The organism is Rahnella inusitata (genome assembly GCF_003263515.1).
Lineage (GTDB): Bacteria > Pseudomonadota > Gammaproteobacteria > Enterobacterales > Enterobacteriaceae > Rahnella > Rahnella inusitata.
This window is the reverse complement of record NZ_JYDE01000037.1, coordinates 1-110,214: the sequence shown is the minus strand read 5'-3', so window position 1 is coordinate 110,214 and position 110,214 is coordinate 1. Positions and strand designations below refer to the sequence as shown.

General features: G+C 50.5%; 113 protein-coding genes and 2 pseudogenes. 76 read left to right on the top strand and 39 right to left on the bottom strand.

Annotated elements, in window-relative coordinates:
• Positions 1-202 precede the first annotated feature (202 nt).
• Complete coding sequence (locus tag TU92_RS19595; RefSeq protein ID WP_112168833.1) at positions 203-1,606, top strand: MFS transporter; 1,404 nt, start codon at positions 203-205, stop codon at positions 1,604-1,606.
• Between the two features lie 61 nt (positions 1,607-1,667).
• Here TU92_RS19595 and htpX read toward each other — a convergent pair whose 3' ends face one another.
• From htpX to TU92_RS19575, 4 genes are all read right to left on the bottom strand, one after another.
• Positions 1,668-2,549, bottom strand: coding sequence for a protease HtpX (gene htpX, locus TU92_RS19590; protein ID WP_112168832.1), 882 nt, complete (start codon positions 2,547-2,549; stop codon positions 1,668-1,670).
• A 290-nt stretch (positions 2,550-2,839) separates the two neighbouring features.
• Positions 2,840-4,915, bottom strand: coding sequence for a carboxy terminal-processing peptidase (prc, locus tag TU92_RS19585; RefSeq protein WP_112168831.1), 2,076 nt, complete (start codon positions 4,913-4,915; stop codon positions 2,840-2,842).
• Between the two features lie 19 nt (positions 4,916-4,934).
• A complete protein-coding gene (gene proQ / locus TU92_RS19580; RefSeq protein WP_056773403.1) occupies positions 4,935-5,624 on the bottom strand; it encodes an RNA chaperone ProQ in 690 nt (229 codons plus the stop codon).
• A 95-nt stretch (positions 5,625-5,719) separates the two neighbouring features.
• Positions 5,720-6,217 carry a GAF domain-containing protein gene (locus TU92_RS19575; protein ID WP_112168830.1) on the bottom strand — a complete coding sequence of 166 codons (498 nt, stop codon included), beginning with the start codon at positions 6,215-6,217 and terminating at the stop codon, positions 5,720-5,722.
• Positions 6,218-6,473: 256 nt separating this feature from the next.
• Between TU92_RS19575 and yebS the strand changes: the two genes are divergently transcribed.
• From yebS to TU92_RS19550, 5 genes are all read left to right on the top strand, one after another.
• Complete coding sequence (gene yebS / locus TU92_RS19570; protein WP_112168829.1) at positions 6,474-7,721, top strand: membrane integrity lipid transport subunit YebS; 1,248 nt, start codon at positions 6,474-6,476, stop codon at positions 7,719-7,721.
• On the top strand, positions 7,690-10,320 hold the full coding sequence (locus TU92_RS19565) for a PqiB family protein (RefSeq protein ID WP_112168828.1): 2,631 nt from the start codon (positions 7,690-7,692) through the stop codon (positions 10,318-10,320). Before yebS ends, TU92_RS19565 begins: the two co-directional genes overlap by 32 nt.
• A gap of 243 nt (positions 10,321-10,563) precedes the next feature.
• Positions 10,564-12,033: a 16S rRNA (cytosine(1407)-C(5))-methyltransferase RsmF gene (gene rsmF, locus TU92_RS19560; RefSeq protein WP_279633864.1), complete on the top strand. Its 1,470-nt coding sequence runs from the start codon at positions 10,564-10,566 to the stop codon at positions 12,031-12,033.
• A gap of 368 nt (positions 12,034-12,401) precedes the next feature.
• Positions 12,402-14,123 carry a sensor domain-containing diguanylate cyclase gene (locus TU92_RS19555; protein ID WP_112168826.1) on the top strand — a complete coding sequence of 574 codons (1,722 nt, stop codon included), beginning with the start codon at positions 12,402-12,404 and terminating at the stop codon, positions 14,121-14,123.
• Positions 14,124-14,308: 185 nt separating this feature from the next.
• Positions 14,309-14,551 (top strand): DUF1480 family protein, encoded by a 243-nt coding sequence (locus TU92_RS19550; RefSeq protein WP_112168825.1) that lies wholly within the window; start codon positions 14,309-14,311, stop codon positions 14,549-14,551.
• A 44-nt stretch (positions 14,552-14,595) separates the two neighbouring features.
• Here TU92_RS19550 and TU92_RS19545 read toward each other — a convergent pair whose 3' ends face one another.
• From TU92_RS19545 to TU92_RS19530, 4 genes are all read right to left on the bottom strand, one after another.
• Positions 14,596-15,246, bottom strand: coding sequence for a C39 family peptidase (locus TU92_RS19545; RefSeq protein WP_112168824.1), 651 nt, complete (start codon positions 15,244-15,246; stop codon positions 14,596-14,598).
• A 143-nt stretch (positions 15,247-15,389) separates the two neighbouring features.
• Positions 15,390-15,782 carry an ASCH domain-containing protein gene (locus TU92_RS19540; protein ID WP_112168823.1) on the bottom strand — a complete coding sequence of 131 codons (393 nt, stop codon included), beginning with the start codon at positions 15,780-15,782 and terminating at the stop codon, positions 15,390-15,392.
• Between the two features lie 97 nt (positions 15,783-15,879).
• On the bottom strand, positions 15,880-18,720 hold the full coding sequence (locus tag TU92_RS19535) for a WG repeat-containing protein (RefSeq protein WP_112168822.1): 2,841 nt from the start codon (positions 18,718-18,720) through the stop codon (positions 15,880-15,882).
• The gene (locus tag TU92_RS19530) at positions 18,720-21,497 is read right to left on the bottom strand and encodes a WG repeat-containing protein (RefSeq protein WP_112168821.1); all 2,778 of its coding nucleotides are present in this window, start codon (positions 21,495-21,497) and stop codon (positions 18,720-18,722) included. The genes TU92_RS19535 and TU92_RS19530 overlap by 1 nt, the downstream gene beginning before the upstream one ends.
• Before the next feature lie 516 nt (positions 21,498-22,013).
• On the opposite strand from TU92_RS19530, the gene TU92_RS19525 reads away from it, so the two are divergent.
• A complete protein-coding gene (locus TU92_RS19525; RefSeq protein ID WP_112168820.1) occupies positions 22,014-22,271 on the top strand; it encodes a DUF1883 domain-containing protein in 258 nt (85 codons plus the stop codon).
• A 271-nt stretch (positions 22,272-22,542) separates the two neighbouring features.
• On the top strand, positions 22,543-23,721 hold the full coding sequence (locus tag TU92_RS19520; protein WP_112168819.1) for a M20 aminoacylase family protein: 1,179 nt from the start codon (positions 22,543-22,545) through the stop codon (positions 23,719-23,721).
• A 7-nt stretch (positions 23,722-23,728) separates the two neighbouring features.
• On the opposite strand, the gene TU92_RS19515 is transcribed toward TU92_RS19520, so the two are convergent.
• Together TU92_RS19515 and TU92_RS19510 are read right to left on the bottom strand one after the other, a co-directional pair.
• Entirely contained in the window at positions 23,729-24,427 is a 699-nt protein-coding gene (locus tag TU92_RS19515; RefSeq protein ID WP_112168818.1) for an extensin-like domain-containing protein, read from the bottom strand.
• Positions 24,428-24,744: 317 nt separating this feature from the next.
• The gene (locus tag TU92_RS19510; protein WP_112168845.1) at positions 24,745-24,963 is read right to left on the bottom strand and encodes a DUF7661 family protein; all 219 of its coding nucleotides are present in this window, start codon (positions 24,961-24,963) and stop codon (positions 24,745-24,747) included.
• A 373-nt stretch (positions 24,964-25,336) separates the two neighbouring features.
• On the opposite strand from TU92_RS19510, the gene TU92_RS19505 reads away from it, so the two are divergent.
• Positions 25,337-26,977 carry a P-loop ATPase, Sll1717 family gene (locus TU92_RS19505; RefSeq protein WP_112168817.1) on the top strand — a complete coding sequence of 547 codons (1,641 nt, stop codon included), beginning with the start codon at positions 25,337-25,339 and terminating at the stop codon, positions 26,975-26,977.
• Between the two features lie 84 nt (positions 26,978-27,061).
• Positions 27,062-28,294, top strand: coding sequence for a hypothetical protein (locus TU92_RS19500; RefSeq protein ID WP_112168816.1), 1,233 nt, complete (start codon positions 27,062-27,064; stop codon positions 28,292-28,294).
• A 338-nt stretch (positions 28,295-28,632) separates the two neighbouring features.
• Here the strand turns inward: TU92_RS19500 and TU92_RS19495 are convergent, their stop codons facing one another.
• The gene (locus TU92_RS19495) at positions 28,633-29,499 is read right to left on the bottom strand and encodes a helix-turn-helix domain-containing protein (protein ID WP_112168815.1); all 867 of its coding nucleotides are present in this window, start codon (positions 29,497-29,499) and stop codon (positions 28,633-28,635) included.
• Positions 29,500-29,615: 116 nt separating this feature from the next.
• Here TU92_RS19495 and TU92_RS19490 point away from each other — a divergent pair, with 116 nt between their 5' ends.
• The 9 genes from TU92_RS19490 (at position 29,616) to TU92_RS19450 (ending at position 35,271) form a co-directional block, all read left to right on the top strand.
• A complete protein-coding gene (locus TU92_RS19490) occupies positions 29,616-30,032 on the top strand; it encodes a hypothetical protein (protein WP_112168814.1) in 417 nt (138 codons plus the stop codon).
• A 31-nt stretch (positions 30,033-30,063) separates the two neighbouring features.
• Positions 30,064-30,570 carry a phage regulatory CII family protein gene (locus TU92_RS19485; RefSeq protein ID WP_112168813.1) on the top strand — a complete coding sequence of 169 codons (507 nt, stop codon included), beginning with the start codon at positions 30,064-30,066 and terminating at the stop codon, positions 30,568-30,570.
• A 2-nt stretch (positions 30,571-30,572) separates the two neighbouring features.
• The gene (locus tag TU92_RS19480; protein WP_112168812.1) at positions 30,573-30,743 is read left to right on the top strand and encodes a phage filamentation protein Fil family protein; all 171 of its coding nucleotides are present in this window, start codon (positions 30,573-30,575) and stop codon (positions 30,741-30,743) included.
• Positions 30,744-30,750: 7 nt separating this feature from the next.
• Positions 30,751-31,053, top strand: coding sequence for a hypothetical protein (locus TU92_RS19475; RefSeq protein WP_112168844.1), 303 nt, complete (start codon positions 30,751-30,753; stop codon positions 31,051-31,053).
• A gap of 66 nt (positions 31,054-31,119) precedes the next feature.
• Complete coding sequence (locus TU92_RS19470) at positions 31,120-31,398, top strand: DUF2732 family protein (RefSeq protein ID WP_244207715.1); 279 nt, start codon at positions 31,120-31,122, stop codon at positions 31,396-31,398.
• Complete coding sequence (locus TU92_RS19465; protein WP_112168811.1) at positions 31,398-31,622, top strand: TraR/DksA C4-type zinc finger protein; 225 nt, start codon at positions 31,398-31,400, stop codon at positions 31,620-31,622. Before TU92_RS19470 ends, TU92_RS19465 begins: the two co-directional genes overlap by 1 nt.
• Before the next feature lie 79 nt (positions 31,623-31,701).
• On the top strand, positions 31,702-33,963 hold the full coding sequence (locus tag TU92_RS19460) for a replication endonuclease (protein ID WP_112168810.1): 2,262 nt from the start codon (positions 31,702-31,704) through the stop codon (positions 33,961-33,963).
• A gap of 111 nt (positions 33,964-34,074) precedes the next feature.
• The gene (locus TU92_RS19455; protein WP_112168809.1) at positions 34,075-34,266 is read left to right on the top strand and encodes a hypothetical protein; all 192 of its coding nucleotides are present in this window, start codon (positions 34,075-34,077) and stop codon (positions 34,264-34,266) included.
• 315 nt (positions 34,267-34,581) lie between these two features.
• Positions 34,582-35,271: an HAD family hydrolase gene (locus tag TU92_RS19450; RefSeq protein ID WP_112168808.1), complete on the top strand. Its 690-nt coding sequence runs from the start codon at positions 34,582-34,584 to the stop codon at positions 35,269-35,271.
• Here TU92_RS19450 and TU92_RS19445 read toward each other — a convergent pair.
• Genes TU92_RS19445 through TU92_RS22565 form a run of 4 tightly spaced genes read right to left on the bottom strand, consistent with a single transcriptional unit; the run spans position 35,233 to position 38,979 of the window.
• Complete coding sequence (locus TU92_RS19445; protein WP_112168807.1) at positions 35,233-36,063, bottom strand: dCTP deaminase domain-containing protein; 831 nt, start codon at positions 36,061-36,063, stop codon at positions 35,233-35,235. The two genes, TU92_RS19450 and TU92_RS19445, sit on opposite strands and share 39 nt — an antisense overlap.
• A gap of 16 nt (positions 36,064-36,079) precedes the next feature.
• Complete coding sequence (locus TU92_RS19440) at positions 36,080-37,096, bottom strand: phage portal protein (protein WP_112168806.1); 1,017 nt, start codon at positions 37,094-37,096, stop codon at positions 36,080-36,082.
• Positions 37,097-38,860, bottom strand: coding sequence for a terminase ATPase subunit family protein (locus TU92_RS19435; protein WP_112168805.1), 1,764 nt, complete (start codon positions 38,858-38,860; stop codon positions 37,097-37,099).
• Entirely contained in the window at positions 38,857-38,979 is a 123-nt protein-coding gene (locus tag TU92_RS22565) for a hypothetical protein (protein WP_268959687.1), read from the bottom strand. The genes TU92_RS19435 and TU92_RS22565 overlap by 4 nt, the downstream gene beginning before the upstream one ends.
• 23 nt (positions 38,980-39,002) lie before the next feature.
• Between TU92_RS22565 and TU92_RS19430 the strand changes: the two genes are divergently transcribed.
• The 27 genes from TU92_RS19430 to TU92_RS19300 all read left to right on the top strand — a co-directional run bounded on the left by TU92_RS19430 (position 39,003) and on the right by TU92_RS19300 (position 58,624).
• On the top strand, positions 39,003-39,851 hold the full coding sequence (locus TU92_RS19430; protein WP_112168804.1) for a GPO family capsid scaffolding protein: 849 nt from the start codon (positions 39,003-39,005) through the stop codon (positions 39,849-39,851).
• 35 nt (positions 39,852-39,886) lie between these two features.
• Positions 39,887-41,026, top strand: a complete 1,140-nt coding sequence (locus tag TU92_RS19425) for a phage major capsid protein, P2 family (protein ID WP_112168803.1) — start codon at positions 39,887-39,889, stop codon at positions 41,024-41,026.
• Between the two features lie 3 nt (positions 41,027-41,029).
• Entirely contained in the window at positions 41,030-41,686 is a 657-nt protein-coding gene (gene gpM / locus TU92_RS19420; protein ID WP_112168802.1) for a phage terminase small subunit, read from the top strand.
• Positions 41,687-41,781: 95 nt separating this feature from the next.
• Complete coding sequence (locus TU92_RS19415) at positions 41,782-42,252, top strand: head completion/stabilization protein (protein WP_112168801.1); 471 nt, start codon at positions 41,782-41,784, stop codon at positions 42,250-42,252.
• Complete coding sequence (locus tag TU92_RS19410; RefSeq protein ID WP_112168800.1) at positions 42,252-42,455, top strand: tail protein X; 204 nt, start codon at positions 42,252-42,254, stop codon at positions 42,453-42,455. Before TU92_RS19415 ends, TU92_RS19410 begins: the two co-directional genes overlap by 1 nt.
• A 5-nt stretch (positions 42,456-42,460) precedes the next feature.
• Positions 42,461-42,670, top strand: coding sequence for a phage holin (locus tag TU92_RS19405; RefSeq protein WP_112168799.1), 210 nt, complete (start codon positions 42,461-42,463; stop codon positions 42,668-42,670).
• Complete coding sequence (locus tag TU92_RS19400) at positions 42,651-43,160, top strand: lysozyme (RefSeq protein ID WP_112168798.1); 510 nt, start codon at positions 42,651-42,653, stop codon at positions 43,158-43,160. Before TU92_RS19405 ends, TU92_RS19400 begins: the two co-directional genes overlap by 20 nt.
• Positions 43,160-43,585: an Rz-like lysis system protein LysB gene (gene lysB / locus TU92_RS19395; RefSeq protein WP_112168797.1), complete on the top strand. Its 426-nt coding sequence runs from the start codon at positions 43,160-43,162 to the stop codon at positions 43,583-43,585. The genes TU92_RS19400 and lysB overlap by 1 nt, the downstream gene beginning before the upstream one ends.
• A complete protein-coding gene (gene lysC / locus TU92_RS22520) occupies positions 43,479-43,718 on the top strand; it encodes an Rz1-like lysis system protein LysC (protein WP_244207714.1) in 240 nt (79 codons plus the stop codon). The genes lysB and lysC overlap by 107 nt, the downstream gene beginning before the upstream one ends.
• Positions 43,681-44,148 carry a phage tail protein gene (locus tag TU92_RS19385; protein WP_112168795.1) on the top strand — a complete coding sequence of 156 codons (468 nt, stop codon included), beginning with the start codon at positions 43,681-43,683 and terminating at the stop codon, positions 44,146-44,148. Before lysC ends, TU92_RS19385 begins: the two co-directional genes overlap by 38 nt.
• Positions 44,141-44,599: a phage virion morphogenesis protein gene (locus TU92_RS19380; RefSeq protein WP_112168794.1), complete on the top strand. Its 459-nt coding sequence runs from the start codon at positions 44,141-44,143 to the stop codon at positions 44,597-44,599. Before TU92_RS19385 ends, TU92_RS19380 begins: the two co-directional genes overlap by 8 nt.
• Positions 44,600-44,836: 237 nt before the next feature.
• Positions 44,837-45,430 carry an anti-phage protein KwaA gene (gene kwaA, locus TU92_RS19375; protein ID WP_112168793.1) on the top strand — a complete coding sequence of 198 codons (594 nt, stop codon included), beginning with the start codon at positions 44,837-44,839 and terminating at the stop codon, positions 45,428-45,430.
• Between the two features lie 11 nt (positions 45,431-45,441).
• Entirely contained in the window at positions 45,442-46,404 is a 963-nt protein-coding gene (locus TU92_RS19370; RefSeq protein WP_112168792.1) for a Kiwa anti-phage protein KwaB-like domain-containing protein, read from the top strand.
• Positions 46,405-46,704: 300 nt separating this feature from the next.
• Positions 46,705-47,346, top strand: coding sequence for a phage baseplate assembly protein V (locus TU92_RS19365; RefSeq protein WP_112168791.1), 642 nt, complete (start codon positions 46,705-46,707; stop codon positions 47,344-47,346).
• Positions 47,343-47,693, top strand: coding sequence for a GPW/gp25 family protein (locus TU92_RS19360; protein WP_112168790.1), 351 nt, complete (start codon positions 47,343-47,345; stop codon positions 47,691-47,693). The genes TU92_RS19365 and TU92_RS19360 overlap by 4 nt, the downstream gene beginning before the upstream one ends.
• A gap of 3 nt (positions 47,694-47,696) precedes the next feature.
• Positions 47,697-48,605, top strand: coding sequence for a baseplate assembly protein (locus TU92_RS19355; protein WP_112168789.1), 909 nt, complete (start codon positions 47,697-47,699; stop codon positions 48,603-48,605).
• The gene (locus TU92_RS19350; RefSeq protein WP_112168788.1) at positions 48,598-49,125 is read left to right on the top strand and encodes a phage tail protein I; all 528 of its coding nucleotides are present in this window, start codon (positions 48,598-48,600) and stop codon (positions 49,123-49,125) included. Before TU92_RS19355 ends, TU92_RS19350 begins: the two co-directional genes overlap by 8 nt.
• A 9-nt stretch (positions 49,126-49,134) precedes the next feature.
• Positions 49,135-51,261, top strand: a complete 2,127-nt coding sequence (locus TU92_RS22515; protein ID WP_244207713.1) for a phage tail protein — start codon at positions 49,135-49,137, stop codon at positions 51,259-51,261.
• Position 51,262: 1 nt separating this feature from the next.
• A complete protein-coding gene (locus TU92_RS19335) occupies positions 51,263-51,781 on the top strand; it encodes a tail fiber assembly protein (protein WP_112168787.1) in 519 nt (172 codons plus the stop codon).
• Between the two features lie 105 nt (positions 51,782-51,886).
• Positions 51,887-52,027: a hypothetical protein gene (locus TU92_RS22335; protein ID WP_167457458.1), complete on the top strand. Its 141-nt coding sequence runs from the start codon at positions 51,887-51,889 to the stop codon at positions 52,025-52,027.
• Between the two features lie 160 nt (positions 52,028-52,187).
• Positions 52,188-53,357, top strand: a complete 1,170-nt coding sequence (locus TU92_RS19330; protein ID WP_112168786.1) for a phage tail sheath protein — start codon at positions 52,188-52,190, stop codon at positions 53,355-53,357.
• Positions 53,358-53,370: 13 nt separating this feature from the next.
• Positions 53,371-53,880, top strand: coding sequence for a phage major tail tube protein (locus TU92_RS19325; RefSeq protein WP_112168785.1), 510 nt, complete (start codon positions 53,371-53,373; stop codon positions 53,878-53,880).
• A gap of 58 nt (positions 53,881-53,938) precedes the next feature.
• Positions 53,939-54,238, top strand: coding sequence for a phage tail assembly protein (locus TU92_RS19320; protein ID WP_181955516.1), 300 nt, complete (start codon positions 53,939-53,941; stop codon positions 54,236-54,238).
• A gap of 17 nt (positions 54,239-54,255) precedes the next feature.
• Positions 54,256-54,390, top strand: coding sequence for a GpE family phage tail protein (locus TU92_RS22510; protein WP_244207712.1), 135 nt, complete (start codon positions 54,256-54,258; stop codon positions 54,388-54,390).
• Positions 54,383-56,977 (top strand): phage tail tape measure protein, encoded by a 2,595-nt coding sequence (locus TU92_RS19310; RefSeq protein WP_112168784.1) that lies wholly within the window; start codon positions 54,383-54,385, stop codon positions 56,975-56,977. The genes TU92_RS22510 and TU92_RS19310 overlap by 8 nt, the downstream gene beginning before the upstream one ends.
• A gap of 10 nt (positions 56,978-56,987) precedes the next feature.
• Entirely contained in the window at positions 56,988-57,473 is a 486-nt protein-coding gene (locus TU92_RS19305; RefSeq protein ID WP_112168783.1) for a phage tail protein, read from the top strand.
• Positions 57,470-58,624: a phage late control D family protein gene (locus TU92_RS19300; RefSeq protein ID WP_112168782.1), complete on the top strand. Its 1,155-nt coding sequence runs from the start codon at positions 57,470-57,472 to the stop codon at positions 58,622-58,624. The genes TU92_RS19305 and TU92_RS19300 overlap by 4 nt, the downstream gene beginning before the upstream one ends.
• Positions 58,625-58,637: 13 nt before the next feature.
• Here TU92_RS19300 and fos read toward each other — a convergent pair whose 3' ends face one another.
• Positions 58,638-59,039, bottom strand: coding sequence for a fosfomycin resistance glutathione transferase (gene fos, locus TU92_RS19295; protein WP_112168781.1), 402 nt, complete (start codon positions 59,037-59,039; stop codon positions 58,638-58,640).
• A 139-nt stretch (positions 59,040-59,178) separates the two neighbouring features.
• Between fos and TU92_RS19290 the strand changes: the two genes are divergently transcribed.
• Together TU92_RS19290 and TU92_RS19285 are read left to right on the top strand one after the other, a co-directional pair.
• Complete coding sequence (locus tag TU92_RS19290) at positions 59,179-59,400, top strand: DNA-binding transcriptional regulator (protein WP_112168840.1); 222 nt, start codon at positions 59,179-59,181, stop codon at positions 59,398-59,400.
• Positions 59,401-59,538: 138 nt separating this feature from the next.
• The gene (locus TU92_RS19285; RefSeq protein ID WP_167457457.1) at positions 59,539-60,582 is read left to right on the top strand and encodes a phage integrase; all 1,044 of its coding nucleotides are present in this window, start codon (positions 59,539-59,541) and stop codon (positions 60,580-60,582) included.
• 142 nt (positions 60,583-60,724) lie between these two features.
• Here the strand turns inward: TU92_RS19285 and TU92_RS19280 are convergent, their stop codons facing one another.
• Positions 60,725-61,792: an HNH endonuclease gene (locus TU92_RS19280; protein ID WP_248291969.1), complete on the bottom strand. Its 1,068-nt coding sequence runs from the start codon at positions 61,790-61,792 to the stop codon at positions 60,725-60,727.
• 430 nt (positions 61,793-62,222) lie between these two features.
• On the opposite strand from TU92_RS19280, the pseudogene TU92_RS19270 reads away from it, so the two are divergent.
• Positions 62,223-62,438, top strand: a pseudogene (locus TU92_RS19270) (tyrosine-type recombinase/integrase); the annotation flags it as partial.
• A gap of 314 nt (positions 62,439-62,752) precedes the next feature.
• On the opposite strand, the gene TU92_RS19265 reads toward TU92_RS19270, so the two are convergent.
• The 4 genes from TU92_RS19265 to ftnA form a co-directional block, all read right to left on the bottom strand.
• Entirely contained in the window at positions 62,753-63,088 is a 336-nt protein-coding gene (locus tag TU92_RS19265; RefSeq protein WP_112168779.1) for a YebY family protein, read from the bottom strand.
• A gap of 49 nt (positions 63,089-63,137) precedes the next feature.
• A complete protein-coding gene (copD, locus tag TU92_RS19260) occupies positions 63,138-64,022 on the bottom strand; it encodes a copper homeostasis membrane protein CopD (RefSeq protein ID WP_112168778.1) in 885 nt (294 codons plus the stop codon).
• Between the two features lie 3 nt (positions 64,023-64,025).
• Positions 64,026-64,412 carry a CopC domain-containing protein YobA gene (gene yobA, locus TU92_RS19255; RefSeq protein ID WP_208640422.1) on the bottom strand — a complete coding sequence of 129 codons (387 nt, stop codon included), beginning with the start codon at positions 64,410-64,412 and terminating at the stop codon, positions 64,026-64,028.
• Between the two features lie 136 nt (positions 64,413-64,548).
• Positions 64,549-65,055: a non-heme ferritin gene (gene ftnA / locus TU92_RS19250; protein ID WP_112168776.1), complete on the bottom strand. Its 507-nt coding sequence runs from the start codon at positions 65,053-65,055 to the stop codon at positions 64,549-64,551.
• Positions 65,056-65,462: 407 nt separating this feature from the next.
• On the opposite strand from ftnA, the gene TU92_RS19245 reads away from it, so the two are divergent.
• Entirely contained in the window at positions 65,463-65,693 is a 231-nt protein-coding gene (locus TU92_RS19245) for a DNA polymerase III subunit theta (RefSeq protein WP_112168775.1), read from the top strand.
• A gap of 34 nt (positions 65,694-65,727) precedes the next feature.
• Here the strand turns inward: TU92_RS19245 and pip are convergent, their stop codons facing one another.
• The 4 genes from pip to dbpA all read right to left on the bottom strand — a co-directional run bounded on the left by pip (position 65,728) and on the right by dbpA (position 71,191).
• Positions 65,728-66,684 (bottom strand): prolyl aminopeptidase, encoded by a 957-nt coding sequence (gene pip / locus TU92_RS19240; RefSeq protein ID WP_112168774.1) that lies wholly within the window; start codon positions 66,682-66,684, stop codon positions 65,728-65,730.
• Between the two features lie 442 nt (positions 66,685-67,126).
• Positions 67,127-69,166, bottom strand: coding sequence for a S9 family peptidase (locus tag TU92_RS19235; RefSeq protein WP_112168773.1), 2,040 nt, complete (start codon positions 69,164-69,166; stop codon positions 67,127-67,129).
• A 119-nt stretch (positions 69,167-69,285) separates the two neighbouring features.
• On the bottom strand, positions 69,286-69,651 hold the full coding sequence (gene yebF, locus TU92_RS19230; protein ID WP_112168772.1) for a protein YebF: 366 nt from the start codon (positions 69,649-69,651) through the stop codon (positions 69,286-69,288).
• Between the two features lie 151 nt (positions 69,652-69,802).
• The gene (dbpA, locus tag TU92_RS19225; RefSeq protein WP_413529913.1) at positions 69,803-71,191 is read right to left on the bottom strand and encodes an ATP-dependent RNA helicase DbpA; all 1,389 of its coding nucleotides are present in this window, start codon (positions 71,189-71,191) and stop codon (positions 69,803-69,805) included.
• Between the two features lie 254 nt (positions 71,192-71,445).
• Here dbpA and purT point away from each other — a divergent pair, with 254 nt between their 5' ends.
• Positions 71,446-72,624, top strand: a complete 1,179-nt coding sequence (gene purT / locus TU92_RS19220; RefSeq protein WP_112168837.1) for a formate-dependent phosphoribosylglycinamide formyltransferase — start codon at positions 71,446-71,448, stop codon at positions 72,622-72,624.
• Between the two features lie 99 nt (positions 72,625-72,723).
• Here purT and TU92_RS19215 read toward each other — a convergent pair whose 3' ends face one another.
• Complete coding sequence (locus tag TU92_RS19215; RefSeq protein WP_056778924.1) at positions 72,724-72,903, bottom strand: YoaH family protein; 180 nt, start codon at positions 72,901-72,903, stop codon at positions 72,724-72,726.
• 179 nt (positions 72,904-73,082) lie between these two features.
• On the opposite strand from TU92_RS19215, the gene pabB reads away from it, so the two are divergent.
• The 4 genes from pabB to TU92_RS19195 all read left to right on the top strand — a co-directional run bounded on the left by pabB (position 73,083) and on the right by TU92_RS19195 (position 78,608).
• Positions 73,083-74,459 carry an aminodeoxychorismate synthase component 1 gene (pabB, locus tag TU92_RS19210; RefSeq protein ID WP_112168770.1) on the top strand — a complete coding sequence of 459 codons (1,377 nt, stop codon included), beginning with the start codon at positions 73,083-73,085 and terminating at the stop codon, positions 74,457-74,459.
• On the top strand, positions 74,456-75,058 hold the full coding sequence (locus TU92_RS19205; RefSeq protein WP_112168769.1) for a CoA pyrophosphatase: 603 nt from the start codon (positions 74,456-74,458) through the stop codon (positions 75,056-75,058). The genes pabB and TU92_RS19205 overlap by 4 nt, the downstream gene beginning before the upstream one ends.
• A 168-nt stretch (positions 75,059-75,226) precedes the next feature.
• Entirely contained in the window at positions 75,227-76,591 is a 1,365-nt protein-coding gene (locus TU92_RS19200) for an L-serine ammonia-lyase (protein ID WP_112168768.1), read from the top strand.
• 436 nt (positions 76,592-77,027) lie between these two features.
• Positions 77,028-78,608: an EAL domain-containing protein gene (locus TU92_RS19195; RefSeq protein ID WP_112168767.1), complete on the top strand. Its 1,581-nt coding sequence runs from the start codon at positions 77,028-77,030 to the stop codon at positions 78,606-78,608.
• A gap of 67 nt (positions 78,609-78,675) precedes the next feature.
• On the opposite strand, the gene TU92_RS19190 is transcribed toward TU92_RS19195, so the two are convergent.
• Positions 78,676-80,235, bottom strand: a complete 1,560-nt coding sequence (locus TU92_RS19190; protein ID WP_112168766.1) for a TerC family protein — start codon at positions 80,233-80,235, stop codon at positions 78,676-78,678.
• A 605-nt stretch (positions 80,236-80,840) separates the two neighbouring features.
• Here TU92_RS19190 and manX point away from each other — a divergent pair.
• The 4 genes from manX to TU92_RS19170 all read left to right on the top strand — a co-directional run bounded on the left by manX (position 80,841) and on the right by TU92_RS19170 (position 84,112).
• Positions 80,841-81,803: a PTS mannose transporter subunit IIAB gene (gene manX / locus TU92_RS19185; RefSeq protein WP_112168765.1), complete on the top strand. Its 963-nt coding sequence runs from the start codon at positions 80,841-80,843 to the stop codon at positions 81,801-81,803.
• A gap of 93 nt (positions 81,804-81,896) precedes the next feature.
• A complete protein-coding gene (locus tag TU92_RS19180) occupies positions 81,897-82,694 on the top strand; it encodes a PTS mannose/fructose/sorbose transporter subunit IIC (RefSeq protein ID WP_056778907.1) in 798 nt (265 codons plus the stop codon).
• An 11-nt stretch (positions 82,695-82,705) separates the two neighbouring features.
• Entirely contained in the window at positions 82,706-83,548 is an 843-nt protein-coding gene (locus TU92_RS19175) for a PTS mannose transporter subunit IID (protein WP_112168764.1), read from the top strand.
• Positions 83,549-83,653: 105 nt separating this feature from the next.
• Positions 83,654-84,112, top strand: coding sequence for a DUF986 family protein (locus TU92_RS19170; RefSeq protein ID WP_112168763.1), 459 nt, complete (start codon positions 83,654-83,656; stop codon positions 84,110-84,112).
• A gap of 27 nt (positions 84,113-84,139) precedes the next feature.
• Here TU92_RS19170 and rlmA read toward each other — a convergent pair whose 3' ends face one another.
• Entirely contained in the window at positions 84,140-84,979 is an 840-nt protein-coding gene (gene rlmA / locus TU92_RS19165) for a 23S rRNA (guanine(745)-N(1))-methyltransferase (protein WP_112168762.1), read from the bottom strand.
• A 146-nt stretch (positions 84,980-85,125) separates the two neighbouring features.
• Between rlmA and TU92_RS19160 the strand changes: the two genes are divergently transcribed.
• Positions 85,126-85,827 carry a purine nucleoside phosphorylase YfiH/LACC1 family protein gene (locus TU92_RS19160; protein WP_112168761.1) on the top strand — a complete coding sequence of 234 codons (702 nt, stop codon included), beginning with the start codon at positions 85,126-85,128 and terminating at the stop codon, positions 85,825-85,827.
• A gap of 54 nt (positions 85,828-85,881) precedes the next feature.
• Here the strand turns inward: TU92_RS19160 and cspE are convergent, their stop codons facing one another.
• The 3 genes from cspE to TU92_RS19145 all read right to left on the bottom strand — a co-directional run bounded on the left by cspE (position 85,882) and on the right by TU92_RS19145 (position 88,364).
• Entirely contained in the window at positions 85,882-86,091 is a 210-nt protein-coding gene (gene cspE, locus TU92_RS19155) for a transcription antiterminator/RNA stability regulator CspE (protein ID WP_002221949.1), read from the bottom strand.
• A 41-nt stretch (positions 86,092-86,132) separates the two neighbouring features.
• Positions 86,133-86,249, bottom strand: coding sequence for a DUF2627 domain-containing protein (locus TU92_RS19150; protein WP_071823629.1), 117 nt, complete (start codon positions 86,247-86,249; stop codon positions 86,133-86,135).
• Positions 86,250-87,374: 1,125 nt separating this feature from the next.
• The gene (locus TU92_RS19145) at positions 87,375-88,364 is read right to left on the bottom strand and encodes an MBL fold metallo-hydrolase (RefSeq protein WP_112168760.1); all 990 of its coding nucleotides are present in this window, start codon (positions 88,362-88,364) and stop codon (positions 87,375-87,377) included.
• 193 nt (positions 88,365-88,557) lie between these two features.
• Between TU92_RS19145 and TU92_RS19140 the strand changes: the two genes are divergently transcribed.
• Complete coding sequence (locus TU92_RS19140) at positions 88,558-88,830, top strand: hypothetical protein (protein WP_112168759.1); 273 nt, start codon at positions 88,558-88,560, stop codon at positions 88,828-88,830.
• 61 nt (positions 88,831-88,891) lie between these two features.
• Here TU92_RS19140 and TU92_RS19135 read toward each other — a convergent pair whose 3' ends face one another.
• The 4 genes from TU92_RS19135 to mgrB form a co-directional block, all read right to left on the bottom strand.
• Complete coding sequence (locus tag TU92_RS19135; protein ID WP_013576199.1) at positions 88,892-89,128, bottom strand: DUF4060 family protein; 237 nt, start codon at positions 89,126-89,128, stop codon at positions 88,892-88,894.
• Between the two features lie 133 nt (positions 89,129-89,261).
• Entirely contained in the window at positions 89,262-89,576 is a 315-nt protein-coding gene (locus TU92_RS19130) for a phage protein NinX family protein (RefSeq protein ID WP_112168836.1), read from the bottom strand.
• Between the two features lie 120 nt (positions 89,577-89,696).
• The gene (locus TU92_RS19125) at positions 89,697-89,969 is read right to left on the bottom strand and encodes a YebO family protein (RefSeq protein WP_112168758.1); all 273 of its coding nucleotides are present in this window, start codon (positions 89,967-89,969) and stop codon (positions 89,697-89,699) included.
• 102 nt (positions 89,970-90,071) lie between these two features.
• Positions 90,072-90,200, bottom strand: coding sequence for a PhoP/PhoQ regulatory lipoprotein MgrB (mgrB, locus tag TU92_RS22670; RefSeq protein ID WP_461492218.1), 129 nt, complete (start codon positions 90,198-90,200; stop codon positions 90,072-90,074).
• A 781-nt stretch (positions 90,201-90,981) separates the two neighbouring features.
• Between mgrB and TU92_RS19115 the strand changes: the two genes are divergently transcribed.
• Together TU92_RS19115 and TU92_RS19110 are read left to right on the top strand one after the other, a co-directional pair.
• Positions 90,982-93,675, top strand: a complete 2,694-nt coding sequence (locus tag TU92_RS19115) for an autotransporter outer membrane beta-barrel domain-containing protein (RefSeq protein WP_112168756.1) — start codon at positions 90,982-90,984, stop codon at positions 93,673-93,675.
• Between the two features lie 180 nt (positions 93,676-93,855).
• Positions 93,856-94,092 carry a YobH family protein gene (locus tag TU92_RS19110; protein ID WP_112168755.1) on the top strand — a complete coding sequence of 79 codons (237 nt, stop codon included), beginning with the start codon at positions 93,856-93,858 and terminating at the stop codon, positions 94,090-94,092.
• A gap of 61 nt (positions 94,093-94,153) precedes the next feature.
• On the opposite strand, the gene TU92_RS19105 is transcribed toward TU92_RS19110, so the two are convergent.
• A complete protein-coding gene (locus tag TU92_RS19105) occupies positions 94,154-94,399 on the bottom strand; it encodes a DUF2766 family protein (protein ID WP_112168754.1) in 246 nt (81 codons plus the stop codon).
• A 203-nt stretch (positions 94,400-94,602) separates the two neighbouring features.
• Between TU92_RS19105 and TU92_RS19100 the strand changes: the two genes are divergently transcribed.
• The 3 genes from TU92_RS19100 (at position 94,603) to TU92_RS19090 (ending at position 96,913) form a co-directional block, all read left to right on the top strand.
• Positions 94,603-94,794 (top strand): YdfD/YebW family protein, encoded by a 192-nt coding sequence (locus TU92_RS19100; RefSeq protein ID WP_112168753.1) that lies wholly within the window; start codon positions 94,603-94,605, stop codon positions 94,792-94,794.
• Positions 94,795-94,922: 128 nt separating this feature from the next.
• Positions 94,923-96,563 (top strand): ABC transporter substrate-binding protein, encoded by a 1,641-nt coding sequence (locus TU92_RS19095; RefSeq protein WP_112168752.1) that lies wholly within the window; start codon positions 94,923-94,925, stop codon positions 96,561-96,563.
• Between the two features lie 134 nt (positions 96,564-96,697).
• Positions 96,698-96,913 (top strand): hypothetical protein, encoded by a 216-nt coding sequence (locus tag TU92_RS19090; protein WP_112168751.1) that lies wholly within the window; start codon positions 96,698-96,700, stop codon positions 96,911-96,913.
• A 67-nt stretch (positions 96,914-96,980) separates the two neighbouring features.
• Here TU92_RS19090 and TU92_RS19085 read toward each other — a convergent pair whose 3' ends face one another.
• Entirely contained in the window at positions 96,981-97,268 is a 288-nt protein-coding gene (locus tag TU92_RS19085; protein ID WP_112168750.1) for a hypothetical protein, read from the bottom strand.
• Positions 97,269-97,603: 335 nt separating this feature from the next.
• On the opposite strand from TU92_RS19085, the gene TU92_RS19080 reads away from it, so the two are divergent.
• The gene (locus TU92_RS19080) at positions 97,604-97,816 is read left to right on the top strand and encodes a hypothetical protein (protein WP_413535225.1); all 213 of its coding nucleotides are present in this window, start codon (positions 97,604-97,606) and stop codon (positions 97,814-97,816) included.
• 43 nt (positions 97,817-97,859) lie between these two features.
• On the opposite strand, the gene TU92_RS19075 is transcribed toward TU92_RS19080, so the two are convergent.
• Both TU92_RS19075 and icd read right to left on the bottom strand, forming a co-directional pair.
• Positions 97,860-99,371: a sensor domain-containing diguanylate cyclase gene (locus TU92_RS19075; RefSeq protein ID WP_112168749.1), complete on the bottom strand. Its 1,512-nt coding sequence runs from the start codon at positions 99,369-99,371 to the stop codon at positions 97,860-97,862.
• Between the two features lie 242 nt (positions 99,372-99,613).
• On the bottom strand, positions 99,614-100,867 hold the full coding sequence (gene icd / locus TU92_RS19070) for an NADP-dependent isocitrate dehydrogenase (RefSeq protein WP_112168748.1): 1,254 nt from the start codon (positions 100,865-100,867) through the stop codon (positions 99,614-99,616).
• Between the two features lie 132 nt (positions 100,868-100,999).
• On the opposite strand from icd, the gene rluE reads away from it, so the two are divergent.
• From rluE to phoQ, 9 genes and pseudogenes are all read left to right on the top strand, one after another.
• A complete protein-coding gene (gene rluE / locus TU92_RS19060; protein ID WP_112168747.1) occupies positions 101,000-101,626 on the top strand; it encodes a 23S rRNA pseudouridine(2457) synthase RluE in 627 nt (208 codons plus the stop codon).
• Positions 101,619-102,065 (top strand): NUDIX hydrolase, encoded by a 447-nt coding sequence (locus tag TU92_RS19055; protein WP_112168746.1) that lies wholly within the window; start codon positions 101,619-101,621, stop codon positions 102,063-102,065. The genes rluE and TU92_RS19055 overlap by 8 nt, the downstream gene beginning before the upstream one ends.
• Before the next feature lie 229 nt (positions 102,066-102,294).
• Entirely contained in the window at positions 102,295-103,404 is a 1,110-nt protein-coding gene (gene mnmA / locus TU92_RS19050; RefSeq protein ID WP_112168745.1) for a tRNA 2-thiouridine(34) synthase MnmA, read from the top strand.
• Positions 103,405-103,595: 191 nt separating this feature from the next.
• Positions 103,596-104,222, top strand: coding sequence for a high frequency lysogenization protein HflD (hflD, locus tag TU92_RS19045; RefSeq protein WP_112168744.1), 627 nt, complete (start codon positions 103,596-103,598; stop codon positions 104,220-104,222).
• Positions 104,223-104,245: 23 nt separating this feature from the next.
• Positions 104,246-105,616: an adenylosuccinate lyase gene (purB, locus tag TU92_RS19040; RefSeq protein ID WP_112168743.1), complete on the top strand. Its 1,371-nt coding sequence runs from the start codon at positions 104,246-104,248 to the stop codon at positions 105,614-105,616.
• 228 nt (positions 105,617-105,844) lie between these two features.
• Positions 105,845-107,329: a PstS family phosphate ABC transporter substrate-binding protein gene (locus tag TU92_RS19035; protein ID WP_167457456.1), complete on the top strand. Its 1,485-nt coding sequence runs from the start codon at positions 105,845-105,847 to the stop codon at positions 107,327-107,329.
• A 185-nt stretch (positions 107,330-107,514) separates the two neighbouring features.
• A pseudogene (locus TU92_RS22505) lies at positions 107,515-107,652 on the top strand (glycoside hydrolase family 3 C-terminal domain-containing protein); the annotation flags it as partial.
• 251 nt (positions 107,653-107,903) lie between these two features.
• Entirely contained in the window at positions 107,904-108,581 is a 678-nt protein-coding gene (gene phoP / locus TU92_RS19025; RefSeq protein WP_112168741.1) for a two-component system response regulator PhoP, read from the top strand.
• Between the two features lie 44 nt (positions 108,582-108,625).
• Positions 108,626-110,080 (top strand): two-component system sensor histidine kinase PhoQ, encoded by a 1,455-nt coding sequence (phoQ, locus tag TU92_RS19020; protein WP_112168740.1) that lies wholly within the window; start codon positions 108,626-108,628, stop codon positions 110,078-110,080.
• Positions 110,081-110,214 lie beyond the last annotated feature (134 nt).

Below are 110,214 nucleotides of genomic sequence, written 5' to 3'. Positions count from 1 at the left end.
AAAAAAATAGAACGTGGTTTTTATTATAGTGGTAAGCATCACGCAGAAGCAATCGGGGCATTGAACAGGCGTGCAAGAACTGTTAACCCCGTTTCAGAATCTGCATCGTCTAAATAAATCGTCACAGACTGTGACTGTTGTCACTTTCCGTTGATTAGCGTAGTAATATTACCCTCACTGATGACAATGCACTGCAGACTCTATGACGCCGACTTCAATACCCAACGACGGACTTCCCGTTCCCCAAAGATACGGGGCGATCCTGGCAATCGCTCTGGGCATCACCGTTTCAGTCCTCGATGGCGCCATCGCCAATGTGGCACTACCGACGATCGCCAATGATTTCCACGCCAGCCCGGCGGCGTCTATTTGGGTGGTGAATGCCTACCAGTTGGCGATTACCATCTCGCTGCTTTCTCTCGCCTCGTTAGGGGATATTTTCGGCTACCGACGTATCTATCAGACGGGCCTGCTGGTATTTAGTATTACGTCGCTGTTCTGTGCGCTGTCGGACTCACTGGCCACGCTGACTGTCGCCCGCGTTTTACAGGGCTTTGGCGCGGCGGCGATCATGAGTGTCAACACGGCGCTCATCCGGATTATCTATCCGCAGCGCTTTCTCGGTCGAGGCGTGGGGATCAATGCGCTGATTGTCGCCGTCTCGTCTGCCGCCGGGCCAACTATCGCGGCCGGCATCTTGTCGGTGGCCTCCTGGCAGTGGCTGTTTGCTATCAACGTCCCTATCGGCATCGCCGCCCTGCTGCTGGGTCTAAAATTTCTGCCCCCTAACTCGACGAGAAGCCAGGGGCAACGCTTTGATTTTACCAGCAGCGTGATGAATGCCCTGACCTTTGGATTGCTGATCATCGCTATCAGCGGTTTTGCTCAGGGCCAGAATCATATGCTGATTTTGGGGGAAGTTGTCGCGTTGCTGATTATTGGCTGGTTCTTCGTGCGCCGTCAGCTCTCACAGCCTTTTCCTCTGCTGCCGGTTGATTTGCTACGTATTCCAATTTTCAGCCTGTCACTGGGCACGTCACTTTGTTCCTTCAGCGCGCAAATGCTGGCATTCGTCTCACTGCCCTTCTTCTTGCAAAATACGCTTGGGCTGAATTCGGTGGATACCGGTTTACTGCTGACGCCGTGGCCGCTGGCGACGATGGTGATGGCACCGATTGCAGGACGTCTGGTTGAGCGTTATCACCCCGGAATGCTCGGTGGCATCGGGCTTATCGTCTTTTCATTCGGACTGTTTTCGCTCTCCTTGCTGCCACCAGAACCTTCACATCTAAATATTATCTGGCGCATGCTGCTGTGTGGCGCGGGATTTGGGTTATTCCAGTCACCGAATAATCACACCATCATTACCTCTGCGCCGCGTAACCGCAGTGGTGGTGCCAGCGGCCTGCTGGGCACCGCGCGTCTGTTAGGTCAAACGACGGGGGCAGCCATGGTGGCTCTGATGTTTAACCTGTTCCCGGCACACGGCACACATGCTTCATTGATTTTAGCGGGGACGCTGGCCGGAACCGGGGCGCTCGTTAGCCTGCTGCGCATGACGCAGAAAACCAGCAGTCAGAAGGCCGCTGAAAATTTGAAATCCTGAGCACGCCTCAGAACGCAAAATGCCCGGCAACTGCCGGGCATTTTTATTTAGCGCGTTAAGCTTACTTCAGGTATTCGCCGCTGCGCAGCGCTTCAATTCGTTTATCCAGTGGCGGGTGAGACATAAACAGCTCACTGAACGACTTGGATTTACCATTGATGCAAAACGCCATCATGCTACCCGCTTCCTGCGGTTCATGGCTGGTTTTCAAACGCTGCAACGCCGCAATCATTTTTTCCCGACCAACCAGTTTTGCGGAACCGGCATCTGCATGGAACTCACGATAACGAGAGAACCACATCGTGATGATGCTGGCCAGAATCCCGAACACCAACTCCAGCACTGTGGCTACGGCAAAATAAATCATCGGATTGCCGTTACCACTTTCTTCGCCATCACGGTTGCCGGACAGGAAACCGGAAGCTACCTGCGCGATCAGACGCGAAATGAAGATCACGAAGGTGTTCACGATCCCCTGAATCAGAGTCATGGTGACCATATCACCGTTGGCAATGTGGCTGATTTCATGGGCGATAACTGCTTCAGCTTCATCCTGACTCATGCTTTGCAATAAACCGGTACTCACGGCCACCAATGACGCGTCACGGCGCGCGCCGGTTGCGAACGCGTTAATATCCGGCGCATGATAAATGGCGACCTGTGGCATCCCGATCCCCGCCTGCTGAGACTGACGGCGAACAGTTTCTACCAGCCAGCGCTCAGTTTCGTTACGCGGCTGCTCAATCACTTCACCACCCACCGAGCGCAACGCCATCCATTTAGACATCAGCAAAGAGACGATAGAACCACCGAAGCCAAACAGCCCGGCCATGATCATCAGCCCCGGCACGCTGCTGGACTGAATGCCTGTCAGGCTGAGCACCAGCCCGAAGACCAGCATAACTGCCAGGTTAGTCATCAGGAACAACGCTATACGCATCATAAAATTTTCATTTCCTCATCGTTACTTCATTATTATTTATTGAGTCATACCACCGGGATTTACCACACCCGGCTGATACTGATCCTATGGGCTTCTTTTACGGATTCAAGAGTCTGCGCACTACAGCCGCCCAAAATCACAATACTTTACATATTGAAGTATTTTATTTTACATCTACCCCCGGTGTTTTGGACACGACTTTCCGGCAGCTGTTTCCCTTTTGTTTTTGTTCCATAAAAAAAGCGCACCGGAGTGCGCTTCTTCAAAGTGACTGTCAGGCTGCAAGTTGATTATTTTGCAGCCGGAGCCTGATCACCCAATGCTTTTTCCAGCTTACCGAGGTCGACCGCGATATTGTCGGCTTCATCGAGATAAGGGTCTGGCGCCACATAATCTTTCGGCAAATCATCCAAAGATTTCAGTGGTTTCTTACCTTCTCGTTTGAAGCGTTCATTCAGGCGGTTCAGACGCAGTGCATCATCCTCTTTATCTTCTTTATCACGCTGGGCGTAATTCAGAGAGGCGATATCACGTTTTTCTTTCAGCGCTTTGTAGCGCGCGATATCTTCCTGGATGTACTGGAACTCTGGATCTTTCGCAATACGCGCATCGTGATTTTTCAACAAATCAGGCAGGAACGGCTTCATGTCACCCAATTTGCTGTAAGTCGCGGCGTTAATGCTATCCCACGGAAGCGCGTTATCTTCGAACTTCTCGCCCGTTTCAATCGACTCAATACCGGTTGGCATCAGAATATCCGGGGTAACCCCTTTACGCTGAGTACTGCCGCCGTTGATGCGATAGAACTTCTGGATAGTGTATTGCACGGAGCCCAGAGCAGGCCATTCAGGGCGCAGCATCTGATCGTAAATACGGTTCAGCGAACGGTACTGCTGAACGGTACCCTTACCGAAAGTAGGCTCACCTACGATAAGCGCGCGGCCATAATCCTGCATGGCTGCGGCGAAGATCTCAGATGCCGAAGCACTGAAACGATCGACCAGCACTACCAGCGGACCTTTGTAGTACACGACGCCATCGGTATCGCTGTCCTGACGGATGCGGCCGTTGTTATCGCGAACCTGCACAACAGGACCACTTGGGATAAACAGACCCGACAGAGAAACCGCTTCAGTCAGTGCGCCACCGCCATTGGTACGCAGATCGATCACCAGACTGTTGACGTTTTGTTTCGCCATCTTCTGCAACTGCACTTTTACATCATCAGTCAGACCGACGTAGAAGCCAGGAATGTCCATCACGGCGACTTTTTCAGAGCCGACATTTTTGATGGTCATTTTGACTGCACGGTCTTCCAGACGGATTTTTTCGCGAGTCAGCGTGATAACGTGGTTTTTGGCATTTTTGCCCGCTGGCAGGATCTGCAGGCGAACTTTACTGCCTTTCGGCCCTTTGATCAGCGCTACGACGTCATCAAGACGCCAGCCGATCACATCCACCATCGGTGAAGGTTTGCCAGCCTGAACCTGACCTACGCCAACAATACGATCGCCCACTGCAATGGCTTTGCTTTTGGCCGCCGGGCCGCCTGCAACCATCGAGTTGATGACTGTATAATCGTCGTCACCTTGCAGAACGGCACCAATACCTTCCAGAGACAGGCTCATTTCGGTATTAAACTGCTCGGTACTGCGCGGAGAAAGGTAGTTCGTGTGCGGGTCAATTTCATGCGCAAAGGCATTCATCACCAGCTGGAATACGTCTTCGCTGTTGCTTTGTGTCAGACGCTTCATCGCGAAATGATAGCGTTTGGACAGCACATCGCGAATTTCCTGATCGTTTTTGCCGGTCAGCTTGAGGTTCAGCTCGTCATATTTGACTTTCGCATCCCACAATTTGTCCAGCTCCGCGCGGTCTTTCGGCCACGGGGACTTACTGCGATCAAGTTCAATCGTGTCATTGCCAGTGAAATCCATCGGGCGGGCAAGCACTTTCAACGCATAATCATAGCGTTCAAAGCGACGTTTTTGCGCCAGATTGAATAAAGCGTATGGCGTGGTTAACTGACCGGTTTTCAGTTCCTCACCTAAAGTAGCGCGCTTGTTGGTAAATTGCGCCACGTCAGAAGCCATCAATACGTTATGGCCATAATCGAGCATGTTGAGGTAACGGTCGAAGATCTTCGCTGAGAAATCTGCATTAAGGTCGAATTGACGATAATGCGAACGGGTAAAGCGTGCCGTAACACGCTCACTCACCGTGGCGTCCTGAGGATCCTGTGTCAGGTCAGGGAGTTGCGAGAGAGTGACCGGTGCACTCTCATTCGCTGCAAAGCTGGTATTCACCAGCCCCGCTCCTGCCATTAACAGACCTGCGATAACGCTTAATCTGACAAATTTGTTCATGCCTGAGTTGGCCTCCGTATCAGAACTGCAAGTGTTCTGCGCGCACGATCATCGCCAGACCCGAAGAGAGTTGAACGCGAACACCGTCTTTAGCAATTTCCAAAACGGTAGCATCCATCGCACTCTGTCCTGCTCTGACTTTGATTTCCTGGCCAATTTGCAGTTTTGAAATGTCTGTTACTGGCACATGACGCGGTTCACGTTTTTCCTCACGCGGTGGACGAGGTGTACGTGGTTTGCGATTCTCCTGACCAGCCACAGCAGCGGGCGCATTTTCACGACGCGGCGCAGGTTTTTTAGCGGCCGGACGTGGACGACGTGGCTCAGTAGTTTCACCGGCTTCACGACGCTTAGCCTGTTGTTCTGCACGTTGTGCCTGAACGCGGGCTTTTGCTTCTTCCAACTGTTTACGGGCATGTTCGACGTGCTGCTCTTCAAGAACGCCACATGAATTACCATCAAGGTCAACGCGTTCTGCGCCAACTTTAACGCCGTACAGATAGCGCCAGCTTGAGGTATACAGACGCAGAGCAGAGCGTAACTGAGTTTTGCTCAGATTCTCTTCACCTTGCACGCGCTCGACCAAATCCGCAAAGATACCGATCTTTAATGGGCGTGCTTCGCCTTCGGCGGTAAAACAGAGCGGGAACCGCTCAGCCAAAAAGGCGATGACTTCTTTACTACTGTTCAACTTAGGTTGATTTTCCATGAAATTTCCTGATTACAACGGGTTTGCCAACCGGCGCAGGCATGAACAGGCGCCATTATAATGACGCCATTATTAAATGCCACGTTATCCGACGATCAACTTACGATCAGATTGACATATTTTTCAGCATCGCAGTTTTCAAGATGCTGGCAAAGCCCGCTGACTAACTCTGTCAGCCCCTGTTCATCGGCTTCATCGAAGCGTTGATAAACGGTGCTATCAATGTCTAATACGCCGATAACTGTTCCTTTCACCGTAATGGGCAGAACAATCTCGGCATTACTTGCTGCGTCACACGCAATGTGGCCCGCAAAGGCATGGACATCGCCCACACGCTGAACGGTATTTTCCGCCACTGCGGTACCGCATACGCCTTTTCCTACCGGAATACGCACGCAGGCAATTTTACCCTGGAATGGACCAAGCACCAGCGAAGTGCCATCCATCAGATAAAAACCCACCCAGTTGACGCCTTCAAGACGTTCAAACAGTAAAGCACTGGTGTTCGACAGAGTGGCAATAAAATTGTTTTCTCCGGCGATCAACGCGTTCAAATCACGTTTTAATTCCGTGTAGAATGCTTCTTTATTCATGTAGTAACCAATAATAACCTAAGGGCACTGAGCCGTTCTGGTGTGCTTAACCTCTCTAAAATAAGCATTAAATGCCCATTTGAACAAGGTTAATCCTGTGTGACATCAAAAAGACTCGCCTACAATAACTGTTTGCCGACCGCATAATACGTTATTTTGTCAAAAAAACCTGGCTGATCTTGGCCTGATGGCCTCGCCTGCCCCCTTGAGGGGATGCGTAATTGTAACAACAGGTATTCTTACTACTCCAGGTACTATGAAAATAAACACAATATCAGCGCAGATCCCGCAAGTTCGCTACCAACGCTGTAGCGAGTGCGACCATCTGTTTTCGCTGCCGGCACTCAAACGCACACAGACGGCACACTGCCCGCGCTGCAATGCAAAAGTCGAAAAAGGCCGGGTATGCTCACTGCCCCGCCTCATCACCATTGCCATCAGCATTTTGCTGCTCATGCCGTTCGCTTACACCGAACCGCTGATCAGCATCAGACTGTTAGGCACGAAAATTGATGCGAGCCTGCTCGAAGGTATCTGGCAGATGTCGCGTCAGGGCGATCCGGTCACCGCCAGTATGGTCGCCTTTTGCACCATCGGCGCGCCGCTGACGCTGGCGCTCTCCATCCTGTATCTTCATTTTGGCAGCAAACTGGGCATGAATCTTAAACCCGTGTTGCTGATGCTCGACCGTTTGAAAGACTGGGTGATGCTCGATATTTATCTGATTGGCATGGCCGTGGCCAGCATCAAAGTGAAGGAATATGCTGATATCAACGTCGGCCTGGCGCTGGCGGCGTATCTGATGATGACGGTGATGGTCACGCTGACCATGATTAATCTCAACATCGAGCAGCTGTGGGAAGAGTTTTATCCGCAGCGGCAGCCGAAAGGTGTGCCCTCTTCGCTGCGACTCTGTTTATCCTGTAAATTCACCGGTCAGCCTGATGATCGTGGTCGCTGTCCGCGTTGCCACACACCAATGCGGGTGCGTTATAAACATAGCCTGCAAAAAACCTGGGCCGCGCTGATTGCGGCGATGGTTTTTTTGATCCCGGCGAACATGCTGCCGATTTCCATTATTTATGCCAACGGCCAACAGTTGAAGGACACCATATTTTCTGGCGTAGTGTCGCTCGCCACGTCAGGAAACGTACCGATCGCTGCGATTGTCTTTATCGCCAGCGTTCTGGTGCCCTTCACAAAAGTTATCGTGATGCTGACTTTACTGCTCAGCATCCATTTTAAAGCGATTCAGGGACTGAAAACGCGCGTACGTTTATTACGGCTGGTAACCTGGATCGGACGCTGGTCAATGCTCGATTTATTTGTAATTTCATTAATGATGTCGCTGGTAAATCGTGACCAGCTTTTGTCATTTACAATGGGACCGGCGGCCTTTTACTTTGGCTCCGCCGTGATCCTGACCATTCTTGCCGTTGAATGGCTTGATAGCCGCTTGATTTGGGATGCACATGCAACAGGAAACGCCGAATACACCGACTGAAGCACGGATAAAACACAGACGCCGGATTTCACCTTTCTGGCTGCTGCCGTTTATTGCTTTACTGATCGCCGGATGGCTGATTTACAGCAACTATCAGGAGCGCGGCGCGACGGTGACGATCGATTTCCAGTCTGCTGCTGGGATCGTTGCGGGCCGGACGCCTGTCCGCTATCAGGGCGTGGAAGTCGGGACGGTGGAATCCATCAGCCTGACCAAAGACCTGCGCACCATTCAGGTGAAAGTCAGTATCAAAAGCGATTTGTCTGACGCGTTACGTGAAGGCACGCAATTCTGGCTGGTCACGCCGAAAGCATCACTTGCCGGAGTTTCCGGGCTGGATGCGCTGGTCGGCGGTAACTACATCGGAATGATGCCAGGGCCCGGCGAAGAAAAAGATCACTTTGTCGCACTGGATACGCAGCCTAAATTCCGGCTTAACACCGGCGAACTGATGATTCATCTTCACGCCAAAGATCTGGGCTCGCTGAGCACCGGTTCACTGGTGTATTACCGAAAAATCCCTGTGGGTAAAGTCTACGATTACGATATCGAAAGCGGCAATAACGGCGTAACCATTGACCTGCTGATCGAGAAACGTTTTGCGAATCTGGTCAAGGACAATACCCGTTTTTGGAACGTATCGGGTTTCAAAGGGGATTTCAGCCTGAGCGGCGCAAAAGTGCAGATGGAAAGTCTGGCGGCTCTGGTCAATGGCGCGATTTCAATGGATTCGCCTAATGACGGTAAACCGGCGAAAGCCGATCAGTCCTACGTGCTTTACCCTGATCTGGCGCAGAGCCAGCGCGGTGTGGAAATCGATCTGGACTTGCCGAATGGCGACGGCCTCTCCGAAGGCCAGACGCCGCTGATGTATCAGGGATTGCAGGTCGGTACGCTGACCAAAATCACCCTGCAGTCAGACAGCAAAGTCACCGGTAAACTGACCGTTGACCCTTCAGTGCTGGATATGATCCGAACTGGCACACGCATTGAAATGAACAGTCCGAAAATCAGCCTCAGCAATGCCAACCTCAGTCAGTTGCTGACCGGCAATACGCTGGAACTGATTCCGGGCGAAGGTGAACCGCAGAAGCATTTTGTGGTGCTCGACAGTAACAGCAAGCTGCTTCAGGATCCCGGCACCATCAAGCTCCAGCTGATTGCACCGCAAAGCTACGGCATTGATGCCGGTCAGCCGATCAAACTGTATGGCATCACCGTCGGGCAGGTCATGGATCGTAAACTGACTGACGAGGGTATCGTCTTCAATGCCGCTATCATGCCGGAATACAAAGATCTGCTGCATAAAGACAGTAAATTTGTGGTCAACAGCCGCGTGGACGTGAAACTGGGTATTGATGGGATGGAGGTGCTCGGCGCCAGCGCTCAGGAATGGGTCGACGGTGGCGTGCGCATTATTCCGGGTACCAAAGGCGCACCGGGACAGAAATATCCGCTCTACAGCAATGCCGAAAAAGCGGCTGAAGGCATTCAGGGCGAACAACCCGGCGCGACGCTGACGCTGACGGCGAAAAGCCTGCCAGACGTGCAAACCGGCTCCGTGGTGCTTTACCGCAAGTTCCAGGTAGGTGAAATTGTTAACGTCCGCCCGAAAGCCAATCTGTTCGAAGTGGATGTCTACATTCAGCCTCAATACCGCAACTTGCTGAGCGATAAGAGTATCTTCTGGGCGGAAGGCGGCGCTAAAGTTCAGCTGAACGGCAGCGGCCTGACAGTTCAGGCATCGCCGCTGGATCGCGCGTTAAAAGGCGCCATCAGTTTCGACAATCTGGAAGGCGTGACACTCACCAAAGGCGTTAAACGTATTCTGTATGATTCAGAAACGTCTGCCCGCGCTGTCGGCAGTCAGATCATTCTCAATACCTACGATGCCAGTAAGCTCTCGCCGGGGATGCCGCTGCGTTACCTCGGAATTACTATCGGGCAGGTGGAGTCCCTGAAGCTGGATCCTCAGCTCAATCAGGTCGCGGCAAAAGCCGTACTGTATCCTGAATATGTAGATAATTTTGCCCGCCGCGGCTCGCGCTTCTCGATTGTTTCACCGGAGATTTCCGCCGGTGGCGTCAGTAATCTGGATACGCTGCTTCAGCCTTACATCAACGTTGAAGCCGGAAAAGGTGCGCCAACGCGTAACTTTGATCTGCAGGAATCGACCATTACCGATTCACGTTACACCGACGGTTTAGGCATTGTGGTTGATGCCGCCGAAGTGGGTTCGCTGCAAATTGGTACGCCAGTGCTGTTCCGCGGTATCGAAGTGGGTACGGTTTCAGGGTTCTATCTCGGCGCCATGGCCGATCGCGTCAACGTCACGTTGAGGATCAGTAAAAAGTATCAGTATCTGGTGCGCGCAAATACTGTCTTCTGGCTGGCTTCCGGGTATGACCTGCAATTCGGGCTGACCGGCGGGATGTTCAAAAGTGGGACGTTCCAGCAATTTATTCGTGGTGGCATTGCTTTCGCAACACCACCTACCACACCGCTGGCACCGAAAGCCGCCAACGGCAATCACTTCCTGCTCAACCCGGAAGCGCCAAAAGACTGGCAAAACTGGGGCACAGCTATCCCAAGAAACTGACGGGGTGAAACAGGCAGAAGAGTAAAGCGTCCGCATCATGAATGAGGCGGAACGAGCCATCAGGAATGATTTCGCGGCGTCTTTACGATCTGACTGTTCTCACCGCTGCCGACACTGTTTCATTAGTCTCAGGCCACCTTCGGGTGGCCTTTTTATTTTGGGAAGGTGGCGGCTGCCGTGGATCTTGTGTAAATATGTTAGACTCCGGCGCTGGAAAACTTATTCAGTTCTGGAACCGCACCTTTGTCAAAACTCACCACAGCCAGCGCCTTTGCGGAGAAATTACCCGCCGCCTTTCTCGACGCAACTCGTGCCGTCATGCCTGAAAATCTCAGCATGGAAGATTTCATTGCTGCATGTCAGCGCCCTCTCCGCCCGAGTCTGCGTGTCAATACGCTAAAAATCAGCGTGCCCGCATTTCTCGAGCTGGCCGCCCTCTATCAGTGGGCGTTAGAGCCGGTACCCTGGTGCGCGGAAGGTTTCTGGATCAACCGCCACGTGCTGGATGAGTCACGGTTAGGAAACGCACTCGCGCATCTGGCGGGGCTGTTTTATATTCAGGAAGCCAGTTCCATGTTGCCGGTGACCGCGCTGTTTGCCAACGATACGCAACCGGTCCTGGTCATGGACGTCGCCGCTGCGCCGGGTTCCAAAACTACGCAAATCGCTGCGCTGATGAACAATCACGGCGGCATTCTCGCTAACGAATACTCCGCCAGCCGTGTGAAAGTTCTGCATGCCAACGTCAGCCGCTGTGGCGTGAGCAATACGGCACTCACGCATTTTGATGGTCGGGTATTTGGGGCCGCCCTGCCGGAAACCTTTGATGCTGTCCTGCTCGATGCCCCCTGTTCTGGTGAAGGGGTTATCCGCAAGGACGCCGATGCGATGAGTAACTGGTCGCAAGAAAGCGTTAAGGACATTGCTTCCACCCAGCGTGAGCTGATCGACAGTGCCTTCCATGCGCTGAAACCGGGCGGTGTGCTGGTGTATTCGACCTGCACACTCAACGCACAGGAAAACCAGCAGGTTTGCCAATGGTTGCTCGAGACCTATTCTGACGCAGTTGAAGTGGAAACGCTGGAAACTTTATTTGATGGCGCATCGAAAGCCGTCACGCGGGAAGGTTATCTGCATGTTTTCCCGCAGGTTTACGACAGCGAAGGATTCTTTGTCGCGCGTTTTCGTAAAACAGATTCGGTCACGCGCTTACCCGCACCCGGTTATAAAATTGGCCGCTTCCCGTTCTCTCCGATGTCGCGTCAGGACACTGCGGAAATCGTGAGTGCCGCTGCGCTCTCCGGCCTGCGCTGGCCTGAAGAACAGTTCACGCTGTGGCAACGCGATAAAGAAATCTGGCTCTTCCCGGCCGTGTTCGAGCCGCTGTTTGGTAAAGTGCGCTTCTCACGCATCGGCCTGCGTCTCGCAGAACGTTTTCCGAAAGGGTTTCGCTGGCAGCATGAAGCAGTGATTGCCTTCAGTGCCCCTGATGCGGCAAATCGTTTTGAGATAACTGATGAACTCGCGCAAAGCTGGCTGCGCGGGGTTGATATCTACCCGGACGACGCTCCGCCTAAAGATGAATGTCTGGTGACGTGGCTCGGTCAACCGCTGGGTTTAGCGAAGCGAATTGGCAGCAGGATCAAAAATAGTTTGCCGCGTGAACTGGTGCGAGATGGCGCGACGCGGCACACCGATTTGCCAGGCGATTAATTACTTTTACCCTGACGAAAACCCCTGCGCCAGAACATCTCTCTGCTGGCGCAGAATAATCTCTTTATACTTTTCTAAAAACAGCAAAATACCCCGACTGCTCACTTTAGTTAATACTCCCGACTGATACCTTAAGGTGAAGTCTTGAGAGCTAAACTCAGGAATAAAATGCCTTCAAAAAATTTTATGCTACTTATCCTCGATATCGACCTATTTTATCCAGAAAGGTTTATTGAATTATAAGTAGGAATAATCCTAACCTGACATGTATTATTGCCCTCAACATGACATTGCTAGTGATATATCATTTTTATAAATGAATCATAGTGCCTGATGTTGAGTAAAGACCTGCCAGTCGGAGAAGTATCATGTCGGATCAAATGAAACTCGAATCAGCAGATGGACTGCTTTTACAGGAAATGGCCAGTCTGCGGGATATCATCGATAACAATTCTGACTGGATTTGGGAAGTCGATGCACAAGGACGTTACGTTTTTTCCTCGAATAAATGCATCGAATTTCTGGGAGTCCCGCCTGAAGAAGTCATTGGTAAAACCCCGTTTGATTTTATGCCGCCTGACGAAGCTAAGCGCGTCGGTGAGCAGTTTGCTGCGATTGTCGAACGCCGTGCGCCCTTTGGCGGATTACTCAACCGTAATATCCGCCCGGATGGAACGGAGGTTATTCTCGAAACCAGCGGTGTTCCGTTATTTGACCACGACGGTAACTTTCGTGGTTATCGCGGCATCGACCGTAATCTGACCAATCTGGATCAGGCTCCAGGACAACGTCTCTTCCAGCTGGAATCCATTTATTCAAACGCGCCGGTTGGCCTGTGTTTCATCGATCTGCACATGCGCTATGTGACGGTGAATGACGCTATGGCGAACATTATCGGTCTGCAACCGTTTGAAGCGATTGGTCGTAAAGTCGGCGTTTTCCTCCCCGGCCTCTCGCCGCTGCTCAATAATGCGCTGGAACTGGCGCAACGTAACGAGCACACACCTGACCGCGAATTTTCGGTTCCTGGTAAAAATCAGGTTTTCTTTGTACGCATCAAAGCGGCTTATGACGCGCAAACTCAGCTGAGCGGTCTTTCTGTAGCAATGACCGATATCACCAGCCTGAAGCGAATGGAGAAGGCGCTGCGGGAAAGCCAGGAGCATTACCGTAATATGGTCGAACTGAACCCGCAAATTCCGTGGACAGCGGATCCGCGCGGTATGCTCAGTGACGTCAGTTCACGTTTTCAGCGCATCACGGGCATGACCCGTCAGGATATTCTGGCCGATAAGTGGATCCAGAGTATGCACGTGGAAGACCGCCGTGCCGCCGTGCAGACGTGGGAACAATGTCTGAAAACCGGCGCACCGCTGGATATCGAAGTGCGTTTTTGCCACGTTGACCGTGGCTGGAACTGGATGCGCATTCGCGCTGCGGCGAGCTATGCGCCGGACGGCTCCATCCAGCGCTGGTATGGTACGGCTGAAGATGTTCATGAGCGAAAACTGCTTGAACTGAAACTGGTGAAAGCCAACCGCCGTCTCGAAATTCAGGCACGCACGGATTCGCTGACCAAATTACCTAACCGCCGTGAATTCAAGAAAGTGCTGAGCCACGAATACATGCGTGCGAAGCGCAACCGCACGCCGCTGACGGTGGTGATGATCGATATCGATTATTTCAAACATTTCAACGATCATTACGGCCATTTATCAGGCGATGCCTGTCTGCGTCTGGTTGCCCGAACTCTGCGCAGATCGCTTAAACGCAGTACGGACGTGGTTACAAGATTTGGCGGTGAAGAGTTTGCGGCTATTCTGCCGGATACCGATTTGAAAGGTGCCTGGATTGTCGCCCAGCACATCATGGAATCCATTGAAACGCTGGGTATCAAACACAGTTTCAGCGAATTTAACCGGGTAACCATCAGCCAGGGCATCGCCACCTATATGCCCGATCAGGATCCCGGCCTCGACGATCAGTCAGATATCGTCAGTGCAGCCGATGAGGCGCTGTATTTATCCAAAAACAACGGCAGAAATCAGATTAATGCCATGCCGGTTTCAGTCAGATTTAATCCGCTTTAAAGTTCCCTGCAAAGCCGGAACGTCTGTGCGACGCCCCGGCTGTTCATCAGATTGATCCCACTTTCCTCACGCTCATAAAAATCTTATGGCACTTTTTGTGCTGTCGACTATTCTCAAATAAGGGCGACTAACTGGTCGTACCTGATGTTGTTCAATTTTCTGGTTTATCTGGCAAGGAGTACCCGATGGCAAAATCGAATATAAGAATTGGCAGTTACGAAATTGATGACGCGCAGTTATCCACGCCGGAAGCGAAAGGCGGCGATATGGTGCACATTCCATGCAAATCAGATCCTGATTTGTGCATGCAGCTTGATGCGTGGGATGACAACACCAGCGTGCCGGCGATTCTGGATGGCCGCCATTCAGTGTTGTATAAGGAAAAGTATGACAAGCAAAACGATGAGTGGATTATGAGACTGGAGTGACACAGCATGGCGAACGGGACGTTGTTCGCCATGCCGCCATGCGGTCATTCCCCGGCTGCCACCAGTGAAATACCCCGACCGGCAAAAAAGCGCGAAAATTCATCCACTGATAAAGTAACGTCCCGCTGTGATGCAACATCATGGCCGGAAGGATTATGAAAGGTCACAGACTGCGCATCCGCACGGATGACCAGCACCAGATGCCCGCCCTTGTGGGGTGGTGAAGAATTGGGCACGCGGATAGACGGATGGACAGACGCGATGAAAAATCGATGCTGCTCCAACTCTGCCGCAATTTGTTCAGCATCCATATCCACTCTGACCTGTGCACTCAGCCCTAACTCTTCCCGAACATACTCAACAAAAGGCGCATAAATCAGGCCTTTGATATTTTCACCATCGCGAACATACGCGCCATACGGCAGGCTTCTCTGTGTGAGGTTTAATATCGGCACGACTTTGCCTGAGGTTGCTGCCAGTACCATCTTCAGGCAGCACATTCCGCAGACATGATTCGCCCACTCGATAAACTCTTCCTGGGTGGAAGCGCCTGACTCTGGCCAAAGCGCAATATCCCTGAGGGTAATGTCTCCGGCAATGATCCCGGCCGCCGAGTCAGGGTCTTCCCACTGGCTAAAATAAGGGATACCGGAACGGGTGGAGAAGGCGGTTAGATGAACAGAATTGGCAGACATAACGGTTTCCTGAACGGGAGGCGACGACATCAGGGGTTTATAAAATAAGTAAATACATAAACATAAACGAAGAGCCTGGCGGAAAAATCATCCTAATGAAGAAAGTTCAGGCCCTGGATTGTAGCCGGGCCTGAACAGAGAATTTAGAATTTCTCCACTAGCTTAAACTTCATCAACAACAGCGGCATAGTTGGCTCAAACATTTCGTACTCTTCGAAGAAACGCTGATGCTCTTTGCGCCAGTAAGCCAGTGTGCGGTCACCCTCGCCTTCTTCGAATGCATGTTGCTCAGTCACCTGATCAAAAGGTACCTGCTTCACCTCGGTCAGCTGCACGGCGCAAACCGGATTGTTGCGACCATCAACCACGACAAAGATCTCGCCGGCCTCGGGTTCAGGATCGTCGTCGAGGTTAGAACAGGTTGCTGTTTTAGTACCGTCGATAACACGCTTGGCCAGTTCATCCGCTGATGACTCAGTATCACCAAACGACCAACGTTCTGCGTCCCTGTATTTTAGTGGGATCTGCGGGATCATAATTTATCCTTTCAATTGAGATAGTTCACAGCCATTACCTGTAAACATTAGCACAAAAAAACCCGCCGAAGCGGGTTTCGGACAGAGAAGGCACGCACTATTTCGTACAGTTTTCTGGCATAGCGGGCGGCCACTGTCGTGAACTCCCCGCACCGTACAACACGGAAATACCGCATTCTTTGTCGACGCGTGCCAACGGTTTCCCGGCCTTATTGATCATCATGGACATTGCCGGCGTGGAGACTACGGCAACGCCGCTGTCAAACGGCGACACCGCACTGAAGACCGGCGGAATGACGAAGTTACCCTGCGCATCGACAAAACCATAGTTCTGGTCAATGCGGGCAAACGCCAGACCGTCAACCGGCAGGCCGAGATCGGTATAGGCGACACCTTCAACCGGTTTACCCTGCGCATCAATCCAGGTTTTACGGCCATCTTCATGGGTGAGTACCGCGTGTCCATCCGTCATGCGGCTGGCATGTCCCTGAACGGTCAGAACCAGCTTGCCTGTGTTATCCACGTAGCGTGTCGAAGGCACACCTTCGAGGGCGTCATACGATACAGACCATGCGCTGGCAACAGGAAGCGCCCACTGCCCCTCAGGCATTGCAGCGACACGTGCACCTTTATCGTCAATTAACTCTGCACTCGCCGTGGTTGAACGCAACGCTCGCCCCTGTTCGAAGGCAGAGCCCTCAGTCTCTGCGACGGGCTGAATCTGCCATTCACCCTGCGCATTGAGATAACCTTCCTGCGGTTGGCGTGAAAGTTTCACCCAGTCGCCAAGTGCACTGATGTGGGTCTGCTGTTCGTGCAGCTGAATGTTACCTGCGGCATCCAGCAGCCAGGACTGGCCTGCAGCCGACGTTGCTAAAATCCGGCCATCAGTGAACTGTGTGACGGATAATCCCGCCGTCGGCGAAATACGTGTTTTTGCATCATTACCGATGATTTCAGCGAGGACGCCGGATTGAGGTTGATCGGCTACGGCTGGCTTAGTCAGCAACCACAGCGCGGCATTAATGCGCTGCACTTTGGCGTATTTGGCTTCGACCAGCATTTTACCCTCACCATCCACAATGCCCCATAAGCCGTTGGGCATCTGAACTTCAGCCTGATCATTAGCGTAATTACCGACAGTTTTATACGCTGGCTGGGAAACAGATTTCTGGGCGTTCGCATCAAAAATCCCCCACAGCGCGCCCTCTGCAGCCGTTTCATGGTAGCGGAACCAGCCATTGCCCGCAGATTGAATCTCAAACACGTTTGGCAGATCATAGTGTTTGCCAGCGTGATCCATCGCAGTCAGCTTGCCATCAAGATAATCCAGCGCATAACCTTGAACGAAAGGTGAAATATTATCTTCGGTGAGCGGGATCAGCGTCTTACCCTGCGCATCAACCACACCCGTTCCATCAGCAGTGACCACAATGAACTGTCCGACGTTTTGACTGCTGTCAGCGGATTGAATATCCAGCCATTTTGCTTCCAGCTGAAGCGAACCATCAGGGCGCAGGAAACCGGCTCCGCCCTTACCTTTATTGCCATCAGGGCGGATTAACGCCAGAGGTAATTGCGCCGAGACGGGCTCAGCGCCGACGTTCAGAGGTTCAATATGGCTGTCGCCCAGAGTAGTGATGCTTTTCTGGCTCAGCAGCGCTTTACCCGCGGCATCAACCACATTCAATACTTCGCCCTGATCATTACGCAGCCACAAGCGATGATTAATCACATCGGCACTGGCAATTTGCGCCAGCCATCCTACATTTTGTGTGCCGCCAATCATGCCGCCAGACGGTGCCACGATCGCGTTAACTTTTTTCTGGTCGCCCTTAGTCGTTACCAAAAAATCACCGGTATTTTGCCCCAGCGGTTCGCTGGCGGCAGGCAATGTCAGTGGCTGTTTGCGTCCCGGTACATAAAGCGTAATGGCGTCTTTAGCCAAGGAATTCAGAACATAATCGCCAGCTACGCTTAATGCGGAAACCTCGGCGTCGCTGAACGTCGCGATTACAGCCGCAGAGTTATCGAGCAATTTGATACCGTCGGCGGTTTTCGCCAGCCAGAACGCGCCGGTCTCTTCACTGACCGTCAGGTACTTTTGCTTATCCTGGACGCCATCGGCACTGATCAGCGTAATGCCGTCGGCATTTTTCGCCAATGCCACGGCTGGATTGCGAGGATCAAGCGTAATAGCGGAATACTGTGGCTGAATGCGCCAGGTGAGATTCTCGTCGGCAATGCCATAGCCTTGGGTCGCATCAAACGCGATAAACAAACCCTCGGTACCAAAAGGCTCGACGACTTCCATTTTGTCGGTCGCCACGTGGCGGACACCATCCGGCGAAAGTAATACGCTTTTGAATGAAAGCCGCAGACGCGCAGGTATCCCATCGGTGAGCAGCGCTTCATCAACCAGCTCATCAAAAGGTTTACCGGCTTGTTCACCCTTTCTGTTGACCAGTTGCGGCTTTCCGGCCTGCACGACAGCCGCCAGACCCGACTTCGTGAAAGGCTGCACGCTGTCAAAGGTCGGCTGGATCAGCCAGTTACCCGTCGTATCAATAAAGCCCCATTTACCTTGCTGCTTCGCGGCAGCGGCGCCGTTGTGATAATCCCCGACGTCGTCGAAAACGGGTTTGATCACCAGTTGACCCTGACTGTCTAAAAATCCCCAACGGTCACCGTTTCCCGCCGCTGAAGGCAGAAACACGGCAGCGCGCCCTTCATGCACATCACGCAGGCACAGGTTTTGCGCCAAAGGCAGCGCATTTCGGGCCTGAGTCTCCGTTTGCGACGATGGCAGCAATGCAGAACAACTGGTCGCGTCAGCCGCCATCACTGGTGTTGTTAGCGTCAATAAGGCCAGCGCGCTGGTGGTATTAAACGCACCAGAGAGTGCGCGGTGCAGCCTTGAAGGTTTACTAACAATCATTAATTGCCTCCGTTACTGCAAGCAGGCGCTTTTGCGGGCCACAGATAAGCGCCTTTGGCATCAACAATGACCCGCTGATTACAGCGAACCTGAATTTTTGCCTGAACGGCACCTTCAGCGTTGAGCAGGCTGACAACACCTTTTCCACCAGCCCATGCGTGTTTCTCGCTAAAGTCACCAGCCCAGTCAAACTTAGGCAGCACAGCGAAACGGCCTGTCGGATTGATATAACCGAATAAGTTGCCGTAGGTCGATTTCTTCATGGCGGCGGCGAAATTATTATTCATAGCACCGACCTGATCGAAATAGGCACCGATCAGTTTTTTGCCCTGCTGATCAACAAAGCCAAACAGACCTTTATCGTTTCGCATTGGGATCACACCCGAGCTGGCTTTATCAGCCAGCAGGCTGCCCAGCCCGGCGAAGCGCTGGACTTCGTTGCCGTCGTTATCGTAGAGCACCGTTTCACCGGTAGCATCGTCATTCATAACCAGACGCGTAAGGGAGTTCAGCGGCTGCGCCTGTTCAAAACCATCCAGCGGTTCACCGCCGTGATCGTTAATAAGCGTAGTTTGACCGTCGCTGTTTGCACGGCTCCAGTTAAGCGGCGCAATGAAACTAAACGCTTCGGTGTACAACGGCTCAATCTGCCAGTCACCCTTACCATTGATTGCGCCAAAGTGCGGGGAGAAATTGAGCATCACCCAGTCTCCTTCGACGGAGCTTGAGGATGCCGCAATGCCTTTACTCAGTGGCGCACGCCCCGCATCATCGAGCAACGCGACACCACCTTCAGCAGGCTTAACCAGCCAGTGGTTCTCACCCACCCTTTGCGGGCTGGCAAGTAAGTCAGTGGCCAGAGCCAGACCGTTTACAGCGCTGTAGAGCCCGTAATGGCTGGCAACCGCGCCGCGCTCGCCGGGTTGATCGTTATCAGCGATGGTAAACATACCGTCGCCAACGTACTGAGGTTTGCCACTGCGGTCTGCAGAGGGGGGAATGGCCCAGGAACCGTCACGGTTAATCACGCCCCATCCTGCATCAACTTTCGCTAATGCATAACCGTCGGTGAAGGATTCGATTTGTACAAACTGAGGCGCAGCTTTAATTCCTTTACTGGCGATATCCCATAAGCCCCAGCGCCGCGCGTCATTATCGCCTTCCGTGTAATACAGCAAACCGGCAGACAGACGCTGTGCGTTTTGCTCAATATTGGCAGGCACTTCAACCGCATTGCCGTTGCGATCGATTAAACGGCGCGTCTGAGTATTGTTACTACTATCAACGGCCCAGGTGTAATCGCCGCTGAACGGAGTAATGTCGGAATAGGTAGGCTGGATAACCCATTTACCTGCTGAATCCACCGTGCCCACTTTTTTGCTTTGAGTACGAATAATCAGCGGACCCTGAGCACTCTCACTTTCAGCGGTTGCACTTTCAATAGCGGCCCACTGAGGGTCTGAGAGCACAGTACCCTGCGAGGTAAGAATGGCGGGAGGTTTGCTGGCATCGGAAGGTTTCAGTAACGCCCAAGGCAGATTGCGCGATACATCATTGCTGCCGGCGGGTAATACAGGCGCGTCATCAATCATCGCGCTCGCCGCCAGCGGTTGCAGCTGGTAATCCTTCAAGGCAGCAAGCGTAGGGTCATTGAGCAACGCTACGCCGTTGTTATCATAAACCTGTACCACCTGAAGCGTTTTACCTTCGTTTTGCGTCACCCAAAGGCGGTTACCTTGTTGCAATAACTGTGGCTTGTTGGCTTTGACGGTCACAACCTGATTATCGGCACCGATAATCATCACCCCTTTACTGCCTTGCCCAACGACAGCCTTACCCCAGACCAGAATGTTCTCAGACTGATCGGCAGTAATATCCTGCACTTTTTCGAGCTTGCTGTTCAGCAACTGTTTCGAGTTATCGTTCGTTGTCACCAGCCAACTTCCTGAGGACAGCGGACGAACAGATTTGTACTGATCTTTACTCAGAGAAACACCCTGACGATCAACAAAAGCCCAGTCATTCTTGTTTTTCACCGCAACCACATCACCGTTAAGCAATGGTTCGTCGCGGGTTTTGAGAATCATTGGGTCAATGGCCCATTCACCATTTTTATTGAGATAACCCCAGAATCCGTCGTTGGCAGTATCTCGTTTTTTGGCCGGAATCAGCCCGGACTGCGGCAAATCGAGCGCCATGACATCATCGGGTAATGACAGAGAACGATCGGTGGAAGCGTTCCACAACGCTGGGGAAACCTGAATTTGTACGCTTGCAAGCGCCTGACCCTGCATAAAACCGTTGGTGTCCAGAGAGGCTGCAAATGGCAGCGTTTTGATGACTTGCCCTTTGCGGTTGATCATCGCCAGACGGTTGTCCGTAACCACCAGCGCGGTACCCCGCGCATTAAAATCGGTGGCGCGTGTGAAACTTGGCTCAATCGCCCAGTTACCTTTTTTATCGATATAACCGAACTTGTCGCCCTTTTTGACAGCGGCTACGTCATTCACAAAACCGCGCGCTTCACTGAAAGCAGGTTTAATGACCATATGCCCGGTGGTGTCGACAAAACCCCACAACGGTTCACGGCTCAAACCTACCTGAACAGGTGAAAGTCCCTGCTGGAAGGGTAACTGGCAGTCTTTTGCCGTTTTTGCATTGCTACATGCCCGTAACAGCGCATCATCCGCATGTACCGGCAGGCTAAAAGTCGCGTTCAGAATCAACGCTAATGCACTGAAATTTCTGAAGTGTTTGAATGTTTCGGAGCAAATCATCCGATGCCCTTATGACTGAATAAGATTAGAAAGTGTAGCGCACACTCATTTCATGACCCGCTCAACCAGCGGGTTTGACGGCAAAAAATCCGATAATAATCAATTTCAAGCGTGCACACATGCCAGACCCCATAGGGTGTCAGCTTGCGAAAGAAAAAGCAGCTATTTTATTACTCTGTAACGAATGAATATGCGTAATCACTGGCGTTCACGATATCCCATGAATGTTACCTCCCGGATTGTTTTTCTTACCCGCTGTTAACCGACCTTCCACAACACGCTCTGGTGACAAAAGTTTAAGCACTTTCGTTAACAACCAAGCGACGACTTATTCACGAAACTTTGATGGAATCTTATAACTATTGATTAAGGTCATTATTTCGCCACCTTTAGTCTGCTTTTATAAGTTAAAGCACGTTATGTGACTCACATCACTCCCAGCCTCTGCGGCTTAAATCCTGGCAGTGTCCGGTTGCAGCGTATTTCAGGTACTTCACTTATCATTGAGGGAAAGTCATGCCAATTGTTCGAACCAGATTAAGTCTGTTTGGAGGCGATACTGTCGTCATACGTTGTTCAGAAAAATGTCACATCCATCTGATGTGTGAAAATGACGCAGAGCAAGAGGGCCGTCACACCGGTTTCGGCGACGTCCTCACCGTGAATAATCAAAACACGGCTTATGTCGGCATCCCTTATAAAGGGATCTGGAGTGTCCTCATTGATTCTCAATGTGACTCCCTCGAGCATTCAATTACCTATCTTCCTGCCTGATTTCCATCCCCTCTTAAAAATGTCTTATCTGGCAGGCCACTTTTCGCCTGCCAGATATTCCCAAATCGCGTTGGCGGCTGTCTACTGCACAAATCATTTTTTGGACGATGTCGCGGAAAACACTTTAGCCAGTTACATCAGTTACATAGCGGTATTGAATTGAACATTCCAGAATCGATATAAACCTTCTCCTGTGCGTTAATTAGTGATTGCCAGCCCTCATCGCGCACTGCATTCTGTTTGAACTCACAGGCACAGACAGATACTCATAATGACTCACAAAACACATTGCACTCTCGATGACGTGGTCGATCTCGAGCCGGGGTTGCGTGAAATTCGCCAGCACCTGCATCAACATCCCGAGCTTTCCAATGAAGAATCCGCTACTGCGGCATTAGTCGCGGACAAACTGCGCGCACTTGGTTATCAGGTCACCACCGGTGTGGGCGGATACGGCGTCGTGGGCACGCTGAGGTCCGGCCCGGGCACTCGCAGTATTGGCATTCGCGCAGACATGGACGCTCTGCCTATCACTGAACAAACCGGTGTCAGTTATGCCAGCCAGACGCCTGGCAAAATGCATGCCTGCGGTCATGATGGCCACACCTCAATGCTGCTTGGCGCGGCAGAACAACTAGCACGTAGCAAAAACTTTTCTGGCACTGTTCATCTGATTTTTCAGCCTGCAGAGGAAATCGGTTTCAACAGCGGTGCCGAACGTATGCTGGCTGAGAAATTGTTCGATCGCTTCCCCTGCGACGCCGTATATGGACTGCACAACCATCCGGGGTATCCGGTTGGGAAAATGATGTTCCGCTCAGGGCCATTTATGGCCGCCTGCGATACGGTAAATATCACTATTCATGGGAAAGGCGGACACGCCGCACGTCCGCATATGGCCGTGGATCCTATTCTGGTCGCCGGAAGTTTAGTGGTCTCATTGCAATCGATCGTTTCACGCAGCATTGACCCGAATGAGACGGCGGTCGTTACCATCGGCTCACTGCATGCCGGCCATGCTTCGAATGTTATTCCGGAAACAGCGCGTCTGGAAATGAGCGTCCGTTCGTTCGATGCAGGCGTGCGGAAAATCCTCGAAGATCGTATCCGCACATTAGTCGAAAACCACGCCGCGGGTTATGGGGCGCGTGCCGAGATAGACTATGTGCCGGGATATCCGGTTCTGGTCAATCACGACAGGGAAACTGCCTTTGCATGCGAAGTGGCAAAAGAGCTGCTGGGTGAAGAGAACGTCGTGGAGAACTTGCCGCCGATTTCAGGCAGTGAAGACTTCGCCTATTTCCTGCAACAAAAGCCAGGCTGCTTCCTGCGACTGGGGAACGGCGACAGTGCTGCGCTGCATAATCCGGCTTACAACTTTAACGATGAAAGCCTGACATTTGGCGCGGCTTACTGGACACGTCTGGTCGAGCGGTATTTAGCAGATTAATGTTCTGTTAACGACAGAAACCAAACCAGCGCAAGCCTAGATGGAAATGATTGGCGTGCGCTGTGTTGTAATCCGGTCCGATTGAATTTCCGAAGTACGGGCAGCTTTGCGTAAAAAGTGTATGGATAAACTGCCCTTCATCACCGGTTTGCGGCCATTGCTTCAAGACCGTCAGCTGTCGCCCGTCTTTCAGCCACAATCCGGCGATATCCAGCGCTTCCGCCGTCGCATGTTCACTCAGCCTGGCATTCGGTTTGTTATAGATATTGCGACAGGCATAACTGCCCAGATGATCGATACGTACCAGCGGTGAACGCAGTGCTTCACTTGCCAGTGGCTTCGCAACCTGTGAAACAAACATCGCGCTGCTTAGCGCGAGACGACAACTGGCCAGATAACTCGAACTCAGTGACACATCCCCAAATCCCCGGACCCGCACCGGATCCTTCAGCGGACACTTCCCGCCCATATTCCCGACAGGCGTAAACTGAATCGCCCCCGCCGCTTGCGCGCGTTCGAGCGCCTCAAGGCAGGCTTGCGGATTATTATCAAGACGGCGGAGTTTATAACGAGTAATGAGGTTCGGAGAATCACTGACAGCGAGTGGCGCCAGAGGGTTATAAGCCGGAGGGATACGCTCAGTAATCCACGGCGCACACAATATAAGGGCAATCATAAGAACCGTCAGGCCAATCCAATATCGCATAACTCTCCTTTATGACGGCCGATGCAACCCAATTTATTTCTTCTGCACAGACCGGAGTTTATCGATAAAAAGATAGCGATTATACGCTCAATGTAAACCCGCCATCGGCAGAGTTACATCTCAGGAGCTAAACTTACTCAGCTTTGACATAACCCTACATTCTGTTTGATACCTTAGATTCCGAAGACAAAGTTTCTTCTCCTGTGTCCACTGTGAACTGTCCTTCATAGTGCGTAAGACCCTCGATTTACCCCTTTCAGCCCGCCCCGAGTGGGCTTTTTTTTGGCCTGAATTTCAGCGGCAATTGCACGCCGTTATCATTCGACACATATAACATCAGGATGCTTTTCGCTGGCTGATTCATGAAAAATATCCCCAAGCCAACCCGGTATTTCATGCTCTGTCAGGTCATCAGGAATGATAATGTCATACAGCCTCGAAAATTTTCTCTCCGACATATCAGCGCGAAACACCTGCCAACCTTCTGATGTGTGCTTAACGCCAAGGTATCTTCCGAAAACGTTGTAAATCAGCATCGATGCCTCTTGCATGGAAAGGATTAAATATTGGGTTTGAAGGGTGTAAGGTGAAAAAAAGACCGAATACTTAATCATGCCTTAAAAATCAATTAGTTACTTTTCTGATCGGCGATTAAATGGCGATGACCTACTCGACTTCAGTTTTTATGCATACTTATTGACCAGTATGTAAGATTCACGTTAAAAATTTCTATATGCTCACTGTATTATATCTTTAGCAAAACTTGTCAACATCTAGATCTTGTATTTAAAAGAGGCAAGTCACAGTTTAAGACTTTGGATTATATTTACTCAAAATACTAGATAAGAGTTCAATTTTAAGGTATAGATTTAAAATTGACCAAAATCTTTTTTATTAATGGATAAATATATGGACAAAAACCCAGTTAAAATTAAAAGAAATTTAAATATTGGTGACTTGGATGCTGAGACTGATAACGAATTTTTGGATACCTGTTTTATCGACAAAGGATATTTAGAGGATTTATTAGATGTAAAAAACCCGTGTTCTATTATAGTTGGTAGAACAGGTGCTGGTAAGAGCGCGCTTCTTTATAAAGTAAGTACTTCAATAGATAACTATAAAAAAATTGATCCCAATGATATTTCTGTAAAATTCCTCGAGCATTCTGACATAATGCAATTTATGGATAAGCTTGGAGTTAATCTTGATTTATTTTATAAGATGCTTTGGCGTCATATTTTAATAATCGAATTAGTTAGACTCCGATATAAAATTAAAAATGAAGAAGATAATGAAAGTTTTTTCAGGGGATTAGTTGACAGATTCAAGCGAGATGATATCAAACAAAAAGCAATTAGTTATTTTAGAGATTGGGGTGATAAGTTCTGGTTAGATACTGATGAGCAACTAAAACAAATAACAAGGAAGCTTGAAGATGAGACCAAAGCTAATTTAGGCGTTCAATTTTCTGGGATTGACGTGTCATTAAATGGAGTAAGCAAACTTAGCGATGAACAAAAAACAGAAATAACACAAAGGGCAAGTCAAGTCGTAAGTAGTCTACAAATAAAACAATTAAATGAAATGCTTGATATGCTAGCGGAATACTCATTTAAAGACCCTCAAAAACACTATTATCTTTTGATTGACCAACTTGATGAAGACTGGGCTGACACTAATACGAGGTGTAAGTTTATTAGGGCTTTGATTGAGGAGGTTAAGGGATTTCGTAAAATAAGTCACGTGAAGATATTAGTTGCGCTTAGGAAAGACTTAATAGACTTAGTCTTTGATAAAACACGTGGCGCAGGTTTTCAAGAAGAGAAGTACGAGTCCTATATATTACAAATACAATGGTCATCATCTGAACTGATCGATTTAGTTGAAAAGAGAGTTAGGGAAACGTTCAGAAAGGTTTATACTAAAGATCAAGTAACAATTAATGAAATATTCCCAGAGGCGAGAAAGGTTGCTCATGGCAAAACTGCGATGGAGTATATTTTAGAGCGCACTCTCTTAAGACCACGAGATATACTTCAGTTTGTAAATGAGACATTCAAAGTTAGTGTAGATAAAGATAAAATAACGTGGACGCTTATTCATGAAGCAGAATCTGCCTATTCTGAAAAAAGATTAAGGTCTTTAAAGGAAGAGTGGGGAGAAACATACCCATCTTTTGAAGAAACAATAGAAATTTTGAGAGGTCGAAAGTCCACATTCGACTTTAGTGATTTCAAGAACGCTCAATTTGAATCGGTAATCACTAAACTTTCTACAAAGAACACTACAGACCCCTGTGTTGTTATAACAAAGGAATATTTTAATGTTATTGGGTCTACTGAAAACGATATTGTAAGCACAATCCTATCATGCCTTTATAAAGTTGGTGCAATTGGTATTAAACTAGAGACAAACAATGCATTTATTTGGTCTTATAGAAATAAAAGTGCAGTAACAACTGGAGAAGCAGAACGCGCAAGCCAGCTAAAAATACATAAAATGCTACATAAAACATTAGATATTAAATTTCATGAAGGAAATGGATAACCCAATTTTATTGATGCAGGATAATAATTAGCACGCATTTTATTCACATTTCTTGGTAAAAAATTTTATTGTGGAGAAAAACCCATGAGGCATGATTATACGGACTGGTTAATTCATTTTGTAAGAGACAGGGACTTTGATCAAGACTATCCCGTAGAGACAGAAGAAGAATTTGATTTCTTGGTTGGAGGTGAACTAGAGCCAGACGCCAGCGCTTTTTCCGTTTTGTTGAGCATACTAAATATCGGTTTAAAACCATATTATTCATTCCGTAACGGACAAACGACTATATATGGAGGAACTCCAGCCATTTGCGTGACAGAAATGCCGATATATTCTTTTGCACAATATATAAGTGCTCGTAGAGATACAAAAAAAGTCTCTGCATATGGAATTGCCATTCTAAAAAAGGAGTTTTTTAAAGCTGGAGGCCGCCCTGTGATTTATGGAACAACAGACTTAAACGTTTCTTTTGAAGTCAACACCCCCACCTATAGGGTTCTTGACCAATCTATTCTAAACAAATCAGAACAGTATAGATATGTTGCTTATAATCCATCCGGGAATAATATTAAGGATAGGTGGATTGATTGGAGTCATGAGAGAGAATGGCGCTGGAGAGAAAACAATAATAAAGACGCTCAAATATATTATAGAAATAGTGACTACTCTATGGCCGAGTCACCAGGTCTTCCATTATTTGTTGGGGAAAGCAATGGAGGTTTTTTCTCAAAGGTGGCGATAATTGTTTGGTCTAGTGAAGAGGCAGATAAAATCAGAGAAGAATTAACGGGGTACTATCTTGCTGAATCTAATAACTATGGGATTGAATTTAATCGAGATGTTATAGCTAGATCGGTAATTATAGTTTTAGAACAAGTTAAGGAAGCGGTAGAAATTAGTAAACTAGTCGATTCGCAAACTATAGAAGGTTTAGATAAGGCTAATTTATTAGAACCGATACTTCTGCACAAAGACTTAGAGTTATATAGAAAAGTAGTTGAAACTGCATTAGAACTGGCAGCTCAAGAAGGACTTAAAGCTTCTATTGAATACAATGCAGAAAATCATCCACAAGGTCCATGCGGATTTGCACATGTTTCGACATTTGACGTTACAAAACCTGAAGTTCAGTTCATGTTAGCTAATGACTATGCTTCAGGCCCCTTCGATGGACAGGTAAACATTATATTTAAAACACTCTGGGGACATAGTCAGTGTTTGTATTATAAAGAATTCATTATAGAAAGAATGTGCATTTCTTTAAATAACAGCTTCAGTGATATAAAATTCTATAAAACTTCAAGATTAGACTGATCTTTCAAAAAATCATGAGTTTGTTTTTTATTGTGCCACAAGCTCATGATTAAAATAAATAGTTAACCTTAGTGAATTCGATTGGGCATATTTTTATAACCCACTTACAAGCTCTTCTATTTTATATTAACAATCAGTATTAAATTGATCCTAGATTAAACCCGCCCTATTTTTATATTATAACTATTTTTAGTAAAGATCATACAAAATAGGAATTGATGATTAGTGTCATATAGTTATCCACGGAGAAATAATTCATTCCTACTTCAGACACATTTTAAAAAATCATATTTTAAACACTTACCTAAAAGTAAAATTACATTTATAAATGCATTTGTCTATATTGCATTTTTCAAAAAAAGAACCACTAAACCTTTCGCTCTCACTTCATTTGTCGAACATTCAAACTCACCATCTTGGCCAATGATACGTAGCTTATTCCCTGGTCGCTTAGAAACTGTATAAACATCTAGGGTGCCATCTATATCTAACAGCCACGTCCCATTAGATAAATCACTAACACCCATTTCAATCAACCAAGAGGATTTACCACTTCGCACAAAACTCAAGTTCTCGAGGTTGACACCATCTGGGACAAAAGACTCATCGATGTAGCAAAATCCGTCATCATCAAGTTTTCCAGCCAGAAGTATTTTCTTATTAATAGTCGGAATTTCGTGAACTGTAGGCTCTTGATGTGAAGTAGTGGTCATTTCTCCAGTAGCCAACCATTCAAGGGAAGCCCCAGTGTCTAAAGCGCAGGTGATCACTACGTCGCCAGGAAAATATTCTCTTCTGACCCACGTACTGATCGTTCCTGATGAAATATTCAAATGCTCGCCGAGTTCTTTTTGAGTCTTGAAACCATAGGCTTCAATAATTCTATTCAAAACCGCTCGGCCGCCAGACGAAAGCATTTTCTGCAGGAGAACATGTCCAGATGATGAACTGACTTCATTTGTGATTTTAGGGCTTTTTATTTTTGAAAATGCAAACTCGCCAGTAACTAACCATTTCAGATCAGCACCTGTATCCAATGCGCATTTGATAATCGCATTACCTGGAACACTTTTACGCTGTACCCAGGCACTGACATTATTTGAGGGGACATCAAGGCAACTGGCTAGAGCACGTTGTGATGATACCCCGTATGACAAGGAAAGACGTTCAACGATATGCACTGCGTTGTCTTTAGTTTCAGACATAGACTTACCAGAGTGAGCACGAAAGTGATTTACATGAGCACATTTGTGATCTAAAGTGAAAACACACCATATGTTACACAGTAGAACTAAAAATGCTTAAAAGGAGATTTTGCTTTATGTCTGATCAGAATGCAATTCAAGCGCCCATTGATAAGACTATCGTTTCTAAGGAACTGTTAAACTCTGTTGTTTCCCAGCTCCTTCCAGCATTAGAGTCAGCCCTGTCTGCAACTATCGTGAACTCAATAAGTTTGCAACTGACCACCCTCGCTAACTCCCCAACAATTTCTAAGAAAGATTTTGCTGCAATCAACGGCATCAGCTCCGCAGTGCTCGAAAAGTGGATCGCCAACGGCGTAGTCCTGCTTGCACCAACTCCTACAACCACGATCACGCAACAACGTAAAAATCGTAAAACAGGTCAAATGCAAACTTTTGTGATGGAACGTCATGGCAATGCGCTGATCAACCTCGAAGCTTGGCGTCAGAAGAATCGTCAGCAAGCCATCAAGTGCCGATACATAAAGCCTTGAGTCAGAATATTCAAACAAGTAGGGACTAACAATGTTTGATTATCGTGTTTCCAAACACTATCACTTTGACGATGCATGCAAGGCTTTTGTGAATCGTCATAATCTCACCGAACTTGCAGCTCAGATGGGCACTAAGCCACAAATCCTGCGCAATAAATTTAATCCGGAACAACCTCACAAACTCACTTGCGAGGAACTTCTGTTGATAACCGATCTCACTGAAGACGCTGCATTGCTCGACGGTATGCTGGCACAAATTAACTGCTTGCCCTCTGTACCCGTCAATGAAATCGCAACATCTAATCTTTCGACTTACGCGCTACAAGCAACCGCTGCCGTAGGTTCAATCGCTGCAGATGCGGTAAAGGGCGGAGCTGTAAGCTCACAAAGAAAAATGTCACTGCTGGCAGGCGTCAACGCTGGTATTCGGCATTTATCGCTAATCGGTCTGGTTGTACAAGGCCGGGTACATGCATCACCGGCACTGGCGTCTGCAGTTGGCGCTATCGCGAACGTGACGACTAACGGACTACTGTGATCATGCCTATTTCAATCGCACCACTTCTGAAGCAACAGAGTCCATCCCGTCATTTTGGTCATGGCTGGTTGGAAATGCCTGATGGAAATATATGGAACCCAGTAATCAAAAAGCGTCCCATTTGCCAGGCTCAGAAGAAAAGAAATACTGTTTTAAAACGTTTATTTAGTTGAGGTGATTATGTTTTTGGTTAATGAAGAACATATTCAAATTGGCAAAAAACATCTGTCAAAAATTAAACAGATGCTGGAACACAAAAAGAATGTAGCGCAGGAGACATTTGATACTCAGCCGCTGCATATGCGCAAAACAATCTGCTTTCACGCTGGTTTAAAACAGCGACATGTTGATATGAAGTATGCAGAGTTAACGCCAACAGAAAGGCATCGAGTGGTTGCAGCATTGAATTCTTTACTGGGATTAACTGAATCACTGCCCAAATTTATCAGCGAAGACGACTGCAAAATAAATATTAAACACTAACCCGCAACAAAATTAACAGGCGTCAACTCGCCGGGCATTCTTTTGCCTAAGAAACAGGAAAATTCTATGAACAATATCATCAATAAATATCGTCACGGCCTTGCTGGTTTACCGGTTGCCGGTTTCGATATGGCGTCAGTTGAAGGTGATTACATCGCTGAACTAACCCTGATGCTGAACTCCGTGCGTAATGAAGAACGAGCCAATCGTGCTGCAGTATTTGCTTCTCGTCTTGAGGCTATTGCCAGTTTCATAACTAAAAAGGAAATGACCGGCATCGAAGCCGCCGAAGCTTTACGTGACGAAGCTACCCGCATTCAAAATGAAGCTGGAGATTTTCACTGATGGCCGATGTAATCGACGCCGCTCAAGAACGTGCTGACCTGATTCTCACGTCTCAAATCCAAGCCGCCCGCGCATCTGTTGCAGGCGTTTCAGCGATGTTCTGCATTGAGTGTGATCGTCCCATTCCCGAAGAGCGCCGCGCAACTCTGCCAGGCGTTGAGCTTTGCGTGTACTGCAAAGAAATTGCTGAGATGACAGCCAAACATTATCGAGGGGACAAATGATAATTCTCTCGATAGCGTTGATCATTCTGGGTGGCATTAATGCTGGTTATCTGATCACTGATATCAAAGATGGTCTGTAATGCTGACCAGCCGCTTTAATCCTCCCACTGGAACGCCCGACGTATGGGCGTTCCCCTGGAATAAACCCCTCTCCCCGATCGTGCCTCAAGAAAGACCGAGACCGCTTACCCGTGATGAATACCATCAGGGGCAAGCCGTTTTAATCAGAGTAAAAAGTCTCTCGAAGGATCTGCGTGAAATCTTCACTGGCCGTTACGCACACTTGCTTAGAACCCAGGGAATTATCGCTGCCTACAAATACCTGATTTACACTCTGGGGCGCAGCATCCTGCCGCGTGTTGATGCAGTTAATTCAGCTCACACAATGAATGCTGATGCCTCCATGAGATTCATGTCAGAGGCAGATACCTATCACGGGCTGCCGAGCATGACTGATAAGCCTCTGCGCAGGTTTGCTCAGGACATCGCGCGACAACTCAAAGACATCTATGAAGACCGTTGCGAACAGTTGCTAACTCAATACCACGGTGATAACGCGATTCTTTTTGATCGTGATACGCAGTGTGAACTTTATGGCGAAATCGCGGGTATGGCTCAGGCCTTCAATGTCAGGCCGATGCACTGGACAAGGTACCTCAAGGACAAGCTTGATACTGTATCCGCCATAGCTGGCCTGTCTCGCTTGGTTAATCCTGAATGGTGGCTAAGTCAGCTCAAAGGTCAGCGAACCCGCTGGCGTGAATCTTTGCTGATCGCAATCGGAAAGGTAAACCGCGACGCCTCTCCCTATGCCAGTAAGCAGGCGATTCGTGAAGTGCGTGCACGCCGCCTGTCTAATCTCGACTATCTGAAAAGTTGCGATCTTGAAAACGTCGAAACCGGCGAGCGCATTAGTCTGATCGATAAAGTGATGGCGAGCATCTCCAATCCTGAGATCCGCCGCATGGAACTGATGAGCACCATCGCTGGCACCGAAAAATATGCGGCCGCAAATGGCGATGTCGGCATGTTTTTAACGATCACTACCCCTTCCAAATATCACCCAACTCGCATTGTTGGCAAAAGCGATAAAAAGCGCGTTCAGCGTAATCATGCGTGGGACAAAGAAGCATATACACCAAAAGATGCTCAGCGCTATCTGTGCGGGATCTGGAGCAAAATGCGCACCGCTTTCAAAGATAGCGGTCTGTCCGTTTACGGGATGCGCGTTGTCGAACCTCACCACGACGCGACCCCGCACTGGCACATGATGTTATTCACCAAACCCGCCATGCGTCAGCCGGTGATCGATATCATGCGCAAATATGCCATGAAAGAAGATGGTGACGAACGCGGTGCAGCAAAGAACCGCTTTGACTGTAAGCACCTGAACCGTGGCGGCGCTGCTGGGTACATCGCTAAATACATTGCGAAGAATATCGATGGCTACGCACTGGAAGGCGAGCGTGATCACGAAACCGGCGAGTTGCTGACAGACTCCTCTGCCGCTGTTACGGCCTGGGCTGCTACCTGGCGGATCCCACAATTCCACCCTATCGGCCTGCCAACGATGGGTTCATACCGTGAGTGTCGCCGTATCCGTTCCATCAGCCTGACCGAAACCTTTGACGAAGAAGTCGAAGCCGTTCGCGCAGCTGCTGATGCCGGTGATTTTATGGCGTACATAGAGGCTCAAGGCGGCGCGAATGTTCCACGTGAAGATCAGACCGTTCGTGTAGCTCGTCGGGTTGCTGCTGAACTGAACGCCTACGACGAAGAAGTGAAAAAGGTTGTCGGCATTTTTGCCCCTCACCTCGGCGACTCTCGCGTTTATGAAACCCGTACAACCCAATGGCGCATCGTTTCTTCAGCCGTTGACGTTGAGGTTTTGACCTCAAAAAGCGCCCACGGCGCGCCTCGGAGTCCTGTCAATAACTGTGGGTTGGGAGGAAACAAAACGGCCGCAAATGGGCGCGATAACCCTGCTGGGAGCGTCACCACAGCGAGCACTTCTGACGACTTGCGAGTTATTGACTGGACAGACACTGCCGCCGTGAAGGCGATTGTGGCGCGAATACGCGAAGAAACACCGAGGATCAGCAAAGCTCAGCGTAGTTTTGACCCGACTAAAAGGCGTGTTGCAGCTCCTTCTGCCAGATTGACCCCGCAGGAACGTGACAGATTGCCTCAGATTCAACATGAGTTGCTCAAACACGGCATCAGACCGGAGAAGTGGGAGCTTGAGGCCTTAGTCAGGGGGGCAAAAATCACTTTTGGAGACGTTGAGATCCAATACCCTCCGCTGCAGGATTGGGCAGAATTTTATGGGAATGATAACTGATTAAGTATTCATCAGAACTATGGCTCGACCATTAACATGCAGTTTTTTATGGAATTTGTTAAAGAATGGACATATTATACTGTACAAATAACCAGTGCATTGGAGTGAGTAATGGAATCCTCTCATGAGCTAAAAATGGCTTTGACTAAAATCCGGCTAATGGCTGACATTGCACAGTCAGCCCAGTGCAGAAATGATGAGTATGCACTGGTTATGGAAATGATCTCTGATATGGCTGATCAGGTATTGGATGAAGAGGAAGCCACGTATCCGCCCTTCACGGTTTACGACGACGAAGAATAGCCTGGAACATCGGGTGATCCCCTTTTAGCAGCTCTGCATGCATTGAGTGCATGATTTCGCATGGTGATCACCCTGCTCTTTTCTCCCCGCCACACCAGTGCTGGCGTGGATCACACTGGATCACGCAAGTGCATCAAAAGCGACCTATAAAGCGGGCAGGCGTGGCGGGGATAGCATTGCGCGCTCTTCATAAATACTTACGTATGCGAGAAAGTATACGGTATATTCAGCGGAAGTTTTTTGGTAAAATAATGGATTGAAATTCTTCACAACGAGCGGATTATTTTGATCCCTTAATTATATAGGTACGACAACATGATTATTTGTTTCTTCGACATGGAAGGTACATTGCTAGAGAAAAACATATCTTTAGATAATGGGAAAGTTGCCCCAAGCGCATGGACAGCTCTCGCGAAAGAAATAAGTGAGGAATGTTTTATTGAAGAAGAGATTACGAAAGATTTATGGCTCGAAAATAAATATCTAAGTTATACTGCATGGATGAAGGATACTGTAAGGTTACATTTAAAACATGGGATGAATAAAAAGCACCTTGATAAAATTCTCAATGGTGCGAAAATTCATGATGGTGCTCGTGAACTATTTCATTTCCTTAGAGAAAAAAACGTAGTTACTGCTTTAATTTCAGGCGGTTTTAAACAACTTGCAGATATTACTCAACGCAAATTAAAAATCGATCATGCATACAGTGCTTGTGAGTATTTTTTTGATGAAAATGACAAGGTTGAGCACTTTAACTTATTGCCTACAGATGAACTAGGTAAGCTTGTTTTTATGAAACATCTCGCTGATGAATATGCAGTTGAGCTTAAAGATTGCATATTTATTGGCGACGGTAAAAATGACGTTCATTTAGCTAAGGAGGTTGGTACATCAATAGCTTTTAACGCGCAGCAAGAGCTTATTGATGCATCAACATTTTCGATAAATCAAGATAAACCTGATTTATCCGTTATTATTCCTATTCTCAGAAACACGCTCTAAATCGTGAATTCTCTTTTTCAAATCCTCAACATCTGCGTTGAGGCCATTAATTTTAATTTCATATTTTTGTTGTTCACTAATATTCTTTTCTACATCATATTTCCAACCAAACCACAGATCCTTCACACCAGAAATCAATGTAAAAAACAAACCAATAGCAGCTATCATCAGCCCCACTTTAACTAAGGAAAATTCAGATATTTTTTCATAAATCTCCTTCTTGATTTGTGTTTTTAAAACAGTTGGTTCCAAAAATGTTTTAGGTAAGCTTTTTAAATTTTTAGTTACTCTTTTTTTATAAGAATTATATTTCTTATTCTTATAAAGCACTTGCCTTTCAATATTTGGAAGTGCTAGTGGGCTAGAATCTATTTTATGAAATACAACTCGGAAAAATTCTCTTTCGTCTCTATTTCTACCGGAAGGGATTGCTGCATTCACATTTGAAAAATTTATTATCAGGGTTGATATGGGACCCGTGTAATTTGAGTCAATTATACCTGTATTAAGAGCTAGTAAACCTCGCTGACTCAGCCTATTCTTCAAAAATACGTATGCTATATAATCAGACGGTACATTTATGATTTCATCGGAAATTATAAGCATTGACTGTTGAGGGTCAATAGTTGTTCCTGTTCCAGTAATGAATTCCCCATTCTCATCCTTAAAAACTACTTCCCCAACTGTAAGGTCAATACTCGAATTATTAGTATAGAGGGTGGGATCCAATAAATTTCCATTTTTATCTCTCACAAACCCGAGACGAATAGCTTCTATAGCGCTTAGTTGCATTTTGTATCCTTTTATATCAACTCAGACTGTATGATTTAAATTTAACAAAATTAAATTTTAAAAACACGCTAATTTCCTTCATCCTCTCCTGCAGCGGCGTCAGCTCGTTCCTCACAAACACTTGCGCCGCCTTCTCCACATCCCCAAACCCGCCCGCATTATCAGGAATGATCCCCATCATCTGCGGTGGAACGCGGTGCGCGCTCAGCAGATCATCACGGCTGGATTTCTTAATGTTGAAAAAATCATCCTTGGTGGCGACTTCACTCAGTGGCAAAATCTGAATGCCGTCCTTCTTACCGTTCGGCGCGTACATGAACAGGTTACGGAAGTTGCCCAGGCCTTTAGTATCCCGCATTGCCTTTCGCATTGAATCGATGTCACTGCTGCTCTGGGCGGCGTCGGTCATATACAAGATGTAGCCGGCGTGAGCGCCGTTCTGGTAATACTTCCGGCGGAACAGTGTGGCGGCCTCGTTGAGCCAGGCGGAATTCAGCGCACTGAGATATTCCGGCAAGCCATAAATCTCCTGGTTTATGTCCGGTTCGATCAGATGAAAGATGCTGCCCACCGCGAACTGGTGCGGTTCCTTCCAGCCTTGTACGAACCAGTACGCCCCCTCTTCCACTCCGCGTCGCACATATTTAGCCGGTACAGCTTCAAAACGTAACGGTTCGCCGAGCTGGTTGCGGATAAGTTCCAGGTACGCATTCCCGAACACCAGATAGTCCAGCGCAAATTTGCTGAACTCCTGCTGGCTCAGCAACGGATGTGGGATAAATGTCGAGGCGAGGATATTACGTTTCACGTATATCGGAGAGCTGTGATGAACGGCAGCGCGCAGGCTGCGGGCAAGGCCGTCGAAACTGACCGGTGGCTCATACCAGCGGCCATTACCAGTGCATTCGATATAATCCAGAATCTCACGGCGGTCTAAAACCGGCGTCGGATCACCGAAGCTGAATACCTCTGCGCCCTGCTGGCTTTCAGTGGTCGTGGTCTGCGTGACTTTACGGTATTTGCGCTTGCTCATTTAGTAGAACTCCAGAATGTTCGGGCTTTGTCCGCCATTGGCGGCGGTCAGTGGTTCGTTTAACAAGGCGTGCATGATTGCCCACGCGACGTCAGCGTGGCTGGCCTCTTCACTGCGGCTGGCTTCGTAGGTTGAACGGTTGCCGCTGGCGGTCATCGTTTTGCGGATCGCCATAAACGACGCTGTGATGTCGGTATGGCCGGTGTCATATTCCAGGCGGCCGGAGCTGATGGTGTCTTTTGCTTTGAGTACCAGTGCGGTTTTCACCTCGGGGCTGTAACGGATCTCACGCGCCGCAGGAAAGAACTGCTGCACAAGCTGGAATACACCCTGCCCGATGCCAGTCGCATCGATGCCGATGTACTCGACGGCATAACGATTTGTGAGTTCTTCGATGCTTTTGGCCTGCGCGGCAAAGTCCATGCCCTTCCACTGGTGACGCTCGAGCACGCGGAACTTGCCGCCAGACACTACCGGCGGAGCAATTACCGCGCAGCCTGCGCTATCGCCGGTATGTGAAGGGTCGTAACCAATCCACACGGGACGATAGGCAAACGGTCGTTTCAGGTAGGGATCGAAGTCTTCCCACTCGTCCAGACTGTCCACCATGCAGCCCTGCAACTCGGCAAACGGGAACACCGACGCCTGATCGTCCACGAACTCACACATCAGCAAGTTTTCATATTCTGCGGGACTGTATTCCAGTTGCAGCTGTTCCAGGTCGAACAGGTTGCAGCCGCCTGACAGCGCATCTTCCACCGTCACAATCTGCCGCCACTGACCGTCATCGCACAGCACGCCCTTTGACAGGTGCGCATGCGTCAGATCCAGGTCAATCCTATCGGCTTTATTGCGTCGCCCTTTGTTGAACAGTTCACCCGACCAGAACGGATAGGCGCTGTGTGCCAGACTCGACGGCGTAGAAAAATAGGTGCTTCGCCATTTTTTATGCAGCGACATACCGGAAGCCACTTTGCGCAGCTCCTGAAATTTAGGGATCCAGAAATATTCGTCCAGGTATAAATTACCGGTATAGCTCTGCGCGGTGCGGACGTTGGTACCGAGGAAAATCAGCCGTGCGCCGTTCGGCAGCACAATCGGGTCGCCTTTTAAATCGACATCGACCTGTCGGGCAAAGTCGATAATGTAGTTTTTAAAGACGTGCGCCTGCGCCTTACTGGCTGACAGGAAAATCTGATTCCGTCCGGTGGTCAGCGCATCAATCAGCGCTTCCCGGGCAAAGTAGAAGGTTGCGCCAATCTGGCGGGACTTGAGGATGTTGCGGATACGGTGCTGAAGCCCTGCCTGATGCCATCCACGCTGATACTCAAACGACGTTTCAATGAAGATGTCGCCGAGTTTCTCAATGGCCTCATCACTAAAAACATTCTTATCGGGTGCCTTTCGTTCGCCCTTATTACGGTTAGCAACGTTCGGGTTTAAATCAGCCTCGCTGCCAGTATGGTTGTAGCGATTTACCCGTGCCAGGCGTTCAATCTGTCGGCCTAACAGGTCGATCTCTTTGTAGTCCTTCCCCTCCTTTACATCTTTCATGACGAGCTGGATCAGCCGCGCTTCCATGCTGGTTTCCACGCGGGAAATAGGCGCAATGGCCTCCCACTGATCGCGAGTTTTCCAGCTCTGCACGGTCGGCGTTTTTTGGCTCAGCACCTCCCCGATTTGCCGCACAGAAAAACCCTGCCAGTAAAGCAGTGCCGCCTGTCGGCGCGGGTCGCTGATGATGGTGGAGTTTGAAATATTCATGCCGCCACGTTACCGGCCAGACAGCCGTTTTTCGCGCTGCCCACGTTGTGCCATCGGGCAACAACCCGCATCGGCTGGCGGCCTGCGGTGACTGTCTGGAAACTAACTCCCGTTCTCAACACTCATTACCGGAGTCAGTCACATGGCAAAGAAAGTATCGAAATGGTTCCGCATCGGGGTCGAAGGCGACACCTGCGATGGCCGCGAAATTGATGCTAACGACATCAAGCAAATGGCGGAGACGTACAGCGCGAAAGCCTACGGTGCCCGCGTCAATCTGGAGCACATTAAAGGCGTATTGCCGACCAGCGATTTCCGCCGTTATGGCGACGTGATCCAGCTGAAAGCCGAACAAATTGATGATGCAGCTGAACCGCTGCTGCATGACAAATGGGCGCTGTACGCAATGATCAGCCCGACCGCGGATTTAACGCAGATGGTCGGCGACGGGCAGAAGGTTTACACCTCGATGGAGATAAAACGCAACTTCGCCAACTCAAATAAATCCTACCTGGTCGGTCTGGCCGTCACCGACGACCCCGCAAGCCTCGGCACTGAAATGCTGGAGTTCAGCCGTACAGCAAAACAGAACCCGCTAGCCGGTCGTAAAACCGATCCGGACAGCCTCTTCACCGTCGCCACCGAAGCACTGATTGAGTTCGAAGACGCGCCGGAATCAGCCCCTTCTCTTTTCGCGCTGGTTAAACAAAAGCTTTCACGTAAGCAGGCATTAGACGATGCCCGCCTGGCAGATGTTCACGAAGCCGTCAGCGAGGTCGCTCAATACGCTCAGACCGAACTGGATAAGCATGAAACCAGCCTGAGCGATCTGCTGAGCCGCGTCGATACCCTTGAAAAATCCACCGCTGCCGAACATGACGCCCTCACTGAGTTGAAAGGCAAGCTTGCGCAGACACCGGCGCAGAACTTTAACCAGCGCCCACACGCAACCGGCGGTACAAGCGCTGACGAGACAGTGACCGACTGCTGATCCGACATCTTTAATTCACCCTCAGGAAATAAGTCATGAAAAAAGAAACGCGCTTTAAATTTAATGCGTTCCTCTCCCAGCTCGCCAAACTCAACAACGTTGACGTCGGCACGCTGGACAAGAAATTTAACGTCGAGCCGTCCGTCACGCAGACGCTGATGACCCGATTACAGGAATCCTCAGAGTTCCTGACCCGTATCAACATCATTCCGGTGGACGAAATGATGGGCGCGAAAGTTGGCGTCGGCGTCACCGGCACGATTGCCAGTACCACCAACACTGACGCCGGTGATGAACGTGAAACCGCTGATTTTACCAAGCTGGATCAGGAAGGCTACCACTGCACCAAAACCAACTACGACTTCCACTGGATGTACAGCAAGCTGGATTTGTGGGCGCGATACAACGATTTTCAGACCCGCCTGCGTGACGCCATTATCAAGCGTCAGGCACTGGATCGCATCCTGGTCGGCTTTAACGGTGTTTCCCGCGCACCGACATCTAACCGTGTACAGAATCCGCTGTTGCAGGATGTCGGCGTGGGCTGGCTGCAAAAATACCGCCTGAATGCCCCGTCCAAAGTGATGGGCATGATTGTCGCCGAAGACGGTACCGTGACCAATGAGGCGGTGAAAGTCGGTGGCGAAGGTGAATACAAAAACCTCGACGCGCTGGTCTTTGATGCGGTGAATGAACTGATCGACCCAATCTATCAGGACGACACCGAACTGGTGGTGATCTGCGGCCGCAAGCTGCTCGCGGATAAGTATTTCCCGCTGATCAACAAACAACAGCCGAACACGGAGGCAATGGCTGCCGACCTGATTGTCAGCCAGAAACGCATCGGCAATCTTCCCGCCGTTCGTGTGCCCGGCTTCCCTGCTAATGCCATGCTGATCACCCGTCTGGATAACCTGTCCATTTACTGGCAGGACGGCACGCACCGCCGCCACGTTGAGGAAGTACCAAAGCGTGACCGTATCGAAAACTACGAATCCATTAACGAGGATTACGTGGTGGAAGACTACGGCTGCGGTTGCCTGATCGAGAACATCGAGGTAACAGCCGTTGCAGATGACAAGGACGAAAAAGCTGAACTCAGCAAATTCACCTCGGCGATTGTTGATGCCATCAAAACTGCATCCGGTACCACTGCACCGGCAGCTCAGGAGTAAACCATGACCAGCCCTGCCCGACGTCATTTGTTGCGGCAGTCAGCTATCGAAGCCGCGCAGCAGGATACCAGCCTGCTGCGTCATGCCACCGGCTATGAACTGCTGCTGCAAAAGCTTAATGCTGACCAGAAAGCCCTGAAAAAAGCCTACTCTGCCGAGAAAAAGGCAGAACTCAAACGCAAGATGCTGCCCGAATATGCGCCGTGGGTGGCGGGCGTTCTCGCCGAGGGGAAAGGCGCACAGGACGCCATCCTGATGACCATTATGATCTGGCGTATTGATGCCGGCGACTACGCCGGTGCGCTCGAAATCGCCCGCTATGCGCTGCATTACAAGCTGGCGATGCCGTTCGGCAAACGTCCTGCCGGTTATGCGCTGGCGGAGGAAATCGCCGACATGAGCACCCGCGCTCATGCTGCCGGTGAGCCGGTCAGTCTCGATGTACTCATGACCACGATGGAACTGACGGAAAGCCAGGACATGCCGGATCAGGTACGCGCCAAGCTGCACAAAATCACCGGCTATCTGTATCGCGAAGCGGAAAAACTGCCGCTCGCCCTGCAACACCTGAAACGCGCCTTCCAGCTAAACAGCAACTGCGGCGTTAAAAAGGATATTGAGCGGTTGGAATCAGCCATCAAAAAGGCGGCCAACGGCTAAACAGAACGCGCCCCGCGCCGGACGGCACGCCAGCCGCGATAGGTCTGTGACCTCGTTCAACGCTGGCGTCCACCGTCCCCTATTCAGAGGTCACTATGTCTCTTGTTGTACCTGCACCAAAGCCGGACGCCGCGACGGAACCCGCGATCAAAAACACGCACTTCTGGCCGGATATCAATCCGGTGGAGTTACGCGACACGCTACGCCTAGAAGGAACGGTGACCGCCAAACGTCTGCGCGCCGTCATTAAGTACGCTCTGACCGAAGTGAATGCCGAGCTTTACAGCTACCGCGTCGCACAACTGGCTCAGGGATACAAAACTCTCGCTGATGTCCCGGCTGACCAGATTGATGACGAAAGTATCAAAGTCTGTGCCTACCTGCGGGCGGTTTCATCCATTACGGCAGCCATTCTTGCGGAACGATACCCGAACAGTGACACCACCGATGCTGGCAGTAAAAAGGCGGAGATTGTCGAAAGTACGGTTGATGAACTGTGGCGTGATGGCCGCAATGCGATCAGCGATGTCGCCGGTGTGTCGCACTGTGTGATCGGGCTGCTCTGATGAAAGTCTATGCCGAACAGGGCGACACCGTGGATTCGCTCTGCTGCCGTTACTACGGCCGCACCGAGTCGGTGATGGAACAGGTTTACGCGGCTAACGTTGGCTTAGCCGCACAGGGGGCAATTCTGCCCCATGGCTACGCGGTGGAGCTGCCGGATATTACTCAGGCCGCAGTCAGCGAAACCGTCTCACTTTGGGACTGATAACCATGGAGCGCATCACCTCGTTTATCTGTTACTGCATCGCGGCCTTTCTTGCCTGGCTCGGCGCAATGTCGCCGCAGGATATTGCCTTTTTAGTCGGTGCCGCCGTCGGCGTCGCGACCTTCCTGGTGAACTGGTACTACCGGCGCAAAACTTACCGACTGCTGAAAGCTATGGGCGTCAGAGGAGACATTAATGCAGCCATCAATCGTTAGACGCTGCGCCGTCGCCGCCGTCCTGGCGATTGCCGCAATGCTCCCACAAACGCCAACGTTGAAAACATCCGCCGCCGGTCTGGCACTTATCGCAGATTTTGAAGGCTGCCGCCTGTCCGCCTATCAGTGCAGCGCGGGCGTCTGGACAAACGGCATCGGGCACACCGCAGGCGTGAAACCGCAAACGCACATCAGCGAACGGCAGGCCGCCGTGAATCTGGTGGAAGACGTGATGCGGGTGGAGAAAGGCATTGCGAGATGTATGCCGGTGGCCATGCCGCAGCCGGTGTATGACGCAGTGGCGTCTTTTGCGTTCAACGTCGGTGTGACGGCGGCGTGTAAATCCACCCTGGCGTTTTTCATCAACAAAGGGGAATGGCGAAAAGCCTGCGATCAGCTGCCGCGCTGGGTATTTGTGAACGGTGTCCGCGTCACCGGGCTGGAACGCCGCCGCGCGAATGAGCTTGCCTACTGCCTGCGGGGTGTCTGATGCGTATTTTAATTTTGTTAATGCTGGCCGCGTGCGCGCTGGCGGGGCTGCAAACCTGGCGTATCGGCGGCCTACATGACGAGGCAGACCAGGCGCAGCGGATCATCGGCACGCTGTCCGCCGGTATTGAAAGCCGCGACAACGTTATTAATCGCCTGAACGATGATGCCGTGACGCGCGAACGCCAGGAACAGAGCCTGCGCACAAAGCTCACACGGGCAAGTCAGGAGGCGCGGGATCGTGAAGTTCACCTTCAAAGGTTACTTAATGAAAATCAGGAAATGCGCGATTGGTATGGCGCTCGCCTGCCTGACGGCATTGGCCGGATGCACGCACGTCCCGCCTTTGCCAACGCCGCAGATTATTTACGTTGGCTGTCCGGCGGTGACGAGCTGTCCGATACCGGCAAGCTCACCGGCCACTAACGGCGACTTGAGCGCCGATGTCAGAAACCTGGAGGCCGAGCTGGTAGCCTGTGGCCTCCAGGTGGAAGCGGTCAAACAATGCCAGGAGGAACAACGTGTTAAAACCCGCACAGCTACGAAAAGCCCTCACTGACGCCGTGCCGGTTCTGCAAACCAGCCCCGACACCTTGCGGATGTTTGTGGACAATGGGCGCATCGTTTCCACGTTAGCCAGCTCGCTGTCATTTGAATATCAGTATCAGGTCGAACTGTTGATCACCGACTTTACCCAGGACAGCGATCTGATCGTGGTGCCCATTCTGGCCTGGCTGCGCGAGCATCAGCCGGACATCATGGCGACGCCGGAAAAACAGCAGAATGGATACACGTTTAAGGCTGATATGCTCAATGATGGGAGCTATGACATCGCTATTCATTTGCAGCTCACCGAGCGCGTGATCGTTAAACAGATTGACGCCGGTCTGCACGTTGAGCATGTTCCTGAACCGCAGTTGCCCGAGCCGGTGGAAAGGCCGCGTAAACTGTACCTGCACGGCGAGTTAGTGAGTCAGTGGAATGAGTGAGCTGACCGCGTTTGATAACCGTATCGATGCACTGATTGCAGCGCTTTCACCACAGCGCCGAAAAGCTCTGGCGACAGAGATTGCAAAGCGTCTGCGCAAACACCAACAGCAGCGCATCAAGCGGCAGGTTACCCCGGAAGGGCAACCCTTCACCCCACGACAGGATCAGATCCTCCGCAGCAAAAAAGGACGACTCAAGCGTGAGATGTTTAGCAAGCTGCGCACGGCCAAGTACATGAAGGCCAAAGGCTCAAATAATGATGCTGTAGTGGAGTTCACTAGCAGAGTTAAACGAATGGCTGAAGTGCATCAGTACGGCCTGCGAGATCGTCCGAACGTCTGGGCTAAAGAAGCGCCTTATCCTTCGCGCCCGCTGCTGGGATTGGATGCGGAAGATTTGAAGATTGTGGAAGATGAATTGCTAAAATGTATTAGCTCAGGCTCGACCTGAAACAACTGCGGCACAGAGCCAAACCTAATCTGAAAGGCAGCTCTGTGCCATTAGCAGACATAATGAAAAATAAGCTATATTTAAATTGTAATGGAGAGTAAACTTCGTTGCTATAACACTAATTAACTCTGCCTATTATGAACATACATTAAATCAGAAGGGGGAGGAATTACATTTGATACATGCCTCTTAAAATCATTAGTCATGAAATGAATATTTTCATAAAGGATTATCTTAATGGGAAATTTAAAACTAAAGATATTACTATATATATTATCACTCTGGTTGTTGTTTTTTTCTCTTTTTATAATGTCATGGGATTTTGATTTCTTGTGTAAAGCATATTCGCATATATTAGGTGGCGGAAATTTTTCATTTTCGCTATATGAAAAATTAAAGACAAGGAATTACGTTTTTTTGTTGAGTTTGCTTTTTATGTTTATTGGATTCCTTGGTTTTGGTTACTTTTATTTTAAAACCACATCAGGTTGGAACGCTACCGTAATAGTTGAAGACGTTTCGAATGAAAATCATGAGCATTTGGAATTTCTCACAACATATGTTATGCCTTTAGTATTTACTGATGTTAATAATGAAAGAACCGCCTTTAACCTTCTAGTTATGATCATTGCTATTGGAGCTATATATATTAGAACAAATAAATTTTACTCCAATCCATCACTGGCGATATTAGGATTTAAAATTTACAAGGCGAAAATTAAAAACCAAGGAGACAAAAAATACATTATGATATGTAAAGGGGAAATATCAGATGGCACACCTTTGAAGTATATTAACTTAGACAATAGCACACTACTTGTTAAAGCATAAAAGGAATATTTATGTTCAATTCACTAACTTCATTATGTACATCAGCACATACATCGTGCGAAATGTTCTTCATAACTAAATCTCCTAGCACATCGCAATTAGATTTCAAGAAAATTGCCCTAGAGCCTTCAGCACAGATTAGTTTGACGACGAAATTCACTAAAAAATTTCAAGATGACGTTATCAATATAACTTCATCAAGCAGTTCATTAAATCCTGTATCCGCTCTTTTAAGTAAAGGAGATGAAATTTATGAATACGACATCACCCCACCCGCGCAAGAGTTTGTTTTAATTGAACAAATAAGCAATCTCACAGCATCGTCGAACGTCCAATCTTTTAATTTCTCCACCGATAGTTTCTCTGACATCAAAGGTATTGTTCTTAATTTGACTGACGGGAATGATAAGTTATTTTTATATCAACATACTTACCAAGTATCACTTCATAAAAAAAGCGGCCTTTCATTTTGGAAGTCAATGAATGGAAACTTATTGACTGAGGTTGACCATGACGTTATTGATGTCAGGAAAGATTTCGACTTTTTCTATTTTAACGGAAAGCATTATGTATGCAACCTTAAAGTGTTAGAAAATTACTATGGCCTAAATACTATTATTGATAACATGGTCAACTTGGCAATACCTAAAATAGTTTCTTTAAATATTATTGACGTCAGTGGGATTTCTAACCCACTTGCAATTTTTGACGACATGAAGTCGAATAGAAGTTGCATGAAAAAACTAGCTAAGATTCAGAATAATAACCTGCCTACGATAACCATCCAGCAAATAAGCATTATACTGAATGACTTCCCTAAATTTGGACGAGAGTTAAGAGTCCAAAATAATTTTATTGAGCTTTCATCTCAAAAGAAAAAGTTACTTTTCATAAGACTCCTTAATGACGAGGCAGTCAGATCGGCGTTGACGAATAACGTATTTTTGGCAGATGACAGAGAGTCTGCAATATAACGGCATGGGGCTATAAATTTAGCGTAGCCCTTTAAAAAAATCACATGAAATACCACTATCATCTGTTGCCCGCTCATTAACACTCCGTAATTCCAGTTAACCTTAATCAGCAGTGGAAGCAACCGTGAAGTTTCGCTTATCGCTCAAACCACATTGTCAGATTTAATGATGTTCTACATACGAGATGTGTCAGCTCAGGTTTGAGCTAATACTCCTTAGCTAGTGATCCCCACGTTGTGCCAACTGCCATCAACCCGTCCCAAATTGTATGCTGCCTGACAGGGCGGCATTCTTTTATTCATGAATACATCCATTCCGAAACACGACATTCCGCGCCTGCTGCGCAATCTGATCCGCATTGGCACCGTTGCCGAGGTGGATTTAGTTGCGGGCACCTGTCGCGTGAACACCGGCGGCAACGTCACCGACTGGCTGCACTGGTTAACTTCCCGCGCGGGGCGTTCCCGTTCCTGGTGGGCACCGTCCGCCGGTGAACAGGTTCTGCTGTTCTGCCTGGGCGGCGAGCTGGACACCGCCTTTGTGATGCCCGGCGTTTTCTCTGATGAATTTCCCGCCCCGTCCGCCTCGGCGGATGCCGTACACGTTACTTTCCCTGACGGCGCGGTGATCGAGTACGAACCCAAAACCGGCGCGCTGCTGGCAACCGGCATTAAATCAGCCACGGTGAACGCTGCCGCTAAGGTGGCTGTCACCGCCCCACTAATCACCTGCACGGCGAAAACCCGCATCACGCTCGACGCGCCGGAGGTGGTCTGCACGAAAAAACTCACCACCGGCACTATCGAAATTAAACAGGGGGGCACCATGACCGGCAACCTCACACACAGCGGCGGCAGCATCACGTCAAACGGCGTCGTTGTTCATACCCATAAACACGGCGGAGTCCAGACGGGCGGCGGTCAAACGCAGGTGCCTTCATGACTAACGCGAAATACATCGGGCTGGCTCGCGACACGGGGCGCAGCGTCGAAGACCTGGCACACATTCAGCAGTCGGTCAGCGACATTTTGCGCACGCCCGTCGGTTCCCGCGTCATGCGCCGTGACTATGGTTCACTGCTGTCTGAACTGACTGACCGCCCGCAGAATGCCGCGCTGCGGCTGCAAATCATGGCGGCCTGTTACAGCGCGATCCTCAAGTGGGAGACGCGCGTCAGCCTCACCGGCATCACCTTTGAAACGACGTTTGACGGGAAAGCGGTGGTTGAACTCACCGGCATCCGCAAAGACACGTCCGCCGCCATCTCCTTAACCCTTCCAGTGAGCTGAATTATGGCAACTATCGACCTGAGCCAGTTACCCGCCCCCGACGTGGTGGAGATGCTGGATTATGAAATTCTGCTGGCGGAGCGCAAAGCCACGCTGGTGTCGCTGTATCCCGAAGACCAGCAGGCCGCCATCGCCCGCACGCTGACGCTGGAGTCCGAGCCGATAGTGAAGCTGCTGGAGGAGAATGCCTACCGCGAAGTGATCCTGCGTCAGCGGATTAACGAGGCGGCGCAGGCCGTCATGCTGCCCTACGCCACCGGCGCAGACCTGGACAACATCGCGGCGACGTTCAGCGTGGAACGCCTGACCATCACGCCTGCGGATACCGCCAGCGTGCCCGCCGTGGCTGCGGTGATGGAAAGCGATGCGGATTTGCGTATCCGCGCACAGCAGGCGTTTGAAGGGCTGAGCGTGGCGGGTCCGGTCGGCGCGTATGAGTATCACGGGCGCTCTGCCGACGGGCGCGTGGCGGACATTTCGGTGATCAGTCCGTCGCCCGCCTGCGTGACGATTTCCGTGCTGGCACAGACCGGCAACGGCACCGCCCCCGCTGACCTGCTGGCGAAAGTGCAGGCCGCGCTCAACGATGAAAACGTGCGCCCCGTGGCTGACCGCGTGACCGTCCAGTCAGCCACCGTCGTGAATTACACCATTGATGCCGTGCTGTATCTGTTCCCTGGTCCCGAAGCCGAACCCATTCGCGAAGCCGCCGAGGCGAAGCTTATCGCCTACACCACCGCGCAGCACCGGCTAGGCCGCGACATCCGGCTCTCCGCCATTTACGCCGCGCTGCACGTTGAGGGCGTCCAGCGGGTGGAGCTGAAAAGCCCGAAGGCCGACATCGAGCTGGATAAAACCCAGGCGTCATTCTGCACCGCCTACACCCTGAAAGTGGGCGGTTACGATGAGTGATCGCCTGCTGCCCGTCGGTTCATCCCAGCTTGAGGTAGCCGCCGCCGACGCCTGCGCCGCGCTTGAAAACGTGCCGGTGCCGCTGCGGCAGCTCTGGGATCCGCTGGCCTGTCCGGCAAAGTTTTTACCTTACCTGGCGTGGGCGCTGTCGGTTGACCGCTGGGATGAAAACTGGCCGGTTGCCACTAAGCGGCGCGTGATTCAGTCGGCCTGGTTCATTCACTGCCATAAGGGAACCATCGGCGCTATTCGCCGCGTCGTGGAGCCGCTCGGCTACCTGATTAACGTGACCGAGTGGTGGGAAACCAACGACGAACCAGGCACGTTTCGCCTGGACATCGGCGTGCTGGAAACCGGCATCACCGAAGAAATGTATTTAGAGATGGAAAGGCTGATTGCCGACGCCAAACCCGCAAGCCGCCACCTGATCGGGCTGACCATTATCCAGGATATTAAAGGCGACGTTTACATTGGCGCAGCGCAGTACGTCGGCGAGCTGCTGACCGTTTACCCCGCATAAGAGGACGATATGAGCACATTTAAATCCGTTGTCACCACGCTCGGCCAGGCGCGTATCGCGGCGGCCATTGCGGCGGGGACAGACATTAACATTACGCAGCTGGCCGTCGGCGACGGCAACGGCAAGGCAACAACGCCTGTGGCCTCACAGACCAAACTGGTGAAAGAGGTCTACCGCACGCCGCTCAACTCATTGAAGCTTGACCCTTCGCACGGAAATTGGGTCATTGCCGAAGCGGTGCTGTCTGCCAGCGTCGGCGGCTTCTGGATGCGCGAAATGGGGCTGTTCAGCAGCGACGGCGCGCTGATTGCCGTCTGCAACATGGCGGACACCTATAAACCGACGCTGGCGGAAGGTTCAGGCCGCACGCAGACGTTGCGCATGGTGATTGCCGTCAGCAACACCGAGGCAATCAGCTTGCTGATCGACGATTCGGTGATTATGGCAACCGAGCAGTATGTGAATGACATGCTGGCCGCGCATGAGAAATCGCGCAATCATCCAGACGGCACAATGGCGGCAAAGGGGTTTGTTCAGCTGAGCAGCTCGGTCAGCAGTAGCAGCGAAGCGCTGGCCGCCACACCAAAAGCGGTGAAGGCTGTTAATGACAACGCCAACAGCCGCGTCCCTTCCACCCGTAAAATTAACGGTAAGGCGTTAAGCGCTGACCAAACTCTGACGGCGGCGGACGTGGGCGCACTTGCTTCAACCGGCGGCGTGGTTACTGGCGAACTCAAAGGTACCTCTGCGGTATTTTCCGGCTCACTAACACAACGGGAAAGCATCGCAAGTTATCGACAACTGATCTCCAGAGCAGATGCGTTTTCAGCCTACACAACGTATAACCGGCTTGATCAGGTGGAAGGGATGCGACCTGGCTCAGTGATCGCTGTTGGCGATATTGCCGCCCGCCTTACAACAGCGGCGGGTGATCCCTATGGTCGCATTCTCGCCGGGGTGAGTTTTCAGTACAACACCACCGGCGGCGGAAGGTTAGTTCTCAATGCCAGAAATGACGCTGGGGTGGTTAAATCCGCTATCACCTTAGATGGTGATAGCGGCAATGCGACGTTTGCTGGTGACACCGAATTTAAAGGATTAGTGAGATTCAGCCGCCATGATGGTGCGTGTGAATTCAGTTCGTCAGATGCTGCACATCCATTGATCTCGGTGAACTATTCAGGCGCGGGCAATTTCGGTTTTTGGGATACCACTAACGGCAGGTGGATCCTGCGAAAAAGAGCGTCAAACGTGACGAACGGCACGGCGGATAACTGGGTGATGGACGGCGGTCTGGAGGTTACCGGTGCGTATGGCCTGACATTAACCACCGCACTGCCTATTTCCAGCGGTGGCACCGGTGCAAAAACTGCAACCGACGCATTAAAAAATCTGGGTGGATTGCCGAGTAAAGGCACGGCAGTGGCGGCAACCAAATTAGCCACGGCGCGGAAAATTGCCGGTGTGGCCTTTGACGGCACAAAAGACATCAGTATAAGCGCAGGAAACGTCGGCGCACTGCCATCGGGCGGCACTGCAGTAGCAGCGACTAAACTCGCCACCGCCCGGAAGATTGCCGGTGTAGCCTTTGACGGCACGAAAGACATCAACCTCACCAACTCGAATGTCGGGCTGGGGAATGTCGGGAACTTTTCCGCTGTTCAGCAAGGCGGCGGTGCCGGTATGCAGAGCAATAAAGTCTATATCGGCTGGACGGGTTCTAAGGTCAAAATTCAGGTAGATGCTTCAGATATGGGAGAGGTTTACACCACCAATTTCCCGCCGCCGCAGCAAGATTTGTCAGGGTATGCTCACCGTGATTGGATCACCTATGTTGGCCTCGAGGCTGATAACCCAAATGCCCCTTACATGAGGCGTGCATCAAATAATGCGCTGGTTTATTTAGCAACCAGCGCCTGGTCGGACTCTCGCTTTATTTATGACGTGCAGCGCGGCAGCCAGGCGCTGGAGAATGCGGGATGGACGGCGCAACAGAACTGGGAAGCGCCTACCGGTTGTTTCATGACGGGGTTAAATATCCGCTCGGATATGGGCGACTGCCGAATGATGGGGAAATACTACCGCGCATTAATGATTAGAACGGCCAGCGGAAGCTGGCGTCAGGTGGGTAACTAAGATGATCACATTTAAAAATATCAAAATTTCTAAGCAGGTGTTAGAGGAAGGCATTCCCCTGCCCGTGATGTATTTCGAAGATGAAACGGGTCAGGACTGGTACAAACTGCGAGATGAAAAATGGCAGGGCGAAAACTGTTTCATTGCCGTTGGTGCTGACGGATTTATTTCTACCTGGTCGGATAACCCGAACTTTCTCACCCTATCTGAAGGCGTGAGCATTTACGAAATCAGCCGCGAAGCGCTGCCGGAAGATGTCAGTGAACACCCTTACAGCTATGCAAACGGCGAGTTCGTGAAATTTGTACAGCCTGCGATTGAAGTCGCCGCGCAGCAAAAAAATACGTTGCTCAGCCAGGCCGCCGACGCCATTGCTCCGCTACAGGATGCGGTTGATGTTGACGACGCCACCGACGAGGAACTGGCGAGCCTGAAAGCCTGGAAGAAATTCCGCGTTGCGCTGAATCGCCTGGATTTATCCGCTGCGCCGGATATCGACTGGCCTGCTGTACCTGAGTAAATTGATCGCTGAAAACGATCAATTACGGATAATTGATCAGTGGTAACTATTTGAACATATCCCGCATATGTCTAAGGATATCCCCAGACTTTTTAGGAGGATGAAATGGAATTAAACCAGGAAGAAGCGGAGATGGTTGCGGGATTTATCGCGGCAAACTGGGCGGCATTTTCACAAGCCGCTGAGGGTGTGATATCCGTTTGCGCTTTGCACCGGCTGGCTGAAAAATTAGGGTTGGAGAATTAACTCCCCCGCTTTTCAATTCTATTGACCACTGCCCCCACGAGGGGCTTTTTTGTATCTGGCCTTCACCACGTTGTGCCATTCCCCACACACCCCGCCCGCCGTGCCTGCGCGTACACAACACGCGATGATTGACCTCACCCCAATCACAGGAAAAAACACCATGGCTGATTATCATCACGGTGTGCGCGTTGTTGAAATCAATGACGGCACCCGCGTTATCTCCACCGTTTCCACCGCCATCATCGGGATGGTCTGCACTGCAGAAGATGCGGACGCCGACGCGTTCCCGCTCGATACGCCGGTGCTTATCACCAACGTACTGACCGCCGCAGGCAAGGCCGGTAAGCAAGGCACACTGCGTTCATCCCTGATGGCAATCGCCAACCAGGCGAAACCCGTTGTCGTTGTTGTGCGCGTGGCGGAAGGTGACACCGAGGCGGAAACCACCTCGAACATCATCGGCGGCACCGACGCCACCGGCATGTATACCGGCATGAAAGCCCTGCTGTCCGCCCAAACCGAACTCGGCGTGAAGCCGCGCATCCTCGGCGTGCCGGGGCTGGATAATCTGGAGGTCGCGACGGCGCTCGGTGCCGTCTGTCAGCAGCTGCGCGCCTTCAGTTACGTCAGCGCATACGGCTGCAAAACCGTGTCCGATGCCATCAAGTACCGCGAGAATTTCAGCCAGCGTGAGCTGATGGTCATCTGGCCGGATTTCGTCGCCTGGAACACCACCACCAACGCCAGCGACATCGCGCCCGCCACCGCCTATGCCCTCGGCCTGCGTGCCAAAATCGACACCGAAACCGGCTGGCATAAAACCCTGTCAAACGTCGGCATCAACGGCGTGACCGGCCTGTCTGCCAGCGTCTATTGGGATTTACAGACCACCGGCACCGACGCCGACCTACTGAACCAGGCGTGCGTCACTACCCTTATCCGCAAAGGCGGTTTTAAGTTCTGGGGGCAGCGCACCTGCTCTGACGATCCGCTGTTCCTGTTTGAGAACTACACCCGCACCGCGCAGGTGCTGGCGGACACCATGGCCGAAGCGCATCTGTGGGCAATGGACAGGCCAATGACCCCGACGCTTATCAAAGACATGATTGCGGGCATCAACGCCAAACTGCGCGAAATGAAAACCGCCGGTCTGATCATCGACGGCACCTGCTGGTACGACGCGGAGGCTAACACCGTCGAAACCCTGAAAGCGGGCAAGCTGTTCATTGATTACGACTATACGCCGGTGCCACCGCTGGAAGATTTAACCCTGCGTCAGCGCATCACAGATCAGTACCTGGCGGAGTTCGCCACGTCCGTTAACAGCTAAGAGGCGCTAAACCATGGCTCTGCCAAAGAAACTGAAATACCTGAACCTGTTTAACGACGGACACAACTACGTCGGCGTGGTCAGCGCGCTGACGCTGCCAAAGCTGACACGCAAGCTGGAGAACTATCGCGGCGGCGGCATGAACGGTGCCGCGCCGATTGACTTCGGGCTGGATGACGACGCGCTGACGCTGGAATGGACGATGGGCGGGCTGGATACGCTGGTGCTCCAGCAGTGGGGGGCAGTTGACGCAACACCGCTGCGCTTTGCCGGTTCCTTCCAGCAGGACGACACCGGCGAGACGCTCGCGGTGGAAGTCGTGATGCGCGGGCGTCACAAAGAGATTGATTTCGGCGAATACAAACAGGGCGAAGACACCGAAACCAAAGTGTCCACCCAGTGCACCTATTTCAAGCTGAGCATCAACGGGCAGGATGTGATCGAGGTGGACACCGTGAACATGGTGGAAATCGTCAACGGCACTGACCGCCTGGCGGAGCACCGCAAAAACATCGGCCTGTAACCCCTGAGCGGCGCTGGTTCGCGGCGCTGCTATACCCCTTACGATTTAAGAGAATGTCATGAAACAGATTAATGAAGCCGCTATCGAAAATGAAAACGTCATTACCCTGGAAGAACCGATCACCCGTGGCGAGATGGTGATTAGCCAGGTTGAAATCATCAAGCCAAACGCCGGTCATCTGCGCGGCATCGGCCTTGCCTCCTTGTCGAATGCGGACGTTGACGCGCTGGTGACGGTGCTGCCGCGCATCACGCTGCCGATCCTCACCAAACAGGAATGCAACGCGCTTTGCCTGCCCGACTTGATCGCGCTGGCGAGCAAGGTGGTCGGTTTTTTATCGCCGAAATCGGAACAGTAAAACTGCCCTCCTCTCTGATGATTGACGACCTGATGGCTGACATTGCGACGGTGTTTCACTGGCAGCCCTCGGAAATGTTTGCGATGTCGCTGACCGAGATTATCGGGTGGCGGCGTCGCGCGTTACTGCGTAGCGGAGCCGAAAGTGAGTAATTTACGATTGCAGGTGCTGCTGAACGCCGTGGATCGGGCGTCGCGTCCTTTCCGCTCGGTGGAAAAAGCCAGTAAGGCACTCAGCGGAAACATCCGCAACACGCAGGATACCCTGCGAAAGCTGAACGCGCAGGCGTCGCAAATTGACGGCTTTCGCAAGGCGAGCGCGCAGCTGGCCGTCACCCGTGCCAGCCTGAAAAAAGCCAAAGAAGAAGCCAGCCGGCTGTCGCAGGCGTTTGCCAATACGGCTAACCCAACGGCTAAGCAGACGCGGCTGATGGAGGCCGCCAAGCGCGCCGCCAGCGAGTTGCAGGCCAAAGAGAACAGCCTGCGCAACTCGGTGCAGCGGCAGCGCAGCGCGCTGGAGTCGGCGGGAATTTCCACGCGGAACCTCGCCGCCGAGCAGCGCCGGTTAAGAGCCAGCTCGCAGGAGGCGAACGCCACGCTTGCACGTCAGCGGGAGGAGCTGGCACGGCTGAACCGGCAGCAGCAGCGTCAGGCGAACAGCCGCAGGCGTTTTGAGACCACGCAGCGCGTCGGCAACTCCATCCGCAACAACGGCGCGGTGACGATGGGCGTCGGCTCAGCGGCGCTGTACGCCGAAGGCCGTTTCATGGCACCTGGCATCAGCTTTGATAAAGAAATGTCCGGCACGCAGGCGATCCTCGGTCTGGATAAAACCGATAAAAAGCTGGCGGCCATCCGGCAGCAAGCGCGCGACATCGGCGGAAGTACGGCGTTTTCTCCGATGGACGTTGCGCGCACGCAGGGCGTACTTGCCCGCTCCGGCTATAACGCCGACTCCATTCTCAGCTCGACCGAATCCACGGTGAACCTGTCGCTGGCTTCGGGGATTGATATCGCCGACGCCGCTGACATCGTCACTAACATGCAATCGGCGTTCAACATCCCGATGGATCAGATTAAGCGCGTCTCTGACGTGATGACCAAAGGGTTTACCAGCTCCAACACCAACCTAATTGAGCTGGGCGAAGCGATGAAATACGTGGCACCTATCGCCCAGGCGGCGGGTGCCAGTATCGAAGACACCACCGCGATGCTCGGCGTGCTGGCGGATAACGGCATCAAAGGCAGCATGGCGGGCACCGGTGCCAGCGCGATGTTCAGCCGGTTGCAGGCACCGACGGGGCAGTCACCGGCGGCGCTGAAGGAACTGGGGATCAGCACGCGGGATAAGAAAGGCAACATGCTGCCTGTTCAGAAAATCCTTACCGACATCAACGCCTCATTCAAAAGGAACAAGCTCGGGACGGCGCAGCAGGCCGAATACCTGAAAGTGATCTTCGGTGAGGAGGCGATGAAAGGCGCGGTGAAGCTGGTGGAGGCCGCAGGCAACGGCAGGCTGACCGAGAAGAAAACCGCGCTGGAAAACTCGCAGGGATCGGCGGCGTCGGTCGCCAAAGTGCAGACCGATAACCTCGATGGCGACCTGAAAAACATGCAGTCCGCGTTTGAGGATTTGCAGATCGAGACCTTTGATAAACAGGACTCCAGCCTGCGAAAGCTGACGCAATCCGCGACGGACTGGCTCGGCAATGTGGGCAAATGGGTGAAGGCCAACCCGAAGCTGACCGGCACCATCGTTAAGTCTGCGCTGGCGGTGACGAGCCTGGTTGTCGGCCTCGGCGTGCTGGGCGTTGTGGTCGGTCCGGTAGTGAAAGGTCTGGGCTATATCGGCATGGCACTGAAAGGCGTGGGCACCGCGCTGCTGTGGATGGGACGCGCCGCGATGGCAAACCCGCTGCTGGCCGTGGTCGCACTGATCGCGATGGCGGCGATTTATATCTGGGCGAATTGGAGCACGCTGGAGCCGAAGTTTAAAAAGATGTGGGACGCGATTGCCGCCTGGACGACCGAAGGCTGGGCAACCATCACCGACTGGCTGACCGGCACCTGGAACAGCATCGTTGCAGGTGTGCAGGGGTTATCGGATAAGTTCGCGGCGGTCTGGACGGGCATTAAAGACGGGGCAAAAGCGGGGTTTGTGGCCTATATCAATTTCCTCAAGTCTTTTGGCCAGAAGATTTTCGACGTGGTGAAAAGCCTTCCGGCCAAATTTCAGGAAGCGGGCAGCAGCATGATCACCGCGCTGATGGACGGGATTGCCGCGAAGTGGCAGGCGCTGAAAGACAAGCTTTCCAGCATGACCGATTTTCTGCCGGACTGGATGAAATCGGATGGCGATAAAACCATTTCGGTGAGCGTCAGCAACGGACTGCCGAAACCGGCGGAAGGGCTTTCTTCCCCTGCGCAGTTTTATGGCACCGGCGGCGAGGCTTACGGCTATGCGGGCATGTTCGATAAAGGTGGCGACATTGCCGCTGGTGAAGTTGGCATTGTGGGCGAAAACGGCGCGGAGCTGGTACGTGGTCCGGTCAGCGTCACGGGGCGTCGGGATACGGCGGCGCTAATGCGTAATCAGGCTCCGGCTGCCGCCCCCACTTTCAACGTCTACGCCGCGCCCGGACAAAGTGCGAAGGATGTCGCCGCCGAGGCAATGCGTTTATTTGAAGATTACATGCGCCGCCAGCGTTCTGCGGCGCGCAGCTCAATGAATTACGGCTAAGGAGGTTTCTATGATGCTGGCTTTGGGGATGTTCGTGTTTATGCTGCAAACCCTGCCCTATCAGAGTTTGCAACGCTCAGCGGAATACCGCTGGCCGACCAATGACCGGATCGGCCTGCGCGCCGCGCCGCAGTTTCTCGGGCAAGGGGACGAAAAAATCACCCTGACCGGCACGCTGCTGCCGGAAATCACCGGCGGCAGGCTGAGCCTGGACGCGCTGCGCCTGATGGCCGATCAAGGTCGCGCCTGGTCGCTGATTGGCGGCAACGGTGCGATTTACGGGATGTTCGTGGTGGAAAGCCTCAGTGACGAACATTCGGAGTTTTTCGCTAACGGTGCCGCCCGCAAAATTGAGTTTACGCTGAGCCTCAAGCGAGTGGACGAAAGCCTGACCGCCATGTTCGGCGATATCAAAACTCAGGCCGACGGCCTTCTGGATCAGGCGGGCGGGATTGCCAGCAATGCGCAGAAGTATGCAGGCGGGCTGATGTCATGATGTCCACGATCGCAATGGATAACGGCGCACAGATTGCGCCGGACTACATGGTTAAACTCGCCGGTTCAGACATCACCACGGATATCAGCAGGCGACTTATTTCGCTGTCGCTGACCGACAACCGCGGTTTTGAGGCTGACCAGCTCGACATCGAGCTGGACGACGCGGACGGGCTGATGCAGATGCCTCCGCGCGGCGCGGTGCTGAGCGTCTTTCTGGGCTGGAAAGGTCAGGCGCTGTTCCATAAGGGTGAGTTTACGGTGGACGAAGTGGAGCATCGGGGCGCGCCGGATACGCTGACGCTTCGCGCCCGCAGCGCCGACTATCGCGGCAGCCTGAATTCCCGCCGCGATAACTCCTATCACGACACAACGCTGGAGGCGATAGTCTCCGCCGTCGCGGCGCGCAACAGTCTCCAGCCCGCCGTCGCCGAGTTGCTCAAGGGTGTGAAGGTTTCGCACATCGACCAGACGCAGGAAACCGATGCGGCTTTTATCACCCGTCTGGCCGAACTGAACGGCGGGGTTGTCGCCATCAAAGCCGGTAAACTGATTTTCATTAAGCCAGGCTCAGCCCTCACCGCCAGTGGCAAACCGATCCCTCAAATGACACTGACCCGTAGTGACGGCGACGGGCACACCTTCAATATTGCTGACCGTGACGCTTATACCGGCGTATCAGCCACCTGGCTACATACTAAAGAACCAAAACCGAAAAAGGTGAAGGTACAGCGGAAGAAAAAAGAAAAGCACCTGCGCGCCCTGCAACATCCGGCGGCTAAAAAGACCACGGCTAAAGTGCAGAAAACTCAGGAGGCAAAGGAAGGTGAATATCTGGCCGGCAGTGATGAAAACGTGTTTGCGCTGACGACAGTCTACGCCACGCAGAAGGCCGCGATGCGGGCAGCACAGGCCAAATGGGACAAGCTACAGCGCGGCGTCGCACAGTTCTCTATCTCACTGGCTCGCGGACGTGCCGACCTGTTCCCCGAAACCCCGCTGGCGGTGTCAGGCTTTAAAGCAGTGATCGACGCGCAGCCGTGGATAATCAGCAAGGTAACGCACAGCCTGAACAATGGCGGCTTTACGACCGGCCTGGAACTGGAGGTGTTGCTGTCAGATGTGAGTTATGAGGCGACGGAAAACAACTGAGGCATTAATAGCCTCAGAAGAACTCCATTTCATCGTATGGATTTTCTTTGCACGAACGGAGCCTGCTTTCAAGATCGCCGCAATGAACCTCTAACTGGTGGCCATCGGGGTCGAGAAAGTAAATTGACTCCCCTTCACTCTTGTTGCTTTTCCACTCTATGGCACCGGCCTGCTGTATTTTCTCTCGAAATGACGGCATGTCATCTGATGCGATCGTAAAGGCGTAGTGTGTGTAATCTGTCTTACGTTCTACAACAGATTCCAACGATAAACATAGCCACAGATCTCCTAGCGACAAGTAAGCCCCTTTCGCCCATTTAGCCCGAGGTGTAAAACCAAGAACATCCACGTAGAAGCTAAAACTGCGGGGTAAATGACTGACCGCGAGAGTAAGGTGATTCAATCCTGACAGCATAATTCCTCTTTTAATTTGATTGAGTTCTCTTGAATTACCATAACTAAAAACTGTGTAAATCACTGTAATTTAAGATGTATGCTCAACGCGATAACATACAATGAGTGCATCTGATTAGAATGATTATATGGTGATTAAAATGATGCATTGCCCCAAATGCCAGCACGCAGCTCACGCCCGTTCAAGCCGTTACCTCAGCACCAATACCAAAGAGCGTTATCACCAGTGTCAGAATATCAATTGCAGCTGCACGTTCAAAACTCATGAAACGATCGCCGACATTATTGTTGAGCCAGGAACGGTTCATGCTGTGCTGCTCCATCCGGATAAACATAGCCAGCAGTCGTTGCAAATGCATTGAGACGAAACCCGCGAAAGCGGGTTTTTACTTTTATAGATTCTGTGAATTAATCCCCTTCCATGTATACGACTGACTAAATCAAACATTTACACTGTTTTTATATACAGTAAAATTCACATTCTCAAAAAGGAGGATGTGATGAGTGTAAGAAAGCTGTCTACCGGTAAATGGTTATGTGAGTGCTACCCGAACGGGAGTGGAGGTAAGCGATGCCGCAGGCAGTTTGATACCAAAGGTGAAGCCGTTGCCTTTGAAACTTACACCATGGATCAGGCAAAGAACAAACCTTGGCTGGGTGAGAAGGAAGACCGGCGGAAGCTGAGCGAACTGGTCGATCTCTGGTACAGCCTGCACGGCTGCTCTCTGAATGATAAAAAGGGACGGCTGGGCAAACTGAAGATTATCAGCGCGGGAATGGGTGACCCGATAGCCAGTACCATCACGCCGAGAGACTGGGCGCATTATCGCGATCAGCGGCTGCGCGGTGAGATTGATAACGGCTACAGTACTAGTCTGGCGACCCGAAAAGTGTCAACCGGCACGGTGAACTGTGAGCATGCTTTTCTGCGGGCTGTGTTCAACGAGCTGAAACGCCTGGGAGAATGGTCGCTGCCAAACCCTCTCGAGAATATCCGCGAGTTTGATCAGCCGGAACGCGAGATGGCATGGCTGAACCAGGAACAAATTCTGCGGCTCATGGCGGCCTGTGAAGAGCATGGGAATGATGAATTAACGCTGATCGTTAAACTCTGCCTTTCGACCGGCGCACGGTGGAACGAGGCCGCCAAAATCAAAAGCTCGCAGATCTCCCCGTACAAACTCACCTTCATCAATACCAAAGGTAAAAAGAACCGTACCGTTCCCCTCGCCCGCCCGCTGTATGACGAATTGATCGCCCGCGAAGGCGTGCCCTTCTCGCCCTGCTATAAGCAGTTCTATCGGGTGATCAGGCTGGCAGGCATCGAACTGCCAGAAGGTCAGATGACGCACGTTCTCAGGCATACGTTTGCCAGTCACTTCATGATGGCCGGCGGCAACATCATCGTGTTACAGCGCATCCTCGGGCACTCCGATATCCGCGTCACGATGCGTTACGCACACTTCGCGCCCGATCACCTGGAAGACGCAATTTACATGAATCCGCTGGCTCAAATGGTTGGCAACAAAAATTTGATCAGTTGAATAGCGGGGATAGAAGATAAAAAATAACATACCATTTTTAGCGAAATGTAATGAATTATTGCTGCCGATTATTATATTGACTTATAAAAATGCACTAAGTCCTTAGTGCCATTTTTATACACATTTATATCGAGTCTATTTTTTAATCATGAACATCTTTATCCCCATGACTTGGGAAATATTTATTTCTATGCCAGCCCAAATATTTTTGACATTTTTCGTTAATTTTAACACTCGTTACTGCGTGTATACCTATTAGTTCCAGAATATTATTCTCAACTAATACTGGTGATATAAGCAATTCACCATTAGCCTTAAAGCTTATTAACCCCTTATCAAAAAGAATATCGATATTTGCAGATAATAGTAATCCGTTATAAGGATCAAGTCGCTCATAATTCGATGATTCTCGCCAAGGTTTTATGTGACTCGCTCTCAGCATTACGTCAAGGGAAATGTCAGTAAGAAGGCATTTGCCATATAACTTATTTAAATCTCTTCTGAACTTTCCTTGCCCAACCCGTGCGTCAATCAGTTGTTTTCGGTCTGTTATTGATATGTTCGCATCTTTTTCAATTTCGTAAATATCCTCAATAAGTAAATCAATAGCTTTTTTTTGAGAATTAACATCAGAGACCGATTTATCTATAATATTAAATCCTAGTGACGTAAGAACTTTGAAACAAACCGAATCCAACCCACCAGTAAACTCATCAGCGAAAAGTACTCGATTTATTACTGCTATTGCTGAAACTCCAAATATGACTTTAGGTGGGAATAGATTACCATTATACTCAAGATCATATGTGGTTGATTTTTTGAATTTATAATCAGTATATTGTATTTCTTCAAATTTACCTAATACATCTAGGATGTCTCGTCGATCAAGTTTAGACATAAGAGAATTGAGATTAGAAACTCTTGAACTTGCCGATTTCGCCTCTCTGTATCCCACGGCTTTTTCTAACTCGATAATATTGTCATTATTATAATACACTCCTGCTCTAGAAAGCAGAAACCATGCAGTGACTTTATTAATTTCAGAACAATAACCTTGATGTGCTTTACCGAAAGAAGTTATCGGAGAATACTTTTTCGCTCTTTTATCTAAAAGATATTCTTTGTGAACGCGAATGTCTATGGGCATTTCTAACTGGTGAGGCTTAAACTTCACCGTCCATAATATGCCTTTTTCATCAGTTTCGTGCATGACAGAACCAAGTGCAAACCCAATGTGGCTAATCACCCCACTACTACAAAAAAAATCAAGTCTCCCTTCTTGATAGACTTAACCGTTTCTCTGTATTGATTATATATTTTTGCCGGCCTGGCTCTTATCCATCCGTTTTCTAATTCTTCTTTGTGTGACTTTGGCTTTTGTGTAATCCAGAAGTAATTCATCAGAAACCTTCACCTCAATTTAATTAATGATTTTAATTATTCGATATTAACTTCGTGAGCAAACCTTTACTAACGGCCTCAACTACATTGCAGAGGACATCAAAATTACTATTGCCTATTTTAATAATATTTCCAGTCAATGATACTACATTATCGTCATTGCCACTGTCTGCAAAGGACGTCGACCATACCCTGTACAAAACGCAGATGCAGTGTCCTACCTGTTATCTTATAGTCAACAAATGACGCACGTTCTGCGGCATACGTTCGCCAGTCATTTCATGATGGCCGGCGGCAACATCATCGTGCTGCAGCGAATCCTCGGGCACTCAGATATCCGCGTAACGATGCGCTATGCACACTTCGCCCCCGATCACTTAGAAGACGCTATTTACATGAATCCGCTGGCTCAAATCAGTGGCGATAAAATGGCGATGGAGAATCCAAATGAGTAACATTGAGGGTAAGTGAGAATAGCCTAAGTGATTGTTTTTATTATAAGTGGTTGATTTTAAAAACAGGCAAAAAAAAGACCGAATACGAGTCCTATATTCGGTCTAGGGAAATGGCTCTTGGGAGAGAGCCGTGCGCTAAAAGTTGGCATTAATGCAGGCGGTTAAGCCGTACAAAGTAAAGAATAGCCGACGTCTGACTATTTTCCACTCAACTCGCAACATAGTGATAATAACAATGCTGTATTATTTTCATTATGTGACAACATTCTCAAAGCATGAGTTTAACAACAGTCACTTATTCGCTGCACAGCAACTCAGCAGAGCGATTCCGCTTTGGTGATAAATGGCGCGAGGCTCATTTTTTGTCCCGGATTTTGCGGGTCATCCAGCCAGATTTTTTCCAACGGAACTGCCTGAACCTGACGGTTTTTAACCTGCTCTTTCGCCACGTCGTTCAGAGGATATTGCGCCAGCGTGCTGTCGTTGATCACATACAGCGCATGGCCCGGGCGGCATTGCAGCATGACTTCTTCACGGGTGAATGCCCACGCCTTTCCGTACTGTAAGCGGCTGACCGTTTCCAGCTGTGGCGCAGCCAGACTGCTGGCAGATAAGGTCAGCAGCACGCAGGCAAGCAGTGTTTTCCTCATGATTTTTCCTCGGTAATGATTAAATTCTTAATAGGTTATAAAGGCCGCTTCAGCGCGGCGCCAGCGTGGCAAACAGGCTCACCAGCAGCAAAACCAAAAGCGCCAGCCCCCACTCAATCCATGTCATCAGTACAAAACGGCGTTCGGTATGACCGGAGTCCTTACCCATCAGCGGCACCAGACGATAACGGTTGTACACGGCGACAGCGGCCATAATGCCGACCAGCAGAATCTTGATAACCAGAAGACATTGATAAAGCGACGTCAGCTCCGTCGGCCAGCGCTGCAAAACGATGGCGGTATTGACGATGCCCGTGAGTATGACCAACGCGACAGCGGCATGACCCCATGTCGAAAAACGGATCAGCGTGGCGATGGCAAAAGGCCGCAACTCAGGTTTACGGGTGTAGTACATGCACGCCAGCAGCGGGAGCAAGCATCCGAACCAGTACGCGGCACTTAGCAGATGCACCATATGATTGAGACGGTGGATGAGCCCTAACATGCCGTCATGCATGGCCGCATGGCCGATCAGCGCCTGACTCAGCAACAAACCGAGCGAGCACAGAAACACCAGCAGATTGCGCACCGACAGCCAGTCCATTAGCAAAACCAGCATCAGTGCGGCGGTCAGCAGCAAATGCCAGCGCCAGACTTCACCAAACGTAGTGGTCAGCACCAGCAACCAGACATTCAGGTTCAGGCCATCACTCCAGCCATTACCCATCAGCATGGCCTGAATCGACAGCATCCCGACAGACGTTACCGCCGCAACCGCGCCAGACCACATCATCAGCGTCTGGTTTTTTCGCAGTAACATCGCCGAAAAGCCGGCCGGTGCCAGCAGGGAGCAAAACACGCTCAGCCCGAATATTTGCATCAGGGAGGCAAAATGGGCGAACCGGCACAGGACAAACAACGCAGTCAGGCTCATGACTTACTTAACGGTGAAGCTGTACTGACCATTCGTTTTATGACCGTCGACCGACACCACGCTCCACGTCACCCAATATTTACCCGGGCTCAGCGCGTCGGGTAACGGGACAACCGTCTGGGTGTTGTCATTGGCAGCGAGCGTTAACGCGCCAGTTTTAACCGCTTTTTTATCTGCACCGGTCAGGGTGATTTTGCTGAAATTAGGTTCGATACCTTCACTGAACCCGAGTGAGAGTTCAGTCGGGCTGGCGGCAAGAACGGTGTCCGCAGCGGGCGTCTGAGTTTTAAGATGTGCATGCGCAAAGGCTTGCGATGAGATAAATCCGCTCAGCAATACGGCTGAGACTGCCATGGCACGGCAAAGAGAGGTGGTTTTTTTCAACACGATGATTCCTTGGCTTGCGTAACGATGAATTTATAACGCCGTCACTTTATCGCAAACCAACCCAAAACGTTTGTCATAAATGCATAAAAAAACGCAGAAGCCGGAGCATTCTGCGTTTTATGTGCATCACAAACGGGGTTTACGCCGCCGGGGCTTGCGCTGCCATATTTTTGAGATCTTTATCAACGAAGAACAAGCCGTTACCGGTATTGCTGACCAGCGACAGTTTGTCGAGAACGGATTTGAACAAGGTCTCTTCTTCATGCTGCTCTGCGACGTACCATTGCAGGAAGTTGAAGGAAGAATAATCTTTCAGAGTCATCGCCAGATCGGCCAGTTCGTTGATTTTCTGAGTGATCAATTGCTCATGCTCGTAGGTCTGCATGAAGAGATCGGACAGAGACTCAAATGTCACCGGCGGTGCAGCAATCGCGCCCAGCAAAGGCAATGCGCCGGTATCGCTGACATATTTGAACAGGCGATGCATGTGATCCATCTCTTCCATGGAATGCTTTTTCAGAAACGCAGCCGCACCTTCGTAGCCTTTGGCGCTGCACCATGCACTCATCTGCAAATATAAATTGGCAGAATAAAACTCGAGGTTCAGCTGTTCATTAAGCTGATCGATCATTTCTTTTTTAAGCATGATGCGGCTCCATAAATAAATTAAGGCAGGGGAATGGGTTTATTTATCCGCATTATGCCCGCATCGACACAAAATAAAAACAGGCGATTCACATTAATATCCACATAAGCAACATTTAATTTTATTTCATTGATTTAAAAGGATTAATTATAATGGCAAATATATAATAATGAGAACCATTAACATGCATGTATATATTAAAAAGAATCATTCCTATTTGATAAAATAAAACTCCCGGCCTAATTGAAGCTAATTATCAATTCCACAACGTGAATGGTTCTTATTCACCTGCATAACATCAGTAATAATTTAGCTTAATGGCTGTTCATAAAAATAAGATGTCAGCATTCACCCCGGCGGTGGCCTCGGGTACAATGCCGGTCAAAACAGAGTCACGGGATGTCGCAATGAGTATCAATCTGGCGGAAATCAGTAAAGAAGAGATGGATCGCATCAACATCGATCTGGCGGCTTCGGCGGTCGCTTTCAAAGAGCGTTACAACATGCCGGTTGTCGCTGAAATGGTGGAACGCCAACAGCCTGAGCACCTGCGTACGTACTTTCGCGAGCGCGTGATGCATTACCGTGGGGAATCACATAAATTCTCCCGCTTACCTTACGAACCGAAGCAAAAGTAACGTTGCTGGCGCAGGTAAACGGGATTAGGAAAGATTAACGGCGGGTAGCAAATTGCTGGTTGGTGCGGATCAGTTGATCGAGAATGCCCGGCTCATCAAATGAGTGCCCTGCTCCTTCGATAATGTGCAGCTCGGCTTCCGGCCAGGCTTTCGCCAGATCCCAGGCGTTTTGCACCTGACAGGCCATATCGTAGCGGCCATGCACAATCACCGCAGGAATGTGACGGATGCGGTCGACATTTCTCAACAGTTGATCGTCGGTCTCTAAAAAACCCAGATGTGTAAAGTAATGGTTTTCGATACGGGCAAAGGCCAACGCAAAGTTATCTTCACCAAACGACGCCGAACCTTCCGCAGGCAGAAGCGTGACCGTTTCCCCTTCCCACAGGCTCCAGATTTTAGCGGCCTCCAGTTGCACCGCGCGGTCGTTTGACGTCAGTCGCTTGTGATAAGCGGCGATCACGTCTTTGCGTTCTTCTTCTGATAAAATTGACAAAATCCGCTGCCATTTTTCCGGGAAGAATCGCGATGCCCCGTCCTGATAGTACCAGGTCAGTTCCTGCTTACGCATGGTGAAGATACCACGCAGCACCATTTCGCTGACATGTTCGGGATGCGTCTGGGCATAGGCCAGCGCCAGCGTGGAACCCCACGAACCGCCGAACACCAGCCATTTCTCAACGCCTGCCATTTTACGCAGACGCTCGATATCTTCCACCAGATGCCATGTGGTGTTGTTGTCGAGGCTCGCATGAGGCTTTGAACGCCCGCAGCCACGCTGATCAAACAGCATGACGTCATAATCATTCGGATCAAACAACTGACGGTGGACGGAGGAACAGCCGCCGCCGGGGCCGCCGTGAATAAAGACTGCCGGTTTGCCTTGTGGGTTTCCGCTGCGTTCCCAGTAAACCTGATGGCCGTCGCCGGTATCAAGCATGCCGCAGGCATAAGCCTCACGCGGTGGATACAACCCTTTTAATTTTGGCATGACATTTCCTGTTCTAGTTGGCCAGAGTATTGATGGATACATTTACAACCCAATAACAGCGCATCAGCCAGCCAACAACAAGTTGTAATCCACGAAAATCGGCTTTTTGTATGCTGTTCGCATACTTATCACGCAATTTCTTTTTCCCCCGCTAAGCGGCGGCGTATTCCGTGACTGTAAAGTACTGTTGGAAACACAAAGGAGCTTGCAACCGGAACGGATTTGGCTCTAAATAGGTGAGCAACCCAATCCACCAGCTTTAAAGAGAGGCGATTATGAGTAAAGGAATGGATAGCAAAAAGAATGCGAAGAAGAAGCCATTGAAAACCCCTGCCGAAAAAAAGGCTGATAAAAAAGCCAAGAAAGCATCTGCTTAACAATGTACTTCGTAGAATAAACCCGCCGAGCGCGGGTTTTTTTATTTAGATGAAATTTTTTAGATTTAGTTTTTCGAAGCCAGCGCTACCACGAAGGCGTACTCCAGCGCGATATCCTCGTAAGCTTTAAAGCGACCGGATTTGCCGCCATGCCCGGAATCCATATCCGTGTGCATCAGTAGCTGATTGCTGTCGGTTTTCACATCACGCAGCCTGGCAACCCATTTTGCCGGTTCCCAGTATTGCACCTGAGAATCATGCAGACCGGTGGTGACCAGCATGTGCGGATATGCCTGCGCACGCACCTGATCGTAGGGGCTGTATTGCAGCATGTAGTCGTAATAAGGCTTTTCGTTCGGATTGCCCCACTCGTCGTATTCGCCAGTCGTCAGCGGGATAGACTCATCGAGCATCGTGGTGACGACGTCGACAAACGGAACCTGCGCAACAATGCCGTGATACAACTCCGGCGCCTGATTGATGATCGCCCCCATCAGCAAACCGCCTGCACTACCGCCCATTGCATAGACCTGTTTCGCATCGCCATAGCCTTCGGCCACCAGCTCTTTAGTGACATCGATGAAATCATGGAAAGTGTTCAGTTTGTTGAACAGTTTACCGTCGTCATACCATTGCTGACCGAGCTCAGCACCGCCGCGGATGTGCGCCAGCGCGAAAACAAAACCGCGATCTAACAGGCTGAGGCGACTGCCGCTGAAAGCAGGATCCATACTGCTGCCGTAGGAACCGTAGCCGTAAAGCATCAGCGGATTCTGGTGCGGTTTGAAAAGTTCATGGCGGTAGACCAGCGACACCGGCACTTTCACGCCGTCGCGGGCTGTGACCCAGACCCGTTCGCTGCGGTAATTCGCCGCATCAAAATCTTTCACTTCCTGCTGTTTGAGCAAGGTGCGTTCTTGCGTATCCAGATCCAGCTCAAACAAGGTACTTGGCGTGGTCATGGAAGAATAGCCGTAGCGAAGCAGCGCGGTATCCGGTTCCGGGTTGTATGCCAGCCAGGTGGTGTAGGTCGGATCGTCAAACGCCAGCGATTTTTCTTCGCCGGTTTGCCAGTGGATTTGACGCAGATGCGTCAGCCCCTGTTCGCGCTCTTCCACTACCAGCCAGTCTCGGAACAGACTGAAACCTTCCAGCATCACTTCTACGCGCGGTGCGATCAGCGCCTGCCAGCCGGACTCTTCGCCGTTATCACTTTTATACAGGCCGAAATTTTTGCCGTCTTTGTTCGAGCGGATATAGAACTTGCCGAGGTAATGATCCAGCGCGTACTCGTGATCTTTACGGCGCGACAGAAACACCTGAGGTTTTGCCTGCGGATCGTCAGCATCGAGCAGCAAAATCTCGGATGTCGTGGTGCTGTCGAGATGGATAAGGATGTATTTTTCTGAGGTGGTTTTATCCAGCCCGACATAAAACGTGTCGTCTTTCTCTTCGTACACCAGTTTGTCGGTTTTCGGATCGGTGCCGACAACGTGGCGATAGACCTGATATGGCAGGAGGGTTTTCTTGTGTTTGCGCACGTAATACAACGTTTGAGAATCGTTCGCCCATTCGCTGCTGCCGGAGGTGTTTTTCAGCAGATCGTCAGCCCAGGTTTCGTCATCCAGATTTTTGATGCGGATGTCGTACTGGCGGCGTGACAGAAAATCTTCAGCAACGGCCATACGTTTGTTATCACGGCTGATATCGAGCCCGCCCAGCGTATAAAACTCACTGTCTTTGGCGCGCTCGTTACCGTCGATAAGGGTCGCCCACTGTTCGTGTTCGTCAGCAGGCTGGCGCAGATAAATGGCGTATTCGTTGCCCGGCTCGTAGCGGGTCTGATAGCGGAAACCGTGTTTAACATAAGGAACAGAATGATCCTGCTGGGCAATGCGCGCCACCATCTCGCCATAGAGTGTTTCGCGCAGCGCCTGATGCGGTTTCATGGCCTCATCGGTGTATTCATTTTCAGCTGTGAGATAAGCCAGAACCTGAGGATCGGTGCGGTCATCGTCACGCAGCCAGTAATAGTTATCGACGCGTTCAGTACCGTGCGCGCTCAGGATTTTAGGGCGTTTCTCAGCCTTTGGAGGTGTCATCATCGCGGGATCTCTTTGTCCTCTTAGTGGTATGACAAGAGTGACAGGTTTAGGCGGGGAAACCAAGAGACGGAAATGAAAGGAATAATGCGTCCGCCCAAGGAAACGGACGCAGGTATAACTCAGACTGGCGTGCTGTAACTGATTTCACCGAGCTGGCAATTGAGTGTCACCTGATACGTTTTGTCGGTGTGATCGCCGCGAACTTTCAGCGGAATGGTCCACTTCGCGTTATCGCCGCCGATACTGTCAGGCGCCACCCACGCCACCGGCGTAGACGTGCCGAGCGTTTTCTTGTCCGCATCCCAGCGCGGAATGCGGTTTTGCAGGAAATCACGTTTAACCAGCGCCGCAATCTCATCTTTGCTGGCGGTAGAGCAAGGCGCGACCGTTGCCGTTCTGACTTCAGGCTCCGCAGCCTGCGCTACCTGAGTCATCCCGCTCATTCCTGCTATGGCGATCACTACGCCTGAGATCATCTTTTTCATTGTTCGTCTTCCCGCTTTTTGTCGATCATTACCAGTGACCTTGCAGGATTTATATCCCTACAACTGACAAGGTCATCGCTTGCGATAGATAATATAATCCCCAACAAGGTAATAACACAACATTAACAATATGACGAACAACGCATAATGCTTACCGTAAGATGATGGCTTTGCAGTTCTTGCCTTTGATCTTCCCTTCCTGCAAACGCTGCAACGCCTTTTTGGCACTCTTCTGACGAATCGCCACGTACGCGTGGATTGGGAACATATCAATTTTACCGACTTCGGCAGCGGTCAGGCCGGCTTCACCGGTCAGCGCGCCGAGAATATCACCGGGGCGGATTTTGGCTTTACGGCCACCATCGATGCACAGGGTAGCCATGACAGGATCCAGCGCCACCGGCGTAGCGGCCAACGCCTGCGCAGCCGGCTGCCAGACAAAGGTCTGACGGGTATAATCTTCCAGTGCGTGAACACGCCCCATTTCCTGCGGCGTGACTAAACTGACGGCCAGACCGCTGGTGCCTGCACGGCCAGTACGGCCTACGCGGTGGATATGCACTTCAGGGTCGAACGACAGCTCGTAATTGATCACCAGACCGAGATCTTTGATGTCCAGCCCGCGCGCCGCCACGTCGGTGGCGACCAGCACGCGGCAACTGCCATTGGAGAAACGTACCAGCACACGGTCACGGTCACGCTGTTCAAGATCGCCGTTTAGCGCCAGTGCGCTGATGCCTTTGGCGGACAGCGCATCGCAGACATCCTGACAATCGCGCTTAGTGTTACAGAACACCACGCAGGACGTGGGCTGATGCTGATACAGCACCGCTGCCAGCAGCGACAAACGCTGATGTTTGTCGGCTTCGATAAAGACCTGCTTGATATCCGCAACGTCTTCTTCGCCTTCGATTTCGACCTTCAACGGCTGACGCTGGAATTTAGAACTAATACGCTCGATGCCGTCCGGATACGTCGCGGAGAACAGCAGCGTCTGACGGGCGGGCGGCGTGTAGCTGACCACGTCTTCAATGTCTTCGCTAAAGCCCATGTCCAGCATGCGGTCGGCTTCATCCAGCACCAGCACTTTCAGCTGATCCAACTTCAGGGTGCCTTTACGCAAATGTTCCTGAATACGCCCCGGCGTCCCCACCACGATATGCGGCTGACGAACCAGTGATTCCAGCTGCGGGCCGATTGACTGGCCGCCGCAGAGGGTCAGAATCTTGATGTTCTGGGTAAAGCGAGCCAGACGACGTAACTCTTTACTCACCTGATCCGCCAGTTCGCGGGTCGGACACAATACCAGCGCCTGAGCGTAGAACTGCGCCACGGTGATACTGTTCAGCAAACCGATCCCGAATGCAGCTGTTTTGCCACTACCGGTTTTGGCTTTGGCCAGGACGTCCTGCCCCTGCAAAATGGCAGGCAGTGAAGCGGCCTGAATCGGGGTCATTTCGGTATAACCCAGTTCGGTCAGGTTAGAAAGTTGCTCAGCGGGCAGTGTCAGGGCTGAAAAGGAATGCGTGCTCAAGGCGATAACTCTTTATGTGAGGCAAAAATCGAAGCAGCGGCAGGTGGTCTGACGCCATGGTTTGGCTAAATGATAACAGAGACGCCCGCTGACTGCCTTAAACGGCAGAAAACTGGCTGAAAAAATCCCTTGGACGCCCTGCTTTGCTCCGCGACGAATTCGGCGAACCTGCTGCGCAATCGTTTTCGTTGCCCATTAATTCAGATATACTGCGCGCCGAAATTCTCATTTTTCTTCATCACAGATCTGGGTACGAAGCTATGTTAACCATTGGTACTGCACTGCGCACCGGCGCCACCCGCGTCATGTTGTTAGGCTCTGGCGAACTCGGGAAAGAAGTGGCGATTGAATGCCAGCGTCTTGGCCTGGAAGTGATCGCCGTGGATCGTTACGCCGATGCACCGGCAATGCAGGTCGCTCATCGCAGCCATGTCATTAATATGCTGGACGGCGACGCCCTGAAACAGGTTATCGAAAGCGAACGTCCTGACTTCATCGTGCCGGAAATCGAAGCTATCGCCACCAGTATGCTGGTCGAGCTGGAAAAACAGGGTCACAACGTGGTGCCTTGCGCCGAAGCCACGCGCCTGACCATGAACCGCGAAGGGATCCGTCGTCTGGCTGCCGAAACGCTGCAACTGCCGACGTCTACTTACCAGTTTGCGGATGACGAAGCCTCTTTTCGTCAGGCTGTAGACGCAATCGGTTACCCGTGCATTATCAAGCCGGTTATGAGCTCATCGGGTAAGGGCCAAAGCCTGATCCGAAGCGCAGAACAGCTGCAAACCGCCTGGGATTACGCGCAGCAAGGCGGTCGTGCCGGTGGCGGTCGCGTCATTGTAGAAGGCCTGGTGAAATTTGATTTTGAGATAACTTTGCTGACCATCAGCGCCGTTGATGGCATCCACTTCTGCGCGCCAATCGGCCATCGTCAGGAAGACGGAGATTACCGGGAATCCTGGCAGCCACAGCAAATGACCGAACTGGCCCTGCAACGTGCGAAAGAGATTGCCGAAAAAGTCGTAAAAGCCCTTGGCGGCAAAGGTCTGTTTGGCGTCGAACTGTTTGTGTGCGGCGACGATGTGATCTTCAGCGAAGTTTCACCGCGCCCGCACGATACCGGCATGGTGACGCTGATTTCTCAGGATCTCTCCGAGTTTGCCCTGCACGTTCGCGCCTTTCTTGGCCTGCCGGTGGGCAATATCCGCCAGTTCGGCCCTTCCGCCTCTGCCGTTATTCTGCCTGAGCTGACCAGCAGCAACGTCACCTTCAGCGGTCTGGAAAATGCGCTGACCGGTTACAATCAGATTCGCCTGTTCGGCAAGCCGGAAATCAGCGGAAAACGCCGTCTGGGCGTTGCGCTGGCGATTGCAGATAACGTCGAAGATGCGGTAGAACAGGCCAAACAGGCCGCCGCTGCGGTGGTCGTGAAAGGTTAATTCCTGCGAATTTCGCACAAAAAAAACCGGACGCCTGCAAAGGCTCCGGTTTTTTTTCATCACAACGTACCTGAAAGAGAACACTTTCAGGACGGGATGTTATTCGTCTTCGTCATCAAAAATGACGGTCACGCGATCGCCTTTATGCGTTTCACGGATTTCTGCCGCAACGGTGGCAATGGCTTCGCCGCTGCTCATGCCGTTTTCCATTAACTGGCGGATACGATCGGCGGCCTGTTCTTGTTCGTTATGTGATAGTGAAGGCATACCTGTCAGCATGGGAGGTTCCTGTTGTACGTGGTGATTGTTGCAAGATAAACAACGCCCGCAGGCTGCGGGGTTGCACAGTATACGCCTTATTCATGCAAATCGCCTGTGCTGGTTTCCGGGGGCGGAATCTATGTTAGGATCGCAGGCCTGTAACGTCATTCATCGCGCCAGAGAAACTGAAACCCGTCATGCAACCCGCTCACTCCCTTGCTTTCCACCCTTTGCCGTATCAGCCGGACGCCCTGCTGACGCAGTTCGCGCCGCTTTCAGTTTTGCCGTGGGCAATGCTGCTGCATTCCGGCGCAGCGCAACATCAGCACAACCGCTTCGATATTCTGGTCGCCGATCCGCTGGTTACTCTGACCACACGCGGTGTGGTCACGCATATCTCGAGTAAGGGTACCGTGGCATCACGGAAAGAAGATCCGTTTGCGTTGCTGGAAGAACAGCTCTCCGCCTCAAAACTGCAGGCAGAAACCTCTGATGACTTTCCGTTTCTGGGCGGTGCACTCGGCCTGTTTGGCTACGATTTGGGCCGCCGCGTTGAGACGCTGCCAGACATCGCGCAGCGCGACATAACGCTTCCGGACATGGCAGTCGGTATTTATGACTGGGCGCTCATTGCCGATCACCATTTACAGCGTCTGACTCTGGTGTGTCATGGCGATATTCAGGCGCGTATACGCTGGCTGGAACAGCATACGCAACCGGTGAACAGGCTGCCTTTCCACCTTGATGCGCCGTGGCAGGCCAATATGAGTCGCGAAGAATACGGCGTGAAATTCCGCCGGATTCAGGAATACATTCACAGCGGCGACTGCTATCAAATCAATCTGGCGCAACGGTTCGCCACGGCCTATCAGGGTGATGAATGGCAGGCGTTTCTGCGGCTGAATCAGGCCAACCGCGCGCCCTTCTCGGCGTTTCTGCGGTTGCCGGAAAACGCCGTGCTCAGCCTTTCTCCCGAACGCTTTATCTGGCTGAAAGACCAGCAGATACAGACGCGACCAATTAAAGGCACGCTGCCGCGCTGTGAAGATCCGGCCGAAGATGCCCGTCAGGCGGAACGTCTGGCAGCATCGGAAAAGGACCGCGCCGAGAATTTGATGATCGTCGATTTACTGCGTAATGACATTGGCCGGGTGGCGATGCCCGGCAGCGTGCGGGTGCCGGAATTGTTTGTCGTCGAACCCTTCCCCGCGGTGCATCATCTGGTCAGCACGATTACCGCCGAATTACCGGCTAACTGCCATGCCAGCGCCCTGCTGCGTGCCTGTTTTCCAGGCGGCTCTATCACCGGTGCGCCAAAAGTCCGCGCGATGGAAATTATCGAAGAACTCGAACCCCAGCGCCGCAACGGTTATTGCGGCAGTATTGCTTACATCAGCTGCTGTGGCACGATGGACAGCAATATCACCATCCGCACTCTGCTGACTGAACAGGGTAAAATCTATTGCTGGGCGGGCGGCGGGATTGTTGCGGACAGTCAGGAACAGGCAGAATATCAGGAGACGTTTGATAAAATCGCCCGCATTTTGCCGCAGTTAGGAGATGCTCAGCCATGAGTTTGCTGGAACAACACCCGCCGGTGCAGACATTTTCGCCCGCAGTGAAAGATTTCATTCTGCGCTTTCAGTTACAGCAGCCGCGCAGGCCCGCGCCGCTGCTACGCGGCACCCGCCATGCAGCAGTGTTGATCCCGATTATTTGCCGCGAAGAACCCACTATTTTGCTGACCCGCCGCTCAGACAGCCTGCGCAAGCACGCCGGTCAGGTGGCGTTTCCGGGCGGAGCGGCGGATGCCACGGATGCGTCGATTATCGCCACTGCGCTGCGCGAGACGCAGGAAGAGGTCGCGATACCTCCGGAGCAGGTACATATATTAGGCACTTTAGCCCCGCAGGACAGCAGCAGCGGTTTTCAGGTCACGCCGGTGATCGGCTTGCTGCCGGTGGATGTCACCTTCCATCCGGCGGAAGATGAAGTGGCGGAAATATTCGAAATGCCGCTTCAGGAAGCTTTCGATCTGGCCCGCTATCATTCTCTGGATATTCATCGCCGTGGCACTCATCACCGGGTGTATTTATCCTGGTATCAGCAGCAATTTGTCTGGGGATTAACGGCGTCGATCATTCGTCAGCTGGCCCGGCAGGTTAAAGACTGACCTCAGTGGTTACACATCGATCACACTTTCGCATCAAATAAGTTTATTTCATGCGAAAATAGACACTTTTGCCCCAAAGCCCTTTTACACTATAGATCTAGCCACAAATTCATTTGTGGCTGTCAGGGATCCCGTTCCCTGCCGTTTTCCATTACAGGAGTATTCGACGTGATTAGCGTTTTCGACATGTTCAAGGTCGGGATTGGCCCTTCCAGTTCCCATACTTTGGGCCCGATGAAAGCCGGTAAACAGTTCGCTGATGACCTGCTTGAACAGGGCATGATGCCTGCCGTTACGCGTGTCGCCGTGGACGTTTTTGGCTCCCTGTCGCTGACAGGTAAAGGCCACCACACAGATATCGCCATTATTTTAGGTCTGGCCGGTAACCAGCCTGACACCGTTGACATCGACGGCATTCCGCACTTTATCCGCGACGTTGAGCAGCGTGAGCGTTTGCCGCTCGGCACCACTCAGCACGAAGTCGATTTCCCGCGTGACACCGGTATGGTGTTTCGCAGCGAGAACCTGCCGCGCCATGAAAACGCCATGCAGATCCACGCGTTTGCCGGTGACAAACTGGTGTACAGCAAAACGTATTATTCGGTTGGCGGTGGTTTTATCGTCGATGATGAGCATTTCGGCCAGCCGGTACTGGACGAAGTGTCCGTTCCGTTCAGCTTTAATTCGGCCAGTGAAATGCTGGCAAAGTGCAAAGAAAATGGCCTCTCGCTCTCCGGCTTGATGATGCAAAACGAGCTTGCACAGCACAGTAAGCAAGAGATTGAGCAATATTTCGAGAAAATCTGGCACACCATGCAGGCGTGTATCGATCGCGGTTTAAACACTGAAGGCGTGCTTCCCGGCCCGCTGCGTGTTCCGCGCCGGGCATCGGCTCTGCGCCGGATGCTGGTGTCCAACGATCAGCTGTCTAAAGACCCGATGAACGTGATCGACTGGGTGAATATGTTTGCGCTGGCGGTGAACGAAGAAAACGCCGCCGGTGGCCGCGTGGTCACTGCTCCGACTAACGGTGCCTGCGGGATTGTTCCGGCGGTGCTGGCGTATTATGACAAGTACATTCAGTCCGTCAGCCCGGATATTTATCTGCGCTATTTCCTCACCTCCGGCGCTATCGGCATTCTTTATAAGATGAACGCGTCGATTTCAGGTGCGGAAGTGGGCTGCCAGGGCGAAGTCGGCGTGGCCTGTTCAATGGCCGCCGCCGGTCTGACTGAATTACTGGGCGGCAGTCCTGAGCAGGTTTGCGTGGCGGCGGAAATCGGTATGGAGCACAATCTGGGGCTGACCTGTGATCCGGTGGCCGGTCAGGTTCAGGTGCCCTGCATCGAGCGTAATGCTATCGCGTCGGTGAAAGCCATTAACTCGGCACGCATGGCGCTGCGCCGCACCAGTGAGCCACGGGTTTCTCTCGATAAAGTGATTGAAACCATGTACGAAACGGGCAAAGACATGAACGCCAAATACCGCGAAACGTCACGCGGTGGTCTGGCGATCAAGGTGCAGTGCGACTGATATTACTGAGTTTTTCTCTTGGCTGCGTCACATTGCCAGATGACTTTTGGCTGTGTGACGCACAAAATACCGCACCGGTACTATCGTGTAGCCATTAACTCTTCGCTAAGAACAACCTTTTGTATTATCAATACATAATGGATATGACACTTGCTTTATACCCCGCGGGTACGGCATGCTGATTTCCGCGTGTTTAGCCACTCAGGCTGCTTCAATAGGTTCTAGCGCTCAAACGTCCAGGATTCACAGGTGTAAAATGCGTGACAACGTCACAGACAGGGATTTTCTTTCAGTTTTACACCCGATAAAGAGAAAGAGCCTGCTTCGATTTACAGCTACTATCAATAATAACAAAACGGCTGTTACGCCCAGGTAAACCCTTTATAAATGACTATTTGTGAGCCTGCACATTACACGGGATACAAGGATTAGAACGATGCTGTTCTCCCAGACCGGACTTGCGAAGTATCGCTACTATCGCCTTGCGTTGGCCGGCGCTATGGGTTTATTGACCCTTATTCTTACGCTGGGTATTCGTATTTACGAACAAAGTCGGGTTATCTCTGCGGATCAACAACGCGTGGCGATGCACACCGTTGAAAAACTCGAAAAACTCCTTGAACCGGCTTCCCAGGCCGCGCGAAAAACACCCGTTGACCCGGCGCTCACCTGTCGTGAGTTACAACCTGCCATGCAGCAAACAGTGGCACGCATGCAAACCTTGCGTTCTATCACGCTGGTGACCAATGGCACAATTACCTGTTCAAGCCTAATTGGCGCGCTGGATCTGAGTTTCAGCAAAACCCTGCCGGATATCGCTCAGGGCCGAACGCGGCTGGAGCTTCGCGCAGCAAAATTAAGCAGGTTAGATATTCCTACTTTGCTACTCTGGCAACCTGCCACGGCTGATAATCTTAACGGTGAACTGTTCGTCTATAACATCGGGATCCTGTCGAATTTCCTGCTTGAACCACAGCCTCCGTATGCGCGCCATATTGTCCTGAACGTGGTGAAGCAAAGCCTCGAATATGGCAAGAATGAAATCATGCAAAGCTTGAATTTACCGCAGCGGCCGTTGCTGACCGTAAAATCACCGAACTATGATTTTTCCGTGTCGATTTATGGTGAGGAAGCGTCCGCACTGGCCTGGTCAGAACTGGCTTCCCATCTTCCTCTTTCGGTGCTGATCAGTTTGCTGACCGCAACGGCGGTCTATTTGTTATCCGGCAGCCGGATCAGTCTGGCGTATCCGATAAGCCACGGGATTTCGCACCGCGAATTCAAAGTCTATTGTCAGCCGATTATCAACAGTGTCGATGGCCGCTGTATTGGTGTCGAAACGCTGATGCGCTGGAAGAATCGCCGACAGGAATGGGTTTCGCCCGATGTTTTTATTCCGCTGGCAGAACAGCATGGGCTTATCATCGGGCTGACACGCTATCTGATTAAAACGGTTACCGATAATCTCTCCGTCTTCCCCGCCACTTCCGGTTTTTACGTCAGTATTAACGTCGCCGCGCAGCATTTTAATAATATGGAAATTGTGGATGACATCCGCAAAATCTGGCTGCCTGCACAGCCTTCTGTCTCGCTAATGCTGGAACTGACTGAGCGCACGCGCTTGCAGGAATTGCGAGCCGCCGAGATTTCACAGTTGAAAGAGATGGGGATATTACTGGCGATCGATGATTTCGGTACCGGCCACAGTTCACTGAGTTATTTGAAAACGCTGAACCCGGACGTGCTGAAGATAGACCAGGCGTTTACCGCCTCGATTGGTACTGATGCGATCAACGCAACGGTTACCGATACCATCATCACGCTGGCGCAGCGGCTGAATCTCAAGCTGATTGCCGAAGGTGTCGAAACTCGTGAACAGGTCGATTATCTGCGTAAACGCAAAGTCGATTCCCTGCAGGGATACTATTTTGCCAGGCCGATGCCGATTGAGGTATTCCCGATCTGGCTGGCGCGTTATGAGAAATCCACCCAGGCCATGCAACCGGTTGATGAATAATCGCTGAGAGTAAGAAGCATAAAAAACGGCGACCGGAGTCGCCGTTTTAAACAGAAGTGAACCGCTATTACTGGTCTTCTTCCCAATGGTCTTCAGACTGGATTTTCGTGATCCGCACGCGCTCGATCCGATAATCTGTCACGTCGAGAATTTCAAAGTGCAGCGAGGCCATTTCAATCACTTCACCTGCGACAGGCATCTGGCCAGATTTCGATAACAACAGACCCGCCAGTGACGCAAAATCATCGTCCGGGCTGACCAGCGTGTTAATGTCCAGGATCTGCTGTAACAGATGTAAATCCGTGCCACCCTTGGCTATCCAGGAATCACCGTCGGCAATCACGTCTGGCGTTTCGTCCTCGTCCGGGAATTCACCGGCAATCGCTTCCAGCACGTCCAGCGGCGTAACCAGCCCCTGAATCACACCAAATTCGTTGCTGACGACCACCAGACGGCCTTTCGCTTTACGCAGCACGGCCAGCAGATTGATGACATCCATCGTTTCCGGCACCACGATCGGTGGCGTTTTCTCGGCAAAGGCCACGATGCTTTCACCCTTTTCCAGCGCCACCAGCAGATCTTTCGCCCGCACCACGCCGATCACGTCATCCAGAGAATGACGGCAAATCGGGAACAGACTGTGCGGCGTGTCCAGCAGCTGGCTGCGGATTTCAGCCGGTGAGCGTTCGCAGTCCACCCAGGAGATCTCGGTGCGCGGCGTCATGATGCTGCGCAGCGAACGCGAGGCCAGCGTCAGTACGCCGGTTATCATGTGACGTTCTTCTTCCGCAAAAGTCTCATTGGCAGGAACGGCATCACCTGAGGGTTCATCTTCATTCTGATGCTGACGTTTCCCGCCCATCAGACGCTGAATCGCCTCTGCCGTACGTTCACGCATCGGTCGTGTGGACTGGCTTTTCAGGAAGTTACGGCGTGCAATCTGGTTGAACAATTCAATCAGAATGGAGAAACCGATCGCGGCGTACAGATAACCTTTCGGAATATGGAAACCAAAACCTTCAGCAATCAGGCTCAGACCGATCATCAGCAGGAAGCTGAGACACAGCACCACCACCGTCGGATGATTGTTCACAAAACGGGTCAGCGACTTCGACGCCAGCAGCATGACACCCATGGCAATCACCACCGCCGTCATCATGACGTACAGGTTGTTGACCATGCCAACGGCGGTAATCACCGCATCGAGTGAGAACACGGCGTCCAGCACCACAATCTGCGCCACGACCGACCAGAAGCTGGCGTAGCCGCGGTTTTGCGAACCGTGCTCTTCATGCCCCTCCAGCCGTTCGTGCAACTCCGTCGTCGCTTTGAACAGCAGGAATACCCCGCCGAGCAACAGGATCAAATCGCGTCCGGAGAAACTGAACTGCGCAATGCTAAACAGCGGCGTGGTCAGTTTGACCATCCACGAGATAAGCGACAGCAGGCCTAAACGCATAATCAGAGCTAGGGATAAGCCGATGATACGTGCTTTATCACGCTGTTTTGGTGGCAGTTTGTCCGCAAGGATGGCGATAAACACCAGGTTGTCGATACCCAGAACAATTTCCAGAACGACAAGTGTCAGCAAACCGACCCATATTGAAGGGTCCATCAAAAATTCCATTTCAGACTCCGCAATGAGTTAAAGAAAAAAGACGCAAAGAAACGCGATTCGCTGGGCAATCAGAGACCCGGCAAAGTGTTTTAGCTGTATGACTTACAGATGAAAGCGGTTTCAGTGCGGCAAAAATCAGGCCCATTGGGGCGGATTTGCCGGTAACGATGAGGTGAAAAAGCGAAGAATAGTGACGTCGGTGACAGTCCATAGGGAGGGCTGAGGCCCGGTACTCCTGTTCAATTATTTGGAAAATCACTTTATCAGGAATGATTATCGGACGAAAGTGCGATCTTTTACCTCCTGCATTATTCTGAAACATCTATGCTGTTTTATTAGGCACGTGGAAGCGTATTCACAATACGTCTTTGAATAACGGACAGTCGTCACAAAATTTATTTTTTCACACACTAAAATAAATCACGTCGCACAACCTGTTGAGGTTCTGCCGTTTTACTGTTTATCAGTGTTATCAGAAATTAACGGACATTAGTGGGTTCATTCTCACGCAGGGAACGCTCTGTCCGCCTCAGGAATAAAAACGGGCGGATATCATCATCAGCACCATTACTTATGTGCATAACTCTTAACCGAGTTAACAGAGGAGGTAGCGAGTGAGTATTGCTATTATCATCGGCACGCACGGGTCAGCAGCTGAACAGTTGTTGAAAACAGCGGAAATGATTTTAGGTGAGCAGGATAATGTCGCCTATATCGATTTCGTACCCGGCGAGAATGCCGAAACCCTGATCGAAAAGTACACGGCAAAGTTGGGTGGTTTAGACACCAGCAGCGGCGTCCTTTTCCTGGTCGACACCTGGGGTGGCAGCCCGTTTAACGCCGCCAGCCGCATTGTTGTCGATAAGGAAAATTACGAAGTTGTCACCGGTGTTAACATCCCTATGCTGGCAGAAACTTTCATGGCCCGTGATGACAACCCGTCCTTCGCAGAACTGGTTGCTATTGCAGTGGAAACCGGACGTATCGGCGTGAAAGCGCTGAAAACCCCGGAACCTGCCACAGAAGCGCCTGTCGCCGCACCGGTACCGAAAAAAGCCGCCCCGGTTCAACCTTCCGGTCCGAATGACTACATGAAAATCGGTCTTGCTCGTATTGATGACCGCTTGATCCATGGCCAGGTCGCGACCCGCTGGACCAAAGAAACCAACGTCAACCGCATTATTGTCATCAGCGATGAAGTGGCTGCCGACACCGTGCGTAAAACGTTGCTGACTCAGGTTGCTCCTCCTGGTGTTACCGCACACGTTGTCGACGTGGAGAAAGCTATCCGTGTTTACAACAACCCGAAATACGCTGGCGACCGCGTGATGTTGTTGTTCACCAACCCAACCGACGTTCTGCGTGTGGTTGACGGTGGCGTGAAGATTACATCGGTCAACATTGGTGGTATGGCATTCCGTCAGGGTAAAACCCAGGTGAATAACGCCGTGTCCGTCGACGAGAAAGATATCGAAGCATTCAAAAAACTGAATGAAAAAGGTATTGAACTTGAAGTGCGTAAAGTGTCCTCGGATTCACGTCTTAAGATGATGGATCTTATTAATAAGATGAATTAATAAGCACAGGCGTCAAACGCAGATTTTCTCAACGTTATCTGCATCTGATGTGCTTGTTTTTACTCAGCGTCCTTTGGTCATAGGAGAAGTGCAATGGAGATCACCACACTACAAATTGTGCTGATATTTATTGTTGCATGTATTGCCGGGATGGGTTCGATTCTGGATGAATTCCAGTTTCACCGTCCGTTAGTTGCCTGTACTTTGATCGGTTTTGTTCTGGGTGATGTTAAAACCGGGATTATTATCGGCGGTACGTTGGAAATGATCGCGCTTGGCTGGATGAACATCGGTGCTGCTGTTGCGCCGGATGCCGCCCTCGCCTCCATCATTTCTACCATTCTGGTTATCGCAGGCGGACAGTCTGTCGGTGCCGGTATTGCATTAGCCATCCCTCTGGCTGCAGCAGGTCAGGTATTAACCATTATCGTTCGTACTATCACCGTTGCCTTCCAGCATGCTGCTGATAAAGCCGCTGAGAAAGGAAACCTGAGCGCGATTACCTGGATCCACGTTTCGGCGCTGGTTCTCCAAGCAATGCGTATCGCTATTCCAGCCGTGATTGTTGCTGTTTCCGTGGGTACTGCCATCGTTCATGACTTGCTGGCATCGATTCCGGAAGTGGTCACCAACGGTCTGAATATTGCGGGTGGTATGATTGTCGTCGTCGGTTACGCCATGGTCATTAACATGATGCGTGCTGGCTACCTGATGCCTTTCTTCTACCTCGGTTTCGTGACTGCGGCATTCACTAACTTCAACCTGGTTGCACTGGGTGTGATTGGTGTGGTGATGGCAGTGCTTTACATCCAGTTGAGCCCGAAATACAACAAATCTGCGCAAGCAGCGGCAGCTCCGGGTGTTAACGACCTCGATAACGAATTGGATTAAGGGTGAAGGACATGGTTGATAAAACTGAAGTTAAAAAACTCACGGCAGGCGACATCCGCGGTGTGTTTATGCGCTCCAACCTTTTCCAGGGGTCATGGAACTTCGAACGTATGCAGGCTCTGGGCTTCTGTTTCTGTATGGTGCCTGCTATTCGTCGTCTCTATCCTGAAAATAACGACGATCGCAAAGCGGCAATTAAACGCCACCTGGAATTCTTCAACACCCATCCATATGTTGCCGCGCCGGTTCTGGGCGTAACGCTTGCGATGGAAGAACAGCGTGCCAACGGCGCTCCTATCGACGACGCGGCCATCAACGGCCTGAAAGTCGGTCTGATGGGTCCTCTGGCAGGTGTGGGTGACCCGATCTTCTGGGGTACTGTACGTCCGGTGTTTGCTGCACTGGGTGCGGGTATCGCGATGACCGGGAGTCTGCTTGGGCCATTGCTGTTCTTCGTATTGTTTAACCTTGTACGCCTGCTGACCCGTTATTACGGTGTGGCTTATGGCTACAAAAAAGGTGTCGATATCGTAGGTGATATGGGCGGCGGCTTCCTGCAAAAACTGACCGAGGGGGCGTCGATTCTCGGCCTCTTTGTCATGGGGGCACTGGTTAACAAATGGACGCACGTTAACATTCCGCTGGTGGTATCGAAGATAACCGACCAAACCGGTCATACCACGGTCACTACGGTACAGACGATTCTGGACCAGCTGATGCCGGGTCTGGTGCCATTGCTGCTGACCTTCGGCTGTATGTGGCTGCTGCGTCGGAAAGTGAATGCGTTGTGGATCATCGTTGGCTTCTTCGCCATCGGGATCTTCGGTTACTGGATTGGCCTGTTAGGTCTCTGATAACCACAAGCCGGGGGATCACTCCTCCGGCTTTTTTATTGCCTGAGTTTGTCTGTTTCTGCTTTTATTTTGCTTTGCCTGTTGGCAGTACGCTGGAGTTTTTTCATGTCCGTGACCGATATCGTCCTCGCCCTTTTCACCTTCATGCTGCTGGCCTATGCCATCTACGACGAATTCATCATGGGAGCCAAAAACGGCAAAACCCGCCTCAGAGTCAATCTTCGTCGCCGCAATAAGCTCGATTCCATCATCTTCATTGGCTTGCTGGCGATCCTGCTTTACAACAATATTCAGGCCAATGGCACGCCACTTACCAACTATTTGTTGATTGGTCTGGCGCTGGTGGCGTTCTATCTTTCTTTTATTCGCTGGCCAAAATTGCTGTTCAAGCCCAAAGGGTTTTACTTCGCCAATACCTTCATCACTTATGACAGGATCCGCAGTATGAATCTCTCAGAAGATGGTGTGCTGGTGTTTGAATTGGAACAGAAGAAGTTATTGATCCGCGTAAACGAGCTGGATGATTTAGAGAAGATTTACAAAGTGATGGTTGAAAATCAGTAGCCTGGTCTTCAACCCTGAAAGACTAAATTAAGAATTAATGCTTTCGTCATCTGGTTTGCGCTGATGCAGCCTGATGACGAAATCAGTCTCACAACCGAACGCCGTCTCAGCCTTCAGATTCGCCATCACCTCTTCCGTCGCGCGCCATGCAAAAGGTGTCATCTGCAATAAATCAAACGCCTCCGGCCCGGTAAGCTGCATAGCGTAGGCGAGGGATTCCGTCGCAATACGTTCGAAGCCCTCCAGCTGTTCATCCAGCTCCGCATGCAACTGCACATCCTGATAAATCAGCCCTTTCAGCTGATACAGATGGCGCGGCCCTGGTGCAACGGTTAACACCACGCCACCCGGTTTAACGGCGCGGTACAGCTCCTGCGCCTTGCAGGGTGCGTAGATCCGCACCACGGCGTCCAGCGAGGCCTCGGCGAAGGGTAAACGATGGCTGGAAGCCACGCAAAAAGCCGCCGAATGATACCGCTTCGCCGCATAACGAATCGCGACCTTCGCTACATCCAGTCCATACACTTTCATCGCACGCGTCAGAGCTAACCGTTCAGCAATAGCCGTCGTGTAATACCCTTCCCCGCAACCGATATCGAGCAGAGCCGTCGCGTTTTGCGGCAACAGTTCATCAAGGAGAGTCACCAGACGATCGCGCAGCGGCTGATAATGGCCGGCATCAAGAAAGGCACGGCGTGACATCATCATTTCAGTACTGTCCCCCGGTTGCTTCGAGCGTTTATGCTGCACGGGCATCAGATTGACGTAGCCTTCTTTGGCATGATCAAACTGATGATTCTGCGGACAGCGCCATTGCTGGCCGGTCAGCTCAAGAGGCTGGAAACAAAGTGGACACTGATAAGTCATGCGGGAAACCTGCAAGGAAAGTCTGAGGGGCGAATATTCGCAATAATGTTAAGTCTAAAGAAGGCGACTGGTGGTTGCAACCGCTGGAAAGTCCGGCCAAAAGCCAGCTACACTGATGCCATGACCTTTCCTTAACGAGACTTGAGATGAGTGACAGCTCAGCCTTACTCCGTCAAATACCCGGTATTCTTCATGGCTTCGGTGATAAGCACACCTTGCTTCCTGCTGAGTTACAATCTTACGAATCCACCCGTCCTGCCAAGAAGCAGGTGCATGGCGTTCGGATAGTCGATGTCACTCAGTCTGGACAGGCCTGTGGCGAAGCAGATGGGTTCTTCACCTCAACGCCCGGCATTCTTCTGGCGGTATTCACGGCGGACTGTTTACCGGTGATTTTTTGCCGCAAAGATGGCAAGCAAACCGGCGTAGTCCACGCGGGCTGGCGGGGTCTGATCGACGGGATTCTGGAACTGATGGCTGCCCGAATTAACGCGTCAGGAGATACGGCTGACTGGGTGGTGTCTATCGGCCCGGCGGCGGGTGCCTGCTGCTATGAAGTGAGTCAGGAGCTGACGGACACGTATATGCAGCGCCTTGATTTTCCGCCTTCACTGATATCACCTGTGCCGCGCCATCTGAATCTGGCCGCTATTGCCGAAGCGAAATTACGCGCGCTGGGCTTTGCCGACATCGATCACGCTGGCCGTTGCACGATATGCACACCCGATGAAACCGGCACCGGTTTCAACTACACCAGCTATCGCCGCAACAGCCATCAGCGAGAAAAAGATCCGGCGCATCCTGGCATCAGCGGACGCAATCAGCAATCCGGGATCATCATTCTCTGAATGCCGGACACAAAAAAACCCGCCTTGGCGGGTTTTTTTACAGCTGGACGCTGCTTAGATTGCAGTTACGTTAACTGCAGACGGGCCTTTCTGGCCGTCCTGGATTTCGAACTCTACGTTCTGGCCTTCAGCCAGAGTTTTGAAGCCGTTACCCTGGATTGCAGAGAAGTGTACGAACACGTCTTTGCTGCCGTCAGCAGGAGTAATGAAACCGAAACCTTTAGACTCGTTGAACCACTTAACTTGACCTTTGATCTTTGCCATCTTGAGTATTTCCTTTGGATTGTTTAAACCGCCCGTAGGCGTTACATAGACAAACTAGAGTCGTTACTGCTTGAGGCACTAAGATTAGAATCGGCAGAGAAGCGGTATTCAACGTGAACGTCTTTACTCAGAACTTCTATACTGAAAATGCCACACATATACAGAACTGTACCTCGTTTTACCCAGAAGCGTTATCACATACTCTGAATTCGATGGCAAGCCATTTTTAATCAGCGATGGACATGTCGCACATATTTGAGCCGCTTAATGGCACTTCGTGTTCAGTTAAGCTGAAATATGTTGATAGACATGCTTTTTTCTGCTTTACAGGTACAGCGGTATATCCAACAAAACAATAACGACCTGTTTCGATTATTGATCATTTAATGTAGAACCGTAAGCGTAAAAAACATCTTTATTTGAATTTTTATGGAGGATATCCCGGAAGATGGCTTACGCATCAGTCCCCTGCTGACCGCGTGCAGGATCGCCACGACCAGCCTCTCATAGGAGTCGCGGAATATTTAGACCATAAGCAATCGCAGGACGCTCCCGCTGATGTGGCTTTCAGGTTATGTGACTGGTTATGCAATAATCAAAAAGGTCATGGATGAATAAAATGGTGCAAACAAAACAAACAAATGAAATTAATGCACCTAAACCGTGCGCCTTTACATTGGCAGGGATATTAGTGAGTGAAAAAACCGGACGGAGGATTTCAATTCAAAGCCCTTAATCCTCACATGTATATTTCGTTGCCTGGCGTTGTTTACATTATAATGAATTAAAGTTTGCGACTTCGTTAAATTCACATGAAAACTGAAGAATAACCAGGGCACGCTTATTCACTAATAAGATATCGATATGAATAATAATTATTAATTACCGTGATCTGCCTCGCAGATTTTATTTCCTGATGCGTAACATCCAGGTCTTTTCTTCGACACAGCCCGCTGTTTCACGTCACGGGTATGCGTTTGCCACATTACGACAGACAAGGTGCTTCACGGCACACTATGAGTTCCCGCAGCATAAAGCCCTCTCCGCTAGGCTCAGGGAGAAGCTTTATGGTCATAAACTACATAATTCTCTGCCGGACGCGGCAATATTTTGCAACTCTGAAGAGGCATTTCATCGTGTTTTGCCATTCACTTTATAAATAATAACAAATCATTAACCCTTACCCTTAACAGGGTAAAATAAAATGCCTCTTAAGTGATAATACTTCTCATTAATCACTGAATGAGATTTTTCCTGCCCTATAATTTGAATGAGGAATAATTTCACTCTTTGGTGATGCTCGCCCCGATTTTTAACGGCGAAAATTTGATATCCGGCGAGACGCTTTCCGAAATTGCCTGAGCTAATTCTTTCAAAGGCTGATCCAGAGATTCATCCGCTAATTCAAAAACGCCCCAGTGAATCGGCACGGCTTTGTGACAACGCAGCTCTGAAAACACGTCCACAGCCTGTTGCGGGTCCATATGTTGCGCGCTCATGAACCATCTTGGTGCATAGGCACCTATCGGAATTGCCGCCAAATCAAAAGGTCCCAGACGCTGGCCAATCTTTTCAAACTGATTGCTGTAACCACTGTCGCCCGAAAAATAAAAGCGCAGTGAGGGGTGCGAGACCACCCAACCGCACCACAGCGACTGATTGCGATCCCAGGGCGTTCGCATACTCCAGTGGCGCGCAGGAACCGCAGATAATGTCAGTTCGCCGAACTGGCGCTCTTCCCACCAGTCCAGCTCTTCGACAAAATGCGCGCCCCGCTTCTCCAGCCAGCGCTTCATGCCAAGGGGCACCATAAATTGCACCTGCGGAAATCGACGCAATAATTTGCGTACGGTTACATTGTCCAGATGGTCATAATGATTATGCGAAAAAATCACCACATCGATAGGCGGCAGTTGATCAACCGGAGCAGCGACCGGCGTTTTGCGTTTCGGTCCGTAAAATCTCAACGGCGAAGCACGCTCCGACAACGCGGGATCCATCAGGATATAACATCCCGCGACGCGCAGCAGCAGACAGGCGTGGCCTAAAAACCACAACCGATCATCCGTGCCACTGAAATCGGCGGTCTGCCACCAGTTTTCAATAAAATGATCGTAGCCCTTCTCCGGCGGCAGAGGCAGCCGCTGCGCTTTGCGTTCCTGTTGCCAGCGTTTGAAATCTCCTTGCTGACGATTATGCGGTTCGATATTGGTAAATCCGTCAGGTGTATGATGGCTTTTTGACGGATCGTAATAGGGATTTTTACCAGACATAGGACTCCTGGATGGTGCTATTTCAGGGTGAACAGCGTACGGCGCCGTCCTGCATCCAGATTAATTAGCATACTTGTCGATATCTCTACAGGCAGAAAGTGCAAAAATATGTGCAATTGTCACCACGGAGGCGTGTTAAGAAACTCTTAATAACTCTGTGCTTTACTGGAACTGTTCAAAAAGGAGGACAACGATGACCCGCAACACATTCACTTCGCGCCTGACTCATATCTTCCAGCTACAGACACAGTACGGACGTTTGTGGCTGCGTTCGCGCTTTCGCCGGTTGACGCTGCCACCGACCTTGAAAGTCGTGATCTTCGCCGTGACGGGCATGATGGTACTCGCACTGACAGGTACTCTGCTTCTGCTGCTTGATCTGATCACAATAGTTTTCCGGATGCTCAAACGCCCGTTTCCACGCGGTAATTTTCGCCAGGCATCCCTCATCAGAAAACCCACATAAAATAAAACCGTGCAGGGAAAACCCGGCACGGTTTGCATTAAGGTGGAATGTCCCCCTGAACTCAGGCAGGCATACCGCAAAGTTTGGTTAAATTTCGGGCTCCGATCATGAGGGTAGCAACATAGGATTGTCTGCGGGTCACTACTTCGACCGCAACACGCGCATCTTTATATTTGATGAGGTAAGTAGAAGGCCAGCCCTGCCGGCGCTTACCGTAGGCTTTTTCATGACTGTCGATAGCTGCATGAGCAACCACCAGATGGGAGAGAGTTTTATCACCTTTAATGATGCGCTTCATAATGGACTCCGCCTTAGACACAACTGTCAAAATGAGGAAACATTAATCACTTGATACGCATCGCTTTTATGCGACGCTTATTCGAATCACTTCTTTGCAATACTTTGTCGCAATCTGAGTATCTCTGCGCTTTTTATTCCACGCAAGCCTTACTTTCTTTACTTAGCAGGAAACAGATCATCGCCGCCCGCAGAGGCCGTATGCTTTGCGCCTGCCACTGTCCATCAGGGCTTTGAATTTCGGCAAGCCAAAGCGGATCGCTCTGCAACTCTTTAAAATTTATGCTGATTTTATTGGCGCAAATAATGGGCCACGCATCGGAGGGATTGTTGCAATAATCTTTGCCTTTGACGCCGCCGTAGGGATACCACTTCTCAGGCTCTTCCCCGGTCAGTAAGGCGATACTGTGGTTTACATCACTGTCGTTTTCTTCGGACCATTTAATCATCAGTTCTTCCATCATGCAGGGCACATGCGTGGAGACTACCGGAGGATTAAGACAGATTTATGACCGGAAAGCACAAACAAAAAACCCGCCTCAGAGGCGGGTCAGCAAAGCACATTAACTTTATCTTTCCGGAATAAATCCACGCAGGCTGAGAGCGGAATCCTCTTCTGCCTCTTCCACCGGCTCCGCGCCTTTGGCTCTGGCCGTCAGAATCTTGAGCAACTCTGTTTGCTGACGTTGCTGCTCGGCAATTTCCTGCAGCAATTCAATCTGCTGGTTCGCCCTGACACTGGCCCGGCTGACAAAAAACCAAACCAACAAGAATAACAGCGCTGAGAGTGCACTCAACGCCAATGAAGCCAGGCTGTTTTGGCCCATTGCGAAATCAAACATTTACGACCCTACCACTGAATGTTCTGAACACACATCTTATCACTCCCGACGAGTCTGAGAAGCGGTTCACAAAAAAACAGGGCTTTCTTATGCTGCTGACGCTTAAAAGGGGATAAAAGAGGTGATCGCGCACACACCGAGGTCAAAGTTTCCGCCCTGATCGCAATAGCTGTTCAGTGCCATCAGGTACAGACCGACACAGATAAGCAGGAAAAGAACGAATACAACAATTTTCCTGAACTTGAAAGCAGGCTTTTTCAATTTGATTGCGGGTCTCTTGTAGTTTACAGCGCGTCTGTCAGGGCTCAATGGTGGCGTCCAACATGATATGGAACAGATTTCCATAGTACGACGGAAATCTTAAACAACGATATAACGAAGCGCGCCATTTTGCACACTTGCCGCCGTGCAATAATCACGTATAGAAATCATACATTAAAATGCATAACCCTTATCAATATATCGCAAAAGCCTCATTTGATCTGTATCAAATAAAATAGCATCTCCTGATCATGCTCCCCCCCAATAATTTCACTATGTGATTTCTCAAAAAGGGATATTTTTAATCAAGGCGACATCTTATTTAAAAAGCTATCTGGAAAGCCAATAAGATGACAGCATTGAGAGAATATAAATCTCATCACAAACTCATAAACACCTGTTTACTCTGGCTGTCAGCCACACCTGCTATATTACTAACACTCCCGGCTATCATTTAATATCACCTGAAAATTAATACGGTTGACAGATACAAACACTTCAATACGGAAATTATAAAGAAAACGACTTACTAAAAAGCAATTAATTAACTCAATCAAAATAAAACCCAAGAAAAATATTTCATTTTTCGCCCATTTTTATTTGAACTTCTTTGTTGAATTACCCACCTCATTAAAATATCATCCCACCGTCGAACAGTACTTCTGTCTCTTCGTTATATAAATGAAAGCATAATGGCTGGGATTATTCCCAGCTGGTTCATGCTGACTATTTTTTGTTGAGGGATTAATAAATGCATGCATGGAATAAAAAGTTCTTCGTTTCTAAAATAGCGCTGGCCTGCGCTGTTGCAGTAGCTGCACCTGCCGCGATGTCAGCTGACATCTCCGGTACCGTATACGATACCTTCTATCACGACGCATCTGTGACAGGGCATGTCGGATACCGTGGCTATACGGATAACGATGTTGCAGATAACGGTTACGTGGGCGGAGATATCAATTCTTCAATCAATAATGCTGTGGTTAACGGCGTTATTTCCACTTACTATCTGGGCTTCAATAATAATACGACCAATACGCTCAATATCACAGACACCACAGTAAACGGGATGATCAGCTCCAAATGTCAAACCAATGACTGTGGCGACGCGCGTAATGATTACGATCAGTCTCCATTACAACTGACCATTGATAATTCAACAATCAATGACACCTATGAACATTACAATTACGACGTAACTGACGCAAATAATGTTCGCGATAACGAAATTTTAAATACGTACGATTTAGGGGTGGCAGTCACTCTGGATCAAGAAAGTGATATCGTTATAAAAAATAACTCTCACGTAGCTGGTATTGCATTGTCACAAGGTTACCAGTGGGTTGATACCGACGTTAACAACAGCAATACCTTTGATAACACGCTAACTGTCAATGATTCTGTATTGACCTCTGGTTCGTATACTGAATTACAAACTTCCGGTTTTTACGGTCAGTCAGATAAACCAAGTGATTATGGTAATCTCAGTGCTACGGGTAGCGAAGTTGACGATATCGCACTTTCCGTAATAGCTGATTCTGCTGCTGATAATTCAATGAAAACAACAGCTGTTTTCAATAATTCAACGATCTCCGGCGACGTCTATTTCGAAAGCAGCTTTGATCATAATTATTATGATGGCGGCTACGATAGCAACGGTGATGGCGTACTTGATACCAACGGATGGGACGACACAGATGAACTCCATCTGACCCTGGACAATGGCAGCAAATGGGTCGGTGCAGCTATCTCCAATGTTGAAGCAGATGCTGATTTGTACGACAGAAGCATGAACAGCATCTGGCCTGGTTCTGTCGTCAACAAAACTACCGGTTACCTGGTGGGTGACAGTGTTTATCAGAGTGGTCTGTTTGACGTTGCGCTGAACAATGGTTCTGAGTGGGACACGACTAAAAGTTCCATTATTGATAATCTCACCGTTAATAATAAATCTCAGGTCAACGTTGCAGATTCCGGTTTGCTGGCTGACAACATTTCCCTGTCTGAGCAGTCAAGCCTGAAAGTTGCTGCGCATGGTATTGTTTACACCGATGCGCTGAACCTGAACTCTGGCAGTAAAGCCACCCTTACTGAGGAAACGGCAACCGTTTATGCTAACACCATCACCGTAGGAAGCGGCTCTGAACTGAACTTAGGTGCAGGTCAGGTTGATACCCACAATATGGTGCTGACTGACGATGGTACTTTCAATATCGGTAGCCGTGAATTCGTTCTGAATGCCGATATGAACAATGCCCGGGACAAAACCACCGTTGATTACGTTTACGATCGCGGCACTGTCGGCATGAACTCCGACGGACATCTGGCGGTTAACGGCGTAACTAACGGTAACTATCAGGTTCGTATTGATAACGCGACCGGTGAAGGTCGTGTTGCTGATTACCAGAATAAAGAGCTGATCCGCACTTACGGCGGCAATGCAACCTTCACGCAAGCTAACACCGCTGATTTGGGTGCCTATAAATATCAGGCAGAACAAGTTGGCGATACTGTCGTTCTGGCTAAACAAGGCATCACGTCTACCGCTAATGCAGCGCTAAGCCTGCCTTCTTCCAATGCTGCCACCTGGCACATGGAGCAAGACACGCTGAACAATCGCATGGACAGCTCACGTCACACCCAGGGTGATGACAAAGGCGGCGTCTGGGTTAACTACTTTGGTGGCCAGCAGAATGGTGATAATGGCGTTGTTGATTATGATCAGGACATCAACGGCATCATGGTAGGTTTGGATAAAGTCACTGAAGGTGGTGACGAGCGTCAATGGCTGGTCGGTATGGCAGCAAGCTTCGCTAAATCCAGCCTGTCTATGGACAATGCTGATGCGGACACTGACAGCCAGTCAGCACGGGTGTATTCCAGCCTGGACTTCAAGAATGGCGTATTCTTCGATACCTCTCTGAGCTACAGCCATTTCAGCAACTCGACTGACAGCACCATGAGTAACGGTCAGCAAGTTTCTGGCGACAGCACAACAGACGCATGGGGCTTTGGTCTGAAGGCCGGTTACGACTGGAAGTTCGCACCACAAGCTTACCTGACACCTTATGCAAGCATCACCGGCGTGTTCATCGGCGACGACGATTACAACATGAGTAACAATATGCGTGTCAGCGATCAGGCTTATGACAGCATGCGTTATGAGTTAGGTGCCAACATCGGTTATACCTTCGACCTGGGTGCAGATCAGGCTATCAGCCCTTACGCTACTCTGGCCTATGTGTATGAAGATGCCAACAACGACGCAGACATCAACGGGGACCGTATCGATAACGGCATCGATGGTTCCGCAGTTCGCGTAGGTTTAGGTGGTCAGTTCGACATGAGCAAAAACTTCACCGTTTATGCAGGTGCTAACTACCTGGGCGGCAGCGATGTTGACCAGCCTTGGGCAGCAAATCTGGGTATGAAATACCGCTGGTAATTGCTTTCTCAAGCTAGTGAGTTAATTCTGGTGGCCCCTTTCAGGGGCCGCTTTTTTTTGCACTCACACCCACGGCCTCAGATTAAGAATCTGCTGGAGTGACTTCTTTCCCTCAATAACTTCTACTAAGCTAATCAATATCCTGAAGCCTCAGGATTGATAATCAGAGGAGTGTTTGGGATGAGTGCTATCAAAGCCATTATTGTGCTGGCTGTGATTTACGCGATTTTCTTGTTTTCCGGCTACGGCGTTACCGTGGGCAGCAGTGAAAATGCGGCGGGATTAGGCCTCAAATGCCAGTATCTGACGGCCAGAGGGATTGTCAGTTCGCAGTACATTCATTCTGACAGCGGCGTGATTGGTGTGGCTAATTGCCCAATATTCAAACAAGTGGGCGAAGTGGTGGATAATAAATAGTTAAATTGTCTGGGATAGCGCTTTGTGATGCCCGCGCTGGCAGGCATCACAAAACCGGCAATCAGCTGTCGTGCTTGGTGAACTTCAGCTCGATCAACGAAATGGCTTTTTGGATGGCACGCTTAGTCACCGGGTCCGCACCGGCCGGATGCTTGTTAAAATCGATACTTTTTAACTGATGAGACATTTTCTCGCGCACTTCGGCAGGCGCAATAATCTCAATCACATCTAAAATTTGCTTAATCACCAACTGGCAGGCGACCAGATCAGACTCGTATTCTTGTTCTCTGGTTAAAGCATCAGACATGGGGTGCTCCTATCATCAAGATCATTCGTAAAAATTATGGCCGCGAGGATATCACGCTGGCTGAATAAATTCTCGCTCCGGTAATTAACCCCCTCTGAGGGCTTGTTCAGCGCACAAATAAACAGCAAACAAACATCATCTTATGTTGTTAGCGTCAGATTACTTCTATGCTTACAGCTGCGGCAAAAGGAAGGAGATTCGCGATGTTCGCACTAGTGTTGACCATCTGTTATCTGGGAGGAGGCTGCGAAGATTTCGTCGTGGATGCCTTTAATACTCAGCAACAATGCACCGTAGCGATGCAACAGCAGGGACTGCGCCAGGCTGGCTGTTACCCTATCGAAGATTTTATCGACGGTTACTGGATCCCCGCCCATGACAATGCCGACTTTTAGCGCGTTGCGTAGCCTTTCACAGAGTCGATACTAATAATCTCATAAAGATTGCCAAAGTGTCCGAACAACGGTATGAATACCCTGTTAATCATTGATATTTAACCATATTGACAGGGCAGGAAATGGCAATGACGATACGTAAAACTTATGGCTGCTTTGCGAAGCTGCCTCTCGCACTTCTTCTTTCATCAAGCTTTCTCACTTCTTTTGCCAGTTACGCCGCGACCGTTCCCGCCGGTGTAGAGCTGGCGGCAAAACAAGAAATTGTCCGCAACAATGGCAGCGAGCCAGCCTCTCTCGACCCGCATAAAGTTGAGAGTGACGTTGAATTCAATATTTTGAGCGATTTGTTTACCGGGCTGATAACCATCGATAATGACGGGAATGCACAGCCTTCACTCTCCAGCAGTTGGGAATCTAAAGACAATAAAACCTGGGTATTCCATCTCCGTCAGGGCATCGTCTGGTCAGACGGAACGCCAATCACCGCGCAGGACGTGGTGTTCAGTTGGCGACGCCTGATCGACCCGAAAACGGCATCGCCTTACGAAAGCTACCTCGGCAGTATGCATGTGCTTAATGCCAACGATATTATTGGCGGCAAAAAAACGGCGGATCAGCTGGGTATCAGGGCGCTGGATAAACAAACGCTGGAAATCACCCTGGATCAGCCGCTGTCTTACTTCCTGGGCATGCTTGCGCACCCTTCCCTTTCTCCGGTCAGTCAGGCGAATGTCGAAAAGTTCGGTGATAAGTGGACACAGCCGGCGAACATGGTCAGCAGCGGCCCGTTCAAGCTCGATACCTGGACGGTGAACGAACGTATTACGGCTGTACGCAATCCGACTTACTGGGATAACGCACACACCGTCATCAATAAAGTCACTTATCTGCCCATCGCTTCCCCTACGGCGGATGTAAACCGGTTCAAATCCGGGGAAATCGATATTACCGCCACGATCCCAGCGACACTGTTTGCATCACTGAAAAAAGAGCTCGGCTCGCAGGTACATGTCAGCCCTTATCTCGCCGTTTATTACTACGCAATGAACACACAAAAACCTCCGTTCAACGATGTCCGTGTGCGTAAAGCGCTGAATCTGGCGATAGATAAATCAATCATTGCTGATAAAGTTTTAGGTCAGGGGCAAACACCTGCCTGGCATTTATCGCCGGATAACACCGGTGGGTTTACTTTCTCAAAACCCAAAGAAGCCAGCCTGACGCAAGAACAGCGTAATGAAGAAGCGAAGAAATTGCTGAAAGAAGCCGGTTTTGGTCCGGATCATCCGCTGAAATTCAATCTGCTCTACAACACGTCAGAGTCGCATCAGCGTATTGCCATTGCCGCAGCATCAATGTGGAAAAAGAACCTTGGGGTAGATGCCGTTCTGCAAAATCAGGAATGGAAAACTATGCTCGATACCATGCATCAGGGTACCTATGATGTCGTGCGTTACGCCTGGATTGCCGATTACAACGAGCCTTCTACCTTCCTGAATACCTTACGCACTGGCAACAGCGAGAACACGCCGAAGTTTACCAATTCCGCTTACGATAAAGCCCTGGATGATGCATTAAAAGCCACGGATAAAGCGGAAGTAGGAAAGGCATATCAGCGAGCGGAAGACGTGCTCACAGAACAATCTCCGGTGATCCCGCTATACCATTATGTCAGCCCGCGGCTGGTTAAGCCTTACGTTGGCGGGTTCCAGGACAGTCTGTTGAACTACATCTATACCAAAGATCTCTACGTCATTAAGCACTAAGTCCGTCCTGCCTCTTCCTGCCGAAAAACCGGAAGAGGCATCTTTTAATTTTCTGTCCTGCTTTCTCCGCCCCCTCTTTGCCGGCTGCCCGCCAGATGTTAGATTGTACGTAAATCACACAAACGGGAGCGATAATGAAATTCTCGCAAAGTGAGATACAACCACTATGGGATGAAGTTGCGCGAATCATTGGCGATGGGGTAATTCAGATGCGACATCGGGGAGAACCGCTGAGCGCAGATGCGCTGATTGGTCATCTTGAACGACAACTGGCCTGCGCAACCGGCGTACAACGCCGCATTTTACTGGGCGCTGCAATCAATATGCTTAAAACCGACCGCCGTTCCTGATTTTAAGGCGGACGCAAACCCTGTCGCCTTTTCGGGTGACAAGTCGAATATCATCAACATATTGCCTTTACTTCGATTGTGCGGCGCGGCCTTGTGCGAACAGGAAAATGCGCTGAGTAATATCATCTGCGCCAAGAATATTTCCTTTTTGCTCCAGATTTGCGCGAGCGTAAGCCACGTCGTGTGCTTGATCGACCATATTGATCACCCGGTCACGCGTAGATTTATCGAGGGTTCCCAATAGTGTCGTCAGAATGGCCTGATAAGCGTTCGAAGCATAAGTCAACTGCCTTTCACGTTGTTCCAGCGCGTCAATGCGAACCATCAGGGCGTCCAATTGTTCTTGATGCGTCATAGCGGCATCCTCTTCACGGGTGGAAAATAACCGGAGACATTGGAGAAAGCCGATCTCCGCCGGTTACTGACATTAAGTTTAGCAGAGTTGAGAAAAGTGACGCGATCCCGCTAATGCCACCAAAGTAAACCGCCCCTCAATGAGTCTTTTCCTGCCAGTTCAGATGTAACCGTGACTTATCTCAAACCGTCCATATAGGCGGGCACCCTGAGTTTTGAAGCGTTACAACGGCAGTAATTGCTTACAGACCTCCAAATGAAATCTGCCGCTGGATATGACATTTTCAGGCGCAACACTGTAGATCTGTTAAGAAATTATTCATTCAGGGGAGAAGCGTGGGTAAGAAAACCATTTTTAGCGTAGCGATGGCAACGTTGTTGCTGATGAGTTCATTTGCACAGGCTGCAGGATGCCTCAAAGGCGCAGTCGTTGGCGGTGTGGCCGGGCATCTTAAACATCACGCCGTGATCGGCGCCGTGGCGGGGTGTGCAATCGGCCATCATCTGGCGGAGCAGGCGAAGAAACAAAACCCTTCTGCCCAAAAATAATTCATACCCTCAGGACAGACTCTGCCCTGAGGGTAGTACACCTCTAGTGTTTTTGAGAGACCACTACGCGGTTGCGGCCTTCTTTCTTGGCCTGATAGAGCGCTTCATCTGCTCTTTTCAGTGATTCTTCAGGTTTGCCCTGCTGCTGATTCCAGTACGCAACACCAAGAGAAATCGTGATGGGCCGTATGCCAGGCAATACCAGATTTTCCACGTTTTTACGCAGGCGTTCAGCAATCATTTCAGCCTCAGCCAGCTGCGCGCCCGGCAGCAGAACCAGGAATTCCTCTCCCCCCACGCGGCACAAAATATCGCTTTCACGCGCGTTATGTCGGATCTGTTCAGCCAGTGACCTGATCACCTGATCGCCAGTATCATGCCCGTAGGAATCATTGATCGACTTGAAGTGATCGATATCCAGCGTTATCGCCGCAAACTGCTGACGCAGTTGCACTACTGTTTCCAGCGTCATTGCCAGCCCGCGGCGGTTGAATAAACCGGTCATCGGATCAGTCTGTGTTTCGAACTTCAGCTTGCCGATTTTTTTCTGCAACAGACTAATACCAATCAATAGAGCACGTTTTAACTGTGTCGATTCAAAATACCATGAGGGGATTTCGCGGATGTTTGTAGAAACATCGGGCTTATCCATCTCATTTGCGCTGCGCGCCAGCAGCCACAGCGGCCGGGCTATCAAACGCGAGAATAACCAGACAGCCAGGAGCGTCACTAAAGCCAGTGGTGTCAGATGGCGCAGGACTTTATACATCAGGCCTTCAAGGGGTTTAAGCGTTGAGTCAGTGGGCCGTTGCGTAACAATTTCCCATCCGGACGACGGAACCACCGCGAAGCCTGCGAGCATTGCCTGTCCTGCCAGATTAGTAACCATCAGGCTGCCATTCGCATTACGTTTTACTGCGTCAGTCAGCGGGCGCGGTTTCACGACTTCGCCAATACGGTTCGCATCCGGGTGATAGAGGATCCGGCGTTCATTATCGAGAACGGCAATATAGGAGCCATCGCGATAATAATGCTCACCCAGCAGTTCATTCAGAATACTTTTCTGCCGCAAATAAATGGTGCCGCCGATATAACCGAGGTATTCCCCTTGCGCATTGATGATCGGCGTGGAGATTATAATGACCAGATTTTTAGCCAGCGAGATATAAGGTTTACTGATCATCGGACGGCGCTGTTTCAGGGCTTCCAGCGCGCCAGGCGTATTCAGCGTCTGGCCCATCAGTTGCAGGCTGTCAGGCGATGTCGCAAGGATTTTCCCTTTTGCATTCGTAATCACCACCGAGTTGAAGCTGTCGGTCTGATACTTTAATCGGGCCGTTTCTGCCTGCAGGATTTTTGGATCGTCAAAGTGGCTCGCTGCGATGACACCGCTGTATGCAAGCTGCTTTTGCATGCTTTTCAGGAACTGCTCGGTGCTGGCCGCCAGTTTTGTAGCATAAACACGGTTCTCTTCGAGCGTATTGTCGATCAACAACTGACGCTGCACGCTGTAGCTGGCATAAAAACTGTTCGCCAGCGTCACGAAGGCGCTCATTACAGCTAAGCTCAGGATCAGGCGTCGAAGATCGATACGAAACAAAGAGTGGGAAAGGAGTGAGCGCAACGAGAATTCAATCCACTGTCAAAAAAGTGGCTCATATTTAACACCCGTAGCCCGGATGCACAATAAGGCTGAAAAAATAAACAGCAAGCCGCTGATTGTGAAATAAAAAAAGGGAACCCACAGGCTCCCTCTCATAACGTCAGTCAGACAGCAACTGCCTGATGACGCTTCACTTACATATTGGCGATCATGTCGTCGGCAAACTCGCTACATTTGCGCAGCTTAGCGCCTTCCATCAGACGTTCGAAATCGTAAGTCACAGTTTTGGCAGCGATTGCGCCTTCCATGCCTTTGACGATCAGGTCTGCGGCTTCGAACCATTCCATATGACGCAGCATCATTTCTGCGGAAAGAATGATCGAGCCTGGGTTCACTTTGTCCTGACCGGCATATTTCGGTGCAGTACCGTGCGTGGCTTCGAACAGTGCGCAATCAGAACCAATGTTTGCGCCCGGTGCGATACCAATGCCGCCAACTTGCGCAGCCAGGGCATCGGAAATGTAGTCACCGTTCAGGTTCATACAAGCAATGACGTCGTATTCAGCAGGACGCAGCAGGATCTGTTGTAGGAATGCGTCAGCAATTACATCTTTAATGATGATTTCTTTGCCGTTGTTTGGGTTCTTGATTTTCACCCAAGGTCCGCCGTCGATCAGCTCACCGCCGAACTCTTCACGCGCCAGTTGGTAGCCCCAATCCTTGAAGGCACCTTCGGTGAACTTCATGATGTTGCCTTTGTGAACCAGAGTCAGTGAATCACGATCGTTAGTGATGGTGTACTCGATGGCCGCACGAACCAGACGTTTGGTACCTTCTTCGGAGCAAGGTTTGATGCCGATACCGCATTCCTGTGGGAAACGGATTTTCTTCACACCCATTTCGTCTTGCAGGAACTTGATCACTTTGTCGGCTTCAGCAGAACCTGCTTTCCATTCGATACCTGCATAGATATCTTCGGAGTTTTCACGGAAGATCACCATGTCAGTATCTTCTGGACGTTTTACCGGGCTTGGTGTGCCGGTGTAATAACGAACAGGGCGCAGACAGATGTACAGATCGAGCTGCTGGCGGAGGGCCACGTTCAGGGAGCGAATGCCGCCGCCAACTGGCGTAGTCAGTGGGCCTTTAATAGCAACACGGTAATCACGGATCAGGTCCAGCGTCTCTTCTGGCAGCCATACGTCTTTGCCGTACAGTTCTACTGATTTCTCGCCGGTGTAGATTTCCATCCAGGAGATTTTACGCTCACCTTTGTAGGCTTTCTGAACTGCCGCATCAACAACCTTGATCATGGCTGGAGTCACGTCAACGCCGATACCATCACCTTCGATGAATGGGATCACAGGATTATTAGGAATCACCAGTTTACCCTGAGCGTCTACTGTAATCTTTTTACCTTCAGCCGGAACAACTACTTTGCTTTCCATTAACCTCTCCTTCGAGCGCATTTTTGTTAAAAATTTGTAAGATGCCGGTCGATACTACTCGAATATTTCCCGCTAGCCAATCCGAAACATTTTTCAAGTATAATGCGCTAATTCTCTCTAACTTCAATGCCTATGAACCCGCTATCTTTTAGAAATCACAACGTTAAACGTTTCAGCAAACGGCCTGCCAAAGAACAATCTGCCCCAAAAGGGCCGAGAAAGGTGATTCTCTTCAATAAACCGTTCGATGTACTGCCACAATTCACTGATGAGGCGGGTCGGGCGACACTAAAGGATTACATTTCGTTAACAGACGTATATGCCGCAGGCCGTCTGGATCGCGACAGCGAAGGTTTACTGGTGCTGACCAACGATGGCAAACTGCAGGCTGCGCTGACACAGCCGGGCAAGCGCACCGGAAAGATTTATTATGTTCAGGTCGAGGGTGTACCGGACGACGCTGCGGTTGCGGCTTTGCGTGACGGGATTACGCTCAAAGATGGCCCTACCCTGCCTGCTGGCGCTGAAATTGTTGATGAGCCACAATGGTTATGGCCACGCAATCCGCCCATCCGTGAGCGCAAAGCGATCCCCACTTCGTGGTTGAAAATCACGTTGTATGAGGGCAGAAACCGCCAGGTGCGCCGGATGACGGCACACGTTGGTTTCCCTACGCTGCGTCTCATCCGTTACAGCATGGGCGAGTACACCCTCGGTGATTTACAACCCGGCCAATGGAAGGAGATCCCACATGTTTAAACCACACGTCACCGTCGCCTGCGTGGTGCAGGCTGAGGGCAAGTTTCTGGTGGTTGAAGAAACGGTCCACGGCAAAGTCACCTGGAACCAGCCTGCTGGCCATCTGGAAGCGGACGAAACCTTAGTCAGCGCCGCGAAGCGCGAGCTGTATGAAGAAACGGGGATTCACGCCGAACCGCAATCTTTTCTCGGGCTGCATCAGTGGCAGGCACCGGACGGCACACCTTTCTTGCGTTTCGCGTTTGTGATTGACCTGCCCGAAATGCTGGACACCGCGCCGCAGGATGACGATATCGACCAATGCCGCTGGGTGAGTGCCGAAGAAATAATCGGCTCCCCGCAGTTGCGTTCTCCGCTGGTGGCTGAAAGCATCCGCTGTTATCAGCAATCCCCGCGTTACCCTCTGGAAATCCTGCACAATTTCAACCTGCCGGAATAACCTTCTGCGCCGGTTGTCGCCTCCCTGTGAATCAGCGATGCAGCAACCGGCCTGACGTGATAAAATTTCGCGCGTTCTTTTTTGCGCACGCTCTGTTTACTTAATGCAATAAACCGATGTCCGGGTTTCTGTGGTGTTTTTGTCGCGCGCGGCCTTCATCCTCGTGGGGCAAATATCGTAAAAAACACCGGCAGCACCGGGCAATAAATTCCTATGTTTCGGGACTATTATGTCTGACAACAGCCAGAAAAAAGTGATCGTCGGGATGTCCGGCGGTGTCGATTCCTCTGTATCTGCTTACCTTCTGCAACAGCAGGGTTATCAGGTCGAGGGCCTCTTCATGAAAAATTGGGAAGAGGATGACGACGAAGAGTATTGCACAGCAGCCACTGACCTCGCCGATGCGCAGGCCGTATGCGACAAGCTGGGCATTGAACTGCACACCGTGAATTTCGCGGCGGAATATTGGGACAACGTGTTCGAATTATTCCTCGAGGAATACAAAGCCGGACGCACGCCGAACCCGGATATCCTGTGCAACAAAGAAATCAAATTCAAAGCCTTCCTGGAGTTTGCAGCCGAAGATCTGGGTGCCGATTACATCGCCACCGGTCACTACGTGCGCCGCCAGGATATCGACGGTGTCAGCCACTTGTTGCGCGGCGTCGATGGCAACAAAGATCAGAGTTATTTCCTCTACACGCTGGGTCATGAACAGGTCGCACAAAGCCTGTTCCCGGTCGGAGAACTGGAAAAACCTGAAGTTCGTCGCATCGCGGAAGACCTCGATTTGATCACCGCGAAGAAAAAAGACTCTACCGGTATCTGTTTTATCGGTGAGCGTAAATTCCGCGATTTCCTCGGCCGCTATTTACCGGCGCAACCGGGCGTGATTAAAAGCGTAGACGGTCAGGTGATGGGGCAGCATCAGGGTCTGATGTACCACACGCTCGGCCAGCGCAAAGGTCTGGGCATCGGCGGACAAAAAGACGGCGGCGAAGAGCCGTGGTACACCGTCGAAAAGGATGTGGAAAACAACATTCTGTACGTGGCGCAGGGTCATGAACATCCGCGACTGATGTCCGTTGGTTTGATTGCGCAGCAGCTGCACTGGGTTGATCGCAAGACGCTGACCGCCCCGCTGACCTGCACTGTGAAAACCCGCTACCGCCAGCAGGACATTCCGTGCGTAGTGACTCCGCTGGATGATGAGCGCATCGAAGTGCGTTTCGACGCCCCCGTGGCCGCCGTGACTCCCGGCCAGTCAGCGGTGTTTTACCTCGGTGAAATCTGTCTGGGTGGTGGCGTCATTGAGCAACGTCTGCCGCTTCAGGTCTGATACTGAGCAATCAGGTGGTTGAATACGGGACGCTTTCGGGCGTCCCGCTTTATTTCTGCCCGTAAGTGGCCTCTGCACTGATTCCGAACTGTGTTTAGAGGCAGTTTTATGGCATGATCTGTCGCCATTAGTTTGGGCTATTTTCTTTGGCACCGCGTCTCATCGTTTCGAAAACGCTTACAGGAGTAAACGTGGCTAAAAATTATTATGACATCACGCTGGCATTGGCGGGGATCTGTCAGGCAGCACGCCTGGTTCAGCAACTGGCGCACGACGGCCAATGCGCTCAGGAAGAAATGTCAGTTTCGCTGCGCAGCCTGCTGGAGATGAATCCTGCTTCCACGCTGGCGGTGTACGGTAATAATGAAGCCAATTTGAAGATGGGGCTCGAAACGCTGCTTGGCGTGTTAAACGCCAACCGTCAGGGACCGGGCGCTGAGTTAACGCGCTACGCATTAAGCCTGATGGTGCTTGAGCGCAAGCTGTACGCCAATAAATCGGCCATGAATCAGTTGGGTGAACGTATCGATCAGCTCGATCGCCAGCTGGCGCATTATGAGCTCGAATCTGACACCATGATAAGTTCGCTGGCCTCGATTTACGTCGACGTCGTCAGCCCGGCGGGTCCACGTATTCAGGTCACCGGCTCACCGGCTATTTTACAAAATTCGCAGGTTCAGGCTAAAGTCCGCGCCATTTTACTGGCCGGTATCCGCTCTGCCGTGCTGTGGCACCAGGTTGGCGGTGGTCGTCTGCAATTGATGTTTTCTCGTAATCGCTTGTTCGAACAGGCGAAAAATATTCTCGTTCATTGTTAATAAGATCCCAGGAGTTGCTACCGATGGAATTATCCTCACTGACCGCCGTTTCCCCCGTTGATGGACGCTACGGTGATAAAGTCAGCGCGCTGCGTACTATTTTCAGCGAATTTGGCCTGCTGAAATTTCGTGTGCAGGTTGAAGTACGTTGGCTGCAAAAACTGGCCGCCTGTGCAGAAATTAAGGAAGTTCCTGCTTTTGATGCCGACGCAAACGCTTTCCTTGACCAGTTAGTGGCCAATTTCGATGTTAATGACGCTCAGCGCATTAAAGATATCGAGAAAACCACCAACCATGACGTGAAAGCGGTTGAGTATTTTCTGAAAGAAAAAGTGGCCACCATCCCTGCCCTGCATGCGGTGTCAGAGTTCATACACTTCGCCTGTACCTCGGAAGATATCAACAACCTGTCTCACGCACTGATGTTGCAAACCGCCCGTCAGGACGTCGTCCTGCCGTACTGGAAACAAATCATCGATGCAGTGAAAGGCCTGGCGCATAAATACCGCGACATTCCGTTGCTGTCCCGTACTCATGGCCAGCCTGCTACGCCATCCACGATCGGTAAAGAACTGGCTAACGTCGCTTACCGTATGGATCGCCAGTTCAAACAGCTGGGAAATGTGGAAATCCTCGGTAAAATCAACGGTGCCGTCGGCAACTACAACGCCCACATAGTGGCTTACCCGGAAGTGGACTGGCATCAGTTCAGCGAAGAGTTTGTCACCTCTTTGGGCGTGACCTGGAACCCGTACACGACCCAAATCGAGCCGCATGACTACATCGCCGAGCTGTTTGACTGCGTCGCGCGTTTCAACACCATTCTGATCGACTTTGACCGCGACATCTGGGGCTACATTGCTCTGAACCACTTTAAGCAGCGCACTATCGCGGGCGAAATTGGTTCATCCACCATGCCGCACAAAGTTAACCCGATCGACTTCGAAAACTCCGAAGGCAATCTTGGTTTGTCTAACGCAGTATTGCAGCATCTGGCGAGTAAACTGCCGGTTTCCCGCTGGCAACGTGACCTGACGGATTCCACCGTCCTGCGCAACCTCGGCGTCGGTCTGGGTTACGCATTGATCGCCTATCAGGCTACCATGAAAGGCGTCAGTAAGCTGGAAGTGAATGAAGCAAACCTGGCCTTTGAGCTGGATCACAACTGGGAAGTACTGGCGGAGCCCATCCAGACAGTGATGCGTCGTTACGGCATCGAAAAGCCTTACGAGAAGCTGAAAGAACTGACTCGTGGCAAGCGTGTTGATGCAGCGGGCATGCAGGAGTTTATCGATTCTCTGGAATTGCCGGAAGAAGAGAAAGTACGCCTGAAAGCCATGACGCCAGGTAACTACATTGGCCGGGCGACCACTATGGTTGACGAGCTGAAGTAAAAATGAATTAGCACTTTAGTTTTTAGGCATGAGGCGATCTTTAGATCGCCTTTTTTTATTAAAAATAATACAACTCCTCAGTGTAAATACATCTCGTCGGAATTATTTATTCTACCCGCTCCAATAACAAACTACTGCTTCATTTTTATAACTTGTCAGTCTGGTGTTACTTATATAACATCTCCAGCACTTCATTAAATGGATACTTATGGAAGGATGATTTTAATCATGAATAAAACACACATGAAGTATATATTTAAAAGCATATTATACGTATTTTTTATATTGCCAAATCTATCATTTGCGTTGTGTATAATATTTTTTTATTTGAGTATCATTGCGGCTAAGCTCCTAAAAATCACCCATACCGACTCTATCAACATATTTCAATGGATCTGTATAATTCTTACGTTTTATCTTTACGGGAATCGGTGGGCAAAGAAAAATACTTCCAATCAATTTTTTTACTTACGCTATGGTCTTTTTATTTTTGCAACATTTTACAGTTTAATGGCTCTCATATACTTAGTTTTCAATGGTGGTGGAAGTCTTGCTGATATTAACCATACTTTAGCGTTTTATATGTATATTCAATTCATTCTCAGCAACATATTTTTGAATATCATCGCTGAACCATGGTTTTTTCTGATTTTACCTTCAGTCACTTACCTTGCATTCTTCCTGGGGATGGTAAGGGGAGAATATAAATATAATAAAAAAACATCTGCACCATTCGCACGAACTATCATAGGCTGTAGTCTGGCTGTATTATTGTCAATCTTGTTTTTGCAAAAAGCTATACATAATCGCAAGTTTGTTACAGAACACGCTGAAGTTACTTTAAGTGACAGAATTGAAGAAAGGGATTACAGACCTTTTACCTCAAACAAAAAAATCACACCTATTCATGCACCGGCTACTGTTAAATTTGAAGAGAATTGGCCACATGTTGATGGCGCAACTGCACTTTATCCCCTTTACGCATCTGCTGTCGAAGCATTGTATAAAGACCTCAATGACCGGACAGTTAATGCTTACATTTCAATGAGTACAACCCCAAATGCTTATAAAGCGTTAAATAAGGGAACTGCAGATTTAATTTTTGTGGCAGCACCTTCTGATAAACAAATCGAACTGGCAAAACAAACTGGTAAAGAGTTACATTTAACCCCAATAGCACGTGAAGCATTCGTATTTATTACGCACATAGACAATCCGATAACTAATCTAAGCACCGCGCAGATTAGGAATATATACTCAGGAAAAACTAACTACTGGAATGAAGTTGGCGGTAGTAAGCATAGAATAATTCCCTTCCAGCGGGATGACGACTCTGGTAGTCAGACAACGATGCAAAAAAACGTCATGAAAGGCCTGCCAATGCGCACGCCGCTCAAAAGTGAAAGAGTTAAATTTATGAGTGGTCTTATTAGCCGGGTTGCTGATTATCAAAATACTCAAAATGCACTTGGATATTCATTTAGATATTATACGACGATAATGCAACACAACGAAAACTTACGTTTACTCAGTATCGATGGTATAGCCCCTACTGTTGAAAATATTCGCAATGGAAAATATCCGCTGACTGTAGATGTGAATATTGTCACCTCCGGTACTCCATCAGAAAACAGTCAAAAAATGATCAATTGGTTTCTGAGTCCGCAAGGGCAAAAATTGATTGAAGATGTGGGTTATATAGCAATCCAATAGGTGATTGTTAAGTACACAGACGCGTCTGTGTACTTTTCACGAAAATGCCTAACTCTGCGTCTGGAGTTTACTCTGGCGCAAATCACCAATGATGTTATTCATGCGGTCTTAGGTTAAACGATAATATCGGATAGAGAATTCTGTAATCAGTTACATAAGCATCACGGCGTTAGCCTGCAAATGCTAAGACGGTGGTAGAAACCGGCAAACCGGTGGTGGTAATGACTGGCGGACGCCCATATAACCTGGACGGGCAGGAAGACCGGGTTGCGGCGCTGATTGTGGCATGGATACCGGGCCAGCAAGGCAGCAGTGCGATTGCTATGGCGCAGGTTAAACCCTGCGCGTAAATGAAGTACCTCTCTCATTCCTTGATGATACTTTTGGCTTTAATCAGCGTAAGAACTCACTTTTTGTGCCTCTGAACTTAAACGCCGTTTATAATTGGTTTAGGTTTTGTTTAGGTTTGCGGTGACGACGTTGATGTGACGTTGATTAAAATGTTTCTGAATGATTTACAATTACGTTCAGAATAGTTTTGCCGTCTTCCGCGCCATTAGGATAAGGAACTACCATGCGAATTTTAGTCATTGAAGATAACGCACTGCTGCGCCATCACCTTTCCGTTCAGATGAGAGAAATGGGCCATCAGGTGGATGCCGCTGAAGATGCCAAAGAAGCCGATTATTTTTTGCATGAGCACGCGCCGGATATCGCGATTGTCGATCTCGGTTTACCGGGTGAAGACGGCCTGAGCCTGATCCGCCGCTGGCGCAGTCATCAGGCTAACCTGCCGATTCTGGTCCTGACCGCCCGCGAAAGCTGGCAGGATAAAGTTGCCGTGCTCGAAGCCGGTGCCGATGATTACGTCACTAAACCTTTCCATCTGGAAGAAGTGCTGGCGCGCATGCAGGCGCTGATGCGTCGTAACAGCGGTCTGGCATCACAGGTCATTACCCTGCATCCATTCCAGATCGATTTGTCCCGCCGTGAACTGACCGTTAACGAAAACCCGATCAAACTGACCGCATTTGAATACACCATTATTGAGACGCTGATCCGCAACGCCGGAAAAGTGGTCAGTAAAGATTCGCTGATGCTTCAGCTTTATCCCGACGCCGAACTCCGCGAAAGCCATACCGTCGATGTGCTGATGGGCCGTCTGCGCAAGAAGCTGCAGGCCGAGCACCCGGAAGATGTCATCACTACGGTCCGCGGACAGGGATATCGTTTCGACATCCGTGCACAATGACACGTTTTATCCTCGCCTGAAGCCTCAACATCAAAGGACGCGCCATGAAAGGACGCACTAAAAAACCCTTCTCGCTTCGCGTCCGCTTTATGATGGCGACCGCCGCCGTTGTTCTCGCGCTGTCGCTGGCCTACGGACTGGTGGCGGTGGTCGGCTACATGGTGAGTTTCGATAAAACCGCCTACCGCCTGTTACGTGGCGAAAGCAATCTGTTCTTCAGCCTCGCGCAATGGCGCGACGGCAGGCTTTCCATTAACGTTCCGCCGGATCTCGACCTCAATACGCCCACGCTGGTATTTATCTACGATGCCGACGGCAAATTGCTGTGGTCGGAACGCCGGATCCCGGAACTGGAAGCGCATATCAACAAGGCGTGGATGAACAAACCGGGCTTCTATGAGCTTGATACCGACACCCAAATCAGCAGCGAAGTATTGGGTAATAATCCGCAGGCGCAGGATAAGCTGAAAGATTACGACGACAGCGATGCTAACGCCATGACGCACTCCATCGCTGTGAATACCTACAACGCCACGGCGCGATTGCCTGCGCTGAACATTGTCGTGGTCGATACAATTCCGCAGGAATTACAGCGTTCCGATCTGGTGTGGGAATGGTTCAGTTACGTGCTGCTCGCCAACCTGTTGCTGGTCGTGCCGCTGCTGTGGCTGGCGGCTTACTGGAGCCTGCGCCCTATCAAACAACTGATTCATCAGGTCGCTGAGCTTGAAAGCCACGAACGCGAATCCCTGGATGAAAACCCGCCGCGAGAACTGCGCGGCCTGGTACGCAATCTGAATATTTTGCTACAAGGGGAGCGCGGGCGTTATGACCGCTATCGCACCACGCTGGCGGATCTGACCCATAGCCTGAAAACGCCGCTGGCGGTGTTACAGTCTACGCTGCGCGCCCTGCGTAACAGCAAGCAGATGACCATCGAAGAAGCAGAGCCGGTAATGCTCGAGCAGATCAGCCGTATCTCTCAGCAAATCGGTTATTACCTGCATCGTGCCACCCTGCGTTCCGAGCAAAATTTACTGATCCGCGAAGTCCATTCTGTTCCCGCCATTCTCGACGGATTATGTTCAGCGCTGAACAAGGTTTATCAGCGCAAAGGCGTGGTGATCACCGTGGATATTTCGCCCGAGCTGACGTTTGTCGGCGAGAAGAATGACTTCATGGAAGTGATGGGTAACGTTATCGATAACGCCTGCAAATACTGCCTGGAGTTCGTCGAAATCAGCGCGGTACATACCGAAAATCAACTGGTGATACTGATCGAAGATGACGGTCCCGGCATTCCTGAAAGCAAACGTGAAGTGATTTTCCAGCGCGGTCAGCGTGCCGATACATTGCGTCCTGGACAAGGTCTGGGACTTTCTCTGGCCAATGACATCATTGAGCAATACGACGGTAAAATTATCATCGGTGACAGCCCGCTTGGCGGCGCCAGCATGCGCGTGTGCTTTGGTTTACAGCAGGGAATCGAACTAGAATAACGGCTTAGCGGTGTAATCTCCGGCAAATTTCGGTGCTTTCTTCACCGGTATTTGAAATTTGCTGGCAATTGCCCAACGCAGCCGCAACACCTTCCGTTATAATCCTTTACAGACCCACCTTCTTTTGGAAAAAA

What these genes read in the sequence shown, in the direction of transcription:
- TU92_RS19595 (WP_112168833.1), top strand. Translation starts at nt 203, where the DNA reads ATGACGCCGACTTCAATACCCAACGACGGACTTCCCGTTCCCCAAAGA.
- htpX (WP_112168832.1), bottom strand. Translation starts at nt 2,549, where the DNA reads ATGATGCGTATAGCGTTGTTCCTGATGACTAACCTGGCAGTTATGCTG.
- prc (WP_112168831.1), bottom strand. Translation starts at nt 4,915, where the DNA reads ATGAACAAATTTGTCAGATTAAGCGTTATCGCAGGTCTGTTAATGGCA.
- proQ (WP_056773403.1), bottom strand. Translation starts at nt 5,624, where the DNA reads ATGGAAAATCAACCTAAGTTGAACAGTAGTAAAGAAGTCATCGCCTTT.
- TU92_RS19575 (WP_112168830.1), bottom strand. Translation starts at nt 6,217, where the DNA reads ATGAATAAAGAAGCATTCTACACGGAATTAAAACGTGATTTGAACGCG.
- yebS (WP_112168829.1), top strand. Translation starts at nt 6,474, where the DNA reads ATGAAAATAAACACAATATCAGCGCAGATCCCGCAAGTTCGCTACCAA.
- TU92_RS19565 (WP_112168828.1), top strand. Translation starts at nt 7,690, where the DNA reads ATGCAACAGGAAACGCCGAATACACCGACTGAAGCACGGATAAAACAC.
- TU92_RS19555 (WP_112168826.1), top strand. Translation starts at nt 12,402, where the DNA reads ATGTCGGATCAAATGAAACTCGAATCAGCAGATGGACTGCTTTTACAG.
- TU92_RS19550 (WP_112168825.1), top strand. Translation starts at nt 14,309, where the DNA reads ATGGCAAAATCGAATATAAGAATTGGCAGTTACGAAATTGATGACGCG.
- TU92_RS19545 (WP_112168824.1), bottom strand. Translation starts at nt 15,246, where the DNA reads ATGTCTGCCAATTCTGTTCATCTAACCGCCTTCTCCACCCGTTCCGGT.
- TU92_RS19540 (WP_112168823.1), bottom strand. Translation starts at nt 15,782, where the DNA reads ATGATCCCGCAGATCCCACTAAAATACAGGGACGCAGAACGTTGGTCG.
- TU92_RS19535 (WP_112168822.1), bottom strand. Translation starts at nt 18,720, where the DNA reads ATGATTGTTAGTAAACCTTCAAGGCTGCACCGCGCACTCTCTGGTGCG.
- TU92_RS19530 (WP_112168821.1), bottom strand. Translation starts at nt 21,497, where the DNA reads ATGATTTGCTCCGAAACATTCAAACACTTCAGAAATTTCAGTGCATTA.
- TU92_RS19525 (WP_112168820.1), top strand. Translation starts at nt 22,014, where the DNA reads ATGCCAATTGTTCGAACCAGATTAAGTCTGTTTGGAGGCGATACTGTC.
- TU92_RS19520 (WP_112168819.1), top strand. Translation starts at nt 22,543, where the DNA reads ATGACTCACAAAACACATTGCACTCTCGATGACGTGGTCGATCTCGAG.
- TU92_RS19515 (WP_112168818.1), bottom strand. Translation starts at nt 24,427, where the DNA reads ATGCGATATTGGATTGGCCTGACGGTTCTTATGATTGCCCTTATATTG.
- TU92_RS19510 (WP_112168845.1), bottom strand. Translation starts at nt 24,963, where the DNA reads ATGCTGATTTACAACGTTTTCGGAAGATACCTTGGCGTTAAGCACACA.
- TU92_RS19505 (WP_112168817.1), top strand. Translation starts at nt 25,337, where the DNA reads ATGGACAAAAACCCAGTTAAAATTAAAAGAAATTTAAATATTGGTGAC.
- TU92_RS19500 (WP_112168816.1), top strand. Translation starts at nt 27,062, where the DNA reads ATGAGGCATGATTATACGGACTGGTTAATTCATTTTGTAAGAGACAGG.
- TU92_RS19495 (WP_112168815.1), bottom strand. Translation starts at nt 29,499, where the DNA reads ATGTCTGAAACTAAAGACAACGCAGTGCATATCGTTGAACGTCTTTCC.
- TU92_RS19490 (WP_112168814.1), top strand. Translation starts at nt 29,616, where the DNA reads ATGTCTGATCAGAATGCAATTCAAGCGCCCATTGATAAGACTATCGTT.
- TU92_RS19485 (WP_112168813.1), top strand. Translation starts at nt 30,064, where the DNA reads ATGTTTGATTATCGTGTTTCCAAACACTATCACTTTGACGATGCATGC.
- TU92_RS19480 (WP_112168812.1), top strand. Translation starts at nt 30,573, where the DNA reads ATGCCTATTTCAATCGCACCACTTCTGAAGCAACAGAGTCCATCCCGT.
- TU92_RS19475 (WP_112168844.1), top strand. Translation starts at nt 30,751, where the DNA reads ATGTTTTTGGTTAATGAAGAACATATTCAAATTGGCAAAAAACATCTG.
- TU92_RS19470 (WP_244207715.1), top strand. Translation starts at nt 31,120, where the DNA reads ATGAACAATATCATCAATAAATATCGTCACGGCCTTGCTGGTTTACCG.
- TU92_RS19465 (WP_112168811.1), top strand. Translation starts at nt 31,398, where the DNA reads ATGGCCGATGTAATCGACGCCGCTCAAGAACGTGCTGACCTGATTCTC.
- TU92_RS19460 (WP_112168810.1), top strand. Translation starts at nt 31,702, where the DNA reads ATGCTGACCAGCCGCTTTAATCCTCCCACTGGAACGCCCGACGTATGG.
- TU92_RS19455 (WP_112168809.1), top strand. Translation starts at nt 34,075, where the DNA reads ATGGAATCCTCTCATGAGCTAAAAATGGCTTTGACTAAAATCCGGCTA.
- TU92_RS19450 (WP_112168808.1), top strand. Translation starts at nt 34,582, where the DNA reads ATGATTATTTGTTTCTTCGACATGGAAGGTACATTGCTAGAGAAAAAC.
- TU92_RS19445 (WP_112168807.1), bottom strand. Translation starts at nt 36,063, where the DNA reads ATGCAACTAAGCGCTATAGAAGCTATTCGTCTCGGGTTTGTGAGAGAT.
- TU92_RS19440 (WP_112168806.1), bottom strand. Translation starts at nt 37,096, where the DNA reads ATGAGCAAGCGCAAATACCGTAAAGTCACGCAGACCACGACCACTGAA.
- TU92_RS19435 (WP_112168805.1), bottom strand. Translation starts at nt 38,860, where the DNA reads ATGAATATTTCAAACTCCACCATCATCAGCGACCCGCGCCGACAGGCG.
- TU92_RS19430 (WP_112168804.1), top strand. Translation starts at nt 39,003, where the DNA reads ATGGCAAAGAAAGTATCGAAATGGTTCCGCATCGGGGTCGAAGGCGAC.
- TU92_RS19425 (WP_112168803.1), top strand. Translation starts at nt 39,887, where the DNA reads ATGAAAAAAGAAACGCGCTTTAAATTTAATGCGTTCCTCTCCCAGCTC.
- gpM (WP_112168802.1), top strand. Translation starts at nt 41,030, where the DNA reads ATGACCAGCCCTGCCCGACGTCATTTGTTGCGGCAGTCAGCTATCGAA.
- TU92_RS19415 (WP_112168801.1), top strand. Translation starts at nt 41,782, where the DNA reads ATGTCTCTTGTTGTACCTGCACCAAAGCCGGACGCCGCGACGGAACCC.
- TU92_RS19410 (WP_112168800.1), top strand. Translation starts at nt 42,252, where the DNA reads ATGAAAGTCTATGCCGAACAGGGCGACACCGTGGATTCGCTCTGCTGC.
- TU92_RS19405 (WP_112168799.1), top strand. Translation starts at nt 42,461, where the DNA reads ATGGAGCGCATCACCTCGTTTATCTGTTACTGCATCGCGGCCTTTCTT.
- TU92_RS19400 (WP_112168798.1), top strand. Translation starts at nt 42,651, where the DNA reads ATGCAGCCATCAATCGTTAGACGCTGCGCCGTCGCCGCCGTCCTGGCG.
- lysB (WP_112168797.1), top strand. Translation starts at nt 43,160, where the DNA reads ATGCGTATTTTAATTTTGTTAATGCTGGCCGCGTGCGCGCTGGCGGGG.
- TU92_RS19380 (WP_112168794.1), top strand. Translation starts at nt 44,141, where the DNA reads ATGAGTGAGCTGACCGCGTTTGATAACCGTATCGATGCACTGATTGCA.
- kwaA (WP_112168793.1), top strand. Translation starts at nt 44,837, where the DNA reads ATGGGAAATTTAAAACTAAAGATATTACTATATATATTATCACTCTGG.
- TU92_RS19370 (WP_112168792.1), top strand. Translation starts at nt 45,442, where the DNA reads ATGTTCAATTCACTAACTTCATTATGTACATCAGCACATACATCGTGC.
- TU92_RS19365 (WP_112168791.1), top strand. Translation starts at nt 46,705, where the DNA reads ATGAATACATCCATTCCGAAACACGACATTCCGCGCCTGCTGCGCAAT.
- TU92_RS19360 (WP_112168790.1), top strand. Translation starts at nt 47,343, where the DNA reads ATGACTAACGCGAAATACATCGGGCTGGCTCGCGACACGGGGCGCAGC.
- TU92_RS19355 (WP_112168789.1), top strand. Translation starts at nt 47,697, where the DNA reads ATGGCAACTATCGACCTGAGCCAGTTACCCGCCCCCGACGTGGTGGAG.
- TU92_RS19350 (WP_112168788.1), top strand. Translation starts at nt 48,598, where the DNA reads ATGAGTGATCGCCTGCTGCCCGTCGGTTCATCCCAGCTTGAGGTAGCC.
- TU92_RS22515 (WP_244207713.1), top strand. Translation starts at nt 49,135, where the DNA reads ATGAGCACATTTAAATCCGTTGTCACCACGCTCGGCCAGGCGCGTATC.
- TU92_RS19335 (WP_112168787.1), top strand. Translation starts at nt 51,263, where the DNA reads ATGATCACATTTAAAAATATCAAAATTTCTAAGCAGGTGTTAGAGGAA.
- TU92_RS22335 (WP_167457458.1), top strand. Translation starts at nt 51,887, where the DNA reads ATGGAATTAAACCAGGAAGAAGCGGAGATGGTTGCGGGATTTATCGCG.
- TU92_RS19330 (WP_112168786.1), top strand. Translation starts at nt 52,188, where the DNA reads ATGGCTGATTATCATCACGGTGTGCGCGTTGTTGAAATCAATGACGGC.
- TU92_RS19325 (WP_112168785.1), top strand. Translation starts at nt 53,371, where the DNA reads ATGGCTCTGCCAAAGAAACTGAAATACCTGAACCTGTTTAACGACGGA.
- TU92_RS19320 (WP_181955516.1), top strand. Translation starts at nt 53,939, where the DNA reads ATGAAACAGATTAATGAAGCCGCTATCGAAAATGAAAACGTCATTACC.
- TU92_RS22510 (WP_244207712.1), top strand. Translation starts at nt 54,256, where the DNA reads ATGATTGACGACCTGATGGCTGACATTGCGACGGTGTTTCACTGGCAG.
- TU92_RS19305 (WP_112168783.1), top strand. Translation starts at nt 56,988, where the DNA reads ATGATGCTGGCTTTGGGGATGTTCGTGTTTATGCTGCAAACCCTGCCC.
- TU92_RS19300 (WP_112168782.1), top strand. Translation starts at nt 57,470, where the DNA reads ATGATGTCCACGATCGCAATGGATAACGGCGCACAGATTGCGCCGGAC.
- fos (WP_112168781.1), bottom strand. Translation starts at nt 59,039, where the DNA reads ATGCTGTCAGGATTGAATCACCTTACTCTCGCGGTCAGTCATTTACCC.
- TU92_RS19290 (WP_112168840.1), top strand. Translation starts at nt 59,179, where the DNA reads ATGATGCATTGCCCCAAATGCCAGCACGCAGCTCACGCCCGTTCAAGC.
- TU92_RS19285 (WP_167457457.1), top strand. Translation starts at nt 59,539, where the DNA reads ATGAGTGTAAGAAAGCTGTCTACCGGTAAATGGTTATGTGAGTGCTAC.
- TU92_RS19280 (WP_248291969.1), bottom strand. Translation starts at nt 61,792, where the DNA reads ATGCACGAAACTGATGAAAAAGGCATATTATGGACGGTGAAGTTTAAG.
- TU92_RS19265 (WP_112168779.1), bottom strand. Translation starts at nt 63,088, where the DNA reads ATGAGGAAAACACTGCTTGCCTGCGTGCTGCTGACCTTATCTGCCAGC.
- copD (WP_112168778.1), bottom strand. Translation starts at nt 64,022, where the DNA reads ATGAGCCTGACTGCGTTGTTTGTCCTGTGCCGGTTCGCCCATTTTGCC.
- ftnA (WP_112168776.1), bottom strand. Translation starts at nt 65,055, where the DNA reads ATGCTTAAAAAAGAAATGATCGATCAGCTTAATGAACAGCTGAACCTC.
- TU92_RS19245 (WP_112168775.1), top strand. Translation starts at nt 65,463, where the DNA reads ATGAGTATCAATCTGGCGGAAATCAGTAAAGAAGAGATGGATCGCATC.
- pip (WP_112168774.1), bottom strand. Translation starts at nt 66,684, where the DNA reads ATGCCAAAATTAAAAGGGTTGTATCCACCGCGTGAGGCTTATGCCTGC.
- TU92_RS19235 (WP_112168773.1), bottom strand. Translation starts at nt 69,166, where the DNA reads ATGATGACACCTCCAAAGGCTGAGAAACGCCCTAAAATCCTGAGCGCG.
- yebF (WP_112168772.1), bottom strand. Translation starts at nt 69,651, where the DNA reads ATGAAAAAGATGATCTCAGGCGTAGTGATCGCCATAGCAGGAATGAGC.
- purT (WP_112168837.1), top strand. Translation starts at nt 71,446, where the DNA reads ATGTTAACCATTGGTACTGCACTGCGCACCGGCGCCACCCGCGTCATG.
- TU92_RS19215 (WP_056778924.1), bottom strand. Translation starts at nt 72,903, where the DNA reads ATGCTGACAGGTATGCCTTCACTATCACATAACGAACAAGAACAGGCC.
- pabB (WP_112168770.1), top strand. Translation starts at nt 73,083, where the DNA reads ATGCAACCCGCTCACTCCCTTGCTTTCCACCCTTTGCCGTATCAGCCG.
- TU92_RS19205 (WP_112168769.1), top strand. Translation starts at nt 74,456, where the DNA reads ATGAGTTTGCTGGAACAACACCCGCCGGTGCAGACATTTTCGCCCGCA.
- TU92_RS19195 (WP_112168767.1), top strand. Translation starts at nt 77,028, where the DNA reads ATGCTGTTCTCCCAGACCGGACTTGCGAAGTATCGCTACTATCGCCTT.
- TU92_RS19190 (WP_112168766.1), bottom strand. Translation starts at nt 80,235, where the DNA reads ATGGAATTTTTGATGGACCCTTCAATATGGGTCGGTTTGCTGACACTT.
- TU92_RS19180 (WP_056778907.1), top strand. Translation starts at nt 81,897, where the DNA reads ATGGAGATCACCACACTACAAATTGTGCTGATATTTATTGTTGCATGT.
- TU92_RS19175 (WP_112168764.1), top strand. Translation starts at nt 82,706, where the DNA reads ATGGTTGATAAAACTGAAGTTAAAAAACTCACGGCAGGCGACATCCGC.
- TU92_RS19170 (WP_112168763.1), top strand. Translation starts at nt 83,654, where the DNA reads ATGTCCGTGACCGATATCGTCCTCGCCCTTTTCACCTTCATGCTGCTG.
- rlmA (WP_112168762.1), bottom strand. Translation starts at nt 84,979, where the DNA reads ATGACTTATCAGTGTCCACTTTGTTTCCAGCCTCTTGAGCTGACCGGC.
- TU92_RS19160 (WP_112168761.1), top strand. Translation starts at nt 85,126, where the DNA reads ATGAGTGACAGCTCAGCCTTACTCCGTCAAATACCCGGTATTCTTCAT.
- cspE (WP_002221949.1), bottom strand. Translation starts at nt 86,091, where the DNA reads ATGGCAAAGATCAAAGGTCAAGTTAAGTGGTTCAACGAGTCTAAAGGT.
- TU92_RS19150 (WP_071823629.1), bottom strand. Translation starts at nt 86,249, where the DNA reads ATGTGTGGCATTTTCAGTATAGAAGTTCTGAGTAAAGACGTTCACGTT.
- TU92_RS19145 (WP_112168760.1), bottom strand. Translation starts at nt 88,364, where the DNA reads ATGTCTGGTAAAAATCCCTATTACGATCCGTCAAAAAGCCATCATACA.
- TU92_RS19140 (WP_112168759.1), top strand. Translation starts at nt 88,558, where the DNA reads ATGACCCGCAACACATTCACTTCGCGCCTGACTCATATCTTCCAGCTA.
- TU92_RS19135 (WP_013576199.1), bottom strand. Translation starts at nt 89,128, where the DNA reads ATGAAGCGCATCATTAAAGGTGATAAAACTCTCTCCCATCTGGTGGTT.
- TU92_RS19130 (WP_112168836.1), bottom strand. Translation starts at nt 89,576, where the DNA reads ATGATTAAATGGTCCGAAGAAAACGACAGTGATGTAAACCACAGTATC.
- TU92_RS19125 (WP_112168758.1), bottom strand. Translation starts at nt 89,969, where the DNA reads ATGTTTGATTTCGCAATGGGCCAAAACAGCCTGGCTTCATTGGCGTTG.
- TU92_RS19115 (WP_112168756.1), top strand. Translation starts at nt 90,982, where the DNA reads ATGCATGCATGGAATAAAAAGTTCTTCGTTTCTAAAATAGCGCTGGCC.
- TU92_RS19110 (WP_112168755.1), top strand. Translation starts at nt 93,856, where the DNA reads ATGAGTGCTATCAAAGCCATTATTGTGCTGGCTGTGATTTACGCGATT.
- TU92_RS19105 (WP_112168754.1), bottom strand. Translation starts at nt 94,399, where the DNA reads ATGTCTGATGCTTTAACCAGAGAACAAGAATACGAGTCTGATCTGGTC.
- TU92_RS19100 (WP_112168753.1), top strand. Translation starts at nt 94,603, where the DNA reads ATGTTCGCACTAGTGTTGACCATCTGTTATCTGGGAGGAGGCTGCGAA.
- TU92_RS19095 (WP_112168752.1), top strand. Translation starts at nt 94,923, where the DNA reads ATGACGATACGTAAAACTTATGGCTGCTTTGCGAAGCTGCCTCTCGCA.
- TU92_RS19090 (WP_112168751.1), top strand. Translation starts at nt 96,698, where the DNA reads ATGAAATTCTCGCAAAGTGAGATACAACCACTATGGGATGAAGTTGCG.
- TU92_RS19085 (WP_112168750.1), bottom strand. Translation starts at nt 97,268, where the DNA reads ATGACGCATCAAGAACAATTGGACGCCCTGATGGTTCGCATTGACGCG.
- TU92_RS19075 (WP_112168749.1), bottom strand. Translation starts at nt 99,371, where the DNA reads ATGAGCGCCTTCGTGACGCTGGCGAACAGTTTTTATGCCAGCTACAGC.
- icd (WP_112168748.1), bottom strand. Translation starts at nt 100,867, where the DNA reads ATGGAAAGCAAAGTAGTTGTTCCGGCTGAAGGTAAAAAGATTACAGTA.
- rluE (WP_112168747.1), top strand. Translation starts at nt 101,000, where the DNA reads ATGAACCCGCTATCTTTTAGAAATCACAACGTTAAACGTTTCAGCAAA.
- TU92_RS19055 (WP_112168746.1), top strand. Translation starts at nt 101,619, where the DNA reads ATGTTTAAACCACACGTCACCGTCGCCTGCGTGGTGCAGGCTGAGGGC.
- mnmA (WP_112168745.1), top strand. Translation starts at nt 102,295, where the DNA reads ATGTCTGACAACAGCCAGAAAAAAGTGATCGTCGGGATGTCCGGCGGT.
- purB (WP_112168743.1), top strand. Translation starts at nt 104,246, where the DNA reads ATGGAATTATCCTCACTGACCGCCGTTTCCCCCGTTGATGGACGCTAC.
- TU92_RS19035 (WP_167457456.1), top strand. Translation starts at nt 105,845, where the DNA reads ATGAATAAAACACACATGAAGTATATATTTAAAAGCATATTATACGTA.
- phoP (WP_112168741.1), top strand. Translation starts at nt 107,904, where the DNA reads ATGCGAATTTTAGTCATTGAAGATAACGCACTGCTGCGCCATCACCTT.
- phoQ (WP_112168740.1), top strand. Translation starts at nt 108,626, where the DNA reads ATGAAAGGACGCACTAAAAAACCCTTCTCGCTTCGCGTCCGCTTTATG.